The organism is Vibrio satsumensis, from assembly GCF_050337435.1.
GTDB classification, from domain to species: Bacteria; Pseudomonadota; Gammaproteobacteria; order Enterobacterales; family Vibrionaceae; genus Vibrio; species Vibrio satsumensis.
The window spans coordinates 57,672-173,014 of sequence record NZ_JAKJSX010000011.1 but is presented as its reverse complement, the minus strand read 5'-3'; the positions used below and the strand labels follow the sequence as shown (position 1 = coordinate 173,014).

The 115,343-nt window shown below is 45.1% G+C and carries 95 protein-coding genes, 1 tRNA gene and 1 other RNA gene (2 of these 97 cut by a window edge); 61 read left to right on the top strand and 36 right to left on the bottom strand.

Features of this window, described 5'->3' with window-relative positions; translation table 11 throughout:
• Positions 1-1,189, bottom strand: partial view of an LPS assembly protein LptD gene (gene lptD, locus L4C44_RS15680; protein ID WP_146490485.1) — the 5' portion only. The gene continues 1,145 nt to the left of window position 1, outside the view; the window shows 1,189 of its 2,334 coding nt (coding positions 1-1,189); it begins with the start codon at positions 1,187-1,189; its stop codon lies off the left edge, out of view.
• A 149-nt stretch (positions 1,190-1,338) separates the two neighbouring features.
• On the opposite strand from lptD, the gene djlA reads away from it, so the two are divergent.
• Entirely contained in the window at positions 1,339-2,193 is an 855-nt protein-coding gene (gene djlA, locus L4C44_RS15675; RefSeq protein ID WP_371713704.1) for a co-chaperone DjlA, read from the top strand.
• A 59-nt stretch (positions 2,194-2,252) separates the two neighbouring features.
• Entirely contained in the window at positions 2,253-2,798 is a 546-nt protein-coding gene (locus L4C44_RS15670) for a DUF924 family protein (RefSeq protein ID WP_428805340.1), read from the top strand.
• Positions 2,799-2,895: 97 nt separating this feature from the next.
• Here the strand turns inward: L4C44_RS15670 and L4C44_RS15665 are convergent, their stop codons facing one another.
• The 5 genes from L4C44_RS15665 to leuA all read right to left on the bottom strand — a co-directional run bounded on the left by L4C44_RS15665 (position 2,896) and on the right by leuA (position 8,751).
• Positions 2,896-3,678 carry a DUF547 domain-containing protein gene (locus L4C44_RS15665; RefSeq protein ID WP_428805339.1) on the bottom strand — a complete coding sequence of 261 codons (783 nt, stop codon included), beginning with the start codon at positions 3,676-3,678 and terminating at the stop codon, positions 2,896-2,898.
• Between the two features lie 190 nt (positions 3,679-3,868).
• Positions 3,869-4,471, bottom strand: coding sequence for a 3-isopropylmalate dehydratase small subunit (gene leuD / locus L4C44_RS15660; RefSeq protein ID WP_285955132.1), 603 nt, complete (start codon positions 4,469-4,471; stop codon positions 3,869-3,871).
• 14 nt (positions 4,472-4,485) lie between these two features.
• Positions 4,486-5,898: a 3-isopropylmalate dehydratase large subunit gene (gene leuC / locus L4C44_RS15655; RefSeq protein WP_428805338.1), complete on the bottom strand. Its 1,413-nt coding sequence runs from the start codon at positions 5,896-5,898 to the stop codon at positions 4,486-4,488.
• Between the two features lie 117 nt (positions 5,899-6,015).
• Entirely contained in the window at positions 6,016-7,107 is a 1,092-nt protein-coding gene (leuB, locus tag L4C44_RS15650) for a 3-isopropylmalate dehydrogenase (protein WP_146490490.1), read from the bottom strand.
• Positions 7,108-7,203: 96 nt separating this feature from the next.
• Positions 7,204-8,751: a 2-isopropylmalate synthase gene (gene leuA / locus L4C44_RS15645; protein ID WP_060983000.1), complete on the bottom strand. Its 1,548-nt coding sequence runs from the start codon at positions 8,749-8,751 to the stop codon at positions 7,204-7,206.
• Between the two features lie 568 nt (positions 8,752-9,319).
• Here leuA and L4C44_RS15640 point away from each other — a divergent pair.
• The 10 genes from L4C44_RS15640 to L4C44_RS15595 all read left to right on the top strand — a co-directional run bounded on the left by L4C44_RS15640 (position 9,320) and on the right by L4C44_RS15595 (position 24,294).
• Entirely contained in the window at positions 9,320-9,979 is a 660-nt protein-coding gene (locus tag L4C44_RS15640) for a TetR/AcrR family transcriptional regulator (protein ID WP_146490491.1), read from the top strand.
• Positions 9,979-11,316 (top strand): efflux RND transporter periplasmic adaptor subunit, encoded by a 1,338-nt coding sequence (locus tag L4C44_RS15635; RefSeq protein ID WP_428805337.1) that lies wholly within the window; start codon positions 9,979-9,981, stop codon positions 11,314-11,316. Before L4C44_RS15640 ends, L4C44_RS15635 begins: the two co-directional genes overlap by 1 nt.
• Entirely contained in the window at positions 11,313-14,420 is a 3,108-nt protein-coding gene (locus L4C44_RS15630; RefSeq protein WP_428805336.1) for an efflux RND transporter permease subunit, read from the top strand. Before L4C44_RS15635 ends, L4C44_RS15630 begins: the two co-directional genes overlap by 4 nt.
• Positions 14,421-14,636: 216 nt before the next feature.
• Positions 14,637-15,161: a phosphatase PAP2 family protein gene (locus L4C44_RS15625; protein WP_146490494.1), complete on the top strand. Its 525-nt coding sequence runs from the start codon at positions 14,637-14,639 to the stop codon at positions 15,159-15,161.
• 54 nt (positions 15,162-15,215) lie between these two features.
• Positions 15,216-16,286, top strand: coding sequence for an MJ1255/VC2487 family glycosyltransferase (locus L4C44_RS15620; protein ID WP_146490495.1), 1,071 nt, complete (start codon positions 15,216-15,218; stop codon positions 16,284-16,286).
• Positions 16,287-16,632: 346 nt separating this feature from the next.
• Positions 16,633-17,592, top strand: coding sequence for a transcriptional regulator LeuO (gene leuO, locus L4C44_RS15615; RefSeq protein ID WP_060983006.1), 960 nt, complete (start codon positions 16,633-16,635; stop codon positions 17,590-17,592).
• Between the two features lie 201 nt (positions 17,593-17,793).
• Positions 17,794-19,602, top strand: coding sequence for an AMP-dependent synthetase/ligase (locus tag L4C44_RS15610; RefSeq protein ID WP_146490496.1), 1,809 nt, complete (start codon positions 17,794-17,796; stop codon positions 19,600-19,602).
• A 459-nt stretch (positions 19,603-20,061) separates the two neighbouring features.
• Complete coding sequence (locus L4C44_RS15605; RefSeq protein WP_146490497.1) at positions 20,062-21,801, top strand: acetolactate synthase 3 large subunit; 1,740 nt, start codon at positions 20,062-20,064, stop codon at positions 21,799-21,801.
• 1 nt (position 21,802) lies between these two features.
• A complete protein-coding gene (ilvN, locus tag L4C44_RS15600) occupies positions 21,803-22,297 on the top strand; it encodes an acetolactate synthase small subunit (RefSeq protein ID WP_008219984.1) in 495 nt (164 codons plus the stop codon).
• Between the two features lie 113 nt (positions 22,298-22,410).
• Positions 22,411-24,294, top strand: a complete 1,884-nt coding sequence (locus tag L4C44_RS15595; protein ID WP_146490498.1) for a sensor domain-containing diguanylate cyclase — start codon at positions 22,411-22,413, stop codon at positions 24,292-24,294.
• 579 nt (positions 24,295-24,873) lie between these two features.
• On the opposite strand, the gene L4C44_RS15590 is transcribed toward L4C44_RS15595, so the two are convergent.
• Together L4C44_RS15590 and pykF are read right to left on the bottom strand one after the other, a co-directional pair.
• Positions 24,874-25,545 carry a GntR family transcriptional regulator gene (locus tag L4C44_RS15590; RefSeq protein ID WP_019826885.1) on the bottom strand — a complete coding sequence of 224 codons (672 nt, stop codon included), beginning with the start codon at positions 25,543-25,545 and terminating at the stop codon, positions 24,874-24,876.
• A gap of 176 nt (positions 25,546-25,721) precedes the next feature.
• Positions 25,722-27,134: a pyruvate kinase PykF gene (pykF, locus tag L4C44_RS15585; protein ID WP_017061403.1), complete on the bottom strand. Its 1,413-nt coding sequence runs from the start codon at positions 27,132-27,134 to the stop codon at positions 25,722-25,724.
• 429 nt (positions 27,135-27,563) lie between these two features.
• Here pykF and L4C44_RS15580 point away from each other — a divergent pair, with 429 nt between their 5' ends.
• Both L4C44_RS15580 and glmS read left to right on the top strand, forming a co-directional pair.
• Positions 27,564-28,334 (top strand): DeoR/GlpR family DNA-binding transcription regulator, encoded by a 771-nt coding sequence (locus tag L4C44_RS15580; protein WP_048614888.1) that lies wholly within the window; start codon positions 27,564-27,566, stop codon positions 28,332-28,334.
• A gap of 106 nt (positions 28,335-28,440) precedes the next feature.
• Positions 28,441-30,273, top strand: coding sequence for a glutamine--fructose-6-phosphate transaminase (isomerizing) (gene glmS / locus L4C44_RS15575; RefSeq protein WP_428805335.1), 1,833 nt, complete (start codon positions 28,441-28,443; stop codon positions 30,271-30,273).
• An 84-nt stretch (positions 30,274-30,357) separates the two neighbouring features.
• Here glmS and L4C44_RS15570 read toward each other — a convergent pair whose 3' ends face one another.
• From L4C44_RS15570 to rpsU, 6 genes are all read right to left on the bottom strand, one after another.
• A complete protein-coding gene (locus L4C44_RS15570) occupies positions 30,358-31,626 on the bottom strand; it encodes an O-acetylhomoserine aminocarboxypropyltransferase/cysteine synthase family protein (RefSeq protein WP_146490501.1) in 1,269 nt (422 codons plus the stop codon).
• A 204-nt stretch (positions 31,627-31,830) separates the two neighbouring features.
• Positions 31,831-31,906: transfer RNA gene (locus tag L4C44_RS15565), tRNA-Ile, on the bottom strand.
• 163 nt (positions 31,907-32,069) lie between these two features.
• Positions 32,070-33,914 (bottom strand): RNA polymerase sigma factor RpoD, encoded by a 1,845-nt coding sequence (rpoD, locus tag L4C44_RS15560; protein WP_017061407.1) that lies wholly within the window; start codon positions 33,912-33,914, stop codon positions 32,070-32,072.
• 99 nt (positions 33,915-34,013) lie between these two features.
• Positions 34,014-35,765, bottom strand: a complete 1,752-nt coding sequence (dnaG, locus tag L4C44_RS15555; RefSeq protein WP_017061408.1) for a DNA primase — start codon at positions 35,763-35,765, stop codon at positions 34,014-34,016.
• Positions 35,766-35,884: 119 nt separating this feature from the next.
• On the bottom strand, positions 35,885-36,328 hold the full coding sequence (locus L4C44_RS15550; RefSeq protein ID WP_017069475.1) for a GatB/YqeY domain-containing protein: 444 nt from the start codon (positions 36,326-36,328) through the stop codon (positions 35,885-35,887).
• A 25-nt stretch (positions 36,329-36,353) separates the two neighbouring features.
• Positions 36,354-36,569: a 30S ribosomal protein S21 gene (gene rpsU / locus L4C44_RS15545; RefSeq protein ID WP_004396009.1), complete on the bottom strand. Its 216-nt coding sequence runs from the start codon at positions 36,567-36,569 to the stop codon at positions 36,354-36,356.
• Between the two features lie 258 nt (positions 36,570-36,827).
• On the opposite strand from rpsU, the gene tsaD reads away from it, so the two are divergent.
• Both tsaD and L4C44_RS15535 read left to right on the top strand, forming a co-directional pair.
• Positions 36,828-37,844: a tRNA (adenosine(37)-N6)-threonylcarbamoyltransferase complex transferase subunit TsaD gene (gene tsaD / locus L4C44_RS15540; protein ID WP_019826876.1), complete on the top strand. Its 1,017-nt coding sequence runs from the start codon at positions 36,828-36,830 to the stop codon at positions 37,842-37,844.
• 106 nt (positions 37,845-37,950) lie between these two features.
• Positions 37,951-38,766 (top strand): alpha/beta fold hydrolase, encoded by an 816-nt coding sequence (locus tag L4C44_RS15535; RefSeq protein ID WP_285955137.1) that lies wholly within the window; start codon positions 37,951-37,953, stop codon positions 38,764-38,766.
• 57 nt (positions 38,767-38,823) lie between these two features.
• On the opposite strand, the gene plsY is transcribed toward L4C44_RS15535, so the two are convergent.
• Positions 38,824-39,420 (bottom strand): glycerol-3-phosphate 1-O-acyltransferase PlsY, encoded by a 597-nt coding sequence (gene plsY / locus L4C44_RS15530; protein ID WP_061019074.1) that lies wholly within the window; start codon positions 39,418-39,420, stop codon positions 38,824-38,826.
• A gap of 138 nt (positions 39,421-39,558) precedes the next feature.
• Here plsY and folB point away from each other — a divergent pair, with 138 nt between their 5' ends.
• The 3 genes from folB to L4C44_RS15515 are packed head-to-tail and all read left to right on the top strand — an operon-like array spanning position 39,559 to position 41,216.
• Complete coding sequence (folB, locus tag L4C44_RS15525) at positions 39,559-39,918, top strand: dihydroneopterin aldolase (RefSeq protein WP_146490504.1); 360 nt, start codon at positions 39,559-39,561, stop codon at positions 39,916-39,918.
• Positions 39,915-40,397: a 2-amino-4-hydroxy-6-hydroxymethyldihydropteridine diphosphokinase gene (gene folK / locus L4C44_RS15520; protein WP_146490505.1), complete on the top strand. Its 483-nt coding sequence runs from the start codon at positions 39,915-39,917 to the stop codon at positions 40,395-40,397. The genes folB and folK overlap by 4 nt, the downstream gene beginning before the upstream one ends.
• A 15-nt stretch (positions 40,398-40,412) precedes the next feature.
• Positions 40,413-41,216, top strand: a complete 804-nt coding sequence (locus tag L4C44_RS15515) for an undecaprenyl-diphosphate phosphatase (RefSeq protein ID WP_004735967.1) — start codon at positions 40,413-40,415, stop codon at positions 41,214-41,216.
• Positions 41,217-41,304: 88 nt separating this feature from the next.
• On the opposite strand, the gene L4C44_RS15510 is transcribed toward L4C44_RS15515, so the two are convergent.
• Positions 41,305-42,621, bottom strand: a complete 1,317-nt coding sequence (locus L4C44_RS15510; protein ID WP_146490506.1) for a multifunctional CCA addition/repair protein — start codon at positions 42,619-42,621, stop codon at positions 41,305-41,307.
• A 36-nt stretch (positions 42,622-42,657) separates the two neighbouring features.
• Here L4C44_RS15510 and L4C44_RS15505 point away from each other — a divergent pair, with 36 nt between their 5' ends.
• Positions 42,658-44,325, top strand: coding sequence for an ExeA family protein (locus tag L4C44_RS15505; protein WP_428805334.1), 1,668 nt, complete (start codon positions 42,658-42,660; stop codon positions 44,323-44,325).
• Entirely contained in the window at positions 44,325-45,278 is a 954-nt protein-coding gene (locus L4C44_RS15500) for a general secretion pathway protein GspB (RefSeq protein ID WP_327784239.1), read from the top strand. The genes L4C44_RS15505 and L4C44_RS15500 overlap by 1 nt, the downstream gene beginning before the upstream one ends.
• Positions 45,279-45,382: 104 nt before the next feature.
• On the opposite strand, the gene L4C44_RS15495 is transcribed toward L4C44_RS15500, so the two are convergent.
• From L4C44_RS15495 to L4C44_RS15485, 3 genes are all read right to left on the bottom strand, one after another.
• Positions 45,383-45,994 (bottom strand): TIGR04211 family SH3 domain-containing protein, encoded by a 612-nt coding sequence (locus L4C44_RS15495; RefSeq protein ID WP_019826861.1) that lies wholly within the window; start codon positions 45,992-45,994, stop codon positions 45,383-45,385.
• Positions 45,995-46,199: 205 nt separating this feature from the next.
• Positions 46,200-47,462: an inorganic phosphate transporter gene (locus tag L4C44_RS15490; RefSeq protein ID WP_017061418.1), complete on the bottom strand. Its 1,263-nt coding sequence runs from the start codon at positions 47,460-47,462 to the stop codon at positions 46,200-46,202.
• A gap of 128 nt (positions 47,463-47,590) precedes the next feature.
• Positions 47,591-48,271, bottom strand: coding sequence for a TIGR00153 family protein (locus L4C44_RS15485; RefSeq protein WP_010434644.1), 681 nt, complete (start codon positions 48,269-48,271; stop codon positions 47,591-47,593).
• 207 nt (positions 48,272-48,478) lie between these two features.
• Between L4C44_RS15485 and L4C44_RS15480 the strand changes: the two genes are divergently transcribed.
• Positions 48,479-49,996, top strand: coding sequence for a CYTH and CHAD domain-containing protein (locus L4C44_RS15480; protein WP_146490509.1), 1,518 nt, complete (start codon positions 48,479-48,481; stop codon positions 49,994-49,996).
• A 51-nt stretch (positions 49,997-50,047) separates the two neighbouring features.
• Here the strand turns inward: L4C44_RS15480 and L4C44_RS15475 are convergent, their stop codons facing one another.
• Positions 50,048-50,797: a potassium channel family protein gene (locus L4C44_RS15475; protein ID WP_146490510.1), complete on the bottom strand. Its 750-nt coding sequence runs from the start codon at positions 50,795-50,797 to the stop codon at positions 50,048-50,050.
• A 97-nt stretch (positions 50,798-50,894) separates the two neighbouring features.
• Here L4C44_RS15475 and L4C44_RS15470 point away from each other — a divergent pair, with 97 nt between their 5' ends.
• The 3 genes from L4C44_RS15470 to hldE all read left to right on the top strand — a co-directional run bounded on the left by L4C44_RS15470 (position 50,895) and on the right by hldE (position 56,776).
• The gene (locus tag L4C44_RS15470; RefSeq protein WP_146490511.1) at positions 50,895-52,151 is read left to right on the top strand and encodes a methyl-accepting chemotaxis protein; all 1,257 of its coding nucleotides are present in this window, start codon (positions 50,895-50,897) and stop codon (positions 52,149-52,151) included.
• A gap of 224 nt (positions 52,152-52,375) precedes the next feature.
• A complete protein-coding gene (gene glnE / locus L4C44_RS15465) occupies positions 52,376-55,225 on the top strand; it encodes a bifunctional [glutamate--ammonia ligase]-adenylyl-L-tyrosine phosphorylase/[glutamate--ammonia-ligase] adenylyltransferase (RefSeq protein ID WP_428805333.1) in 2,850 nt (949 codons plus the stop codon).
• 120 nt (positions 55,226-55,345) lie between these two features.
• Positions 55,346-56,776 (top strand): bifunctional D-glycero-beta-D-manno-heptose-7-phosphate kinase/D-glycero-beta-D-manno-heptose 1-phosphate adenylyltransferase HldE, encoded by a 1,431-nt coding sequence (gene hldE / locus L4C44_RS15460; protein ID WP_428805332.1) that lies wholly within the window; start codon positions 55,346-55,348, stop codon positions 56,774-56,776.
• Positions 56,777-56,892: 116 nt separating this feature from the next.
• On the opposite strand, the gene tolC is transcribed toward hldE, so the two are convergent.
• Positions 56,893-58,218 carry an outer membrane channel protein TolC gene (gene tolC / locus L4C44_RS15455; protein ID WP_060983021.1) on the bottom strand — a complete coding sequence of 442 codons (1,326 nt, stop codon included), beginning with the start codon at positions 58,216-58,218 and terminating at the stop codon, positions 56,893-56,895.
• 228 nt (positions 58,219-58,446) lie between these two features.
• On the opposite strand from tolC, the gene nudF reads away from it, so the two are divergent.
• The 6 genes from nudF to parC all read left to right on the top strand — a co-directional run bounded on the left by nudF (position 58,447) and on the right by parC (position 65,424).
• Positions 58,447-59,076, top strand: coding sequence for an ADP-ribose diphosphatase (nudF, locus tag L4C44_RS15450; protein ID WP_146490514.1), 630 nt, complete (start codon positions 58,447-58,449; stop codon positions 59,074-59,076).
• Between the two features lie 4 nt (positions 59,077-59,080).
• On the top strand, positions 59,081-59,521 hold the full coding sequence (locus tag L4C44_RS15445; protein WP_008222561.1) for a DUF1249 family protein: 441 nt from the start codon (positions 59,081-59,083) through the stop codon (positions 59,519-59,521).
• Between the two features lie 59 nt (positions 59,522-59,580).
• Complete coding sequence (gene cpdA, locus L4C44_RS15440) at positions 59,581-60,405, top strand: 3',5'-cyclic-AMP phosphodiesterase (RefSeq protein WP_146490515.1); 825 nt, start codon at positions 59,581-59,583, stop codon at positions 60,403-60,405.
• 31 nt (positions 60,406-60,436) lie between these two features.
• A complete protein-coding gene (yqiA, locus tag L4C44_RS15435; protein WP_146490516.1) occupies positions 60,437-61,042 on the top strand; it encodes an esterase YqiA in 606 nt (201 codons plus the stop codon).
• 239 nt (positions 61,043-61,281) lie between these two features.
• Positions 61,282-63,162 carry a DNA topoisomerase IV subunit B gene (parE, locus tag L4C44_RS15430; protein ID WP_017061428.1) on the top strand — a complete coding sequence of 627 codons (1,881 nt, stop codon included), beginning with the start codon at positions 61,282-61,284 and terminating at the stop codon, positions 63,160-63,162.
• 3 nt (positions 63,163-63,165) lie between these two features.
• Positions 63,166-65,424: a DNA topoisomerase IV subunit A gene (gene parC / locus L4C44_RS15425; protein ID WP_146490517.1), complete on the top strand. Its 2,259-nt coding sequence runs from the start codon at positions 63,166-63,168 to the stop codon at positions 65,422-65,424.
• A 102-nt stretch (positions 65,425-65,526) separates the two neighbouring features.
• On the opposite strand, the gene degS is transcribed toward parC, so the two are convergent.
• From degS to zapG, 3 genes are all read right to left on the bottom strand, one after another.
• On the bottom strand, positions 65,527-66,591 hold the full coding sequence (degS, locus tag L4C44_RS15420) for an outer membrane-stress sensor serine endopeptidase DegS (protein ID WP_060983027.1): 1,065 nt from the start codon (positions 66,589-66,591) through the stop codon (positions 65,527-65,529).
• A 159-nt stretch (positions 66,592-66,750) separates the two neighbouring features.
• A complete protein-coding gene (locus L4C44_RS15415; protein WP_146490576.1) occupies positions 66,751-68,106 on the bottom strand; it encodes a Do family serine endopeptidase in 1,356 nt (451 codons plus the stop codon).
• Between the two features lie 125 nt (positions 68,107-68,231).
• Positions 68,232-68,687: a Z-ring associated protein ZapG gene (gene zapG, locus L4C44_RS15410; RefSeq protein WP_146490518.1), complete on the bottom strand. Its 456-nt coding sequence runs from the start codon at positions 68,685-68,687 to the stop codon at positions 68,232-68,234.
• A gap of 218 nt (positions 68,688-68,905) precedes the next feature.
• Between zapG and zapE the strand changes: the two genes are divergently transcribed.
• From zapE to sspB, 8 genes are all read left to right on the top strand, one after another.
• Complete coding sequence (zapE, locus tag L4C44_RS15405) at positions 68,906-70,009, top strand: cell division protein ZapE (protein WP_428805331.1); 1,104 nt, start codon at positions 68,906-68,908, stop codon at positions 70,007-70,009.
• 247 nt (positions 70,010-70,256) lie between these two features.
• Positions 70,257-70,685, top strand: a complete 429-nt coding sequence (gene rplM, locus L4C44_RS15400; protein ID WP_010434689.1) for a 50S ribosomal protein L13 — start codon at positions 70,257-70,259, stop codon at positions 70,683-70,685.
• A 13-nt stretch (positions 70,686-70,698) separates the two neighbouring features.
• On the top strand, positions 70,699-71,091 hold the full coding sequence (gene rpsI / locus L4C44_RS15395; protein WP_004740758.1) for a 30S ribosomal protein S9: 393 nt from the start codon (positions 70,699-70,701) through the stop codon (positions 71,089-71,091).
• A gap of 330 nt (positions 71,092-71,421) precedes the next feature.
• Entirely contained in the window at positions 71,422-72,012 is a 591-nt protein-coding gene (petA, locus tag L4C44_RS15390) for a ubiquinol-cytochrome c reductase iron-sulfur subunit (protein ID WP_061019062.1), read from the top strand.
• Positions 72,012-73,277, top strand: coding sequence for a cytochrome b (locus L4C44_RS15385; RefSeq protein WP_017629361.1), 1,266 nt, complete (start codon positions 72,012-72,014; stop codon positions 73,275-73,277). Before petA ends, L4C44_RS15385 begins: the two co-directional genes overlap by 1 nt.
• Positions 73,274-74,011: a cytochrome c1 gene (locus L4C44_RS15380; RefSeq protein ID WP_048658023.1), complete on the top strand. Its 738-nt coding sequence runs from the start codon at positions 73,274-73,276 to the stop codon at positions 74,009-74,011. Before L4C44_RS15385 ends, L4C44_RS15380 begins: the two co-directional genes overlap by 4 nt.
• Positions 74,012-74,108: 97 nt before the next feature.
• Positions 74,109-74,744, top strand: coding sequence for a stringent starvation protein SspA (gene sspA, locus L4C44_RS15375; RefSeq protein ID WP_009848943.1), 636 nt, complete (start codon positions 74,109-74,111; stop codon positions 74,742-74,744).
• Between the two features lie 5 nt (positions 74,745-74,749).
• On the top strand, positions 74,750-75,244 hold the full coding sequence (gene sspB / locus L4C44_RS15370; protein WP_061019061.1) for a ClpXP protease specificity-enhancing factor: 495 nt from the start codon (positions 74,750-74,752) through the stop codon (positions 75,242-75,244).
• Between the two features lie 89 nt (positions 75,245-75,333).
• Here the strand turns inward: sspB and L4C44_RS15365 are convergent, their stop codons facing one another.
• Genes L4C44_RS15365 through L4C44_RS15350 form a run of 4 tightly spaced genes read right to left on the bottom strand, consistent with a single transcriptional unit; the run spans position 75,334 to position 78,751 of the window.
• Positions 75,334-75,939 carry a BON domain-containing protein gene (locus L4C44_RS15365; protein ID WP_146490520.1) on the bottom strand — a complete coding sequence of 202 codons (606 nt, stop codon included), beginning with the start codon at positions 75,937-75,939 and terminating at the stop codon, positions 75,334-75,336.
• A gap of 16 nt (positions 75,940-75,955) precedes the next feature.
• A complete protein-coding gene (locus L4C44_RS15360; protein WP_004729817.1) occupies positions 75,956-76,546 on the bottom strand; it encodes a phosphoheptose isomerase in 591 nt (196 codons plus the stop codon).
• Between the two features lie 2 nt (positions 76,547-76,548).
• Positions 76,549-76,947 (bottom strand): YraN family protein, encoded by a 399-nt coding sequence (locus L4C44_RS15355; protein ID WP_146490577.1) that lies wholly within the window; start codon positions 76,945-76,947, stop codon positions 76,549-76,551.
• On the bottom strand, positions 76,934-78,751 hold the full coding sequence (locus L4C44_RS15350) for a penicillin-binding protein activator (protein WP_428805330.1): 1,818 nt from the start codon (positions 78,749-78,751) through the stop codon (positions 76,934-76,936). Before L4C44_RS15350 ends, L4C44_RS15355 begins: the two co-directional genes overlap by 14 nt.
• 61 nt (positions 78,752-78,812) lie before the next feature.
• Between L4C44_RS15350 and rsmI the strand changes: the two genes are divergently transcribed.
• The 22 genes from rsmI to L4C44_RS15240 all read left to right on the top strand — a co-directional run bounded on the left by rsmI (position 78,813) and on the right by L4C44_RS15240 (position 107,776).
• Positions 78,813-79,679 (top strand): 16S rRNA (cytidine(1402)-2'-O)-methyltransferase, encoded by an 867-nt coding sequence (gene rsmI, locus L4C44_RS15345; protein WP_017062903.1) that lies wholly within the window; start codon positions 78,813-78,815, stop codon positions 79,677-79,679.
• 195 nt (positions 79,680-79,874) lie between these two features.
• Positions 79,875-80,314: RNase P RNA component class A (gene rnpB, locus L4C44_RS15340), an RNA gene on the top strand.
• 228 nt (positions 80,315-80,542) lie between these two features.
• A complete protein-coding gene (rsmH, locus tag L4C44_RS15335) occupies positions 80,543-81,493 on the top strand; it encodes a 16S rRNA (cytosine(1402)-N(4))-methyltransferase RsmH (RefSeq protein ID WP_017059280.1) in 951 nt (316 codons plus the stop codon).
• A 3-nt stretch (positions 81,494-81,496) separates the two neighbouring features.
• Positions 81,497-81,814 (top strand): cell division protein FtsL, encoded by a 318-nt coding sequence (ftsL, locus tag L4C44_RS15330; protein ID WP_061019056.1) that lies wholly within the window; start codon positions 81,497-81,499, stop codon positions 81,812-81,814.
• On the top strand, positions 81,811-83,568 hold the full coding sequence (locus L4C44_RS15325) for a penicillin-binding transpeptidase domain-containing protein (RefSeq protein WP_146490522.1): 1,758 nt from the start codon (positions 81,811-81,813) through the stop codon (positions 83,566-83,568). The genes ftsL and L4C44_RS15325 overlap by 4 nt, the downstream gene beginning before the upstream one ends.
• An 18-nt stretch (positions 83,569-83,586) precedes the next feature.
• A complete protein-coding gene (murE, locus tag L4C44_RS15320) occupies positions 83,587-85,071 on the top strand; it encodes a UDP-N-acetylmuramoyl-L-alanyl-D-glutamate--2,6-diaminopimelate ligase (protein WP_146490523.1) in 1,485 nt (494 codons plus the stop codon).
• Positions 85,071-86,444, top strand: a complete 1,374-nt coding sequence (locus tag L4C44_RS15315) for a UDP-N-acetylmuramoyl-tripeptide--D-alanyl-D-alanine ligase (protein ID WP_146490524.1) — start codon at positions 85,071-85,073, stop codon at positions 86,442-86,444. The genes murE and L4C44_RS15315 overlap by 1 nt, the downstream gene beginning before the upstream one ends.
• Positions 86,441-87,523: a phospho-N-acetylmuramoyl-pentapeptide-transferase gene (gene mraY / locus L4C44_RS15310; protein ID WP_048658030.1), complete on the top strand. Its 1,083-nt coding sequence runs from the start codon at positions 86,441-86,443 to the stop codon at positions 87,521-87,523. The genes L4C44_RS15315 and mraY overlap by 4 nt, the downstream gene beginning before the upstream one ends.
• 58 nt (positions 87,524-87,581) lie before the next feature.
• A complete protein-coding gene (gene murD, locus L4C44_RS15305) occupies positions 87,582-88,898 on the top strand; it encodes a UDP-N-acetylmuramoyl-L-alanine--D-glutamate ligase (RefSeq protein ID WP_285955147.1) in 1,317 nt (438 codons plus the stop codon).
• 22 nt (positions 88,899-88,920) lie between these two features.
• Positions 88,921-90,117 carry a cell division protein FtsW gene (gene ftsW, locus L4C44_RS15300; protein WP_146490526.1) on the top strand — a complete coding sequence of 399 codons (1,197 nt, stop codon included), beginning with the start codon at positions 88,921-88,923 and terminating at the stop codon, positions 90,115-90,117.
• A 12-nt stretch (positions 90,118-90,129) separates the two neighbouring features.
• A complete protein-coding gene (murG, locus tag L4C44_RS15295) occupies positions 90,130-91,191 on the top strand; it encodes an undecaprenyldiphospho-muramoylpentapeptide beta-N-acetylglucosaminyltransferase (RefSeq protein WP_428805358.1) in 1,062 nt (353 codons plus the stop codon).
• Between the two features lie 13 nt (positions 91,192-91,204).
• Entirely contained in the window at positions 91,205-92,665 is a 1,461-nt protein-coding gene (gene murC, locus L4C44_RS15290) for a UDP-N-acetylmuramate--L-alanine ligase (protein ID WP_146490528.1), read from the top strand.
• Positions 92,666-92,943: 278 nt separating this feature from the next.
• Positions 92,944-93,636 carry a cell division protein FtsQ/DivIB gene (locus L4C44_RS15285; protein WP_017059290.1) on the top strand — a complete coding sequence of 231 codons (693 nt, stop codon included), beginning with the start codon at positions 92,944-92,946 and terminating at the stop codon, positions 93,634-93,636.
• Positions 93,629-94,897, top strand: a complete 1,269-nt coding sequence (gene ftsA, locus L4C44_RS15280) for a cell division protein FtsA (RefSeq protein ID WP_010434747.1) — start codon at positions 93,629-93,631, stop codon at positions 94,895-94,897. The genes L4C44_RS15285 and ftsA overlap by 8 nt, the downstream gene beginning before the upstream one ends.
• A 31-nt stretch (positions 94,898-94,928) precedes the next feature.
• The gene (gene ftsZ, locus L4C44_RS15275; RefSeq protein WP_146490529.1) at positions 94,929-96,158 is read left to right on the top strand and encodes a cell division protein FtsZ; all 1,230 of its coding nucleotides are present in this window, start codon (positions 94,929-94,931) and stop codon (positions 96,156-96,158) included.
• A 96-nt stretch (positions 96,159-96,254) separates the two neighbouring features.
• Positions 96,255-97,172, top strand: a complete 918-nt coding sequence (lpxC, locus tag L4C44_RS15270) for a UDP-3-O-acyl-N-acetylglucosamine deacetylase (RefSeq protein ID WP_010434751.1) — start codon at positions 96,255-96,257, stop codon at positions 97,170-97,172.
• 388 nt (positions 97,173-97,560) lie between these two features.
• The gene (gene secA, locus L4C44_RS15265; RefSeq protein WP_061019049.1) at positions 97,561-100,287 is read left to right on the top strand and encodes a preprotein translocase subunit SecA; all 2,727 of its coding nucleotides are present in this window, start codon (positions 97,561-97,563) and stop codon (positions 100,285-100,287) included.
• A 309-nt stretch (positions 100,288-100,596) separates the two neighbouring features.
• Positions 100,597-100,995 (top strand): 8-oxo-dGTP diphosphatase MutT, encoded by a 399-nt coding sequence (gene mutT, locus L4C44_RS15260; RefSeq protein WP_076670693.1) that lies wholly within the window; start codon positions 100,597-100,599, stop codon positions 100,993-100,995.
• 92 nt (positions 100,996-101,087) lie between these two features.
• Positions 101,088-101,912, top strand: a complete 825-nt coding sequence (dapB, locus tag L4C44_RS15255; RefSeq protein ID WP_186728035.1) for a 4-hydroxy-tetrahydrodipicolinate reductase — start codon at positions 101,088-101,090, stop codon at positions 101,910-101,912.
• A gap of 503 nt (positions 101,913-102,415) precedes the next feature.
• Positions 102,416-103,555, top strand: coding sequence for a glutamine-hydrolyzing carbamoyl-phosphate synthase small subunit (gene carA / locus L4C44_RS15250; protein WP_048609692.1), 1,140 nt, complete (start codon positions 102,416-102,418; stop codon positions 103,553-103,555).
• 16 nt (positions 103,556-103,571) lie between these two features.
• Positions 103,572-106,802, top strand: a complete 3,231-nt coding sequence (gene carB / locus L4C44_RS15245) for a carbamoyl-phosphate synthase large subunit (RefSeq protein ID WP_146490531.1) — start codon at positions 103,572-103,574, stop codon at positions 106,800-106,802.
• Between the two features lie 194 nt (positions 106,803-106,996).
• The gene (locus L4C44_RS15240) at positions 106,997-107,776 is read left to right on the top strand and encodes a TSUP family transporter (RefSeq protein WP_428805329.1); all 780 of its coding nucleotides are present in this window, start codon (positions 106,997-106,999) and stop codon (positions 107,774-107,776) included.
• Here L4C44_RS15240 and L4C44_RS15235 read toward each other — a convergent pair.
• The 8 genes from L4C44_RS15235 to gltB form a co-directional block, all read right to left on the bottom strand.
• Positions 107,727-108,572, bottom strand: coding sequence for a LysR family transcriptional regulator (locus L4C44_RS15235; protein WP_060983044.1), 846 nt, complete (start codon positions 108,570-108,572; stop codon positions 107,727-107,729). The two genes, L4C44_RS15240 and L4C44_RS15235, sit on opposite strands and share 50 nt — an antisense overlap.
• Positions 108,573-108,780: 208 nt before the next feature.
• A complete protein-coding gene (locus L4C44_RS15230) occupies positions 108,781-109,398 on the bottom strand; it encodes a TRIC cation channel family protein (protein WP_146490532.1) in 618 nt (205 codons plus the stop codon).
• A 74-nt stretch (positions 109,399-109,472) separates the two neighbouring features.
• On the bottom strand, positions 109,473-110,333 hold the full coding sequence (gene btuF / locus L4C44_RS15225; RefSeq protein ID WP_428805328.1) for a vitamin B12 ABC transporter substrate-binding protein BtuF: 861 nt from the start codon (positions 110,331-110,333) through the stop codon (positions 109,473-109,475).
• Between the two features lies 1 nt (position 110,334).
• Positions 110,335-111,288 (bottom strand): cobalamin biosynthesis family protein, encoded by a 954-nt coding sequence (locus tag L4C44_RS15220; protein WP_428805327.1) that lies wholly within the window; start codon positions 111,286-111,288, stop codon positions 110,335-110,337.
• A 10-nt stretch (positions 111,289-111,298) separates the two neighbouring features.
• The gene (gene mtnN / locus L4C44_RS15215; protein ID WP_017630246.1) at positions 111,299-111,994 is read right to left on the bottom strand and encodes a 5'-methylthioadenosine/S-adenosylhomocysteine nucleosidase; all 696 of its coding nucleotides are present in this window, start codon (positions 111,992-111,994) and stop codon (positions 111,299-111,301) included.
• 126 nt (positions 111,995-112,120) lie between these two features.
• Entirely contained in the window at positions 112,121-112,549 is a 429-nt protein-coding gene (locus L4C44_RS15210) for a DUF1499 domain-containing protein (RefSeq protein ID WP_171366878.1), read from the bottom strand.
• 159 nt (positions 112,550-112,708) lie between these two features.
• Positions 112,709-114,121, bottom strand: a complete 1,413-nt coding sequence (locus L4C44_RS15205; protein WP_428805326.1) for an FAD-dependent oxidoreductase — start codon at positions 114,119-114,121, stop codon at positions 112,709-112,711.
• A 16-nt stretch (positions 114,122-114,137) separates the two neighbouring features.
• Positions 114,138-115,343 carry the end of a glutamate synthase large subunit gene (gene gltB, locus L4C44_RS15200; RefSeq protein WP_428805325.1) on the bottom strand. The gene runs 3,258 nt beyond the window's last position, so the window shows 1,206 of its 4,464 coding nt (coding positions 3,259-4,464); its start codon lies off the right edge, out of view; its stop codon occupies positions 114,138-114,140.

Below are 115,343 nucleotides of genomic sequence, written 5' to 3'. Positions count from 1 at the left end.
CGAAGTCTAAGTACTCCATCACCTCAGGAGCATAGTAATTGTACTCTAGCTGTGGCATTAGGCGGTAAGGTAGGTTATTACTTGTAGTCAGAACTTGGAAATCTCGAACAAGTACCGATGCATCCCAGTTTTGGGAACGGTATGTCGCTCGGCCTTCCTGAAGTAGTTGGCCATCTTCACGATTACCAATACCAGAACTTAGATCGGTAAAGTAATCAATGTCGCTGACTTTTGAGTAGTCGACTTCAAACAACCACGATTGCTGGAATATCCCTGAGTGCTGAAGTTGAGCTCCCCAACGGTCGCCTTTTTCGGAGTATTTTTTGTCATCCGGTAAATACTCAGACTCGATACTACCTGAGCCAAAGTCGCTCAAGTAACGGAATTTACTGTTAAGTTGTGTGCCACGCTCTTGCATGTACTTAAAAGTGGTTTCTAAGTCGTAGTTTGGTGCTAAGTTCCAATAAACAGGGATTTCAGCTTCAAAGCCATCACTTGAACCGTATGACACGGTTGGGTACAGGAAACCTGTTTTACGTGTGTCGCCAATAGGGACCGTTAGATAAGGCAGATAGAAAACTGGAACGCTCTGGATTTCAAAGCGTGGGTTATAAAAGGTCGCTTGCTCTTCGTCTTGGTCGACATCGATACTCGATGCTCTTAGACGCCAAGCGTTGTCACCAATCGGGCAAGAGGTAATCGAGCCATCTTCAATCTCATAAACCGCTTTACCTGTTTTTGCTATATAAACAGCATCTCCGCGACCTGGTTCGCAAAGAAATTCGTAATCGGTATTTTCTAACGTCATCTCATCGGTAGTCAGATTGTTGGTTGCTCTATCTGATACTGACTTGATTTGACCGTCACTAAAGTTTACGTTGCCTTCAGCTACAACGATATTTTCTTGTTGGTGTAGGGTTACGTTATCAGCAAGGATGGTCTTGTTCCCTTGCGTAACTCTTACGTCACCTGAATATATAGCCTTGTCACCATTGATAGCTTCTAAGCGATCTGACTCAACGTGTGCGGGTAGCTGTGTCTCGTTTTCTGCAGCGGGTTCGATCAAGCATTGATCTATAGAGGGCATTTCCTGCACACTACTATTGGTGATTGTTTCAGCTTGAGTTGTCGACACGTATAACGCCGTACTTATAGACGCGGCTAACAAGGTGCGGGAAAAAGATTGCATGAAGTTGAACTATCCTGTGTCACTAGATGAAGGGTTGATCTAGTATCAATCCAATTAATAAAGCATTTTCCTTATGATAAAGGAAATATTAGCATTCAGCATCATCAGACAGCATTACTCAGATAAAATTCATAGATAGAGAACACATAATGCAAATATTTGGCAAAATTTTGGGCGCGTTTTTTGGCTTTTTATTTGGAGGGCCACTCGGTTTAGTTTTTGGTCTGTTTTTAGGACATCAATTCGATAAAGCTCGCCGATTGAACCAATCTGGATTCAATAGCTCTGGTTTTGGTCGAGGGCCAAGTCAAGCAGAAAGACAGAGTGAGTTTTTTAAATCCGCTTTTGCGGTTATGGGACATGTTGCTAAAGCGAAGGGACAAGTAACACCAGAAGAGATTCAGCTTGCTTCTACCATGATGGAGCGCATGAACCTACATGGCGAGCAACGTAAAGCGGCGCAAGATGCTTTTCGTGACGGTAAAGAGAGTGACTTCCCGCTGAGCGACGTACTTGAGCGAGTGAAAATCTCATCGGGTGGTCGTTTTGATCTTCTACAGTTCTTTCTTGAGTTGCAAGTATCTGCTGCATTTGCTGATGGGAGCTTGCACCCAAGTGAGCGTCAGGTCTTGCATAAGATAGCTCAAGGTCTAGGGTTTTCTGCAGAGCAATTAGAACGCCGCTTGCAGATGCAAGAAGCTGCATTCCGTTTCCAACAGCAAGGCGGAAGCTTTGGTGGTCATCAAGGCCATGGGCAATCATCAGGTTGGCAACAGGCTTCACAGCAGAATCAGCTTGGCGATGCTTTTAAGGTACTAGGTGTGAGTGAGAGTGCCGACGGTAAAGAGGTCAAGAAAGCTTATCGTAAGCTGATGAATGAGCACCACCCAGATAAACTGATGGCGAAGGGCTTGCCTCCAGAGATGATGAATGTTGCGAAAGAGAAATCGCAAGAGATTCAAAATGCTTATGACCTGATAAAAAAAGTTAAAGGTTTTAAGTAATCGAACACTAAAGCGAGTCATGACATTAAATGACTCGCTTTTTTATTAAAGGGAATTATATGACGGTAACGTATCAGGATGTTCTAGAGTTTTGGTTCGATGAGTTGACGCCTAAAGATTGGTTTACTGGCGGCGCCGAGATTGACTCTTTGATAGAGTCTCGATTTTCTGAACTGCACAAAACTGCGACTCAAGGTGAGCTGTTTGAATGGCGACAAAACGCACAAGGGCGATTGGCAGAGATTATCGTGCTTGATCAGTTTTCTCGAAATATTGGTAGAAACAGTCCGGCAGCTTTTTCGGCTGATCCGATGGCGTTGGCTCTAGCGCAAGAGGCGGTAGCGGGTGGTTTTGGCCACCAACTTAACGAGCAACAAAAAAGTTTCCTGTATATGCCTTATATGCACAGTGAGTCTTTGTTGGTCCATGAACAAGCCGTGGAGCTCTTTTCTCAAACGGGATTAGAACATAATTTGGATTTTGAGTTTAAGCACAAGATTATCATTGAGCGATTTGGTCGCTATCCGCACCGAAATGAAGTGTTAGGACGAACTTCGACTCCTGAAGAGGTTGAATTCTTGCAGCAGCCAGGTTCAAGTTTCTAGTTTTAGAATTCAGTGAAATAGATGAAAAGAGGCTAGTGGTTGATAAAACCCTAGCCTCTTTTTTGTTTTGCTTTAGTTATGAAGTTTAGCGTTAGAGCTAGTTAGCTTGGTTGAGCGACCAGTCATAGTCATAACTGATATTTTGAGTATTGGCGACTGCTTCTGTTCGATATTGGTCTAAGTGTTGAATGAGTTGTTTCTCTGTACCAAAATCCACGGCAAACCAATCGTAAATCGATGATAGCTGGAGCTTATTATTTGTAACCAGTACGCCTTTGTCACTGTTTACAAACTCATGAGCAGCTTGCTCTCGCAAGGTTTCAGTATTGTCAGAGGTAAAAGCATCAGGCTGCAAGTTAGGGCAACTTAGGCTGGCACAGTTAACTGCATAATGCGTGCGTGGATCTTGCCAAATCGGTCTTAGGATTCGATGTTCAATATCGTTGAGTGTCAGTGACTTACCGTTTACGACTACTACATCATCTCCCCACGGCCCGAAACTAAATAGTCCGCCAAGTTTAGTGATGGATTTTATCGGGTAGGCATCAAGAATCAAATCGACAGTCACGGCGTTGTATAGGTTAACCCAATAGGCATACTGCTCTGCTTTTGAATAGTCGAGCGGATTAACTTGTTCGAGTTGCTTGATGTATTGCTTGAGCTTTTTTTTATCGGCAGTGTTCACTGCTTTATAGCGAACTAGGGTATTTTGCCCTTGTTTAACTAGGTAGTTATCGAGAAATTGCTGCCAATCTTGGTGAGATACTTGTTCTAGATTGGTTTCATTGCTTTGATTCCAGTACCGCCAAAGATCGGATTTAGGCGCAGACCAAACTAAGGTTGAGAAAAGTAGGCTGACAATAAAAAGTAGTTGTTTCATGGCATTCTCCTGATGACTGACTATTAAGACCTTATGGCTTACCATTTTCTTTCATGGCTCTTCAGTTAAATAACGAACTTGGTCAAATAAAGAAGAAGTTTAATAATGATATTCAGCTAAATAAAAAAGGTTGGCACTAGGCCAACCTTTTATGTTTACAGAAACTGTGTGATTCTATTTCAAGACTTCTTTATTTCAGGAAGCTAGGAATCTTAGCTTCAAACTCTGAGATCTTATCAGCATGTTGAAGTGTAAGGCCGATATTATCTAAACCATTCAGTAAGCAATGACGGCGGAACTCATCAATTTCAAACGAGTACTGTTTACCATTTGCGCTCACTTTCATTGCTTCTAGATCAACGGTGATTTCTGCGCCTTCATTTGCTTCAACGAATTGGAATAGCTCATCCACTTCTTGCTCAGTCAATCGAACCGGCACCATTTGGTTGTTGATCGAGTTACCGTAGAAAATGTCGGCAAAGCTCGGTGCGATCATCACTTGGATACCGTAATCGGCAAGCGCCCAAGGTGCATGTTCACGAGATGAGCCACAACCGAAGTTTTCACGAGCTAGAAGAATTGAAGCGCCTTGGTAGCGTGCTTCGTTCATTACAAACTCAGGGTTTGGTTGTTTGCCAGCGTCATCTAGGAAGCGCCAGTCATGGAATAAGTGTTTACCAAAACCGATGCGGTTCACTTTCTGTAAGAACTGCTTTGGAATGATCGCATCAGTATCGATGTTGGCCGTATCTAGAGGAACGACTAATCCGGTGTGTTGTTGAAAACCTGACATGTTAAATCCTCTAATTAAAGTTCACGAATATCGACAAAGTGACCAGCGATCGCTGCGGCTGCTGCCATAGCTGGGCTAACTAGGTGCGTACGACCATCACGGCCTTGGCGACCTTCAAAGTTACGGTTTGATGTAGAAGCACAGCGCTCTTGTGGACCTAGACGGTCGTTGTTCATTGCAAGACACATCGAACAACCCGGTAGGCGCCACTCAAAACCAGCTTCTTTGAAGATAACATCTAAGCCTTCCGCTTCTGCTTGTGCTTTTACTTGCTCAGAACCCGGAACAATAAGCGCTTGGACATGCTTCGCGACTTGGCGACCTTTTGCTACCGCGGCTGCTGCACGCATGTCTTCGATACGCGAGTTAGTACAAGAACCAACGAAGACCTTATCAACGTTGTAATCTGATAGAGATTTGCCTGCTTCAAGGCCCATGTAAGCCAACGCTTTTTCAGCCGATGCTTTTTCAACAGGGTCAGCAAAGCTTTCTGGTGCTGGGATTGGTGTGTCTACCGAGATAACCTGACCTGGGTTGGTTCCCCATGTGACTTGCGGTTTGATGTCTGCCGCTTCTAGCGTGACAACAGCATCGAACTCTGCGTCAGCATCGGTTTTCAATGTGTCCCAGTATTCAATTGCCGCTTCTAAGTCTTCCCCTGCTGGAGAGAACTTACGACCTTTGATGTACTCGTATGTCGTTGCATCTGGAGCAATTAAGCCAGCTTTCGCACCAAGCTCAATTGCCATGTTACATACCGTCATACGACCTTCCATCGTAAGGTCTGTAATTGCCTCACCACAGAATTCAACCACGTAGCCTGTACCGCCAGCAGCCGTTGTTTTACCGATGATCGCTAGCACGATGTCTTTTGCAGTGATGCCCGGAGCAACCTTGCCTTTTACTTCGATCTTCATGGTTTTAGCGCGAGCTTGTTTTAGCGTTTGAGTTGCTAGAACGTGCTCAACTTCTGAAGTACCGATACCGAATGCTAATGAACCAAATGCACCGTGTGTTGCCGTGTGTGAGTCACCACATACGATGGTCATGCCTGGTAGAGTAATACCTAGTTCAGGGCCCATTACGTGCACAATACCTTGGTATTTGTGGTTTAGGTCGTAAAGCGTGACACCAAACTCTTCACAGTTTTTCGATAGCGTTTCCATTTGGATACGAGCCATCTCTCCAGAAGCATTAATGTCTTTGGTTTGAGTTGATACGTTATGATCCATGGTCGCAAAAGTTTTGCCTACTTGGCGAACTTTACGGCCTTTTTCACGCAGACCATCAAAGGCTTGTGGCGACGTTACTTCATGGACTAAGTGGCGATCGATATAAAGAATTGGCGTTTCGCCTTTCGCTGCAACTGCAACGTGTGCGTCGTAAACTTTTTCGTATAAGGTTTTTGCTTGCTGGTTTGTCGACATAGCTGTTCTTCCTTGGGAGCATCAGTCCCAGTGTTTGTTTCGAGCCAAGTCATGCGGTTTAAGCTGACTTGGCTTGATATTATTCTTATGTACTTGCTTTTAATCGGAACATTTAGCCTATGAAGCTAAGATGTACTCTGCGATCTTGTCACCCATTTCAGAGGTAGTAAGCGCTTGGTTGTTACCTGCAAGGTCTGCTGTTAGCTCGCCTGCAGAAAGTGCTTTAGACACCGCTGCTTCGATGTCTTGTGCTGCTGCTTCTTCGCCTAGGCTGTAACGAAGCATTAGCGCAGCAGAAAGAATTTGCGCTACTGGGTTCGCGATGTTCTTGCCTGCGATATCTGGCGCGCTGCCACCTGCAGGTTCGTATAGGCCGAAGTTACTTTCGTTCAAGCTTGCAGAAGGAAGCATACCCATAGAGCCGGTGATCATTGCACACTCATCAGAGATGATGTCACCGAAGATGTTTGAACATAGCATTACGTCAAACTGAGATGGATCTTTGATTAGCTGCATGGTCGCGTTGTCGATGTACATGTGGTTTAGCGTGACATCTGGGTAATCTTTCGAGATTTCTTCAACCACTTCACGCCATAAGATAGAGCTCTGTAGAACGTTCGCTTTATCGATTGAGTAAACGTTTTTGTTACGTAGACGTGCAGATTCAAAAGCAATCTTTGCAATGCGTTCGATTTCGTAACGGTGGTAAATCTCAGTATCAAAGGCTTTTTCAGTTGCGCCTTCGCCTTCACGACCTTTAGGTTGGCCGAAGTAGATGCCGCCTGTTAGCTCACGAACAACAACGATGTCGAAACCATTACCTGAAATGTCAGCACGCAAAGGAGAGAAAGACTCTAGACCTTTATGGATTTGTGCAGGACGTAGGTTACAGAACAATTGGAAGTGTTTACGCAGGGGAAGTAGAGCACCACGCTCTGGTTGATCGTTTGGTGGAAGGTGTTCCCACTTAGGGCCGCCAACCGAGCCAAATAGTACTGCGTCAGATTCTTCACAGCCTGTTACTGTCGCTTCTGGAAGTGGACAGCCGTGGTTATCAATTGCGATACCACCAACATCATACTCTTCGCGAGAAAAGCTAATTGCGTGTTTCTTTTCGATCGCGTCTAACACTTTATGTGCTTGCTGCATTACTTCTGGGCCAATGCCATCACCAGGTAGTACGGCAATCTTGTATGATTTATCAGTCATGTTAATCCTTTAATTCTTGTTACTGAGCTGTTCGCTCGTTTTAAATTTTGTCCCTAAAGCCAATAACATCGGCTCTAGGGCTTTGTTATTGGGTGTTTAAACTGTCGCGATTCTTTGCTGTTTCATTTCAGCAATGGTGTCTGCGCGTTGAATGCTATTAATAACGTGCAGTAGCGCCTGACCAGAGGCCTCAACGATATCCGTTGAAACGCCCGTACCGTGGTATTTACGGCCTTTATAGTTAGCAATAATATCAGCTTGGCCTAGGCCATCTTCGCCTTCACCTTTCGCGGTAAGGTCGAATTTATCCAAGGCAATCTCGTAACCCGTTAAGCGGTAGATACATTGGTATAAAGCATCAACAGGGCCGTTACCAACAGCCGCTTCGCATTTCTCTTCATCGCCACATTGAAGCTTGATGCTGGTGGTAGACATAACACTACCAGATTGCACGCTTAGGTAGTTAAGTTTATAGAAGTCATCTTCGTCGCGTAGGTTCGCAAAGTGCATTAGTGCTTCAAGGTCGTAATCGAACACTTGGCCTTTACGGTCAGCTAGCTTCAAGAAGTCTTCGTACAATGAATCTAGGCTGTACTCGTTGTCTTTGTAACCCATAGCATCCATGTGGCTCTTAACGGCTGCACGACCGCTGCGGCTTGTTAGGTTCAATGCTTTGTTCTTCAAGCCAATAGACTCAGGCGTCATGATCTCGTAAGTGTTCTTGTTCTTAAGCATGCCATCTTGGTGGATACCTGAAGAGTGGCTGAATGCGTTAGCACCAACGATTGCTTTGTTGTCTTGAATTGGCATGTGGCAAAGCTGGCTAACCAACTTACTGGTACGGTGAATCTCTTTGTGATCCAAACCAGTATGAACACCTAATAGCTCTTGACGAGTTTTGATGATCATTGCGATTTCTTCTAAAGAACAGTTACCCGCACGCTCACCAATACCATTGATTGTGCCTTCAATTTGTCGAGCACCCGCTTGAACCGCAGCAATTGAGTTGGCAACCGACATACCTAAATCATCGTGGCAGTGAACAGAGATGATCGCTTGATCGATGTTTGGTACGCGATCAAATAGCGTTTGGATAATGCCACCGAATTCATTTGGTACTGTGTAGCCTACAGTATCTGGAATGTTGATGGTTTTTGCGCCAGCGTTGATAGCAGCTTCAACCATACGACATAGGTTGTCGATAGGTGTACGACCTGCATCTTCACAAGAGAACTCAACATCATCGGTATAGTTACGCGCATGCTTTACAGCTTTTACTGCCATCTCGACAACATCGTCGTAGCTGCGACGTAATTTGTCTTGAACGTGAACCGTCGATGTCGAAATAAAGGTATGAATACGGAACTGCTCAGCGACTTTTAACGCTTCTGCCGCTGCGTCGATGTCTTTCGCAACTGCGCGAGAAAGTGCACAGATTCGGCTATCTTTAATATTCTTCGCGATGGTTTGTACAGATTCGAAATCGCCTGGTGATGACACTGGGAAACCGGCTTCAATAACATCTACACCCAGTCGTTCAAGTGCATAAGCGATCTGTAATTTCTCTTTTACCGTAAGGCTTGCTGCCAACGCTTGCTCGCCATCACGTAAGGTCGTGTCAAAAATTATCACTTGATCGTTCATGGGTGCTTCCTTATATCGATAATGAATCGATTGCTATCCAAATTATTATTAAGAATGATGTTCTTTTAAAAGTGCCAGTTACAAAAAAACCCGCTCAGCGCGGGTTTTAATATTTGTGTAGTTCTTGACCCACAACTTACCCGCGCGATTGGTTCACGATAAGGAGAAGTTTCAGCAGTCGAGAAGAAGAAAAAATCATTACACAAATATCCGTAAATAAACTGTTAACACCATATTTACCGGAATTTATTCTGAGCGTCAAACAAGAAAATCCAATATCAGCGTGCATTGGCGACGTTTTGGTTTGGTTTGTGCTGCTTTGTGTTGTTTTGTTGGCTGAATCATCTGATTGGCGGTTTTGTATTGGGGGGTTAGTTTATCGTTTGGCTTATGTGTAGGTTAAAACTTTGTAGTAAATCTTTTTGATGGAACGATTCACCAAAAAAATCACAAGCGTGACCAAATTAATTAATCACTTGATTAAATAGTGAGTAATTAATCTTCTACTGTTACGCCTGTTTATCTCTATAATTAATCATATGATTAATTATAGAGATGGGTTTTTGCCATGACGGCACGAAAAGCAGGGCGACCTCAAAAGAACTTAGATGTTCGACAGTTATTGATCGAGCATGCTCGTGATCTGTTTGTCGTTCAGCCATACGATAAGGTCTCGACACGTTTAATTGCTGATCGTGCGGGTGTGAACATTGCGATGATCCGTTATTACTTTGGTAGTAAGGCCGGGCTGTTTGAGGCGATGCTGCGTGAAACGCTACGACCGATGCAATTGCAGATGCAAAGGTTGGTTGAAGAAAGCAGCCATGAGAACTTTCTTGATTTAATGCGGACTTACTACAAAGAGATGGTCAAGGTGCCCAAGTTTCCTCGCTTGATAGCTCAAGTGATGAATATGCCGCCTTCAGAGGTGCAGAGAGAGTTGCTAGAGAAGGTCTTTCTTGATGTAACCAAACCTGCTCAAGATGTCATTTTTGAAAAACTGGTGGCACAAGGCGTCTTAAGAAAAGATATGGATCCTAAACTCTGTCGCGTGTCGTATATAAGCTTGATGGTATTTCCATTCATTGCGCCGCCTCCTCTATTAGCAATCCATGGTATTGAGATTAATGAAGAATTTCTTAACCGCTTAATCGAACACAACATTAAATTGATGACAGAAGGCTTTATAAATACGCCTAGCCCTTCTTCTGTGCAGGACCAAAGATAATGAAAATAAATAAAAAACTACTCTTCTTTCCAGCACTTGCGGTTGGTGTGATTGGCCTTGTCGCCGCGATTAACTTGAAGCCGGATCTGCCAACCAAACCTGCAGGTGATAGAGCCCGCTTAGTTGATACAGTAAGCCTAGAGCAACAACTGATAGCGCCGTTAGCGGTTGGTTTTGGCAAAGTGGTGCCGAAAGTCGAATGGAAAGCGATTGCTGAGGTGACAGGACAAATAGTGTATCGACACCCGGAGCTTGAAAAAGGGCAGGTGATCCCTGCAGGAACGGTTGTACTCAAGGTTGATCCATTGGATTACGAATTGAAACTGATACAAGCAGAGGCGGATCTAAAATCAAGCCAAACCTCATTAGCGAAACTGAATCAAGAAGAAGACAACCTTAATCAGACTCTTAAGATCGAAAAGAATCGCTTAGTGATCAGCAACAAAGAGCTACAACGTAAACAGGATCTGCGTAAGAAAGGGCTAACTTCTCAGTCTGATGTCGACCTGCAACAACAAAGCGCATTGTCTCAACAGAAGCTAGTGTTGGATATCGCGAACCAAATTGCTTTAATGCCAGATGAAAAACGCGTCGCGGAAGCGGTGATTAAGGTCAACGTATCTAAAGTGAAAGAAGCACAACGCTCTCTCGATAAGACTACCATAACCTTGCCAAGAGCGATGCGAATAGCTCAGGTTGATATTGAACAAAATCAAGTGGTTAATCTTCAGCAAGAGATGTTTATTGCTCACGGGATTAATGTCATGGAAGTGGAGGCACAACTTTCTATTCACGATATGCAAACTTTAGCCTCCAGTTTTAACCAGTTCCCTCGCGATGCAGCAGGAATCCCTAATCCTTATGAAGCGCCAATCAAAGCAAGCATTCAACTTAATAGCGGCAACCTGAACCTTAGCTGGCCTGCGAAGGTGGCAAGAATCAGCGAAACAGTTGATGAAAACCAAGCGACGGCGGGGATTATTCTCGAGATCGCTCAAGATTACTCACAATTGCAACCAGACAGCGCAACGCCTTTGGTCAACGGCATGTTTGTCAAAGCTGAGATTGAGGGTGTAGCGAATCTGAGTTGGGTGGTTCCAGAGCGAGCACTGCATGGTGATAAGGTTTATCTGATGGATGACAATCAGCGTTTGCAAGTGGTCAATGTTGAAGTGCTTTATCGCAGAGACAATCAAGTGGTTGTGAGTGGCGAGCTACAAACTGGAGATAAACTGGTGCTCAATGATGTTCTGCCAGCAATTGAAGGCATGTTACTGAAAGAGTCGAACTCTGAAGAGGCTGAGCTTGAATCAAATACTCAGGAGAGTGCGTCATGATCAAGTTTTTCTCTCGGCACCCAACAGCAGCAAACTTGCTGATGCTTGGGCTGTTGATCTTAGGTATAAGTTCACTATCAACCATCAAACGTGAAACCTTTCCCGCTTATGACCCGCCTTACATTATGGCTGCGATTGTTTATCCCGGCGCTTCTCCACAAGAAGTGGAAGAGAGCTTATGTGTGCGAATGGAAGATGCAGTAGACGGGTTAGCTAACATTGAAGAGACTCAGTGTGAAGCGATCGAAGGCAGCGCTCGTTTAATTCTCAAGTTAAATGAGAAAGCGGACATCGGCCGAATGCTGGTGGACGTGCAAACTCAGATCAACTCGATCAATGACTTCCCAACCGAGATTGAATCACCTGTTGTTCAAGAGCTAGATTGGAATGAACCAGTTGTTGATATCGCCATCACAGCCGAAACGTCGTGGCCGGAACTTAAGGCCTACGCGGAAGAGCTTAAGCGCACTATGAAGCTCGATTACGGTGTATCTTTGGTCGAGGTCAGCGGCTTCTCAGATCATCAATATCGAGTAGAACTGGATACCCAAGCCATTCGTCAGCTGGGTTTGAGCGTCGGTGATATCGCCGATCAGATAGGCCGTCAAAATGTAAAGCTTCCGAGCGGTAACGTTGAAACACCAGACAAGAACTTTTTGATTCGTTTTGACGAGAGGCGAATTACGCCTGTTGAACTGGAAAGTATCGTGGTTGGATCTGCGCCGAATGGTTCGGTGATTCGCTTAAGGGACATAGCCAAAATAACCGACCGCTTTGAGCTTGATGAACAGAAGGTACTGTTTGATGGTAAGCCTTCTGCGCTATTGAAGATCAGCAAAAACAAAGAAGATGATGCGCTACGAATCAAAGAGAACGTGACCCGATTCGTTGAAGATCAAAGCGCGATTGCCCCTGATGGTGTGACATTGCAAATGACCAATGATCTCTCGTCTGTACTTTGGGATCGTCTAACCATGATGGTGAGCAATGGTTGGCAAGGTATTGTGCTGGTGTTTGCCACCATGTGGTTGTTCTTCAGTTTGCGATATTCATTCTGGGTTGCGGCAGGTTTACCCGTAGCCTTCCTTGGTGGCTTGTTCTTAATGGCCAACCTTGGCCTGTCGATCAACATCATGTCATTGGTCGGCTTATTAATGGCGATCGGTATTATGATGGATGACGCCATCGTGATTGCCGAATCGATAGCCTCCCATTTAGATCGGGGGCAGAGCGTAGATGATGCGGTGTACAACGGCGTTAAGAAAGTGCTTCCCGGAGTACTGTCTTCTTTCCTAACCACTGTGTGTATTTTCGGTAGCTTACTGTTTCTTGATGGTGAGATGGGCGCGGTGCTTAAGGCCGTTCCTCAAGTCTTGATTTTGGTGCTGTCGTTGAGCTTGATTGAAGCCTTCCTGATTCTACCTAATCACCTATCTCATTCATTACACAAAGAAAAGAATGACAAGCCAGCGCTGCGTTTTAAGGTTGTGTTACTTGAGAAGTTTGAGAACTTCCGTAATACCACTTTGATGAACATGGTTGAGAAAGTCGTGACCTTCCGCTACGCCTTTATGGGCGGAGTGATTACGCTGTTGTTGCTTTCTGTAGCCTTGATTGCTGGTGGCATTGTTAAGTTTCAACCTTTTCCTGAGCTGGATGGTGATATTGCCGAGGCACGTATCATTCTTCCGCCGGGCGCATCATTGTCTCAAACCGAAAAAGTGGTCGACAAAATTGTCGCGTCTGCTGAGCGTTTGAACAACCAATGGAGCGAAGAGGTTGAAGAAGGCAATACATTGGTCGAGCATATCACCAGCCAATTCAATGCCAACGCCGATGCCAATGAATCAGGCCCACACTTAGCCACAGTGCGCTTAGATTTACGCGGAGCAGAGAGTCGTAATACGATTATCGATGACTTCATTGATGCGTGGCGTGAAGATATTGGCGATTTAGCGGATCCTATTTCATTGGTGTTCAAGCAACCCACTATGGGCCCGGGCGGTCGTGCTATTGAGATTCGTGCTAAGCATGATGACCTGAGTGCATTGAAATCGGCCTCTTTGGATATTCAGGAATACCTCAATCAGTTTGATGGCGTACACGGTGTGCTTGATGACATGCGCATGGGTAAGGAAGAGATCTTAGTGAAGCTGCGCCCTGGAGCCGAAACCTACAATGTGAATGGGCAGATGATTGCATCTCAGTTACGAGCGGCTTTCTTTGGGCAAACGGCGGATGAGATTCAAATCGGTGTTGAGAATATCTCGATTGAGGTTCGTCTTGATAAAGAGCAAGCGGGCGACATACAGCAGCTGGCTAACTTCCCAATCATTACCGCAGATGGCAGTCAGATCCCGCTAGCAACATTGGCGACATTAGATTTCCAACGTAATTACGTGCGAATCCAGCGCATTGATGGGCTGAGAACCATCAGCATCTTTGGTGATATTGACAATAAGAAAGCGAGCTCATCCGCGATTTTGGCTCAGTTCCAAAAAGATGAAGCAGCCAAGCTTGTTCAGAAGTACCCAGGTTTACGCTTTGATTTCGAAGGGGAAGCTAAAGATGCAGCTAAGACTGGCGCCTCGATGGGCAAAGGATTCTTACTCGGCTTATTCGGCGTGTTTGCGATCCTTAGCTATCAGTTCAGAAGCTACTTAGAGCCTGTGGTCGTGATGTTAGCCATTCCACTCGCCTTTATTGGAGTGGTTGTTGGTCACTGGATACTTGGCCACTCTTTAAGTATGCCTAGCATGATGGGCTTTGTGTCGCTTGCCGGGATTGTGGTCAACGATTCTATCTTGTTGGTGCAGTATATTCGTCACCATGTCGATGAGGGAGATAGCGTGCATGACTCAGTGGTGAAAGCCAGTCGCGAGCGTTTCCGTGCGGTATTTTTGACCTCAATGACGACAGCCGCTGGTTTGTTACCGCTACTAACGGAAACTAGCTTGCAGGCTCAGGTTATCCAGCCATTGGTTATTTCGATTGTGTTCGGCATATTTGCCTCGACCTTACTGGTGCTGTTTATGATCCCAGCGGCCTACGCGATATTGGCGGATTTCGGTTTGGTGAAAAAGCACGAGCCACTCTCGTTATAGAGTCTTCGTTTATTCGTTTTTAAAGAAATAACAAACAATAAAGCGACCTTGAGTCGCTTTATTTGTATCTGTGTGATCACACTCAAGCTTGGGATGCACAATTTAGTTGAGTCATTTGCTTCAAAATTCATTTTAGTTCATTAAAAACGTCACTTAACTGTCATTTCAGGGGAATAACTTGAGCCTTAACTGAATAAGGATTGTTAAGGAGAACGTATGCGTACCATCGAACCTATTGTCCGCTGGGATGTGGCATTTTCTGTTTTCTGTTTAAAGAACCGTTACAGCGGGCAACATGCAACCTTGAGTAAAGCGGTGTCTCATACTGGAGATGGACACCTTTATGTTTTGATTGCTTTGGTTGCACTGCTGGCTGATAGCAACACAGGTCGAGATTTTCTTTTGGTGGGCTTAACCGCTTTTGCTATCGAACTGCCTATCTACTGGCTGGCCAAAAATACCCTCAAGCGCCGTAGACCAGCTGAATTCTCTTCACTGCTTCACTCTCATATTGTGCCATCCGATAAATACAGCCTGCCTTCAGGGCATTCCGCTGCGGCTTTTGTTATGGCGACCCTAATTGGACATTTCTATCCGAGCTTGTACCTCTTTAGCTTGGTGTGGGCAACTGCGATTGCAGGCTCTCGAATCCTGCTCGGTGTGCACTTTTTAACGGACGTACTGATTGGTGCAGCCTTGGGCATCGCTTGTACTAGCCTTGCTATCAGTTTCATCCTGTAATCATTTTGTTGGCAATCACTGCCGAGCTAAAGTGGTAAATTCAAAGGAACATGCATGAAAATTTTATATGGTGTACAAGGTACGGGGAATGGTCACATCGCGAGAGCGAGAGCAATGGCTGTGGCTTTTCGTCAGCAAAATATCGATGTCGATTTTCTATTCTCAGGTCGAGAAGCGAGTAAATACTTTTCGATGGAAGCGTTTGGCAACTATCAGACTCGCAGCGGCTTAACTTTTTACAGCGAGCAGGGGCAGGTTAAATACGGCAAAACATTCATCAAGAATAACATCTGGCGATTTCTCCGTGAGATTAACCAGATCGATCTTACGCCTTATGACTTAGTGATTAATGACTTTGAGCCTGTGACTGCATGGGCGGCTAAGCGGCAAGGTGTGCCATGCATTGGGATAAGCCACCAGAATGCGTTTCGTTATGATGTACCCAAAGAAGGGGGCAACTGGATTGAACATTCAGTGATTCAACATTTCGCTCCAACCGAGCACTCTATTGGTTTGCATTGGTATCACTTTGAACAGCCGATTTTACCACCTATTGTTCATACACCTATTGTTCACACGCTGGTTGGTAATGAACAAACCAAAACAGCACCAGATTTTACGTTGGTCTATTTGCCATTTGAGGAGATTGAGTCGATCTCAGAGCTGCTGATGAAGTTCATTTCCCATAATTTTGTTTGCTACCACCCGAATGTCATTGAGCATAGCCGAGTCGAAAATATTGAGTTTAAACCACTCAGTCATGCAGGCTTTCAATTCGACCTAAACCAGTGCTCAGGTGTGGTAGCCAATGGCGGCTTTGAATTGCCATCTGAAGCCCTAACCTTGGGGAAAAAATTGCTTCTCAAACCACTCGAAGGACAGTTCGAACAACAGAGCAATGTGGCGACGCTAGAGGCTCTTGGATTAGCTCAAACCATGACCTTTTTAGATGCGGCTATCTTGCGTACTTGGCTCAGTGAAAAACAGGCTGAAGTGGTCACTTACCCTGACGTGGCAAGTGCACTCGTTGAATGGCTATTAGCGGGGAATTGGTCTAATCAAGACGACTTAAGAAAGCAACTTTGGGGCAAGGTAGATTTTCCAAGTTATGCATCGCTCACCTAACTCATAAGTGTTATTTCTGAATGGGCGGGCCAACCAATTCATAGGTTCAATAAGTTGTAACAATTGTAACCAAACGATAGAACAGCTAAATAAGTCGAAATGAAACTCATAAGTGAAGCATTTTATGTTTTTTTATAACTCTATAAGTTTCTGATTTTTAGGTGTTATTTAATCATTAAGATAAAATAAAATTATTCTTTATCAATCTTGTTGGTAGCTCGAGATGTATTGGTTAATAGTAATGGTAATCCGAAATGTATCGGTCTGATAAATATAAGAATTAGTGGTTATCTATTCCCATACCATTACCAATTTAACGCTGTCGAACCGACAAGAGGCAACTTGAATGTTAGAGAAAAAAGACGCAATGAGTGCAATTGCAAGCTACAGAATGGAAAGCACACTTCGTGGAGTTGACTTAAATCTTTTGACTGTATTTGATGCAGTTATGCAAGAACAAAACATTACACGTGCAGCTCACAATCTGGGTATGTCTCAGCCTGCTGTAAGTAACGCTGTTGCTCGTCTAAAAGTGATGTTTAACGACGAACTATTCATGCGTCAAGGTCGTGGTATTCAACCGACTCAACGTGCTCGTCAGTTGTTTGGTCCAATCCGCCAAGCGCTACAGTTAGTACGCAACGAACTACCAAGTTCTGTGTTCTCTCCAGAGTCGTCTTCTCGCCTGTTCAAACTTGCGATTTGCAGCCCTTGTGACATGCGTTTTGCTCCTAAGATTATGTCGACAATCAATGACCAAGCACCTAGCGTTAAACTGCACATGGATGCTGAATTCGATCGTCAACTTTCAGAGCGCATGCGCTACCAAGAAATCGACTTCGTTATTGATTACGCTCGTTTTGATGAGCAAGGCTTCTCAAGCACTGAAATCTTCCAAGATGAATTAGTTGTGGTTGCTTCTGCTTCTCACCCACGCATCAACGGTGAAGTTTCTGCGGCAGAGCTGCTTAACGAAAAACACGCAAAACTGTCTCGCATCCATGGTCAACGTAGCTTCTCTGAGCAAGCTTACCGTGACCTAGATTGCACGCCTTTCTATGAAGGTACGAGCTTGAGCAACGTTCTTTACGTTGTTGGTCAATCTGAACTAGTAACGATTGCTCCTCGTTGGATGGTAGAGCATGCAGCAAATAAAGAGCAGCTTCAGATTCTAGATTTCCCATTCGATAATGCGGCTATTTCTGGCTTCCTAAGCTGGCACGAATCAAGTGAAAAGGACAAAGGACACATTTGGTTACGAGATCAGTTAATGATGATCTGTGGTGAAGTCGTGGCACTTAACTAGACACTAATCCCTATGTTTTATAAGCCCTAAGCTAGGAGTCTGGCTTGGGGCTTTTTTGTACCTGCTATTTTTGTTGATAGAAAACTTAGCGTGAGACGTACTATTACTTATAACTTTGAGCTTCATCAGTTGCCTTTTCCATGATCAGAGGTACACTTGTGCGCTCAAAAAAGCTTACAGGTGTAAGCCAAAGGTAAAGAGATGGCCAATTTAGATTTTCATATCGTAAAAAGACTTCGTGACCAAATTGCCCAAGGCGGCAACCGTACAGCTTTGAAGCACAAAGTAGACAATGTATGGCAAGGCATTAGCTGGGAACAGTTTGGACAACAAATCGATACGCTTTCATTAGCACTGTTGGCTCAAGGACTGAGAGTTCAGGATAAGATCGGTATCTATTCGAATAATATGCCTCAATGGACAGTGGCAGATTTTGCATCTTTACAAGCGCGTCTTGTGACTGTGCCGATTTATCCGACGAACACAGCAGCACAGTCTTCTTACATCATCCAAAACGCAGATGTGAAGATCTTATTCGTTGGCGAACAGGTTCAATTCGATGCGGCTGTTAGCCTGTTTGAAGAGTGCGAACAGTTAGAAGTGGTTGTTGCTATGTCTGATGACATTGACCTTCAAGGCCACAACTTTGCAGTATCGTGGACTGACTTCATGGCGCGTGGCGTTGAAGCACAACAAGCTGAACTTGACATGCGTCTTGCTGATGCAAGCATGGACGACTTACTGACTCTTATCTATACCTCTGGTACCACAGGTCAGCCAAAAGGCGTAATGCTTGATTACACCAATATTGGCTACCAGTTAGAAGGCCACGATGAGCGCCTTAGCCTAAGCAAAGACGATGTCTCACTGTGTTTCCTACCTCTGTCACACGTATTTGAGCGTGCTTGGACGTTCTACGTTCTCTATAAAGGCGCAACCAACTGCTACCTGCAAGACACGATGCAAGTGCGTGATGCGTTAAGCGATGTGAAACCAACAGTAATGTGTGCGGTTCCACGTTTCTATGAGAAGATCTTCTCTGCGATTCACGAGAAGGTATCTAAAGCGCCATTTATTCGTAAAGTGCTATTTACTTGGGCGGTGAACATGGGAGCAAAGCTTTCAGTTTGTCACCAGGAAGGTCGTACTCCATCGTTAATTCTGAAAAAGAGCCATGCACTAGCCGATAAGCTTGTGCTATCTAAACTGCGCGCTCTACTAGGTGGCAACATCAACTTTATGCCATGTGGTGGCGCAAAGCTTGATGAGACGATTGGTCGTTTCTTCCATGCTATCGGTATCAACGTAAAACTTGGTTACGGCATGACAGAAACCACAGCAACAGTATCTTGTTGGGATGACCGCTGTTTTAACCCTGATTCGATTGGTATGTCGATGCCGGGCGCAGAAGTAAAAATTGGTGCGAAGGACGAGATTCTTGTTCGTGGTCCAATGGTGATGCGTGGCTATTACAAGATGCCAGAAGAGACAGCTAAGACATTCGATGAGCACGGTTTCTTGAAAACTGGTGATGCGGGTCATTTTGATGAAAATGGTAACCTGTTCATTACCGATCGTATCAAAGAGCTGATGAAAACCTCTGGTGGTAAGTACATTGCACCGCAAGTGGTGGAAGGCGCGATTGGTAAAGATCACTTTATCGAACAGATTGCTGTTATCGCTGATACGCGCAAATTCGTTTCTGCGCTGATTGTTCCTTGTTATGACTCACTAGAAGAGTATGCCAAAGAGCTTAATATCAAGTATCACGATCGCGTTGAGCTTGTTAAGCATCACCAAATCGTCGAGATGCTAGAAAAGCGTGTGAATGACCTACAGCAAGAACTGGCTAAGTTTGAGCAAGTGAAGAAATTCAAACTGCTACCAAAAGCATTTTCTATGGATGATGGTGAGCTGACACCAACTCAAAAATTGCGTCGTAAAGTTATCAACGATAAGTATCAAGACGAAATCGAAGAAATGTACAATGAAAAGCCAAAAGATAAGTAGTTTTCTGCTTAGATAAATTTTCAGTTGTTTAAAAATCCCCCTACGGATGTGATTGCATTTTTAGGGGGATTTTTTGTATCTAATGACACGCACAATGTGCGAAAACGCACGCCAGAAAGCTCGCTGTTAATCGAAAAATAGCGATCTTTCGAAATATTAAGTGCTTTTTTTTGTCTGGTAACCAGTTTTTAAATCTATCATTTAGGTCTTGGGTGGGTTTTATTTAATGCTTTGAGCTAATAGTTGGTTTTTTGGCACAGTGGCCGAATAACAGGTGTTAGACCAGATGATAATAAAGCGTTAAAGTTGTTTCGTATTACTGTTTGTTGTTATCACGACAGACAGCCATAGCCGAAAAAGTGGAAGTATTTCGAATTAGGCTACGAATAAGCCCTAGACTATGAAAAACCAGCCCAACATGTTCACCAAATATGATTGGAAACTGGTGAGGAGAGCAATATGACAACAAAACCTGAAACAGCAATGTTATCCGGCGCTGAGATGGTGGTGCAGTCTCTGATTGAAGAGGGTGTAGAACAAATCTTTGGTTACCCGGGTGGTTCTGTACTTGATATCTACGATGCGCTGCATGCTAAAACTGCTGAAATTAAACACGTATTAGTACGACACGAACAAGCCGCTACCCACATGGCAGATGGCTATACTCGTTCTACTGGTAAACCGGGTGTAGTACTTGTGTGTTCTGGTCCAGGTGCGACCAATACCGTTACTGGTATTGCAACAGCCTACATGGACTCAATCCCAATGATTGTTATTTCTGGTAACGTACCAAATAACCTTATTGGTAACGATGCCTTCCAAGAGTGTGACATCGTGGGTGTATCACGCCCGATCGTTAAACACAGCTTCTTAGTTAAGAAAGCGGAAGATATCCCTGAAGTCGTTAAAAAAGCATTCTATATTTCAACGACAGGACGTCCCGGTCCTGTGGTTATTGATCTGCCCAAAGACATCTTAAACCCACAAATCAAGCTTCCTTATGAATACCCAGAAACGATCAAAATGCGTTCGTACAACCCAACGGTTACGGGTCATAAAGGTCAGATTAAAAAGGCGCTAAAAGCCCTTCTTGAAGCGAAGAAGCCAGTACTTTACGTCGGTGGTGGTGCGGTTATTTCTGAGGCAGATAAACAGCTAATCAAATTAGCTGAAGCACTGAATTTACCCGTAGTAAGTACCCTAATGGGGCTTGGCGCTTTCCCTGGCACTCATAAGAACTCTTTGGGTATGCTAGGTATGCATGGTTTGTATGAGGCTAATATGGCGATGCATAATGCTGATCTTATCTTTGGTGTCGGTGTACGCTTTGATGACCGTACGACCAATAACCTGGATAAGTATTGCCCGAACGCAAAGATCATGCATATTGATATCGACCCATCGTCGATCTCTAAAAACGTGAAAGTGGATCTGCCTATCGTAGGTTCTGCGGAAAAAGTACTAGAAAGCATGGTTAACCTGCTGATTGAGCAGGGCGGCACTAACGATGCGCAAGCTCTAGAGTGCTGGTGGAGTGAAATCAAGCAGTGGCAAGATCGTGATTGCCTAGCTTATGAAAAATCTTCAGAGTGCATCAAACCACAACAAGTTATTGAAACACTTCATAAAGTAACTAATGGTGATGCTTACGTTGCTTCGGATGTAGGTCAGCACCAAATGTTTGCAGCATTGTACTACCCATTCAACAAGCCACGCCGTTGGATTAACTCTGGTGGCTTAGGCACGATGGGCTTTGGTCTGCCTGCTGGAATGGGGGTTAAGTTTGCTAAGCCAGACGAAGAAGTGGTTGTGGTAACGGGTGATGGCAGTATTCAGATGAACATCCAAGAGCTGTCGACTGCGCTGCAATATAATATCCCAGTTAAGATTATTAACCTTAACAACCGTTTCTTAGGCATGGTAAAACAGTGGCAAGACATTGTTTATCAAGGCCGTCACTCTAACTCATATATGGACTCTGTTCCTGATTTTGCTGCTATCGCCGAGGCTTACGGCCACGTTGGTATGCGTATTTCATCTCCGGATGAACTGGAATCAGGTTTGGAAAAAGCACTGGCGATGAAAGACCGTTTGGTATTTGTCGATATCAGTGTGGATGACACCGAGCACGTATACCCAATGCAGATCAAGGGCGAGGGTATGGATAACATGTGGCTAAGCAAAACGGAGAGAACATAATATGAGACACATCATTTCACTATTAATGGAAAACCAACCTGGTGCACTTTCTCGTGTGGTTGGCTTGTTTTCTCAGCGTGGCTACAACATCGAGTCTTTGAACGTATCTCCAACCGATGATCCGACGCTGTCTCGTCTGAACGTAACCACTAACTCAAGCGAAATGCAGCTTGAGCAGATCCAGAAACAGCTACATAAACTAATCGATGTACTTAAGGTACAAGAAGTGTCTGAGCTTGAGCATATCGAGCGTGAGCTGTTGATGGTAAAAGTACGCGCGAGCGGCTTTGCTCGTGCAGAAGTGAAGCGTACGGCTGATATCTTCCGTGGCCAAATCGTTGATGTAACGGCTTCTCAATATACGGTTCAAATGGCCGGCACTAGTGAGAAGCTTGATGCCTTCATTCAGGCATTGTCTGAAGTGACGGAAGTGCTTGAAGTAGCTCGAAGTGGTGTTGTTGGCATCGCACGAGGCGAACGTGCGTTGAAAGCCTAGGCGATAAGTCTTTAAAAAATAACTTAAAAGCCGCTTTTTTAAGCGGCTTTTATTTTGTTAATTTTTTAGAGTGCTATAATCCTGCGCTGCACTTCCATTCATCTGAGTTAGCAATGCGAAATAAAAAATCAATAATTACATTGCTGATTATCTCTATCATATTGTCTTCTGCAGTATGCCTGTATTATTTACAGCGCTACAAAGAAGTACAACAGCAGAGCTTTGACTACTCGGCTAAGCAAGCCGTCCATCAGTTAGTGTATGCCAAGCGAGATTATGATCTTCTTAAGACTCAGTTAGTCTCGGTAATGGAGCTACTAAGTCATAGCCAGAGTTTGGTTAACTTTGCTTCTTCTCCTTCAGACCAAACCAAAGGTCTACTTGAAGAGGTCTGGCAATCTGTTCTTGTGAATCAGAAGTGGTATACACAAATCCATCTGTTAGATATCACAGGTAAAGAACTGGTGCGGGTTAATTATTCCTCTGATACCGGTAGGGTGACGCTACCTCAACACCTGCAAGATAGGTCAGATTCTAACTACTTCCAATACGCTCAAAAACTAGAAGCCGAACAGATTGGCGGTTGGGGTATTGAGCTTGAAACGGAGCATGGTGAAGTCACCTTCCCGTATTCGCCGGTAATCCGTGTTTTTACCCCCGTAGAAACCCCAGACGAAAGAGTAGGCTACCTTGTCATCAATCTCGATGTATGGGGCTTATCGTCGCGTCTGAGCTTTTCACCTGATAACGATCTTCGAGCAGAAGTTCTCAATGACGCGGGCTACTTCATTGCGAGTAACAACAGCGGTAAGTTGTTCGGAGACTCTATTCCTGAAAGAAAAGGCTACAACCTGAAAAATATCGCGCCGAAGACATGGGATGCGATCTCCAATGATCAGGTAGGGTACGTTTTTGAAGATGGTAATTTGTTTGCCTTTAACACGGTTATGCTCGCGAACAGTCAAAAGGTTCATTTACTGATTCAACTTAATCACAAGCAATTGATGGATCGGGCTGAGCGTGATCTGAATGATCTGGCCTATGAAGAGATCATTGTTTTGATTACGGTGCTGATTTTCGCTTTCCCGTTTGCTTACATTGTGACGCACTATCGACGCCGAAGTCTAGAGAGTAAATTGGCACGCGCCGCATTGAATGGCATGTCGGCAGTGATGATCTCTGACAAGCAACACCGCACAATGATGATCAACAACGAATTTGAGAACATGACTGGGTACAGTAAAAAACAAGTTATTGGCCAGAATGCATTGCAGTTGTTGCTTGAGAATACCGACCAAGTGCTCTCAAGTTCGACCATCTGGAGCCATTTAGAACAAGAAGAAGTATGGGAAGGGGAAGTTCAGTGTAAGAACAAGTTACGTATTCCTTTTACTGCGATCATGCGAGTTCATGTGGTCAAAAACAGTTCGGGCAAAGTCAGCTACTACATCACTTCGTTGGTTGATATTTCCGTAAGGAAGGAGCTTGAGGTGCGTTTGAGGATCTTAAGTGAACGCGACTCTTTGAGTAATCTCTGGAACCGACGAAAGTTCGAAGAGCAGTTGGCTTACTATTCTCGCTTGGTTGAGCGTTATCCTAATGAAGCGACTACGTGCTTAGCCTTAGTCGATATCGATAACTTTAAGCGAATCAATGACGAACTTGGCCACGATGAAGGCGACCGTGTGATTGCAAGTGTTGCTAAGCTTCTGCAAGATAGCCTTCGTGGGACTGACTTTGTTGCACGTGTCGGAGGAGAAGAGTTTGCACTCTTGATGCCACACACCTCACTGCCGGAAGCAAAACGCGTATTGGAACGATTACGAATCGAGATTGAGCTAGCAGCTGGAACTAAGGTAACGGTGAGTGTTGGCTTTACGGATTTAACCAGTAACAGCACTCGTTCATATAAGTGTGCTGATGTTGCACTTTACGAATCTAAATCGTCTGGCCGTAATACGGTCTCTATGTGTCCTAGCTACGATGATGTCGCTTAGGTTCGCTTCTACCTAGTCCTCTTTTCTATTTGCTTAACTTCTTCAAGCGGCTCCCCGACTCATTTTGCCTTTCCCCCTTTTTATTAGGAATCTCACTTTTGAACGACCTATGTCACAAAATCTATACAGTTAGACTAAAGTCTAATGCTGGTGAAAATTTGAGCTAAAATGAACAATAAGTAAACTACTTTGCTTCAGATTACATCGTGTGAAACGATATAATAAATAGAGTGTTTACCAGATGTAAAAGGATGACACCGTTAACTTAATTCAGCTGGTTAGCTAGCCTTATCAATAACTTGAAAGGCAGCAGTAGAATTAGGTTAGCTGGAGCAAGAGTTTGGGGATCATACAGTCTGGTTAAAAGAGGCGTGGTATGTTTGTCGATTTTTTAGTGAGGTTAACCATAGGCACATTAGCCATTCTTGGCTTTCAGCTTAGTGCATTGTATTTTTTACCTATGGTTGTGCTGCTCAATACTCATCACAAAGAGTTTTTTGGGTGGTAGTTCAGTCGTGGTACTGGAAAAAAACGGAGCCGTTGGGCTCCGTTTTTATTTGGTGAGAATCTATCTTGGCATTATGCCGCTTCGATAACTTCTTCAATTCGTTTCATTGAACCTAGTAAGTGCTGATCAAGCAGTTCTGTCGCTTGTTCTACATTCTTAGAGAGTACTAGCTTCATGATCATTTCGTGCTCATCAATATTGAACAGATCATCAGATGCGCTTTCTGCAGACATAGCGAGGAAGCGGTAACGTTTCACTTGGTTAATTAGGTCATCAAAGAACTTAAACATGTTCTCTGAATCAGCGCCTTCAAGTAACGCAACATGGAACTGCTGGTGGCGCTCTTCCCACTCAACACAATCAAACTCTTCAGATACGTACTGCACTCGCGACAGTTTATGGTAAGACGTTAATACATCTAGCTCCCAGCTCTCATCACCCGCTGAAATCGCTTTTTTAAGCAGAACAGAAGAGACAACACGAAGGCTTTCGTAGAGATCATTCAGTTCTTTCTTTGATACAGGAGATACCCAGCAGCCTTTTTGTGGCTCAAGCTTTACGTATTTGCTCCAAGATAATTGTACCAAGGCTTCGCGAATGGGAGATGCACCGACGTTGTATCGTGCTTTTAGATCAGCAACAACGAGCTTTTGGCCTGGGGTTAACTCACCATTAAGAATATCTTGGCGAATCATCTTTGATACTTTGTCAGTGAGCGTAGGACTAGACATTACAAACCTCATCTATATATGATTTCTAGTCTGCTAATCCGTCTCTTAGAAAGAGCCAATTGGGAGTTAACAGTACGTAGTTCTATTGTGATTGATAATACAGCGTACTGAAAAGTTAGGCAAGATTTTGTTTCATAAAAAAAGAGGGCCGAAGCCCTCTTTTATATTTTATGCGAATCGGTTCATTCTTATAGAACGTGAACAGATGCCGTGTTTGTAGTACCAGAAGCTACTAGAGCACCAGAAACCATAACTACGATGTCGCCTTTGTTACCTAGGCCAGATTGTAGAGCGATTTCTTTACCGTTGATGTAGAACGCGTCTGTGTTCTCGATAGAGTCAACAAGAACTGGCTTAACACCTTTAGTAAGAACTAGCTGTGCAGCTGTCTTTTCGTTAGTTGTTAGAGCAAGGATGTTTGCAGTTGGGAAGTACTTACGTACTGAACGTGCAGACTTACCGCCTTCAGTTGCAACAACGATTAGAGGAGCAGCTAGCTTCTCTGCAGTGTCTACAGCGCCTTTACATACTGCTTCAGTGATGCGTAGACGTGGGCTGTCTAGACGAGAACCTAGCTCAGCTTTAAGAGCTGAATCAGTACGGTTCGCGATTTGAGCCATGATAGTAACAGCTTCAACTGGGTACTTACCTTTAGCAGTTTCACCAGAAAGCATTACAGCATCAGTACCATCCATGATTGCGTTCGCAACGTCACCCGCTTCTGCACGAGTTGGACGTGGGTTGCTGATCATAGAGTCAAGCATTTGAGTTGCAGTGATAACCATCTTACGTGCACGGTTACACTTCTCGATCATCATCTTCTGAGCGAAGATTACTTCTTCAGCTGGGATTTCAACACCTAGGTCACCACGAGCAACCATGATGCCGTCAGAAGCTTCAAGGATTGAATCGAAGTTATCTACACCTTCTTGGTTTTCAATCTTAGAAATGATGTGGATGTTCTCGCCGCCGTTAGCGTTTAGAAGCTCACGGATTTCTTTAACGTCTTCTTCTTTACGGATGAAAGAAGCAGCAACGAAATCAACGCCTTGTTCACAACCAAACTTAAGGTCAGCTTTGTCTTTCTCAGAAAGAGCTGGAAGTTGAACAGAAACGCCAGGAAGGTTAACACCTTTGTTTTCGCCTAGAGCACCGTTGTTAAGAACTTTACACTTAACTTCAGTTTCTGTTGTTGCGATAACTTCCATTTCGATTAGGCCGTCATCAACAAGGATAGTGTTACCCGCTGTTAGGTCTTTAGCGAAACCTAGGTAAGTTACTGCTACTACGTCTTTGTTACCAACAACTGTTGCGTCAGTTGTGAAAGTGAACTCTTGACCAGCTACTAGATCTACGTCGTTACCATCTTCAAGCTTGATAGTACGGATTTCTGGACCTTTAGTATCTAGAAGGATAGCAAGTTGCTCACCTTTGTTTTCCATTACTTTACGGAAGTTCGCGATACGAGTGCCGTGCTCTGCGAAATCACCGTGAGAGAAGTTAAGACGCATAACGTTCATGCCAGCATCTACTAGTTCAGTTAGCTTCTCTACAGATTCAGTTTTAGGGCCAATCGTACATACGATTTTGGTCTTTTTCATGGAAGGTACTCTCCGGTAAGTATTGTTACAATTTGAAATTTATTTAAGTTCTGAAGATTGGTCCGCTACATCAACATTTTGTGCCTGTTGTGTAAAAGCGCGGGACTTCCAATATGTCCTTCAGAGTTGTAAGTCTTTCATCAATTTTAGTCATTTTATGACCAAAAGATTTTGATTCAATATCGGTTTTATGTGACTTACCCCACTATATAGGCGGTAAGTTGCAAAAAAATAACAGTCAGTTTTGTAATTTTTTTTCTTTTCGGGTGCGGATTCTACCACCTAATGAGTTCAATATCACTGCTTAACAATTGTCTTAGGACAAGGTTTTATCGCTATTTATTAATTTTTTGGATCAAAATAAATGGACTAAATGGTTTCGTTGTAACTATAATATCTTTCATATCGAAACTTAATGGTCTTTTTTAAATGTCGAAACGAAACACGCAGCTCAGAAGACATGCAATTTCTAACTTAGTGAATGAAAAAGGGGAGGTTAGTGTTGATGAATTATCCGCTAAGTTCGAAACCTCAGAGGTCACTATTAGAAAGGACTTGGCGTCTTTAGAGAAAAACGGTCAGCTTTTACGCCGTTATGGTGGTGCGATTTCGTTACCGAAAGAGGTTGTCAATGAAGAACTGGGTCAACAAGTTTCGACTCGAAAGGTTTCATTGGCAAAAGCCGCTGCAGATTTAATTCGCGACCATAACCGCATCGTGATCGATAGTGGCAGTACTACAGGTGCCCTAATTCAGCAGCTTAATGCCAAGCGTGGCTTGGTTGTTATGACCAACTCATTGCACGTCGCTAATGCGCTTAATGAACTTGAAAGCGAGCCTACATTATTAATGACTGGCGGCACTTGGGATACGCATTCGGACTCTTTCCAAGGCAAAGTCGCAGAGTCGGTGCTTCGCGCTTACGATTTTGACCAACTATTCATCGGGGCCGATGGTATCGACCTTGATAGAGGTACAACCACGTTTAATGAGTTGGTTGGCCTAAGCAAAGTAATGGCTGAAGTGTCACGAGAAGTGATCGTGATGGTTGAGTCGGAAAAGGTGGGACGAAAGATCCCGAACTTAGAGCTGGCATGGGAACACATTGACATCTTAATTACAGATACAGACTTAGGCGAAGAATCCAAAGCAAGTATCGAATCACATGATGTTCGCGTGATCCTGACCGATCCAGCGTAAAAACAAATTTAAGTATTATGCATTTACCTTCCTATAATTGATCTTAATAAAGATCTGGCCTTTGCTTGCTGCCAATAGGAATAAACGAAATTGATGGAGTAAAACTATGTGTGGAATTGTTGGTGCAGTAGCACAGCGTGATGTAGCCGAAATTTTAGTAGAAGGCCTTCGCCGCCTAGAATACCGAGGCTACGATTCAGCGGGTGTCGCTGTAGTTGATACCGAAGCTAACTTAACTCGTGTCCGCCGCCTTGGTAAAGTACAAGAGCTCGCTGACGCGGTAGACGAGCAACATGTGATTGGTGGTACAGGTATCGCTCACACTCGTTGGGCAACACACGGTGAGCCATCTGAAGCGAACGCCCACCCACACATGTCTGGCGATATTGCCGTTGTGCACAATGGCATTATCGAAAACCACGAAGCACTGCGCGCTATGCTGCAAGAGCGTGGCTACGTGTTTACTTCACAAACAGATACAGAAGTTATCGCTCACTTAGTTGAGTGGGAACTTCGCACTTCAGCTTCTTTGGTTGAAGCGCTACAGAAAACCGCAAAACAATTAGACGGCGCGTACGGCACGGTTGTTGTTGATCGTAAAGATCCTAGCCGTATCGTTGTGGCTCGTTCTGGTAGCCCTATCGTTATTGGTTTTGGTGTGGGTGAGAACTTCCTGGCATCAGACCAACTTGCACTGCTAAGTGTAACTCGTCGCTTCATGTACCTAGAAGAAGGTGATGTTGCTGAGGTTACTCGTCGTGATGTAACGGTATTTAATGTAGCGGGTGAGCGTGTAGAGCGTGAAATCGTAGAATCAAACGCAGAACATGATGCTGGTGATAAAGGTCAATACCGTCACTTCATGCAGAAAGAGATCTTCGAACAGCCAACAGCGTTGATCAACACAATGGAAGGCCGTATCTCTGACACTTCGGTTATCACTAACGCAATCGGTGTTAAAGCGGAAGAGATCCTCAGCAAGGTTGAACACGTGCAGATCATCGCATGTGGTACGTCTTATAACTCAGGCATGGCTGCGCGTTACTGGTTTGAATCTCTAGCTGGCGTAAGCTGTGACGTAGAGATCGCCTCTGAGTTCCGTTACCGTGACTTCGTTGTTCGCCCGAATAGCCTATTGGTGACTTTGTCTCAGTCTGGTGAAACTGCGGATACGCTTGCTGCACTTCGTCTTGCAAAAGAGAAGGGTTACATGTCAGCAATGACCATCTGTAACGTAGCCGGTTCTTCGCTGGTTCGCGAATCTGATTTTGCCTTCATGACTCGCGCAGGAACGGAGATCGGTGTTGCTTCTACTAAAGCTTTCACAACTCAACTAGCAGCAATGCTGATGATGGTAACGTCAATTGGTCGCCTACAAGGTCGTATCAATGAAGAGAAAGAAGCGGAAATCGTTCAATCACTTCACCAACTGCCTGCTGATATCGAGAAAGCATTAGCGTTTGATAAAGAAATTGAAGCACTGGCTCCTGATTTTGCTGATAAGCACCACACACTGTTCTTGGGTCGTGGTGAGTTCTACCCAATCGCGATGGAAGCGTCTCTGAAACTGAAAGAGATCTCTTACATCCACGCAGAAGCATACGCGGCTGGTGAGCTTAAGCACGGTCCTTTGGCTCTTATTGATGCAGATATGCCTGTAGTCGTTATTGCACCAAGCAACGACTTGCTAGAGAAGCTGAAATCGAACGTTGAAGAAGTCCGTGCTCGTGGCGGCCTGCTGTATGTATTTGCAGATGAAGCTGCTGGTTTCGAAAGCGATGAGAACATGAAGATTATCAAGATGCCTCACGTAAGTGAAGTAACGGCATCTATCTACTACACAGTACCAATGCAGCTGCTGTCTTACCATGTTGCTTTGATCAAAGGTACCGACGTTGACCAACCTCGTAATCTAGCGAAAGCTGTTACCGTTGAGTAATCGTGCACTTGCTAAGATATAGATAACAAGAAGCCCATCCAGTGATGGGCTTCTTTATGTCTGTTACTTAAAGCTTTAGCGTCACTAAGCGCTCAGTGCTTGCTCTAGGTCAGCCAAGATATCGTCAATGTGCTCAATACCTACTGAGAGGCGAATCATCTCTGGTGATACTCCGGCTTGTTTCTGTTCAGCTTCGCTTAATTGACGGTGTGTTGTAGAAGCAGGGTGACAAGCCAGAGACTTGGCATCACCAATGTTCACCAAGCGCTTGAAGATTTGTAGCGCGTCGTAGAAGCGGACACCTGCTTCATAACCGTCCTTCAAACCAAAAGATAGAATAGCCGATGGTTTACCCTGCATGTATTTTTCAGCAAGCGGGTAGAACTCAGACGTTGGTAAACCAGCGTAGCTCACCCAACTTACTTTCTCATGTTGCTGAAGGTACTCCGCTACTTTCAATGCGTTTTCTGTGTGTCGCTCCATGCGTAACGACAACGTCTCCAAACCTTGCATCAACATGAAAGCATTCATGGGTGACAGTGCTGCACCTGTATTGCGTAGTGGAACCGTTCTAGCGCGACCAATAAATGCAGCCTCACCAAAGGCTTCGGTATAAACCACGCCATGATAAGAAGGCTCTGGCTGATTAAACACAGGGAAGCGGTCCTTGTGCTGTGCCCATGGGAATTTACCTGAGTCGACAATCACGCCACCTAACGTTGTACCGTGACCACCCACGTATTTGGTTAGTGAGTGCACCACGATGTCGGCACCAAAATCGATAGGTTTACACAGCACAGGCGTTGCCACCGTATTATCAACAATTACAGGCACACCTTGTGCGTGAGCAAGTTCTGCAACACGCTCTAAGTCGATAATATTACCTGCTGGATTACCAATACTTTCACAGTAAACCGCCTTAGTTTTTTCATCGATCAGTGCCGCTAAGCTTTCAGGTTTGTCGTCTTTAGCAAAACGAACTTCAATTCCTTGGTTTGGCAGCATGTGAGCAAATAGAGTGTAAGTACCACCGTAAAGCTGAGGCGTTGAAACAATGTTGTCACCTATTTGTGCCAACGTCTGAATCGCGTAGTTGATCGCAGCACTGCCCGCACTCACGACTAAGCCTGCAATCCCACCTTCTAAGGCCGCCATGCGTTTTTCTAACACGTCATTGGTTGGATTCATTATCCGTGTGTAGATATTACCTGGCACCGCAAGGTTGAAGAGATCGGCGCCGTGTTGTGCGTCATCGAATTCGTACGCGACGGTTTGATAAATAGGTGTGGCAACCGATTTGGTTGTTGGATCAGTGTCGTAACCGAAGTGAATCGAGAGTGTTTCGTCTTTCATGAGTCTTCCCTGAACTATTGAATGATTTGTGTGCACTCATATTGCCGATTTTTTTATAAAAGAAAAGTATGTTTAGTCACAGAGAGGCAATTGGAATTGTATGCGGGACGATTCGATATTGGTTAGGAAGTGCAGAGCGTGAGTTGTACAGATTTAGAAAAGCAAAAAGCCAGAGCAGCATGAACTGTTCTGGCTTTTCTAATTTGGTGGCCCCTCCCAGATTTGAACTGGGGACCGAACGATTATGAGTCGTGCGCTCTAACCACTGAGCTAAGGGGCCGTAGGGCATAGATTATAGGGGAAGCATTCAGTGGTGTCTAGACACTATAAGGGGCAATTCCGCTTACATCTTAGCCACTTAAATCACACAGATAAAAAAAAGGTGAGCCAACGCTCACCTTTTCTTATTTATGCTTAAAAGCTAACCACACTAAAGCGTGTGATTACTCGTCTAGGAAGCTACGCAGAGTTTCTGAGCGGCTTGGATGACGAAGTTTACGCAGTGCTTTTGCTTCGATCTGACGGATACGTTCACGAGTTACGTCGAACTGCTTGCCCACTTCTTCAAGAGTGTGGTCAGTGTTCATGTCGATACCGAAACGCATACGCAGTACTTTAGCTTCACGAGGTGTTAGGCCAGCAAGAACGTCTTTAGTTGCACCGCGTAGGCTTGTTGCCGTCGCAGAGTCTAAAGGTAGTTCTAGCGTTGTATCCTCGATGAAATCACCTAGGTGCGAATCTTCGTCGTCACCGATTGGTGTCTCCATTGAGATTGGCTCTTTAGCGATTTTCAATACTTTACGGATCTTGTCTTCAGGCATTTGCATGCGTTCAGCCAGTTCTTCCGGAAGTGGTTCACGACCCATCTCTTGTAGCATTTGACGAGAGATACGGTTTAGTTTGTTGATCGTTTCGATCATGTGAACCGGAATACGGATAGTACGAGCTTGGTCGGCAATCGAACGAGTGATTGCTTGACGGATCCACCAAGTAGCGTAAGTAGAGAACTTATAACCACGACGGTATTCAAACTTATCTACCGCTTTCATCAGACCGATGTTACCTTCTTGGATTAGATCCAGGAATTGTAGACCACGGTTTGTGTACTTCTTAGCAATCGAGATTACTAGACGTAAGTTCGCTTCAACCATCTCTTTCTTCGCACGACGAGCTTTCGCTTCACCGATAGACATACGACGGCTGATATCTTTGATGCTTTGAACAGTAAGAGACGTTTCACGTTCGATCATATCCAGTTTTTGGATAGAGCGACGGATGTCGTGCTCGTTACGTTTGATCTTTTCTGCGTATGGCTTGTCTGAAGCAAGAACTTCATCCAACCATGCTTCGCTAGATTCGTTACCAGTAAATAGAGCAATGAAAGATTTCTTCGGCATTTTGCCGTACTCAACCGTTTGACGCATGATTAGGCGTTCTTGAGTACGTACGCGATCCATAGAGTTACGCAGTTCGTTTACTAGGTAATCAAACTGTTTTGGTGTTAGACGGAACTCTTTGAATACGTCTTGCATCATTGTCGTTGCAAGCGTTGCTTTCGGGCTTTCATGGCCGTACTCGTTGATCGCTAGCTGACGGTTCTGGTAGCTAGTACGAAGCGCTGTGAACTTCTCAAGAGCAAGCTCAGGATCGATACCTGTATCTTCTTCTTCCTCTTCCTCGTCGTCTTCAGCGTCTTCTTTGTCTTCGTCTTCCAGATCAGTTTCAGCAAGTTCTGAACCGATGTGAGTCGCCGTTGGCGCTGCTGTGCCATCGTCGTCTGGGTCAACAAAGCCATTGATTAGGTCTGTTAAGCGAATCTCTTCTGCTTGTACGCGGTCAAACTGTTCCAAGATGTATGGAATAGTGCCTGGGTACTCAGCAACCGATAGTTGAACTGTATTGATACCATCTTCAATACGTTTCGCAATGTCGATTTCGCCTTCACGAGTCAGTAGTTCAACCGTACCCATTTCACGCATGTACATACGAACTGGGTCAGTAGTACGGCCAATCTCGCTTTCTACGCTTGAAAGCGCAGCAGCTGCAGCTTCGGCTGCATCTTCATCTATATTGGCATCGTCATCATTAAGTGCTAGATCATCAGCATCAGGTGCAGTTTCAACTACCTTGATACCCATGTCGTTGATCATTTGAATGATGTCTTCTACCTGTTCAGAATCCACGATTTCTGCAGGTAGGTGGTCGTTTACTTCGGCGTAGGTCAGATAGCCTTGTTCCTTGCCTTTAATAACAAGTAATTTTAGCTGTGACTGCGGATTTTGATCCATAGATGATATCCAACTTCAGGTCTGGTGAAGGACGTTGCATTCTCAAATGCAAACCAATTATGTTAACAAATTTATTAAATGCTGACTAATCAAACAGGGTTACGCTTTTAGATCTAGCATTAAAGCTAGTAGCTCCCTTTTTTCTTCGGCTGATAAACCGACGCTTCTTGCTTTGGCCTGCAGGTTTTCAATTTGTTTTTCAACGCACTGGGCAAGTATGTTGTCCAATGAGTCTAAAAATATGTCTTCTTGATTGTCTTCGTCGAGGGGGATTTCCCAGCTCGCGAGACGAGACAGAAGAGCCTCATGTTTATTGTGTCGCCAATGCTCTAATAATTGGCCTGTGTTGATATGGGGATGCTCGTGGCATTTATCAAGTACTTCGACGAATAAACTTAGTCCGGGCAACTGTAAGCCTTTGACACTTGATAAATCCGGTACCATATCAGCATAGCTCGGATTTTGGATAAGCAAAGCGATAACTTCACGCATTGGAGTGCGCTTCAGCTCTTTATGTGGTTGAGGTGTCGGGTTCTGTGTATGAACACGCGCACGTCTCAATTGGTTATCAAATCCAGTTCGCTCATCGAGCAGTTTTTCGAGCAATTCTTGGAAGTAACTGTCAGGGATTTTATTAATCAAGGCGCTGGCGTGTGCACGCAGTGCTGATTTCCCTTCGGTTGTTCCCAAGTTTAACTTGTGTATTTCAATCAGGTTATCGAACAAATAGGTCGACAGTGGCGTCGCATTGTGGACCAGCTGTTCAAAAGCGGCTTTGCCATGCTCTCTAATATAGCTGTCTGGATCTTCACCGTCGGGCAAGAATAGAAACTTAAGCGTGTTACCGGTTTTCAGGTATTCAAGCGCGTTTTCTAGTGCGCGCCATGCGGCCTCTTTACCTGCTCGGTCACCATCGTAACAACAAACCACAGTGCTGGTTTGACGGAACAACATTTGAACGTGGTCGCCAGTTGTCGAGGTGCCCAGTGATGCCACTGAGTAATCGACACCATATTGCGCAAGTGCCACGACATCCATATAACCTTCAACCACAAGTATTTGCGGCGGTTCACGGTAGGCCTGCAGCACTTCATAAAGGCCGTAAAGCTCTTTACCTTTATGGAAGATAGGCGTTTCTGGTGAGTTCAGATATTTTGGTGTGCCGTCTTCTAATACGCGACCACCAAACCCGATAACTCGGCCACGCCGATCGCGAATCGGGAACATTACGCGTCCACGGAATCGGTCGTATCGGTTACCTTTATCGTTCTCGATTAACATGCCGCCAGTCACGAGCATGTCTTGTGCTTCCTTCTGTTGGCCAAAGTTCTTACGAACTAAGTCCCACTCATCGGCCACATAACCAATGCCAAACTTCTGGACGATTTCGCCCGAAAGACCACGATTCTTTAGGTAATCAATCGCAGGTTTGTTGGCTGATATTTTCAATTGAGAGCGGTAAAAATTACTGATGCCGCCCATCAAATCGTAGAGGTTACGTTTTTGTTCGCTGTTGGCTCTTGGTGCTGTTGATATCTCGCCGCTGCGCTGCTCTCTAGGAACATCGAGGCCTAAGAAAGAGGCAAGCTCTTCAATAGCTTCAACAAAATCGAGACGTTCGAACTCCATAATGAAGTCGATAGCATTACCGTGTACGCCACAACCAAAGCAGTGATAAAACTGTTTTTCTTGGCTTACGCTAAAAGAAGGGGTCTTTTCGTTGTGGAATGGACAACAAGCACCATAGTTTTTGCCTTTTTTCTTAAGTTTCACGCGTGCGTCTACAATGTCGACAATGTCGAGACGCGCTAGGAGATCATCGATGAAACTACGCGGGATGTGTCCTGCCATAAAACCTTAGAAAAATGCACTAACTGAGAGTGTGGATAATAATAGTTTGAATAGGTTACAGATACAAACAAGCCGTGCGTTCCGAAGGATTGCACGGCTTGTTGCAATTTGATTTGGGATTAAGCGAGTTTAGAACGAACTAAACCACTAACTTTACCCATATCTGCACGCCCTTGAATTTGTGGTTTCAAGATAGCCATTACTTTACCCATGTCTTGCATGCCCGCTGGTTGAGCTTCGGCGATTGCGCTATCAAGTAGTGCAATAACTTCTTCATCAGTTAGCGGTTGAGGCATAAAGCCTTCAAGTACCGTAATTTCTGCTTTTTCCACGTCAGCAAGATCTTGACGATTTGCCGATTCATATTGAGCAACAGAATCGCGACGTTGCTTAACCATTTTAACTAATACAGCAAGAATGTCGTCGTCGTTCAGAGTGATCCGTTCGTCAACTTCACGTTGCTTAATTGCTGAAAGAGCTAAGCGGATAGTGCCAAGGCGCGGTTTGTCCTTGGCTTTCATCGCTAATTTTTGCTCTTCTTTGAGTTGTTCAATAAGAGCCATAACTCAGTCCTTATGGATTAAGTTATTAGTACAGGCGAACGCGACGTGCGTTTTCGCGAGCTAGCTTCTTAGCGTGACGCTTTTGAGCTGCTGCTTTAGCGCGTTTGCGAACTGTAGTTGGCTTTTCGTAGTGCTCGCGACGGCGAACTTCAGAAAGGATACCTGCTTTTTCACAAGAGCGCTTGAAACGACGTAGTGCAACGTCGAACGGTTCGTTTTCACGTACTTTAACTATTGGCATATGCCTTTCACCTCAGGGGTTATTCATTATCGCTGGCTACTCAGTACCAAATCAGAGAAGTTACCCATCGAGCTAACTCTCTATTCGTGTTTGGCCATTAACCAGCTTGATCAAAAATGGTGCGGAATTTTAATCCGATCACAGTGGCTTTGTAAAGCACTTTGTCGATTATAGTCTGTACAATATTTGTTTGAAGAGCTTAGGCAGGGTAATATTGCGCTAATTTCCCATTTTAGACGAAAGCGTGCCGAGAAAATTATGCGCATTATTGGTATTGAAACCTCTTGTGATGAAACAGGAATCGCGATTTATGATGATGAGCAAGGGCTGCTTTCTCATCAATTATATAGCCAAGTAAAGTTGCACGCCGATTACGGTGGTGTGGTGCCTGAGCTAGCGTCGCGTGACCACGTGAAAAAAACAATTCCTCTTATTAAAGCGGCATTAGCTGAAGCGAACCTAACGTCGAAAGACATTGATGGTGTGGCTTACACAGCTGGCCCTGGTTTAGTGGGTGCACTGCTGGTTGGTGCAACGATTGGTCGCAGTATTGCTTATGCGTGGGGCGTGCCTGCTGTGCCTGTTCACCATATGGAAGGTCACCTTCTTGCGCCAATGCTAGAAGATAACCCACCACCATTCCCATTTGTGGCTCTGCTGGTTTCTGGCGGGCATACCATGATGGTAGAAGTGAAAGGTATTGGTGAATACCGAATCCTTGGTGAATCGATTGATGATGCGGCGGGTGAAGCGTTTGATAAAACCGCGAAACTGATGGGCTTAGATTACCCTGGTGGTCCACTGCTATCTCGTTTGGCGGAAAAAGGCACTCCGGGTCGTTTTAAGTTCCCGCGCCCAATGACCGATCGTCCGGGGTTAGATATGAGCTTTTCTGGTCTGAAGACGTTCGCAGCGAATACCATTCGTGATAACGATAATGATGACCAAACTCGCGCTGATATCGCTTATGCCTTCCAAGAAGCCGTTTGTGCAACCTTAGTAATCAAGTGTAAGCGCGCCTTGGTTGAAACGGGTATGAAACGTATAGTGATTGCTGGCGGTGTAAGTGCCAACAAACAACTGCGTGTTGAGCTTGAAGCTCTTGCTAAGAAAATCGGTGGTGAGGTGTACTACCCACGCACAGAATTCTGTACAGATAACGGTGCGATGATCGCTTATGCGGGCATGCAGCGCTTGAAGAATGGCGAAACGGCTGATTTGTCTGTTCATGCCACACCGCGTTGGCCTATTGACCAGCTAGAGCCAATTGCGTAATTGACTATAGTGTTTCGATAAACGGTCGCCTTGTGCGGCCGTTTTTATATCCTAGCTTACCGACTGTATGTCGATAAATAATTGCCGATAGAGATTAGGGAAGAAGATGAACAAGTTCACAGTAGACAATCAATCGATGGCGTACCTAGATGAAGGTCAAGGCCCTGTTGTTGTATTCGGTCACAGCTATCTTTGGGATAGTGCAATGTGGCAGCCACAGGTTGAGGCTCTAAAAGCTCAGTATCGCTGCATTGTTCCAGAGCTTTGGTCTCATGGTGAATCACAAGCTGCTCCGAACTCGATGCGTAACCTGAAAGATTACGCTCAACATGTTTTGGCACTGCTTGATCACCTAAACATCGATAAGTTCTCAGTGGTTGGTTTATCGGTTGGTGGTATGTGGGGCACGGAACTTGCCGAATTAGCGCCTGCACGAATCAAGTCTTTGGTACTTATGGATACCTTTGTTGGTTTAGAGCCAGAAGTTGCCCATGCGAAATACTTCAGCATGCTAGACACCATTTCTCAAACTAAGATGGTTCCTCAACCGATTGTTGAAGCGGTTGTCCCACTGTTCTTTGCCAATGATGCTCAAACCAATACGCCAACTTTAGTGGAAGGTTTTACTCAGCAGTTATCTGCTCTTGAGGGCGAGAACGCTGAAGAAGTGGCACGAATTGGTCGAATGGTGTTTGGACGTCGAGATATGATTGAGTCGGTAGAGAACTTTGCTCTGCCTGTTTTGATTGCTGTAGGACAGGAAGATAAACCACGTCCGGTACTTGAGTCATACTTAATGCACGATTGCATTACGGGCAGTGAATTAGTGGTGATTCCTGGCGCTGGTCATATTAGTTCGTTAGAGCAACCAGAGTTTGTGAACACAATGCTGAAGACGTTTTTAGATAAGCACCTGCTGTAACCTTCTTACCCTTAAAATGATCGGCTTAAACCTGTATATTCAAACGGATATATAAGGTTAAGCCGATTTTTTTTGTCCGAGTTTTGGCTCACTGCCATCGAGTAGGCGACGGATATTCTGATGGTGACGTAGCACAATCAAACAACACAACATGGCTACAGGCAGTGTGTATTGAGGTTTGACTAACCAAGCGTAGAAAGGTGCGAGCAACACAGTAACCAGTGCCGCTAAAGAAGAGTAACGAAACAAAAAAGCCACAATCAACCAAGTCGCCATGATCATACCGGTTAGATCGAATCCTATTGGGGCGATAGCGCCGAGTGCAGTTGCGACGCCTTTACCACCTTTAAAGTGGAAGAATATTGGGTACATATGGCCAAGACAAGCAGCAATCGCCACTACACCTAAAATGATCGAGTCGATATTGAGGTAGTAGCCAAGCCAGACAGGGATGGTGCCTTTCAGCATGTCACACAGGAGGACAGCAGCAGCTGCGCCTTTGCCGCCAACGCGCAGTACATTGGTGGCTCCAGGGTTATTGGAGCCTACCGTTCTTGGATCAGGAAGTCTTAAGACTCGGCATATCAAGACCGCACTAGAGATTGAACCTAGCAAATAGGCTGCAATGATCATGATTAGTGCCAATGGGGTCATGTCTTTCCTTAAACGGTTATAAGCCTAGCGATGGGAAAATAATGCTCAATCCAAGAGTAATTGATATCATATCTCGAATTACGCAAATAATACGTTTTTTTCCCCAATATGGGTATCCGACCTCTAAAAGGACAAGTCATGGCATTGGATAAAGTTTTCATTGAACAGCTAGAAGTAATTACAACGATCGGTGTTTACGATTGGGAACAAGAGATTAAACAAAAACTTGTGCTTGATATTGAAATGGCTCATGACAACCGCCCAGCAGGTAAGAGTGATGATGTGGTTGATGCTTTGGATTACTCGACAGTGAGTACTGCCGTGCTTGACCATATTGCGAATGGCCGATTCCTATTGGTGGAGCGTGTGGCAGAAGAAGTCGCTGAATTGATCATGACTCAATTCTCTGTACCTTGGATTAAAATCCGTTTAGCTAAACCGGGCGCAGTGCCGCAAGCAAAAGCCGTTGGCGTAGTCATCGAACGAGGTCAAGCATGACAATAGCCTATGTTGGCGTTGGCACGAACATAGACCGCGATAAGCATGCAAGGGTGGCATGGACAGAGCTTCAATCGTTAGGGACTAACCTTAAATGTTCTAAAATCTATCACTGTGAGCCCGTGGGTTTTAATAGCCATCCGTTTTATAACTTTGTGATAGAGCTCGACACGTCACTCTCATTGACTGAATTTTCACAGCAGCTGCGTACAATTGAGTTTAAATGGGGTCGCTCTCAAGATGCGCACAAACTTCAAGACCGAAAACTCGATCTTGATATTGTGCTGTTTGGAGAGGTGGTTTCTGAGCGCGAACCAGAATTACCACGCAGTGATATCTACAAATATCCTTTTGTAACACAACCGCTTTATGATCTTTGTCCTGCGAGAGTGATCCCGCAAGACGGAAGAACCGTCAGTGAAATATGGCAGAAGATGCAGCAATTAGACTCGCTCTCTGTCGTAGATATAAAACTATAATTTTTAAGGTAAGTAATGAGTTATTTTGAAGCGTTTATGTTGGCGTTGGTGCAAGGCTTTACTGAGTTTTTACCTATTTCCAGTTCTGCACACTTGATTCTTCCATCAGCGGTTTTAGGCTGGGAAGATCAGGGTTTGGCTTTTGATGTTGCTGTCCATGTCGGTACTTTGGCCGCAGTAGTGATCTATTTCCGTAAAGAAGTCGTCTCTTTGTTGAGCGCATTCTTTGGTTCAGTGTTTAAAGGCGATCGCAGCAAGGAAGCGAAGTTAGCGTGGATGATCATTCTCGCGACGATTCCTGCGTGTATCTTTGGTCTGTTGATGAAAGATATTGTTGAGCTTTATCTGCGTAGCGCGTGGGTGATCGCAACGACAACGATTATCTTTGGTCTGTTGTTATGGTGGGTGGATAAGAACTCAAGCCTGCGTGATGACGAATACCAAGCGGGTTGGAAAAAGGCGTTATTTATTGGTCTTGCTCAAGCAATGGCGATCATTCCGGGCACGTCTCGTTCTGGCGCAACCATTACCGCGGCGCTGTATCTTGGTTTTACACGTGAAGCAGCAGCTCGATTCTCTTTCTTGATGTCTATCCCAATCATCACTCTAGCTGGTGGTTATTTGGGTCTGAAGTTAGTGACCAGTGGTGACCCAATTCATGTGGGCACTTTGCTAACGGGAATCGTGGTTTCTTTCATTAGTGCTTATATCTGTATCCACTTCTTCTTGAAGCTTATCTCTCGTATGGGTATGACACCGTTTGTTATCTACCGCCTGATTCTAGGTTTTGGTCTATTTGCTTTCTTGATGATGCAGTAGCGCTCGACTTACGAAGACAAATGTTTCGTCCTACAGATTGAAACGGAAAAACCCGCTTAGTTGCGGGTTTTTTAATGCGTGCTTACGACTAACTATCAGTGAGTTCTGATAAAGATCCTTCAATAGCCACCGCTCTGCGCTTCTCTTGCTCTTCTCGAATATCTTTACCTTTAAAGCCATCAGCAATGATCGCTTTTACTTCAACTTGAAGCGCCGCTTGATAGGCCGCTTCAAAACGAGCCTTTTGAGGGTAAGGCTGATCTTCTAACCCTCTACGGCCTGCGTGGTCAGCTTGGCAGCAAAGCAAGATGTCGTTGAGTCGTTCTGGTTTACGCCAAACATCGAACTTGTTGAGAACCTTAAGGAAGGTTGTAGGTTTGAGCTCACTAGCACGATGGATATTAGAATGCTGCTCGCACACTAACAGAGCAAGATCTCTGAATTCGTTGGGTACTCTCACTCGTTCACATAGCTTCTTAATGATTTTCAAACCTGTGTGGCAATGCATTTTGTGGCTTGGCCATTCACTTTCAGGTGTAACGCCTTTACCTAAGTCATGCACTTGAGCAGCAAAGCGTACCGGTAACGATGGGCTTAATAGTGCAGCTTGTTGAGCAACCATCAGAGTGTGAATGCCTGTGTCGATTTCAGGATGCCATTTTTCAGGTTGAGGGACGCCAAATAGAGCGTCAATCTCAGGTAATACGATTGCCAATGCACCACACTCTTTCAATACAGAAAGGAACACTTCTGGGTGTGGTGTACTGAGTGATTTGTGCCACTCTTGCCAAACTCGTTCGGCTGTAAGGTGTGCCAGTTCTCCTGATTCAACGATTGTTGCCATCATCACCATGGTTTCTGGGGCAACTGTAAAGTTGAGATGGTGAAGCTTGGCAGCGAAGCGAGCCACACGTAGCACGCGAAGAGGATCTTCAACAAAAGCGTCCGATACGTGTCTTAAGATACGATCGGAGAGATCTTTCTGGCCATGGTAAGGATCATAAAGTTGGCCTTCATCATCTTGAGCAATAGCGTTGATAGTCAGATCGCGACGCATGAGGTCTTCTTCCAAACTCACATCTGGTGCAAAGTAACACTCGAAACCTGTATAACCCGAACCTGACTTTCTCTCCGTACGAGCCAGTGCGTGCTCTTCTTTGGTTTTTGGGTGTAAGAATACAGGGAAATCTTTTCCGACAGCAGTAAAGCCAAGGCTTTCCATTTCTTGAGGGGTACTTCCTACCACGACCCAATCTCTATCATAACTATCAATATTGAGCAGCTTATCGCGTACCGCTCCACCGACTAGATAGCGCTGTAGCCCATTGTCTTTTGGTAGGCTATCGTATATTTGCAACTTATCACCTCGAAATGTTTTATCACTGCTGGACTTTACTGCGAGCAATGGTACTTTCCATTAATCGTAATTATAGGGCAGCACATGTATAAGGAATATTTTGGCTTCGTTGAGATGCCATTTTCGATTGTACCAAATTCTCGCTATTTGTTTTTGAGTCAGCGCCACCAAGAGGCAATGCAGAACCTACAAGCCGGTTTAGGCGAGGGTGGGGGCTTTGCGATGCTTACTGGTGAGGTGGGTACAGGGAAAACAACGGTCGCTAAGGCGATGTTGTCTTCACTCGATAATCAGACTCAAGCCGGCCTTATACTTAACCCTACATTTTCCAATACAGATTTACTTGAAGCTATCTGCGATGAGTTTGAGGTCGAGTACCCAGAACAAGCATCGCTGAAGCAGCTGAGTCAGGCGATTCACTACTTCTTATTGGATAGCCATGCAGAGGGCATTCAAACCTTATTGGTGATAGACGAAGCTCAACACCTTGCTGCCGATGTGTTGGAGCAGCTTCGCCTTCTGACCAATTTGGAAACAGACAGTCGTAAGCTATTAAAAGTATTGTTGGTTGGTCAACCTGAATTACAACAGCATTTGCAGACCACGCAACTGCGTCAATTGGCGCAGCGTATTACAGGGCGTTACCATTTATTGCCTCTCAATATTGAAGAGACCGGTAAGTACATCGCGTTTCGTCTGGAGACGGCAGGTGGCGAGCAGATGTTGTTCTCGAATCGCTCCGTCAAGCTGATTGCTCAATATACTCATGGCATTCCAAGGCTGATTAACTTGGTGTGTGATAAGGCGCTGCAGTTAGCTTTTCATGAGGGAGAGCAAACACCGAGCAATGAAACGGTTAACCGAGCGTGTCAGCAGGTTATGTCCTTTCAGGCCGAGGTTTATCATGTCGATAAACCTCGCGCAGCGAGCGTGCTACCAAAGCTCGTTCAGTACGCTGGTGCAGCTACCTTGAGTGTCGCACTTGCGATGGCAACCTTTAACTTTGCCCCAACGTACATAGATTCATGGTTAACAACCAAACCTTCAAATGAAGTCCAAGCTGTAGGCTCAGCAAAGATGCAACGGTCGTTAGTCGCGGATACGCCTGAGGTGGTTGAGTTTGAGACAGACAAGTTCGCACTGCCAGCACATATTCAACAACACTTGATGCAAGGGACTAACCGCTCGCTGGCTATCAAGGATTTATACACCCTTTGGGGATATCAGTCTTCATTGCGAGACGGTTTATGTCTAAGCGAGCCGCAAAGTGTTTTCGTATGTGAACAGCAACAATCTAGCTTGGATGACCTATTTGAGTTAGGCGTTCCTGTGGTGCTGAACTTAGACATAGAACAAGAATCTGTGTTTGCTGTGCTTTATGGTGTATCACAAGATTCTGTCGAACTACTGGTTAACGAAAAACTCTTAGTCATACCTAAGCAATCTCTAGAGCAGATCTGGCAGGGTGATTATGTCGCGATTTGGAAACAGCCGCTGCGAGAGACGCTGAAAGAGGGTTACCAAGGTGAAGCTGTGGCTTTGCTCGATTTGTTGCTTTCTGAGGTGTTGGGAGAGGTTGTGTCTGGTAGTGATGTATTTGATTACGAATTAAAAATGAAGGTTGAAGCGTTTCAAACTTGGCAAGGTATGTCGGTTGACGGCATCGCAGGTCAACGAACATTAGCAAGGTTACAAAGATTAGCTCAGCTTGATTCTCCGAAGTTGATGTCATTAAGTGGAGGGGCAAGCTAATGTCACGTATTATGCACGAGCTGAATCAGTCTTCGGTTACACAATCATCTCTCAATAAACCTAGCTTTAAAGGCTACCAAAATCACCATGTGCCGAACTCGGTAAAGGGCATCAGCAACAAACGTGGTTCGTCGTTAGCCATGGGGTTACTTCTTTTGCTTGTGCCTTCTTTGTTGGTAGGCGGTACCTTGGTTTATCAATCATACAATCAACAGCAAAACTCGATTAGCCAAGTTGCCAATGTAGATCTACCAGAGTTAAAGCTTCCGTCAGACCTTGACTCTCAAATATCTGAGGCTGACATAGCAAGCATGGAAGCCGCGTCAGCGGGTGCGGAAGACGAAGTACTGTTCGCCGTTCGTCCGGCACCGGCAAGCCAACCTTTGAAAACACTTCCGCGCCAAGAAATGTATGCAAAGATTGACTCTGAAAGTACGAATGTCGCTGGTGGAGCTATTGTGCCTGTTGCTAGCTCGGAGAGCAGTGCGCGAACATCAGAAGAGTCAGAACTATCACTGGCTCAGCCTGAGGTTCAGCCAGGTGCAAGCAATGAGGGTAGGGCTCTGCAATCGGACAGTGATTTATTGCAAGGGCTAGACCTCAGTGAGTTACCACCTGATTTAGCATTGAAGCTTGAATCTATCATGGGTGATCAACAAAGCGCACCTGAGCCGATGGATTCAAGACCTGCAGGACAAGTAGGGTCACAGGTCATTGAGTTGGAAACGCATACCAATAGCTTGTCTGGGGTGTTACCTAAGTTAGACTTACAAACTCACATGTATTCGAGTAGCGAAACCAAGCGTTGGGTCAAAGTGAATGGCCAAGAGGTGGCGCAAGGGGATTGGATTGGGCGAGACATTCAGTTACTCGAGATTAAGCCACAATCGGTGATCATAGAGTTCAACCAGCAGAAGATAGAAATCCCAGCTCTGTACGAGTGGAAAGGCTAGCGAGTTTCAAGGGCACTAGATGACAGGCAAATAAAAAGGAGCACCTCGGTGCTCCTTTTTGATATTCGATACTGAATTTACTGTACCTGAGACAAGCGTTAAGTCTACGCCCAACCGTTTGGTGACTTTCTGCGACGAGGCATAATGTGTGGCAGAACAAGGCCTAGAAGTAGACCAATACCCGCAACACCACCACCGTACATGAAGTACTTTAATAGTAGGTCGTCTTTTTGAGTGTCTAGCTTAGCGCGTAGTTCACGGTTCTCTGTTTGAGAGCTCGTTAGCTGTTGGCTAATCTCGCTGTAGTTTTGCTCAAGTTCAGCAATCTGCTTGTTACGAGAATCTAGAGAGCTCGCTAGGCCAGCTTTTTCGCTGTCAGCACTCTGGCGAGCGTTCGCTAGCTTGCCTTTAACTTCAGTCAGCTCTTTCTCTAGCTTGGGCATACGTAGTGCCATGCTTTCTTTTGTGCTTACAAACTTACTTTCAACCCAACCTTTACGGCCGCGGTTGTCTTGAATCTGGGTGTAACCCGTGCTCTTGTTAGTTTGTAGGTATGTAATCTTTTCACCAGCATCAACACTGCCGATGATACGGAAGGTGTTGTTTGGGCCAGAATGCATATAAGTAAATAGTTTGTCAGCAATATAACGGTCTTGTGCAAAGGCAGCTGGAGCCGCAAGCATTGCGAACAAAACTAAGCTAATCAGTTTTTTCACAGTAAATCCCTTAACGATTCAAATTGGGTAGGCGTATGAGTCAGCCTCAATCAGCAAATAATATTTAGTTTCTTTATGCGGTGCAACAAAGAAGGGAGGCAAAGCCTCCCTTTCTGTGCGTTTGAGTCAATAATGACATGGCATTTACATATCGTTACTGAAGCTCACACTATTCTGACGCTAGTATTCACTAACGCAGTCGCGATTACATAGTAAACGCAGCTTGAATTCCGTAGAAGAACACAACAGCAAGTAGAGCACCTGCTGGCAGTGTCACAATCCAAGAAGCCACGATATTACGTACAACGCCTAAGTTCAGAGCTGCGATACCACGAGCAAAACCAACACCTAATACCGCACCAACGAGTGTTTGTGTAGTAGAGATTGGAAGGCCAGTACCTGAAGCTAGTACAACCGTACATGCAGTTGCAAGTTGTGCAGCAAAGCCACGGCTTGGTGTTAATTCTGTAATACCAGTACCAACGGTTGCCATTACTTTATGACCCATTGTTGCAAGACCAACAACGATACCGAAACCACCTAGAGGAAGAATCCACCATGCGATAGTACTCTTACCTGTGATTTCACCCATGTGTTCAACGGTTGATACAACAGCAGACAGTGGACCAATCGCGTTCGCAACGTCGTTTGAACCGTGTGCAAATGCCATCGCACACGCTGTGATAACCATTAGTACCGAGAAGATGCCTTCAACACCGGCAAAGCCGTGGTCTTCTTCACGATTAGCAAATTTCTTCTGGATGTATAGGTAACCGCCGATCATAACAAGTGCAGAAACGCCAGCAGCCCAAACCCATGCTTCAGTGTTGCTTAGGTGAAGACCAACGTGCTTAAGACCTTTCTTGATGGTTACAAGTGCAATTACCATTGTTGTAATGAACATGTACACCGGTACAAAGCGCTTCGCGTTGAATAGCGGGTTCTCTGTATCAAAAATCAGTCGTTGAGCACTTACAAATATCACGTAAGCGAAGAAGCCGGAAATAACGGGTGTGATAATCCAACTGCCCACAATACCTTGAACACTGTTCCAGTCTACCGCTTCAGTACCTACAGAAATACAAGCAAAACCGATGATTGCACCGATGATTGAGTGAGTCGTAGAAACAGGCCAGCCCATGTAAGAAGCGAGAAGTAGCCATGTACCAGCAGCAAGAAGTGCTGACATCATGCCGTACACAAGTACATCAGGTTGATGAGCGAATAGAGACGTTTCGATAACACCTTTACGGATCGTGTCTGTTACTTCGCCGCCCGCAAGGTAAGCACCTGCGAATTCAAAGATCATTGCGATAATGATCGCTTGTTTAACGGTTAGAGCTTTAGAGCCTACTGAAGTGCCCATTGCGTTCGCAACGTCATTTGCACCAATACCAATAGCCATCAAGAAACCGAAAGCTGCTGCAACAATAATCAGGACAGTGCCGTAGTTAGCAAGGATATCCATCGTAATACCTAGTTGTTTGATAACAAGCGGAACAAATTTAGACGCAAAAAACCGCTCAGCGAGAGAAATACTCAGCGCATAAGTGGTTTGTTCAAAAAATGCTCTTCGTTATATGGTTAACGTATGATTTAAGATCGAGAAAGCATTACTTCAAGACGAGCGCCAACACGCTGTGCTTGATCTGCAATACCACCAACCCATTCAAGAATTTTGTATAAGAACATGATATCAACTGGATTCAGGTCGCCTTCAATCGCCATTAGTTGTTGGCGTAGTTCGATCTGCATCGCATCCGTGTCATCTTCAATTACATCTAATTGATGAATCATTTCGGCAACGAGTGTTACTTCACGGCCTTTAAAGCCAGTCTCAAGTAATTCGTCTAATTCATTGATTACGTTTTGTGCTTGGTTCGCTGCATCTAGACAACGTTTAACGTAAGCGATGAAGTTTTCTTGCATAGGAGCAGGAATGACAAGTTGACGACCATATACACGGCCAGCAATGTCTTTCGCTAGGTTTGCGAGTTTGTCTTGTTGCGTTAATAGCTCCAACATATCGGTGCGATCAACTGGCATAAACAAACCACGAGGAAGTTTAAGGCGAATTTCACGTTTTAGTACGTCAGCTTCTTTCTCAAGGTGAGAAATTTGAGCTCGAATTTCTGATGCTTTTTCCCAGTCACCTTTTGAAGAAACTTCAAAGAAATTAACTAGGTGAGAACAACATTCGTTCACGCATACTACGTGACGCTGCAAAGGTTTAATTGGGGACTTTGCAAATAACCCCATAATTGTATTTACTGGCATGGTCATCCAACCTAATAAATAATAACCTTAAAACAACATACACCATATTCATGGTGAAATGTTAAGCGATGGCTACAAAGTCGCGCATGTTAACCTAATCAATCTCTCATTAAAACTGTTTTAGATCATCATAAGGGCGATATTTCTGACTTGCCGACTTTTCAAATTGGCAATATCCTGTCCCTATCTTCACAGAAAGGTATAACTATGGAAACCGAGATAGAACTGAAGTTTTTTGTTTCTCCTGAATTTTCAGAGACTTTACGCAATAAAATTGCTGAAACTAAAGTACTTCAGCACAGTTGTCGTGAGCTAGGTAACATCTACTTTGACACCGCTGACAACTGGCTACGTAAGCACGATACTGGCTTACGCATTCGACGCTTTGATGACGTATTTGTACAAACCGTAAAGACGGCTGGTCGTGTGGTTGCTGGCCTACATCAAAGGCCTGAATACAATGCAGAACACGACAGCAACGAACCTAAGTTAGCCCTGCACCCAGAGGACATCTGGCCAGCAGGTAAAGACATCGAAACGTTGCAAGCTGAGCTGACTCCTCTATTCTCTACCAACTTCACGCGTGAGCAGTGGTTGATTGGTATGCCTGATGGTAGCCAAGTCGAGGTCGCATTCGACCAGGGCTTCGTTGAATCAGGCGACCTGCAAGAACCGATTTGCGAAGTCGAATTGGAGCTTAAATCCGGTCAAACGGATGCGCTATTTACATTGTCTCGTCAATTCTGCGAGCAAGGTGGCATGCGTTTGGGTAACCTAAGTAAAGCAGCTAAGGGTTACCGCCTTGCTCAAGGTTATCAAGGAGATGAAGTTACTCCTTTGACTTTAGTTGATACTGATAAAAGTGATACCGTTGAATCGTGTTTCATTCAATCTTTAGAGCACGCTCTCGCTCATTGGCACTATCATGAGCAGATCTTCACCGAGCGCCAATCTATTGAAGCACTGCATGAGATCAGCCACTCGCTCAGCTTTATTCGTCAAACCTTCACTATCTATGGTGGTATTGTCCCAAGACGTGCAAGTGCTATTTTACGCCAAGAGCTCAAGTGGCTTGAGCAAGAGCTCGATTGGCTGAAAAGCTATGATCACTTCGAAGACTTGTTGGAAGATAAAGGCCATGTGCTACGTAAACTCGATGCGCGCAAGTTCTTGGTTGCTGAGCTTAAAGAGATGCAAGAGCAACTTCCCGATCGTGAAGAGCTGCTTACCTTGTTGAGCTCTGCTCGTTACACTGGTTTATTGTTAGATCTGAGCCGCTGGATCTTATCTCGTGGCTGGCAACCTTTCTTAGATGAGAAAGCGCGTGAACAAATGGGGCGTGGTATCGAATGGTTTTCGGTGCAGCAACTCGATCGTACATGGGCTGACTTGATGGAAGCTTTCCCTCCAGAGCGAGTGATGACCAGCCAAGCGTATATCGATCAGCAATACCGTTTGATGCGTAATCTATACTCTGGCGTCGGTTTTGCGAGTTTGTATGACGACGATGAGCGCAACAGCTTCCGTTTGCCATGGGCCGATATGGTGCAAGGCATTGATGACTTGCTGGCACTGAAAACATTAGAGCCGTTAACTGAGAAGTTGGAAGGTGACGAGAAGGTTCAGCTAGAGCGTTGGTTGGCTCGTCAAGAAGTGTCCATTTTGCATGCGATGGAACAGACACGCCAAATCAGTGTTGAGGTTGAGCCATATTGGCAAGACTAAATTCAACACCTGTATCAATATAAGTATGAATTTGAAAATAGGGCTTCGGCCCTATTTTTTTATTTGTTGTTCGAGCTTCTCTAGTCGTTCGAGGATTTTCTGTTGTTGCTCAATGATCTTCTCAAGATGCTTCTCTTTGCTTTCAGCGCGTTGATTCTCAAGGTGAGTTGGGGAGGTAATCAAAGAAGTGATCAAGCCTGAAATCATACCAAACACACCCACACCGCAAATGATTACCAGAGAAGCGACTAATTTTCCTGAACTCGTGACTGGATAATGATCGCCATATCCTACGGTACTGATGGTAACGAAAGCCCACCACAAAGCATCTTGTCCAGTGGTAATGTTGGCGTTGGGGTCTTTGTGCTCTAACAGCAGTATTGTTCCGGCTCCTATGGTTAGGAGAATGACCAGCAGCAATATAATCGAGGCGAGGGTGGTTTCTTTGCGGTTGCGAAATAGCTCTCTGAGAACGCGTTTACCCGAACGAAGAACAAGAATGACACGCAGGATCTGAAAAATGCGAGCGAAACGAAGAGGCTCGATCATTGGGATGCTTGCCAAGAAATCGATCCAGTGTACTTTTATATATTCTTTTTTGTTTTGTGATCTGAATAGATCAATAGTGAGCTGAAAAAGAAAAACACTACAGATTATAAAATCGAGGCCGATAAGGACTTGTTTCGATTCTTTATCGATCGGTACGAACAATAAGCCTGAGATCACAAATAACGCTAAGAAAGAGAGAATCAGTGACAATAAGCTCATCGGCTTAGTGGCGTCTTTGGTATTATTCAACATTCATACGAGGCTCAAAATAAATCGCGAACTTTGACTGACATAGCCACCTCGCGGATATAGAAGCCATCAATATATAAGAATTAATGGAGAACTGACAATGACTAAACTGTCATTCAAGCCGTGGGAAAGGATAATCTCTGACGTTCGTCTCGTTCCGAAAATGATTATGCTGATGATATTCAGCACTATCTTGATCATTTCGAAGCAGCTTTGGGACGCAAGTACGTTTTACGATTCATTGCTTGCTGTAACCAACAATGCGCAAGTCGCACAACAGCATTACGAGACTTACCTAGTTCAAGTGGCTTGGCAAACAGCCTTGATGATCATTGTGTTTGTGATTCTTCTATTAGCTGCGGCTCGCGTTATGCTGCGTCAGACTCAATACCTTAATGACGCAATTAAAACTATGGCCGATAAGAACCTATCAGTGCCGATTCAAATGGATTGTAAAGATGAATACGGCGATGTGGCACGTGAACTTGAAAAAACTCGTGTCCAACTGAACGACATGATCAAAACTCAGGTGGCCTCTTCTGATGAACTGTTTGCTCTGACGGAAGTGATGACCATCAGCATGTCTGAAACCAAAGAGTCAGCTCAAGAAGAGTTCAATGAGATCGATCAGCTTGCGACAGCAATGAGCGAGATGACCTCTACGGTGCAAACTGTAGCCGAGCATGCACAAAGCGCTTCTTCATTGACGGAACAGGCATCAGGCCAAGCATTGACCGGTCAGAAGTTCGTTCAAGGCTCAGTTTCTAAGATGAGTGAGTTATCTTCAGATATCGCAGCATCTGCAGCAGCGGTAAACCAAGTTGAAGAGCGCGTTGACTCAATTGGTAGTGTGGTTGGTACTATCCAAGGCATTTCAGAACAGACAAACCTTTTAGCATTGAACGCTGCGATCGAAGCGGCGCGTGCAGGTGAAGCGGGTCGAGGCTTTGCGGTTGTTGCCGATGAGGTTCGTAACCTTGCGCAGCGTACTCAACAAGCGACGGTAGAGATTCAGGACATGATCAGTCACCTACAAAGCAGTGCTAATTCTGCGGTAGAGCTGATGGAGAAGAGTGTTGTTGAAGCGGCTGAAGGCGTTGATTTGGTGACTAATGCTGGCACAGAGCTTGATGGTATCGTAAGCCAAGTTAACCAAATCAATGACATGAACTTCCAAATCGCGACAGCTGCAGGTCAACAGAGCAGCGTTGCAGAAGAGATGAGTGTCAACCTGACCAATGTTCGTGAACTTGTCGAAGCTTCAGTTGTGGTTGTTGGTGAGCTGTTAGAGACCTCTCAGCTTATGGAGAGCAACGCGCAAGAACTCGACGGTAAGATTAAGCAATTTAAGGTTTAGTCCTTAGCACCTAATCTTCATCCGTAAAGGCTTATTCCCAGAGACTTTTTCTAGGTTGTAAGCTCAACCAGATAAGTTAATCGATAAAACGCCCACATTGCTAATGTGGGCGTTTTTTATTGGCGTAACTTTGGTATAACTTATCTTTAGTTATGAAAACTCGTTATTGAAGAACTGAATCGATAAACCGATTGTTCAGCGCGCAGCTTATACAAGGAAGAAACATGCCATTGCCTTCTCAAATCGTCACTCACTCACAGTCTGCTTTTGAGCAATTATTAGAGCATCAAAGTGAAGCCATCAATACTTGGCCTGAGCCACTGACTGAGGATCTTAAACGTGTACTCGGTTTAAGCTGTTTTATTAGTGATTGCTTGCAGCGTGATACGGTTTTATGTGGTGATTTACCTAATATGTTGGCATGCGAAGAACGTGCTGAAGGGTACCGAGAACGACTGGCTGAATTACTTTCTGGCTGCACCGATGAAATGAGCGGTCAGCGCGTGCTGCGTCAATTTCGCAATCGAGAAATGACCTATATTGCTTGGCGTGATTTTATGGGCTCATGGGAGCTAGAGCAGAGCCTAAACCACCTATCGATGTTGGCTGAGGCGATGATCTTCGAGACCTATCAATGGCAGTACGATATTTGTTGTAAAGAGTGGGGTACACCTTGTAATGAACAAGGTGAAGCACAACCGATGCTGATCATTGGTATGGGCAAGCTAGGGGGTGGTGAGCTCAATTTCTCTTCTGATATTGACCTGATTTTTACCTATCCTGAGAATGGCGAAACCCAGGGTGCAAGACGCAGTATCGCCAACGCACAATTTTTCACACGCTTGGGGCAACGTATTATCAAGGCACTTGACCAGCAAACCTTTGATGGATTCTGTTATCGAGTCGACATGCGTTTACGTCCATTTGGTGAGAGTGGTCCACTTGTGATGAGCTATGCGGCACTTGAAGATTATTACCAAGAACAAGGTCGTGATTGGGAACGCTACGCGATGGTCAAAGCGCGAGTGATGGGCAGCGAAATGTATCCTGAGTATCAAGAGCTTCGCCAAATGTTACGCCCGTTTGTTTTCCGTCGTTATATTGATTTCAGTGCGATTCAATCTTTGCGTCGTATGAAGTCGATGATCAGCAGTGAAGTTCGCCGTCGTGGCCTCTCAAATAACATCAAACTTGGCTCTGGTGGTATTCGTGAAGTGGAGTTTATTGCGCAAGTTTTCCAATTGATTCGTGGTGGGCGTGAACCTAGCCTTCGTGGTAGAGGTCTATTGGAAACGTTAAGTGCGATTGAGTCTCTTCATCTGCTAGAGTCCCAAGAGGTAAGGCATTTACGCGAGGCTTACCTGTTTCTGCGTCGTCTTGAGAACCTATTACAAGCGATGGCTGATAAGCAAACTCAAACCTTACCTGATGGTGAATTCGAACAGTTGCAACTCGCTGTCGCAATGCAATTCACTGATTGGGAGAGTTTGATTACTGCAACTCGCGCCCATATGACCAATGTACATAGTGTGTTCGAAGAGCTGATTGGGGTTGATGAAGAAGATGCTAACCCAATCGCGAGTCACTTCAGCGAGTTGTGGGATATGGCCCATAAGCCGGATGTTATCGAGCATGTATTGGAGCATGATGTTGCTATCGCCAACCCACCAGAAGCGGCGAAAACTATCATTCAATTTAAAGCGGATATCGCTAAGAAAACTCTTGGCCCGCGTGGACGTGAAGTTCTTAATCGACTGATGCCGAAAGTCTTTCAGGCCTTGTATACCGCTAAAGACGCTGAGTTTGGCTTATCACGTGTATTGCATCTACTGCATAAAATCGTCACACGTACCACTTATCTAGAGTTGCTCGATGAGCACCCTGCTGCATTGACTCAACTTGTTCGCTTGTGTACCGCGAGCCCGATGATCTCAGAACAGCTTGGACGTTACCCAATTCTGTTAGATGAACTTATCGATCCTCAGCAGCTCTATAATCCAGTGCCGCTCGAGTCTTACAAGACAGAATTACGCGATTATCTTGCTCGTATTCCTGAAGACGATATGGAGCAACAGATGGAAGGTCTGCGTCAGTTTAAGCAGACTTGTATTTTGAGGATCGCAGCTGCGGATATTGCGGGTGCTCTACCTGTCATGAAGGTTAGTGATCATTTGACCTACTTAGCGGAAGCCATTGTTGAAGCCGGAGTTAACCAGGCTTGGTTACAGGTGTCAGCAAAGTTTGGTGAGCCGACACATCTTAAAGATCGTGAAGGTCGTGGTTTTGCTGTTGTCGGTTATGGCAAAGTGGGCGGTTGGGAGCTTGGTTATAATTCCGATCTCGATATTGTGTTTATGCATGACTGCCCGGTACATATCTATACTGATGGTAAGAAAGAGATCGATGGACGCCAATTCTACTTAAGATTAGCGCAGCGTATTATTCATATTTTCTCGACTAGAACCGCTTCCGGCATTCTGTATGAAGTTGACACTCGTTTACGCCCTTCTGGTGCATCTGGCCTGTTGGTGAGTCCAACCGATGCCTTTGATGAGTATCAACACAAGGATGCATGGACATGGGAGCATCAAGCACTGACTCGAGCTCGTATGATCTACGGTGATGAGCAATTGGCTTCCGCATTCAACAAAACACGTCATGAGGTGTTGTGTTTGCCACGTGATGAAGCAACGTTGAAAAAAGCTGTGGTGGATATGCGAGAAAAAATGCGTGATCACCTTGGCGGTAAAAAAGCCGATCGATTCATGCTAAAGCAGGATGCTGGTGGCATTACCGATATTGAATTCTTGGCGCAATATTTAGTCCTTCGATACAGTAATGAGAAGCCAAAGCTTACTCGTTGGTGTGACAATGTCAGAATCTTTGAAAGCCTGTTGTCACAAGGGATTATGGACGAGCAACAAGGGGTGGCATTAACCCATGCTTATACAACGTTAAGAGATGAAATCCACCACCGTAATCTACTCAATCTTGATGCGGATGTGGCGATTGAAAAGTTTGAAATGGAAAGAGAACATGTTGTTCAAGCATGGAAGCAGTGGATGGAAGCGTAGCTTGTCTTTCGCTTAGCTGTCACAGTGCCTATCGAGGTAGGCTTTACTCATTTTTCTAAGGTTTAGCCACTGTAATCAGTGTGCTAGACTCTAGCCAGATTCGATTTTTGGAGCTCAACAATGAAACCAATTCTACCTGACTACAGCCAATCAGGTGTTCTTATTGTCGGTGACGTCATGCTTGATCGTTACTGGTATGGTCCAACTGGCCGTATTTCACCAGAAGCGCCAGTGCCTGTGGTAAAAGTAGAAAATAACGAGGAGCGCCCTGGTGGTGCTGCTAACGTAGCAATGAATATTGCCTCGCTTGGCGGTCATGCTCATGTTGTTGGTTTAACAGGTAAAGATGAGCCAGCCGAGGTGTTGAAAAACACTTTGGGTGCGCTGAAGGTTAAGTGTGATTTTGTTGAGTTAGAAGACTATCCAACCATCACAAAACTACGAGTTATGAGCCGTGGTCAGCAGTTGATTCGTCTTGATTTTGAAGACAAATTTGAAAACACCAATCCAGAGCTTATTCTGTCTCGCATGGAGCAAGCACTGCCAAATGTCCGCTCGGTTATCTTGTCAGATTATGCGAAGGGTGCATTAGAGCATGTACAGAGCTTCATTCAAAAAGCACGCGCATCAAATGTTCCAGTATTCATCGATCCAAAAGGCGCGGATTTAGAGCGCTACCGTGGTGCGACATTACTTACACCAAATATGGCAGAGTTTGAGCTAGTTACAGGTAAAGTTAAGTCAGAAGAAGATCTTATCGAGAAGGGTATTGCCTTGATCGAGAAGTATGACTTTGAAGCTTTATTGGTGACTCGCAGTGAGAACGGTATGACGTTACTACGTAAAGGTCAGGCACCATTCCATTTACCGACTCAAGCGAAAGAAGTGTACGACGTGACGGGTGCTGGAGATACGGTTATCTCAGTTCTGGCGGCTTCTGTTGCTGCGGGGAAACCACTTGATGAATCGTGTGCATTAGCGAATGCGGCTGCTGGCGTGGTAGTTGGTAAGCTTGGTACATCTACACTGTCTACGATTGAGTTAGCGGAAGCGATTCACGGCAGCCAAGACACAGATTATGGTGTGATCTCGGAAGCGGCACTGGTTGAAGCAGTGAAACGTGCTCGGGCGAAAGGTGAGAAGGTCGTTATGACCAATGGCTGCTTTGATATTCTGCATGCCGGCCATGTTTCTTACATGAACCACGCAGCTGAGCTAGGTGACCGCTTGATCGTTGCCGTTAATACTGACGAGTCTGTTAAGCGCTTGAAAGGCCCTGGTCGCCCTGTGAACCCAACCGATCGCCGTATGGCGGTATTGGCTGGCTTAGGTGCAGTTGATTGGGTTGTGCCGTTTTCTGAAGACACACCTCAACGGTTGATCTCTGAGGTTTTACCAAGCATTCTTGTGAAAGGTGGTGACTACAAACCTGAAGATATTGCTGGTGGTGCGGAAGTAATTGCAGCTGGCGGTGAAGTGAAAGTACTTAACTTTGAAGATGGCTGCTCTACGACTGAAATTATTAAAGCGATTAAGGGTGGTCGAGGCTAGTTTCTAGTCTTTTGGTGCTAAGCTTTTAGCTAGGCAGTAAATCTCGCTTTGAATAGATAATAAAAATGCCGCTCAATGAGCGGCATTTTTGTAGCTGTAGCTAGTGTAATTTAGAATTACTTACTTGCGACTTTTAGACCTGCGTTTACATCAACAATATCTTGTTCGCTTAGAGTACCAACCGCTTGACGAAGCTGAAGTACACTTAGGATGTAGTTGTAACGAGCATCTGAAAGGTTCTTGTTCGCGTCGTATAGACGACGAGTCGAATCTAATACGTCAACGATAGTACGAGTGCCTACATCAAAGCCGGCTTCAGTTGCTTCTAAAGCAGACTGAGCAGAAACTACAGACTGTTCGTAAGCGCGTAGAGCACCGATTGAAGCTGTGATGTTGTTGTTGAATGCACGTACGTCTTTTACAACGCTTCGGTAGGTTGCTTCTAAGTCTTCACTTGCCGCAACGTAGTTGTATTCAGCCTGTCGAGTCAAAGAAGTAGTGTTGCCACCTGTGTATAGAGGTACAACTAAGTTCAAGCCTAGGTTTAGGTTGTCTTGGTCATAATCTTGAGAGCTGTTTGATTGATCTGCAAGAGAGTAGCTACCATCTAATGTCAGGCTTGGTAAGTGACCAGAGCTTGCTAGTGAGATGTTATCTTTTGCTACGTCTTGAGAGATACGCGCTGCAAGTAGGCTAAGGTTCTTCTGCTCAGCCTGTTCAACAAGTGCAACAGCCGACTCGGAAGATTTGCTTGCAGAGAAACGGTCAGTATCTAGGATGCTTAGGTTAGAGTGTTCTTGACCTGTGATCTCACGTAGACCTTCATAGTTATTAATCAGAGTGTTTTCTGCTAAGACTTCGTCTGCCAAAACGCCATCGTACTGAGCTTGTGCATCATGTACATCGGTGATTGCTGAAAGACCTACTTCAAAACGTTGTTTTGTTTGTTCTAGTTGACGAGCAACTGCTGCTTTTTCGGCACGAACAAATTCTAGGTTATCTTGAGATCGAAGTACTTCGAAGTATGCGGTTGCTACACGCAGGATCAAAGCTTGTTGCTCTGCCGCGTATGCTGAATCAGCCTGACGAGCACTTTTTTCTGCTGTATCGAGCGTGATCCATGAAGAACGTTGATAAAGCTCTTGAGTGAAGCCGATAGCTGCTCCCCAAGTGTTGTTATCGATACTTGAGCTACCTTGACCTGAAGTATCTCTGTCACCACGGTTAATGTCGTAGTTCGCTGTTAGGTTAATTTGTGGTAGCAAATCACTACGGCTTGACGTTACTGCTTCAAAAGCGGCATCGCGCTGCGCTGCTGAACGAAGAAGTTGTGGATCGTTCTGTTTTGCTTGGTCGTAAACTTCAGCTAGCGTATCAGCAAAAGCTGATGAACTCAGGCTGCCAATTGCTGCACTGATAAATAGTGGAAGCAGTTTTTTCATTTTCCTATTCCTGCCTTTAATAGAATTTTTCTTTAAAAGAGTTTAACCCAGTTTGGTGGTAATTTACTCGAAACTTTGCACTTTTTTACAATTAACTGTCCACTTGTGCAATATTTATTTTTTAAAACTTAACTTTAATTATAAGTTTTGTATAAAAAGTTGAACCTTATCCTTGGTAGTTAACTCGGACAATGAGTAAACTATAAAGATCACTTAGTGAGGTGCCAAATGCAACAGTCTGACAATCAACGACATGAGTTTACTCCGCAAGATGTGGAAATAGTCTCAAAAGAGACGCTGTTTCGTGGTTTTTTTAAAATGGTTAAGTACACATTTAAACATAGATTGTTTGAGGGGGGCTGGAGCCAACCAATAGAACGTGAAATGTTTGAGCGTGGTCATGCTGCCGCTTTGCTACCTTATGATCCTGTTCGTGATGAAGTTGTGATCGTCGAACAGATCCGTGTCGGTGCTCTAGAGCATGAAAACCCATGGCAATATGAGATTGTTGCCGGGATTATCGATACTGACGAGTCACCACAAGATGTTGCCCGTCGTGAAGCGATGGAAGAAGCTGGAGTCGAAGTCGGATCTGTATTACCTATTACTTCGTATTACCCTTCATCTGGCGGTTGCTCGGAAAAGCTCGACGTCTTTGTTGGCTGTGTTGATGCAACGACAGCTAAAGGGGTGCATGGATTGGATTACGAAGGTGAAGACATTAGGGTACAAGTGATGACTCGCGAGGCCGCTTATCAGTTGGTAACAGATGGTGTGTTTGAAAATGGCGCCACAATCATTGCGCTACAGTGGCTACAATTGAACTACCAAGAATTACAGTCAGAGTGGATAGATTAACGTCATGCCAAATATAGCGGTCAAAAAACCGTATCATGTTGATCTTGCTGAGTTGATGCGAGTTTACGAGACTAACTATGCCAAGCTTAACGCTTTGTTACCGGTTGGGCATGAGGTTGGTGACGTTCGCTGTTACCAAGCCGTTAATATGGTGTATCAATTGACAGTGAATGAGGTCACAAAATACACCACTTTAATAGACATATGTCAGAGTGACGCGATGCCAGTGTTTCCTTTGCCAAAAATGTCTGTCAGGCTATATCACGATGCTCGAGTTGCAGAAGTGTGCGCTAGCGGGGATTTTTCACGAGTCAAAGCTAAATATGACTATCCCAACACTAAGCTTCTGCAAAAGGACGAGAAATTTCAATTGAATAAATTTCTTGGGGAATGGTTAACGTTTTGTTTAAAAACGGGTATCAGCCGAACTCCAATTGCCTTTTAATTGAGCTTATTGAACAACACTTTTAAAGTCTAAACAGTAACGTATCTGGATTTGTTATTTTGGAATTATCACACACTTCAAAATTTGATGAGAGCACTATTAAGCTTGTGCAGCTAACGGACACGCATTTATTTGCGCCGAGCAATGGCAGCTTATTAAGCATCAACACTCAAGATAGCTTTCGTGCTGTAGTCGGTGGCATTGTTAGCCAGGGCTTTGACTATCAAGCGATTTTAGCAACCGGTGATATCTCTCAAGATCACAGTGCAGAGTCGTACCAGAAATTTGAGTCAGGGATTCAGCCTTTGGAAAAGCCATGTTATTGGCTGCCAGGAAACCATGACTTTAAGCCTAATATGGGCAGTGTTTTACCATCAACCCAAATACAGTGCGTTGAGCATGTCTTGCTAGGCGATAGCTGGCAGATGGTGATGCTGGATTCGCAAGTGGTGGGTGTGCCTCATGGTCGCCTCAGCGATCAACAGCTTGATCTGTTAGAACAAAAGCTGACGGAATTCCCTGAACGTAATACATTGGTTCTATTGCACCACCACCCGTTATTGGTTGGCAGTGCATGGTTGGATCAACATAACCTAAAAGACGCAGACCAATTTTGGGATGTGGTTCAACAGCACACCAATGTTAAAGCGGTACTGTGTGGCCACGTTCATCAAGATATGAACCGAGATCATCATGGTGTACAAGTCATGGCAACACCGTCGACTTGTGTGCAATTCAAACCTAACTCAGATGACTTCGCGGTAGACACTTTGTCTCCGGGCTGGAGAGAGATTGAACTGCATCAAGACGGAACGGTCAGCACGAAAGTTCGTCGTTTGCCTGATGGGCAGTTCTTGCCTGATTTTGAAGCGGCTGGTTATTAATGCTGTTGATTATTGATGTAGGAGTCTATTAATGTCTGGTTCTGAACTGCAAACCACTAAGCCATCACTGCTCCTCTATATTCACGGTTTCAACAGTTCATCACGTTCTCATAAAGCGAACGTGATGGCAGATTATTGTGCTAAGTATCGCTCTGATATTAAAGTCGTTACCCCTCAACTGCCGAGCTTTCCTCAGCAAGCAGCTCTGCATTTACAGCAGTTGGTGGAGCAATATAAAGAGCAATATCAGATAGCGTTGGTGGGTAGCTCATTGGGTGGCTATCTTTCAACATGGCTGAATAGTCACTATGGTTTTAAAGCTGTGGTTGTAAACCCAGCAGTAAAGCCATTTGAGCTTCTTGCTGACTATTTAGGTGAACAAGTAAACCCATACACTGATGAGCGATATGTACTGGAAACAAAGCATATCGATGAACTGAAGGCGTTAGAGGTTCCGGTTATCACTAAGCCGAGTGATTTCTGGTTACTTCAGCAAACGGAAGATGAAGTTCTGGATTACCGACAAGCGGTAGAGAAGTACCAAGGTGCAACACAGACAGTAGAAGAGGGGGGGGATCATAGCTTTGTTGATTTTGAACGCTACCCACAACAAATCATCACCTTTCTAAATATCTAATCTGTTCCACCAACTAAGTGATTTTCTCTTGTTTGCCTGTTATTTCATCTATCAATGGTGAAATATCATAGTTTGATGTCTTAGTTTTTGAACTAGCTTGACATCATTACTCAGCTTCCAGACTATATTCCCCAATACTTCGCTCGTTCGCTCTACTATGACGGTTCATAGTAATGATTCTGCTTTAGTGAAACTGGAGCCAGCGAACTGACGCAAACTTTTTGAGTAAACTCCGTATTATGACTGAACAATATAATGCAAAAGACCTCGAGGTACTTGAAGGTCTCGATCCTGTGCGACACCGCCCGGGAATGTATACCGAGACAGAAAGACCTAACCACCTTGCCCAAGAAGTCATTGATAACTCGGTCGATGAAGCACTAGCGGGACACGCTAAGAAGATCAAAGTTGTGCTTCATGCAGACCAATCGTTAGAAGTTACCGATGACGGCCGTGGTATGCCTGTCGATATTCACCCTGAAAAAGGGATCTCAGGTGTTGAGCTGATTTTAACTAAGCTCCACTCTGGCGGTAAATTCTCGAACAACAACTACAAGTTCTCAGGTGGTCTGCACGGTGTAGGTATCTCGGTTGTAAACGCACTGTCAAAACGTGTTGAAGTGACCGTACGCCGAGAAGGTCAGGTTCATGAGATCGCACTTGAAGGTGGTCATGCTGTAACAGAACTGACTGTAACGGGCACTTGTGGCCATCGTAACAGTGGTACATCTGTACATTTTTGGCCTGATCCTAAGTATTTCGATAGCCCTAAATTTTCGACACTGCGTCTGATTAACAACCTACGTGCAAAAGCAGTGCTTTGCCCAGGTTTAGAAATTACCTTTATCGACAAAGTCGGTGGCGAAGAGCATAAATGGTTCTATGAAGATGGTCTAAAAGACTACCTTGCCGAAGGCGTGAAAGGTTACACCTTACTGCCTGAAGAACCGTATGTTGGCGAATTCGTAGCTGAAACAGAAATGGCGAACTGGGCGATCATCTGGCAGCCAGAAGGCGGTGATATGATTACCGAGAGTTACGTGAACTTAGTACCGACTAAACAAGGTGGTACACACGTAAACGGTCTTCGCCAAGGTCTGCTTGATGCAATGCGTGAGTTCTGTGAATTCCGTAACTTGTTACCACGCGGCGTTAAGCTAACGGGTGATGACATCTTTGACCGTTGTTCTTACGTATTATCGGTGAAGATGCAAGATCCGCAGTTTGCTGGTCAAACAAAAGAGCGCTTGTCTTCGCGTCAAACCGCTGCGTTTGTTTCTGGTGTGGTTAAAGATGCATTTAGCTTGTGGTTGAACGAAAAACCACAACTGGCAGAGCAGTTAGCAGAAGCTTGTATTGCGAATGCCCACCGCCGTATGCGCGCAAGCAAAAAGGTTGTGCGTAAGAAAATCGCTTCAGGTCCAGCTTTGCCAGGTAAGCTAACGGACTGTTCAGTTCAAGACTTAAGCCGTACCGAAATCTTCTTCGTGGAAGGGGACTCGGCGGGTGGTTCCGCTAAACAAGCACGTGACCGTGAGTTCCAAGCGGTGATGCCACTTCGCGGTAAGATTTTAAATACATGGGAAGTGTCAGCAGACCAAGTATTGGCTTCGCAAGAAGTGCACGACATCTCGGTGGCTCTGGGTATCGACCCGGACAACGATGATTTATCAGGCCTGCGTTACGGTAAAATCTGTATTCTTGCCGATGCGGACTCGGATGGTCTTCATATCGCGACACTGCTATGTGCTTTGTTTACTCGCCATTTCCATGCATTAGTTGAAGCGGGTCATATCTATGTGGCAATGCCTCCTCTGTATCGTATCGATTGCGGTAAAGAAGTGTTCTACGCACTTGATGACGCAGAGAAAGACGGTGTGCTTGAGCGACTATCGCAGAAGAAAGCCAAGATCAACGTGCAACGATTCAAAGGTCTGGGTGAAATGAACCCACTTCAGTTGCGTGAAACCACCATGGATCCAAACACTCGTCGCCTTGTGCAGTTAACGATTGATGACAGCGAAGCGACCAACGAGATGATGGACATGCTGCTTGGTAAGAAACGTGCAGATGATCGCCGTACATGGCTACAGACTAACGGTGATATGGCCGAGGTATAATGGATGTCTAACGAAATTACATATGATGGCGTTGAACAGCTGCCAATGCGCAAGTTCACCGAAGATGCCTACTTAAATTACTCAATGTACGTGATCATGGATCGTGCATTGCCGTATATCGGTGATGGCTTGAAGCCAGTACAGCGTCGTATTATCTACGCGATGTCTGAGCTAGGCTTATCGGCTGCATCGAAATACAAAAAATCAGCACGTACCGTTGGTGACGTATTAGGTAAGTATCACCCACACGGTGACTCTGCTTGTTACGAAGCGATGGTATTGATGGCGCAGCCTTTCTCTTACCGTTACCCATTGGTCGATGGTCAAGGTAACTGGGGTGCTCCGGATGACCCGAAATCGTTCGCTGCGATGCGTTATACCGAAGCGAAATTATCTAAGTTTGCTGAGGTTCTTCTAGGTGAACTAGGTCAAGGCACTGTTGACTGGCAACCAAACTTTGATGGCACGATGAAAGAGCCTCAAATGTTGCCTGCTCGTCTGCCTCATATCCTACTTAACGGTATCACTGGTATCGCGGTAGGTATGGCGACCGATATTCCACCACACAACGTGCGTGAAGTCGCTAATGCAGCCATTCACCTAATTGATACGCCTAAGTCTGAGCTTTCAGATGTGATGAGTTTCATTCAAGGTCCAGATTATCCGACAGAAGCTGAGATTATCTCTCCGAAATCGGACATCGAAAAGATCTACCGTACTGGACGTGGCAGCATCAAGATGCGCGCGGTTTGGCACAAGGAAGGCTCTGATATTGTTATCACGGCTTTACCTCATCAAGTGTCAGGTGCGAAGTTACTTGAGCAAATCGCGAACCAGATGCGCGCTAAGAAGCTGCCAATGGTTGACGACTTGCGTGATGAATCTGATCATGAGAACCCAACGCGTATCGTTGTCGTTCCTCGTTCAAATCGTATCGACTGTGATCAATTGATGAGTCACCTGTTCGCGTCGACGGATCTAGAGAAAAACTTCCGCGTTAACTTGAACATGATTGGTTTAGATAACCGTCCTCAAGTTAAAGGCTTAGTTCAGATCCTGAAAGAGTGGATTGAGTTCCGTCGCACAACAGTTCGTCGTCGTTTGCAGTATCGTTTAGATAAAGTATTGGCACGTTTGCACATCTTAGAAGGCTTGCTTGCTGCTTATCTTAATATCGATGAAGTGATTGAGATCATTCGTACAGAAGACGAACCATGTCCTGTATTGATGAGCCGTTTCAATATTTCTGAAATTCAAGCCAATGCGATTCTTGATATTAAACTTCGCAACTTAGCTAAGTTAGAAGAGTTTAAAATCCGAGCGGAACAAGAAGAGCTTGAAGCTGAACGTGAAAAGCTTGAAAAGCTACTCGGTTCAGAGCGTCGCTTGAATACGCTGATCAAGAAAGAAATCCAAGCAGATGCGGATAAATACGGTGATGATCGTCGTTCACCTCTGATTGAGCGTGCTGAAGCGAAAGCGCTAACAGAGCGCGACTTAGTACCAAGCGAACCAATTACGGTTGTGTTGTCTGAGAAAGGTTGGATTCGTCATGCTAAAGGGCATGAGGTTGATGCTGAAGGCTTGAACTACAAATCAGGTGATAAATTCTTAGCGAGTGCTAAGGGTAAGAGTAACCAGCAAGCGGTGTTCCTCGGCAGTGATGGCCGAAGCTACTCCCTTGAATCTCATTCATTACCGTCGGCACGTAGCCAAGGTGAGCCAATTACAGGCCGCTTGAACGTCAGCCCTGGTACTTCTATTCGCCAAGTGGTGATGGGAGAGAATGAGCAATTATGGTTAGTCGGTTCTGATGCTGGTTATGGCTTTGTTTGTAAGGGTAGCGATCTGCTGTCTAAGAACAAGAGCGGTAAAGCGTTGGTTAACTTGCCACAAGCTTCTGAGGTGATGATGCCAAGCCCTATTGCTGACTTGGACAGTAACCAGATTCTGGCGATTACTAACCAAGGCCGTATGTTGTTGTTCCCTATTAAAGACCTACCTCAGTTGAGCAAGGGTAAAGGCAACAAGATCATCAATATCCCTTCTGCGAAAGCAAAAGAGCGTGAAGAGTTTGTCTCGCACTTGATGGCTATCCCAGAGAATGCGACGCTGACTATCTATGCAGGTAAACGGAAACTTGGCTTGAAACCAGCAGATCTTGAAAACTTCCGTGGTGAACGTGGTCGCCGTGGTGGCCTACTACCAAGAGGTTTACAGCGAGTGACTCGCATCGATATCGAAGAGCCAAGTGAATCGTAGAGATACCTGATACAATCTTTAGATAAAAGAAAACCCAGCCTGTGAGCTGGGTTTTTTGTATTTGTGTATTGGCAGCTTGAATCACTGCTTACAGAGTTTACTCTACAGGCGAGTATCTTCAGCAATCGTTACTTTGAGGGTTTTGTTTTCACCTTGGCGTAAGATGCCTACATCAATCACGGTACCTGGACGCAAATCAGTAACAGTATCCATCACACTCTGACGACCATTTACCTGGTTATTGTTGATGCTGACAATAATGTCTTGAGCTTCAAAACCGGCATCCGCTGCAGGGCCATTTGGATCGATACCTAACACAACAATCCCACCTATATTCTTAGTACCCAACATGCGTGAGGTGACAGAGTTGATGTCTTGCCCATCGATACCGATATAACCACGAATTACACGGCCATCGGCGATGATCTTCTCCATGATTTTATTCGCAAGTGGATAGGGGATAGCAAATGAGATCCCATAGGTTTCCATGTCGGTAGCTTGTTGGAAAGAAGCGGTATTGATACCGACTAGCTCACCTTGCGAGTTAACCAACGCGCCACCTGAATTACCTTCATTGATTGCCGCGTCGGTCTGAATAAAGGCTTGATGACCATCGGCACTGATCGAAGAGCGGCCGGTTGCAGAGATGATACCAAAGGTTGTTGTTTGACCTAGGTTATATGGGTTACCGATAGCCAGTACTACATCACCGACATTGGCTTTGTAATTAGGGTTGAGTGGGATCACCGGTAGGTTGTCACCGCTGACTCTAAGTATCGCGATATCGGTGCGCTTGTCTGAACCGACAAGTTGCGCAGCTGCTACTCGGCCATCTTGAAGCGCCACAACTATTTGGTCTGCTTGAGCCACAACATGGAAGTTGGTAATGATGTAGCCTTTCTCGCTAACAATCACCCCAGAGCCCAAACCTTGAGTGAGCAGTTTGTTACGATCACTTTCAGCGTATTTGCGGCTATAAATGTTAACCACAGCGGGTGCCGCGCGGCGAACTGCTTGGTTAAATGAAATCTGAAGAGAGCCAATATTATCAACTTTAGGGCTAGTGACGTCAGCAACAATCGCTGGTCTTAAGCTCGGGAATGCGAGAAGAATAAGCGCCGCTGAAACGAGTCCAAGGGAAATAGAACGAAATAGAAAGGACAGCATGTTTCCCTCTTCGACAAGTAAGGTATTGAGCCTCCGCACACGGGTGACCTGTTTGAGTTACTTGTGAAGCATAGCATTTTGATTGATCTAAAGAAAAGGGAGACTGAGTAAGTTTAAAGCAAACTTACCGAGCCTCTCTGTTATTACGCTGACGTATGACTATCGAATAACGAGGTAGATAGTCCTGTCGCCGCGTTGGATATTTAGCGCCAATACGCCCGGTTGTTTCTCAAGTATCTTTCTAAATTCAGCAAGGTTCTTAACGGTTTGGCGATTGACGCCAATAATGATGTCGTCTTTGAGAAGTTGATAAGCCTCTGCTGGTGAGCCTTGAGCCACACTTGACACTTTCACGCCTGTTGCTGAGTCGTTGTCTGTTGTGTTGGTGAGTTCAGCACCAGCAAGCCCTTCATGGAGTTTTTCAGCTTGTGTCTTACTATTGGTCGATTCACCAAGGGTTACATCAAAGGTTTTACTCTTTCCATCGCGAACCACACCGAGCTCAATCTGCTTACCCGCACCTAGAGTTGCCACTTTAGCTCTTAGCTCGCTAAAGGTATCAATGCGCTTACCGTTGATAGAGACAATAATATCGCCCGCTTTCAGACCTGCTTTGTCTGCGGCACTATCAGGTACAATTTGGCTAACAAAAGCCCCTTTGCTTGATTCATAACCGAGGGCTTCAGCTAATTCAGAGGTGACTTCTCCACCTTGAACACCTAGCATGCCGCGTTTTACTTCACCGAAATCGAGGATTTGTTCTGTCAGGTTTGTCATCATATTGGATGGAATTGCAAAGCCGATACCGACATTGCCTCCGTTAGGGCCAAGAATGGCAGTGTTGATACCAATCAGTTCACCGTTGAGGTTCACTAGCGCACCACCAGAGTTACCGCTGTTGATTGCTGCATCGGTCTGAATGAAGTTTTCAAAGTTCTCTAGATTCAGGCCACTACGGCCGAGCGCAGAAACAATACCGGATGTCACTGTTTGACCGAGTCCGAATGGGTTACCGATCGCGACACTAAAATCACCAACTCTTAGTTTGTCTGAGTCCGCGACTTTTATTTGGGTAAGGTTCTTAGCCTTCTCTAATTTTAGCAGTGCGATATCAGACATCTGGTCGCCGCCGATAAGCTCAGCATCGTACTCTCGACCATCATGCAGTTTTACTTTTATATCGTCCGCGCCATTGATGACATGGTAATTGGTCACAATGTGGCCCTTTTTAGCATCAATGATGACACCAGAGCCTAGCCCGCGAAATGGACGCTCTCGTGTTTGTTCTGGACCAAAAAAGAATTGAAATTGTTCAGGGATTTGCTGACGTTGTACCTGTTTGCCTTCTACGGCAATACTAACCACAGCGGGGGTCACTTGTTCAAGCATAGGAGCGAGGCTTGGCAATTGCTCATTACCCACACTTAATGGCAGTGCGGCCGTTGCTTGAATGGGGGTGATGATTGAACTTAAGCTTAAAGTCAGTACTGATAAAGCAAGCAAAGGTTTTTTCATCATAAACTCCTCTCTAGTTAAGGTCTCAACCCTCTTATACGTATAATAAGTATGAGAAGTTTCAAATGACCTGAGTGAAAGTTATGACTCAAAAACCTTTGTAAAGTTCAAGAAGTGTTAAATGTTTACGATGCTTTTGCTGTCACTACATCAGGAGCATCAATGATTTCTTTCTTCTGTTCTTTAAATAAACCGGTTGCACCATTAGCGTAATCTTTCGGTTGCTCCTCAAGTGTCGCTTCTTTAATTGACGGCTTATCTTGTGATTTGTCCGAATGAGCGGCGGCTGTTTTCACAAACGGGTTGTCTTGCTCTGGCAGGTTAGGAATCAGCTCTGAGCTTGTTTTTTCCATGTGTTGGTACAGTTTTGTGTAGTCCTTACCTAAGGTGTCCAACATTTCTGCTGATTTCGCAAAGTGATCAGCCAGCTCTTGTCGCTGCTGTTCAAGGGCAAACTTTGCGCTATCTAATTCTTTCTGTACGTTCTTTTGTTTTTTGTATTCAGGTGTCATGAGACGAGAAATAGCGACCCCTAAAATAACTCCGACTAGTAAACCGGCAACGGCATACATCCAAGGCATAACAGCTCCTTATTATTGTTTTTTAACATGTTTGTTACTGCTTAGTTACACGTGATACGGCTCCATGGTACTATGAGATAGCCGCAGTATAAAGAGAAATGCGTGTGCGCTAGTTAGCAGTTTGATGCTGCATTATTCACCACGTTACGTTATTTCTCGTACTGTTTGGGCTCATCTTAGTTGCTGTCTGATATTGCTTTCATTGTGGAAATGTCGTCATGAATCCCATTAAAAAATACGAACAAGATATAAAAGAACATGGATTTCAAAGAGATCCTGCACAAGAGCAAGCCGTTAAATCTTTAGATGAACTTTTTCATCAATTCCAAAATTACATGAATACGCCTATTCCTCAACTGACTCGACTCCAGAAATTACTGGGCAAAAAGCCAGAGCTACCACAACCACCAAAAGGTCTCTATTTCTGGGGGGGCGTAGGGCGAGGAAAAACGTATCTAATGGATACGTTCTACGATGCCTTACCGACCACTAAAAAAATGCGCGTTCATTTTCACCGCTTTATGTATCGAGTTCATGATGAGCTAAAGGCGTTAGGTAATGTGAGTGATCCACTGCCTTTAGTCGCAGACAAGTTGAAGGAAGAAGCGGACATTATCTGTTTCGACGAATTCTTTGTTTCAGACATCACCGATGCGATGATCTTAGGAACCTTGTTCCAAGAGTTATTCGCTCGAAACGTTATTTTGGTCGCGACCTCTAATATTCCCCCTGCGGATCTATATCGTAACGGGTTACAGAGAGCGCGTTTCTTACCGGCCATTAAGCTCATTCAAGACAACTGCCACATTCTTAATGTTGATAGCGGTATTGATTATCGCCTACGTACCCTAGAGCAGGCTGAAATTTATCATTACCCATTGGATAGCCAAGCGAATATCAACCTAGAAAAATATTACGCACAATTAGTCGGTGAAGATAAAGAGAAGCTGAAGCAGATTGAGGTTAACCACCGTCAATTAGATGTAGTCGAAGCGAGTGATGGTGTGCTGCATGGTACTTTCGCTCAGCTTTGTCAGTCGGCTCGTAGCCAGAATGACTACATTGAGCTCTCACGTGTTTACCATACCGTTCTGTTGGCTGATGTATTGCAAATGGGCGCGACTTCAGATGACGCAGCGAGACGTTTTATCGCGTTGGTGGATGAGTTCTACGAACGTAATGTGAAATTGATTATTTCAGCGGAAGTTGAGCTAGAAAAATTGTATACCCATGGGCAGCTAGAGTTTGAATTTAAACGTTGTCAGTCGCGTTTAATCGAAATGCAGAGCCATGAATATTTGGCAAAAGAACACTTAAGTTAGCTCTGATTATCTCGAATAAGAAATAGAATTAAAAAAATCGTGATTTTGTTCAAAAAGAGGTGATTTTTTCTTCGCTCTTCTCTATAATCCTGCGACCTACCGTTACTGCGGGCCTCTAGCGATGAGTAAAATCACGTTATGCCAAGAGTTTTCCAACACTCGAAGGGGTGATGAATGGTAACTCTTAGACAGTGGGAATACGCGAGTATTCCTTAAGTGTAAATTTTTTAAATAGGTAATTATTAGCATGAAAACTTTCGTTGCTAAACCAGAAACTGTAAAACGCGACTGGTATGTTGTAGACGCTGAAGGCAAAACTCTTGGCCGTCTAGCAAGTGAAATCGCTTCTCGCCTACGCGGCAAGCACAAAGCAGAATACACTCCTCACGTAGACACTGGTGATTACATCATCGTTGTTAACGCTGAGAAAGTTGCTGTAACTGGTAACAAAGCTAAGGGTAAGGTTTACTACCGTCACTCTGAGTTCCCAGGTGGTCTTAAAACTATCACTTTTGAAAAGCTAATTGCTAAGAAACCAGAAATGGTTCTAGAACTAGCAGTTAAAGGTATGCTTCCACGTGGTCCTCTAGGCCGCGCGATGTACCGTAAGCTTAAAGTGTACGCTGGTACTGAGCACAACCATGTTGCTCAACAGCCACAAGTACTAGACATCTAAGGGGATTATGAAAATGGCAGAGAATCAATACTACGGCACTGGTCGTCGCAAAAGCTCAGCAGCTCGTGTTTTCATCAAACCAGGCTCTGGTGAGATCGTAATCAACAAGCGTAGCCTTGATGTTTACTTCGGTCGTCCAACTTCTCGTATGGTTGTTAAGCAACCTCTTGAGCTAGTTGAACTAACTGAGAAACTTGACCTTTACATCACTGTTTCTGGTGGTGGTATTTCTGGTCAAGCTGGCGCAATCCGCCACGGTATCACTCGCGCTCTTATGGAGTACGATGAAACTCTACGTCCTGCTCTACGTGCAGCTGGCTACGTTACTCGTGACGCTCGTTGCGTTGAACGTAAGAAAGTTGGTCTACGTAAAGCACGTCGTAAACCTCAATTCTCTAAGCGTTAATTTTTCTTTACGAAAAAGTACACGCTCCCAGTTTTATTACTGGAATTGTGGTTCAAAGCTCGGCTATATGCCGGGCTTTTTGTTTTTATACCCACTCTAAACGCTTCCTCTCCCTCGTTTTATTCCCAAATTCTTATATTTTGAAAGCTTTTGTAACCCAATGTGCGCTTTGCCTCATGATTGTTACAAAAAGGTAGCTTTATCTTGTCAAAAAGTAGGGTTTTATTTATCATTTGCCGTCAATAAATAGAACTAAATACATATTTTGTTAGCCATGCTCTTTAATCGGAATTATTTCAATCCATAAGGAGCAAATGGGAGAATGTTTGGATGAGCAACGCGCCTTTAAATAACGGTCGCAGGCGTTTCTTAACCGCAACAACAGCCGTTGTTGGTGGTTTAGGAGCAGCTGCTGTAGCCGTGCCTTTTATTAAATCATGGAATCCGAGTGCCAAGGCGAAAGCTGCGGGCGCGCCGGTGGAAGTGGAAGTCAGTAAGTTAGAACCGGGACAAATGGTTCGTGTCGAGTGGCAAGGTAAACCTGTATGGGTTGTACGCCGTGCTGAGTCGGTACTAGAAAACCTAAAAGCTATCGGTGGTCAACTTCGTGACCCTCAATCTGAAGCTGAACAACAACCAGAATACGCGCAGAACGAGTTCCGTTCAATTAAGCCGGAATTCTTCGTTGCTGTTGGTTTCTGTACGCACTTAGGTTGTTCTCCAACTTACCTGCCAGATTCTTTTGCAGAACAAGTTCAGGGCGTTAAGTCTGGTTTCTTCTGTCCTTGTCATGGTTCGAAGTTTGATATGGCAGGTCGAGTATTCCAAGGCGTACCTGCACCGTTAAACCTTGTTGTGCCAAAGCATATGTATTTAAGTGACACCAAGATCCTTATCGGTATTGACGAGGGAGATGCATAATGCAAGGACTACTAGACTGGGTAGAGAAACGTATACCCGCGATGAATGCTTATAAAAAGCACTTGTCTGAATACCCAATGCCTAAGAACTTTAACTTTTGGTACCTTTTCGGTTCTTTAGCTATGTTGGTACTGGTTAACCAAATCCTTACGGGTATTTGGTTAACAATGAACTACGTACCGTCTGGTGACGGTGCATTTGCTTCTGTTGAATACATTATGCGTGATGTGGAATACGGCTGGCTACTGCGTTACATGCACTCAACAGGTGCTTCGGCATTCTTCGTTGTTATCTATCTGCATATGTTCCGTGGTCTAATTTACGGTTCTTACCAAAAACCTCGTGAGCTACTTTGGATCTTCGGTATGTTGATCTTCTTAGTGCTTATGGCTGAGGCTTTCATGGGTTACCTACTACCATGGGGTCAAATGTCTTACTGGGGTGCTCAGGTAATCATTTCTCTGTTTGGTGCGATCCCTGTTATTGGTGATGACCTAACGCTTTGGATCCGTGGTGACTACATCATCTCTGGTGCAACGCTGAACCGTTTCTTCGCACTACACGTTATCGCGCTACCAATCGTACTTCTGCTGCTTATCGTACTTCACGTACTAGCACTGCACGAAGTGGGTTCGAACAACCCAGACGGTATCGAGACGAAACTTCCTAAAGGCACAATGGGCGACGACTACAAAACTCAGTTCCCATTCCACAAGGATTACACTAAGAAATACGACATCATTGACTCTATTCCTTTCCACCCATACGGGACAGTGAAAGATATGGTAGGCGTTGCTGGTTTCCTATTCTTGTTCTGTTACGTGCTGTTCTTTAACCCAGAAATGGGTGGATACTTCCTTGAGCCGCCTAACTTTGAAGCTGCGAACCCGCTGAAAACACCAGAGCACATTGCTCCAGTTTGGTATTTCACGCCGTTCTACGCTGTACTTCGTGCTGTTCCTGATAAGCTGCTAGGTGTAGTCGCAATGGGTGCATCTATTGTTGTGCTATTCCTACTACCATGGTTCGACCGCTGTAAAGTGCGCTCTTACCGTTACCGTAGCAAACTGCATTTGATTAACATCATCCAATTCACAATAAGCTTTATTGCGCTTGGTGTACTTGGTGCGCTTCCAGCAACGCCAACATACACGTTACTGGCTCAAATCTTTAGCTTAGGTTATTTCATGTTCTTCGTTCTACTGTGGTTCTACAGTAAAAATGAAGCGACGAAACCATTACCAGAAAGGGTGACATTCAAATGAAAAAGTGGATTGTAATTTTATTTGCTATGTTGCCGTCATTGGCGATGGCAGCTGGTGCAAACGTACCATTAGACAAAGCGAACAATGACTTAACAGACAAAGCTTCATTGCAAAATGGCGCTAAGATGTTCATGAACTACTGTTTCGCTTGTCACTCAACGCAGTACCAGCGCTATGAACGTGTTGCGAATGATTTAGAGATCCCTGTTGATCTAATGAAGGAAAACCTGATTTTCGACCCAGAGGCGAAAATTGGTAGCTTGATGGTTAACGCTATGCCTTCTGAGCAAGCGGCAAGTTGGTTTGGTGCTCCGCCACCTGACCTAACTTTGGTGGCTCGTGTTCGTGGCGCAGATTGGCTATACACGTACCTTCGTACATTCTATGAAGATCCGTCTCGTCCGTTTGGCGTGAACAACATTGTTTTCCCAAGTGTAGGTATGCCGCACGTTCTTGAAGAACTGCAAGGTATCCCAACACCAATCTACGATACGCATATGGTAGATGGCGAGGAAGTGACGGTTGTTGTTGGTACTGAAACTGACGGTTCTGGCGAATTAAGTGCCGGTGAATACGACGAAGCGGTTCGTGACCTTGTTAACTTTTTGGTTTACTCGGGCGACCCAGTTCAACTTGAGCGTCATGCTATGGGTTGGTGGGTAATGGCCTTCTTAGTAATCTTCACTATCATCGTGATTTTGCTGAAGAAAGAGTATTGGCGTGATGTGCACTAATTGTGCTATAATACCGTGCTAATTCCCAAATTATGTTAATGTTCAATGGAGGCTTTAGGCCTCCATTGTTTTTATTTAAAGTGTACTGGAGGGCTCCATGGCTGTAGCTGCCAATAAACGTTCTGTAATGACTCTTTTCTCAAGTGCTTCTGATATGTATAGCCATCAGGTGCGCATTGTTCTTGCTGAAAAAGGCGTAAGTGTTGAAGTTGAGTTGGTTGATGAAAAAAATCTACCAGCAGAACTTGTTGAACTGAACCCGTACAAATCAGTACCTACTCTTGTTGATCGTGAGCTTGCTCTATATGACTCAAAGATCATCATGGAATACCTAGATGAGCGTTTTCCTCATCCACCATTGATGCCTGTATACCCGGTTGCTCGTGGTAATAGCCGTCTAATGATGTACCGCATTGAGCGTAACTGGTATTCAGTTGCAGAGAAGATCGTTAAAGGCAACGCTGAAGAATCTGAAGCAGCCCGCGTTAAATTGCGTAACGACCTACTGACTCTTGCTCCTATCTTCGCTGAGTATGAATACTTCATGAGCGAAGAGTTTAGCCTAATTGATTGTTACCTAGCTCCGCTATTATGGCGTTTACCTGAGCTTGGTATTGAACTAATTGGTCCTGGTTCTAAAGAGCTTAAGATTTACATGAACCGCGTATTTGAACGTGATTCATTCCTAGCTTCTCTAACTGAAGCTGAGCGTGAGATGCGACTCGTTCGCTAAGCGTTATGGATATTTCAAATATGACTCCACGCCGACCATATATGCTTCGTGCATTTTATGAATGGCTGGTTGATAACGAACTAACTCCACACCTTGTTGTTGAAGCAACACTACCAGGTGTGCGAGTTCCAGAAGAGTTTGTCCAAGATGGTCAGATCATTCTGAACATCGCGCCTCGTGCGGTTGGACAACTTGAATTGGGTAACGAAGCTGTGACGTTTAGTGCTCGCTTTAGTGGTCGCCCACACTCTGTGATTGTTCCACTTTATGCTGTACAAGCGATTTACGCTCGTGAGAATGGTGCTGGTACTATGTTTGAACCTGAAGAGGCTTACATGGAATCGTTTGAAGAAGGGATTGAAGAAACTCCTTTTGAAGAACCAGAAAAAGGTCCATCTTTGAGCGTAGCAACGGCAGACGTAGATGCTGAAGAGCCTGACTCAGATCCTGAGCCACCTCGTCCAGTGAAAGGTCGCCCAAGCCTTCGTGTTATCAAATAACGTTAGTTAAAACGACTCAAATAAAAAAGCAGCGATTCGTCGCTGCTTTTTCTTGTCTGCTAAATGGCATTTAATTGACTGGCTTAAGGCTAGTTAACGGCCGTCTCTTCTTCGCCATATTCAAACGCTCGAATGACCTGTTTTACACCTGAGATGTTACGCGCAACTTCTGTCGCGATATCAGCATGCTCTCGAGTGACGAGTCCAAGCAGGAATACTTCTGAATCCTCAGTAATCACTTTTACTTTGATGCCGTTAAGCTCAGCATTCGCAAGCAGAGCTGATTTCACTTTAGTGGTAATCCAGCTGTCTTTGCTAATCGCGCTAACTGACAAAGGCTCTTTGACTCGAATCTGGTTATGTATACTTTCGACGCCTGTTACTTCCTTGGCTTGGCTTTCAAAAGCACGACGTTCAGCGTCTGTCGTTGCTTGGCCCATTAACACTACAGAGCCGCGGTAAGAGCTTGCGGTGACACGCACGCTACCACGGTATGGTTGTTTATTGGTGATAGCTGCAACTTCAAATTCGATATTGTTATCGTTCCAAATCTCTTTGGTCGTTCGCGTATCTGTGACTAGGTTTGCTGTGGTTGCTGCACCAGCAATGAAAATGCCAGCACAACCAGATAGGGATAGTGTAAGTAGCGAAACACTAATCAGCTTAAACAGCATCATAGAGGTTAATGATTTCATTGTGATGCTCCGTATATCACTCTTCGTGAGCAGGGAAGAGTACTTGATCGATTAGGTCACATAGGCAGTGTAGTGTCACCATGTGTACTTCATGAATGCGCGCTGTACGGTGTGAAGGGATACGAATTTCTACATCGTGTTCACCAAGCAAGCCTGCCATTTCACCCCCATCTTTGCCTGTAAAGGCGATGATTGTCATGTCGCGAGTTACTGCGGCTTCCATTGCTTTGATGATGTTTTTGCTATTACCGCTAGTAGAGATAGCCAACAGAATATCGCCAGTTTGACCAAACGCACGTACCTGCTTAGAGAAGATCTCTTCATAGTGGTAATCGTTAGCTACTGCCGTTAGCGTAGTGTTGTCTGCAGTGAGTGCCATCGCTGGAAGGCTAGGGCGCTCTGTCTCAAATCTGTTGAGTAGACACGATACAAATTGCTGAGCATTCGACGCCGAACCACCATTACCACAACAAAGAATTTTGTTTCCGTTAAGCAAGGTCGCAACCATTGCTTGAGCGGCATGCGTGATTGCGTCAGGCAGAGCTTCTGCAGCCGCAATTTGGATTTGAATACTTTCTGTAAAACTTTCTTTAATGCTGTCTAGCATGTTTATCCTTGGGTAATCGCGTTTTGAATCCAGTCGATATTGTCATTCGGCCCTTCAATGGCAACGATATCAAACCTGAAATCTGTAGAGTGCACCGACAAGCCTTGCTGCATAAGCCAAACATTGGCTGTTTTGAGCAGCTTCTGTGACTTCTTGGCAGTCACCATTTCAGCGGCATGTCCGTAGCGGGTTTGCTTGCGGTATTTTACCTCAGCAAACACAACCGTATTGTTATGGCGCATTATAAGATCAATCTCGCCACATTTTGCTATGAAGTTTTCTTCTATTAACGATAAACCGTGGTTAATCAGATAAGATTTTGCCACGGCCTCGTATTTATCACCCACTTGTTTGTGGGTGATAGTTGGTTTGGATCGGAACTTTCGGCTAAAAAGCCCCATGCTCTGCCCAGCTGATTTCACGTTGGACCACACAGTTGTTATCGATGGTTAACACCCCCGTTTCACCTGGAATACTATATCCCTGCACGGCTTTCATCTGTGGTAGTGCATCCATTAGGTAGTATGCATCCATTCCCAATGCTTGCAGACGTTTTTGGCCATTTGAATGTGCTGGCCATAGGTCGTTTAGCTCTTTATTAAGCTCGTTTTTGTTTTCAACCAATAGTGGGATATCGCTGTAGAATACACCGGTTAGGTCTTCATACTGCTTATCACCGCTGTTGCTGCGTGAGTTTGAGAAAAGAGCGGGTTGGCTAGCATCAGGGTTAATTGCCACTTCAATGAAGGGTTTGATTAGCGTTAGCTCTGAGTTCTTAGCCACAATGTAGACAGAATCGATATCACGACGGCTGCGTGGCTCTGTTTCTAGGTCTAGGTTAAGTAACCCGTCCATTTGAGCGATACGCTGTTGGCTCTCTTGCAAGCCGAATACCTGATTCACATTACGTTGCAGTTGGCGTTTGTCAGAGAACAAGCTGATAGCAACATCGTTGCTGCTGTATTTTTTCCACTCTTCTTTAAATGCTTGCTCAACACGCTCACCTAAACGCCCTCTTGGCGCAAGGATAAGCGGGTACTTGTAGCCTTGAGCAAATAGGTGCTTCGCTGCCTGAGCGACTTCTTGCTCTGGCGATAGAGCGAGATAACAAATGTTGGTATCTGGTTCTAGTTGCGTTGGAATGTTCAAAGCTAAAGCTGGAATCGAGTTCTCGTGGTTTTTCTGCGCTTGCTGAAGCTTAGTGATGTTGCTCTTAATCAGCGGGCCAACGATGAAATCAACGTTGTTCTCTTCGAGTGTCGCTTTAATCTCAGCGGCATTTTGCACGTTGGTATCCATTACCGTCAGCGTTGCATCTTCTTCACGCTCTTTGTCATTCATCATCGCAAAGATGAAACCGTCACGCACAAGTTGTGCCTGCTTGCCGTACTTACCGGTTAGAGGGAGTAATAGTGCAGTGCTAGTTGGCTTGCTGATCTCTAGCGCCAAGATGTCAGTGATCGCCTGAGGTGTATATGTCGCTGCTGGGTGCTGAGGATTCTCTGCTAGCCAATCAGACAGGGTTTCCTGTAGGTTTGGAAGATTTGAATTCAGCGTCTTCATGTAAATCGCCAGTTGTAACCAACCTGCAAGAACGTCTTCTGTAGGCGACGTCTTAAGCTCTAGAATCTCATATTGAGAGTAGCTATTTAGGTTTTGCCAAATACGGTCAGCAGCTTGTTGTTGGAGCTCGTCGTCAGCGTCTAGATACTCTGAATAAAGAACTAACTCACGGCTTGCTTCAAAATACTCGTTTTGCATTTCAGAAATGTTCGCGCGTAGCTCGTGATAATCTTTCCACTGCTCGTTCGGAATTTTCCACCAAGGCTGAAAGTTCAGTTGGCTATAAGCTTGCTCCGGTTGCGAGTTATTCACCAACAGTTGAGCACGAGCTAATTGCCATTCCGCTTGTTGCGTTTCGCTCAGCTTTTGTTTGGCTAAGCGTTTGATCAGCAGAGTTGCTTGATCGGTTTTTCCAGCTTGCACAGAAGCCTTAAGCGCCATGATTAACCAGTCGTTTTGTAGACTTCCTTTACTACTATCCGCCTGCATCATGTAACTTTCAGTTGATTGCGCTGGATCTAGTGTAATATCAACGCTCGTTGGTGCTTGAGGACCTGAAGAACAAGCCGCCAATGTAATTGCTAATGCAATTGGAGTTAGTAAGCGTGGTACACTGAGTCTCTTATGGTTCATCGTTGCCATGAGTTCTTTAAATTCCGTATAAATTTGTATCTATATTAATCGTTGAAGTGATGGTAAACAAATGACAGATAACAAAACCTTGCTCACAGAGAGCCCAACTCTCTACATTGTGCCAACCCCAATCGGAAATTTGGGAGATATCACTCAAAGAGCAATTGAAATTTTATCAAGTGTCGATGTTATTGCAGCCGAAGACACACGCCACACGGGTAAGCTGCTTGCTCACTTCAATATATCAACCAGAACGTTCGCTTTACATGATCATAATGAACAAACTAAAGCGCAAGTTCTAGTCGAAAGGTTATTAGAAGGTCAGTCTATCGCATTAGTCTCTGATGCGGGTACACCTTTAATCAGTGACCCAGGTTACCATCTTGTATCACAATGTCGTCAAGCGGGTGTGAGAGTTGTGCCACTTCCTGGTGCTTGTGCTGTGATTACGGCGTTGAGTGCGTCTGGTTTACCGTCTGATCGTTTCAGCTTTGAAGGCTTTTTACCGCCAAAGAGCAAAGGTCGTAAAGATAAGTTCTTAGAGATCGCGAAAGCAGAACGCACGTGTATCTTCTACGAATCACCACATCGCATCTCAGATTCTCTACAAGACATGCTTGAGATCTTAGGCCCAGACCGCGAAGTTGTGTTGGCGCGTGAGCTGACTAAGACATTCGAAACCATTCAAGGATTGCCACTGGGTGAGCTTATTGAGTGGATTGAAGAGGATTCGAACCGTAAGCGCGGTGAGATGGTGTTACTGATTCATGGTCACCGTGAAGAAGCGAGCACTGAGTTGCCAGACGAAGCGACTCGCACGCTGGGTATTCTAACAAAAGAGTTACCCCTTAAAAAAGCGGCGGCAATGACTGCAGAAATCTACAACCTGAAAAAGAACGCGTTATACAAGTGGGGCCTTGAGCACCTAGATGGTTAACGCTGAATAGGTAAATAGCGGCTCAGTGTATAAGTTGCCAGAGCGCTATTTCAAAGCTTGTGAGGAATGAGGGTAGTCCCTTCATTCCTCTTTTTTTGTCTGGATTGTGTGAAATTCATGCGTTTACTTAGCGGTTTGCAGCATATTTGTGATCTCGCTAGACACTGCACTCTAATCTCTATACAATCCGCCCTCGGAGTTGAACGGGTAATCGCTGCTTTGCTGATGTCCTTCGGGAGACTGACGTTGAGGTCCTTCGGGAAACTGACGTTGAAGTCCTTCGGGAGACTGGCAGAGGGGAGGAACGTCCGGGCTCCATAGAGCAGGGTGCCAGATAACGTCTGGGGGGCGCGAGCCCACGACAAGTGCAGCAGAGAGAAGACCGCCGATGGCCTCATTTCTTCGGAAGAGGCACAGGTAAGGCTGAAAGGGTGCGGTAAGAGCGCACCGTGCGACTGGCAACAGTTCGTAGCAAGGTAAACTCCACCCGGAGCAAGATCAAATAGGCCCTCACATTGCGTTGCTCGCGTATGGGGGCGGGTAGATTGCTTGAGCCTGTGAGCGATTGCAGGCCTAGACGAATGGTTACCGCCGCGCAAGCGGAACAGAACCCGGCGTATGTGTCAACTCCACCTATATAAAGAACCCATCATTACTTAACGGTAGTGATGGGTTTTTTGCTTTATATTGACGTAAATTATTTAGATTTCCTTAGAATCCTTCACCCTGATATGAGCTTGGGTCAAAAATTCCCAAAGCCTATACACAATATGGTGGAGATACAGCGTGAAATCAGTACACTAAAACGTTAATAGAACAAATTATTGCCGAACTAATGGCTCAATCCACTCACTGAGAAGACTATGACAGAAGCATTCAAACATATTTCAGTATTGCTTAACGAATCTATTGACGGACTTGCGATCAAACCTGACGGTACCTACATCGATGGTACTTTTGGTCGTGGTGGTCACAGCCGTACAATCCTGTCTAAACTGGGCGAGAATGGACGACTCTTTAGTATCGACCGCGATCCACAAGCGATTGCAGAAGCACAAAAGATTGATGACCCTCGTTTTACGATTATTCATGGCCCATTCTCAGGTATGGCTGAATATGCAGAGCGTTACGACTTAGTCGGTCAAGTGGATGGCGTATTACTGGATTTAGGTGTTTCTTCACCACAGCTGGATGACGCAGAGCGTGGCTTTAGCTTCATGAAAGACGGCCCGCTTGATATGCGTATGGATCCAACAACTGGCATTCCTGTATCTCAGTGGTTAGTTGAAGCTGACCTTGATGACATCACATGGGTTATCCGTGAGTTTGGTGAAGACAAACACGCTCGCCGTATCGCGAAAGGCATCATTGCTTATCAAGAGAATGAAGAGAACGAACCGCTAACGCGCACTGGCCAGTTGGCTAAGCTTATCTCAGATGTAGCACCAAAAAGCTTTAAAGAGAAAAAGCACCCAGCGACACGTGCTTTCCAAGCATTCCGTATCTACATCAACAGCGAGCTTGAAGAGATCGACACGGCACTGAAAGGTGCTGCAAGTATTCTTGCTCCAGAAGGTCGTTTATCTGTTATCAGCTTCCATTCACTTGAAGACCGCATGGTGAAGCGCTTTATCCGTAAAGAGAGCCAAGGCCCGCAAGTACCACATGGCTTGCCACTAACAGAAGAGCAGATCAAAGCGCTAGGCAGTGCTGATCTTAAGCCTGTTGGTAAAGCGATTAAACCATCAAAAGGCGAAGTGGATGAGAATACTCGTTCACGTAGCTCAGTATTACGAATCGCAGAAAAGCTATAGTCAATGAAGACCTCCAAACCTAACTTAGCCAAGATAATATTTTTTGATTTGATCTCCGTGGGTAAGATCCCATTGATGCTTCTTATCTGTATCTTTGCAAGTGCGATGGGGGTCGTTCTTACGACACATATGTCACGTCAGGCGATCACTCAAAAAGACATGGCATTGGTGGAGCGAGAACAGCTTGATGATGAGTGGCGAAATTTAATGCTTGAAGAGACGGCTCTGGCTGAACACAGTCGCGTTCAAGCATCGGCAAAAAGAGAGCTAGACATGAAACGTCCAGACTCTGACAAAGAAGTTGTGATCACACTGAAATGACCGGTAAAAAGGAAAAAGCACCCGCAAAAACCGTTAAGAAATCAACGAAAGAGCGTGTGAAGAGCGAAAAGGATTCGGATCCAATTCTTATTAAATGGCGTTTTAACGTCGTTATTGCTTTCGTGTTTCTTGCCTTTGCCGCACTGGTTGGCCGTGTGGCTTACATTCAAATTATTGAACCAGATAACTTAATTCGTCAGGGCGACCTTCGTTCAGTACGTGTTAAGGCCATTCCTTCTGCTCGCGGTATTATTTCAGACCGCAATGGCGAGCCGCTTGCTGTGAGTGTTCCTGTTGAGGCGGTATGGGCTGATCCAAAAACGATTTTTGACAAAAACGGCATGGCCAACATTGATCGTTGGTATGCGCTAGCTGATGTGCTTGGGTTAGAACGACAATCAATGATCGACAAGATCTCTAGCAACAAATCCCGTCGATTTATTTACCTGCAAAGACAAGTTAGCCCTGCGATGGCTAAATATATTCGCGATCTGAAGCTAGTGGGTATTGGTCTGAAAGCTGAATCTCGACGTTACTACCCTGCAGGCGAAGTCAGCGCGCACCTTATCGGCGTTACCGGGATTGATGGGCACGGCCTAGAAGGTGTTGAGCGCAGCTACGACAAATGGCTTACGGGCGAGGCGGGTAAGCGAACGATTCGTAAAGACCGCTATGGACGCGTTGTTGAAAACATTGCTTTAGAAGAGCGTGAAGAAGGTAAGCCACTCGAGCTCACAATCGATCAACGATTACAAGCGATAGCTTATCGAGCGATCAAGCAAGCTGTAGCCGATCATAAGGCGACTTCGGGCTCTGCAGTGTTACTCGATGTCAAGACGGGCGCAGTGTTAGCCATGGTCAATGCACCGTCTTACAACCCGAACAACCGCTCTGACTTACAAAGCTTTAAGATGCGAAACCGCGTGCTCACTGATGCCATGGAGCCTGGTTCGACAGTAAAACCTTTCGTGGTGTTAGCGGCACTGGAGAATGGGACGGCAGACGCGGAAACCATCATTGATACAGGTAATGGTATCATGCAGATTGGTGGCAGTCGCGTACGTGATACGTCGAAAGTCGGCAAAGCTGATTTAGCGTTGATCCTCAAAAAATCGAGTAATATCGGTGTAGCGAAGTTAGCGCTTGATATGCCACTTGAAGCCTTGCTTGGGATGTACAGCTCTGTCGGTTTAGGTGAGATGTCAGGATTGAACCTGGTGGGGGAAACGGCGGGTATTTTCCCGAACCGTCGTCGCTGGTCTAAGTTTGAAATCGCTACCTTGGCATTTGGTTATGGATTAGCAGTTACGCCACTTCAATTGGCTCATGCTTACGCAACGTTAGCTAACAAAGGTATGTATGAACCAATTCACATCATCAAAAGTAACGACCAAGATTTCTCTAAGCAGATCATCAAGCGTGAGAACGCTGAGCTGGTTCTGCAAATGCTAGAAGGGGTAACTCAAAAGGGTGGTACGGCAACGAGAGCTGCTGTGCCGGGTTACCGAGTAGCAGCAAAAACAGGTACATCTCGTAAAGCAGAAGCTGGTGGGTACAGCGATGAATATATCGCTATTACATCTGGCTTTGCCCCAGTCAGTGACCCTAGAGTGGCGCTGGTTGTTGTGGTTAACGAGCCTCAAGGTGACCTTTACTATGGCGGTTCAGTCGCAGCCCCCGTTTTTTCTGAAATCATGAAGGGTGCACTGCAAATACTTAATGTCCCTGCTGATGAAAACAAATTTCAAGAATAGAGCCAATCAGGATTCAATATGAGTAATAGCCTCACGCTGTCATCTTTACTTTCTCCTTGGGGAGACTTCGGTTCTTCTGAGCTAGATGCGATTGCTGTTGAGCAGTTGGAGTTGGATAGCCGTGCGATCAAGGACGGTGATATTTTTGTTGCTGTAGTCGGACATGCTGTCGATGGCCGTCGTTTCATTGACAGAGCGGTCACACAGGGAGCTCATGCTGTTATTGCACAGGCCGATGCTGAAAAGCCCCATGGTCTGATTGAGTGGTTGGGTACTGTTCCGGTCATTTACATTAAAGACCTTAACTTGGTGTTATCTGAGTTGGCCGGCCGTGTTTACTCGTCTCAAGCGACTAAGTTGATTGGTGTTACCGGCACCAATGGCAAAACCACCATCACCCAATTGATTGCTCAGTGGCTTGATTTAGTCGGCCAACGTTCGGCAGTAATGGGCACCACGGGTAACGGTTTTCTAGGTAACCTTAAAACGGCGGCGAATACCACAGGCAGTGCCATCGAAATACAACGCACACTGAGTGAGTTGGCTGAAGAAAACGCCGTTTATACAGCAATGGAAATATCTTCTCATGGTTTGGTGCAAGGTCGAGTTAAAGCCTTGGACTTCGAAGTAGGTGTATTCACGAATTTGAGCCGTGATCATCTTGATTACCATGGCACGATGGAAGAGTACGCTTTGGCTAAGAAGAGCCTGTTTACTGAGCACAAATGCAATCACGCTGTCATAAACGTTGATGACGAAGTAGGTAAAGCTTGGATGACAGATTTATCGAGTGCGATTGCTGTTTCATTACTTCCATTAACGGGCTACCAGCAGTCGGTATGGGCATCTGACGTTGCCTATGCAGAAACTGGGATTAAGCTCTCTTTTGATGGTAGTTGGGGACAAGGCGATCTTTCGGTTCCACTGATTGGTCAGTTCAACGCATCAAACGTATTGGTTGCCTTTACGACCTTGCTGTCATTAGGTATCGATAAGCAAACCTTGGTCGACACTGCGCCTCAGCTACAACCTGTGATTGGTCGCATGGAACTGTTCCAAGTGCCGAGCAAAGCAAAAGTGGTTGTCGATTACGCGCATACGCCAGACGCTTTAGAAAAAGCATTAGCAGCATTGCGTGTTCATTGTTCTGGAAAACTGTGGGCTATCTTTGGCTGCGGCGGTGACCGTGACACTGGTAAACGCCCTATGATGGCAGCGACCGCAGAGCAGTTCGCCGATAAAATCATTATTTCAGATGACAACCCTCGTAGCGAAGCTCCTGCCTTGATTGTCCAAGACATGCTGTCAGGCTTAAGCAAACCTGAATCTGCATTTGTGGAACACGATCGCTACCAAGCGGTTAAGTTCGCGCTTGAACAGGCAGACAGCAATGACATTATTCTTTTGGCTGGTAAAGGCCATGAGGATTACCAAGTATTGAAAGACAAAACGGTACATTACTCAGACCGAGAGTCTGCGCTTCAACTTTTAGGTATTTCATAATGATTGATGTATCACTCGAACAGATTTGTTCTGCGGTCAGCGGTGAGTTGATTGAGTCTAGTAACTCAAACAATGCCGTAATTAATGCCGTTTCTACCGACACTCGCACCGTTGAAGAAGGCGCATTGTTTGTCGCTCTTGTTGGAGAACGCTTTGATGCGCATGACTTTTGTCATCAAGCGGTTGAGGCAAATGCGAGTGCGTTGTTAGTCGAACGAAAACTTGACCTAAATATTACTCAAGTTGTTGTTGAAGACACTAAACTTGCTTTAGGTCAGCTAAGTGCTTGGATCCACAAACAATGTGACGTGCCAACCATGGCGATAACAGGAAGCTGTGGCAAAACGACCGTCAAAGAGATGGTGGCGAGCATTCTGCAACAACGTGGCAAGGTGCTGTATACGGCGGGTAACTTCAATAATGATATTGGAGTACCACTAACCTTACTGCGCAGTGAACCAAATGACGACTATGCCGTGATAGAACTGGGTGCGAACCATATTGGTGAAATCGCCTATACTACGCAACTTGTGAAACCACAGGTGGCCTTAGTTAATAACGTCGCAGCCGCGCATCTAGAGGGCTTTGGCTCAATTGATGGTGTTAAAAAAGCGAAAGGTGAAATTTTTCAAGGGCTTGCTGCCGGTGATGCTGCTATTGTTAATTTAGATAGCAACGGTGGTGACTTTTGGAATGAAGTACTTGCCGATAAAACGGTACTGACATTTTCAGAAAGCGACAGCAATGCAGATTACTTTGCTAAGAACATTGGTATTAATGAGCAGGGTGAAGCCTGCTTTGAGATGCAAACTCCGCAAGGCGCTATGCCGGTTGAGCTCGGTATTATCGGTCAACATAACGTAGCGAATGCATTAGCAGCAGCGGCGTTGAGCATCCAATTTGGCGCCACGCTAGATGAAGTGAAAAATGGTTTAGCAAATCTTATCTCTGTCAAAGGACGAGTTGAGGTTCAACAATTAAGTCAGAATATCAAGCTGATAGATGACAGTTACAACGCCAGCGTACCTGCGATGAAAGCGGCAGCTAAACTGCTGTCGAGCTTCAAAGGTCAACGTTGGTTGATTTTAGGCAATATGGCTGAATTAGGCGACGAAAGCCTTGCACTTCACCGTCAAGTCGGTGAATATGCTGCCCCATTCGCTTTTGAGCATGTACTCACTTACGGTGATGATACCAAGGTGATTAGTGAGGTCTGTAATGGTACCCACTTTGCAACGCATCAAGCGATGTTCGCGCACATAGAGCAGCACTTAAGCTTGCCAGAAAACGCGTCGCATACCTTGTTGGTAAAAGGCGCTAATAGTGCAGGAATGAGTAAAATAGCCGCTGCTTTAAAGGAGAACTTTTCATGATAATTTGGCTTGCAGAGCTACTACAGCCACACTTTTCTTTTTTCCGTTTGTTCGAATACCTATCGTTTCGTGCAATCGCGAGTATTTTGACGGCTTTATGCCTGTCGCTGTGGATGGGACCTCGTTTAATCGAGCGTCTGCAAATGCTACAAATTGGCCAAGTTGTTCGTAACGACGGCCCTGAATCTCACTTTAGCAAACGTGGCACACCTACCATGGGTGGCGTGATGATCCTAGCTGCCATCATTATTACGGTATTAATGTGGGCTGATCTTTCTAACCCTTACGTTTGGGCTGTATTGGTTGTCCTTGGCGGTTACGGTGCGGTTGGCTTTGTTGATGACTACCGTAAAGTGGTTCGTAAAAACACAGATGGCTTGATTGCGCGTTGGAAATACTTCTGGCAATCGGCTATTGCACTGGTTGTGGCGTTTGCGCTGTATGCTCACGGGCACGATACTGCGGCAACCCAATTGGTTGTTCCTTTCTTTAAAGATGTGATGCCACAATTAGGTTTATTGTACATCGTACTGACTTATTTTGTTATTGTGGGTACCAGTAACGCGGTGAACCTAACAGACGGCCTAGATGGCTTGGCGATTATGCCAACGGTTATGGTTGCTGCTGGTTTTGCTGTGATTGCTTGGGCGACAGGTAACGTTAACTTCGCAGCATATCTACACATTCCATACATCCCATACACTTCTGAGCTTGTGGTTGTATGTACTGCCATAGTTGGTGCTGGACTTGGTTTCCTATGGTTCAACACCTACCCAGCACAAGTATTCATGGGCGATGTTGGCTCTCTAGCACTAGGTGGTGCTCTGGGTGTGATTGCTGTGTTGGTTCGCCAAGAGTTGGTACTGGTTATCATGGGCGGTGTGTTTGTAATGGAGACCCTGTCAGTAATCCTGCAGGTAGGCTCTTACAAATTGCGTGGCCAGCGTATTTTCCGCATGGCACCGATTCATCACCACTATGAACTTAAAGGTTGGCCTGAGCCGCGCGTAATCGTGCGCTTCTGGATCATCTCAATGGTATTAGTACTGGTTGGCCTAGCGACACTGAAAGTTCGTTAATCCTATGTGAGCCTCTGTCATAGAGGCTCTTTAAAACTATTAAGAGCATCTTGTTTAAATGGAACGTTGGCAAAATATTCAAAATGTAGTGGTTGTGGGGCTCGGTATTACCGGGCTCTCTGTCGTTAAACATCTCGTAAAATATCAGCCTCACACTCATGTGAAGGTGATTGATACTCGAGAGCTACCACCAGGAAAGGAATCTTTACCTGAGTCGGTAGAACTACATTCTGGTAGTTGGAATAGCCAATGGTTAGCGGAAGCTGATTTGGTGGTTGCTAACCCAGGTATCGCCTTAGCGACCCCTGAAATACAAGATGTTATTCAAGCGGGAACTCCGGTTGTTGGCGATATTGAACTGTTTGGCTGGGCGGTAGACAAACCCGTAGTGGCAATAACAGGTTCTAATGGCAAGAGCACCGTGACCGACCTTACTGGTGTACTTGCAAAGGCTGCGGGTTTGAATGTCGGTGTGGGTGGCAATATTGGTATCCCTGCCTTAGAACTTTTAGAGCTTAATGCTGATTTATATGTTCTTGAGCTTTCAAGTTTTCAGTTAGAGACAACATCAAGCCTAAACTTAGCAGCAGCAGCATTTCTGAACCTGTCTGAAGATCATATGGATCGTTATCAAGGCATGGCCGACTACCGCGATGCCAAGCTAAGAATCTTTAACAATGCTCAATATGCGATTGTAAACCGCGACGATAAAGAGACGTATCCAGACCACAGCATGTCATTAGTAACATTCGGGCTCGACGACCAAGAGTTTGGTGTCGCGACAGTTGATGGTACCGAATGGCTAATGGACAACGGTAGACCTGTACTTTCTACCCAAGATTTAACATTGGTTGGACGTCACAATGTGGCAAATGCGTTAGTCTCGCTAGCACTGCTTAAACAAGTCGGTATCGATTACAGAAAAAGCCTTGAAGCCCTGAAAGCCTATAATGGTTTAACGCATCGTTGCCAAGTAGTGGCTGACAAACACGAAATTAAATGGGTTAACGACTCAAAAGCGACCAACGTAGCCAGTACATTAGCGGCTCTGTCGGGCTTAGAGTGCCAAGGTACTTTGTATCTTCTGGTTGGCGGGGTTGGTAAAGGTGCCGACTTCAGTGAGCTTAAGCCTGTGTTGTCGCAACTAGTACGCGTTCAACTGTGTTGTTTTGGTGAAGATGCCGATCAATTCATGCCTCTACACCCATCTGCACAAAAGTTCGATACCATGCAGCAGATAATCGAATCCATCTCACCACAGCTTGTGGCTGGGGATATGGTGATGCTGTCTCCTGCGTGCGCAAGCTTCGATCAATTTAATAACTTCATGGCAAGAGGTGATGCGTTCACTGAACTTGCTCATGAGTATGCCTAACGTGTTGAAGGACTAACATTCAGTGCAAAGAGTGAAAGAGATCAATCAATCTATTTGGCAATGGCTTAACCGTGCCACACCAGAGGCGCTCTATGATCGTCAATTGGTATGGATTGCTCTTGGACTGATGCTGACGGGTTTGGTAATGGTAACGTCGGCTTCGTTCCCAATCAGTGCTCGTTTAACCGATCAGCCGTTTCACTTTATGTTCCGTCATGCCATCTTCCTTGTGTTGGCATTAGGTGTCTCCAGCGTCATATTGCAAATCCCTATGCAGCGCTGGTTTCAATACAGTATGTATCTACTGGGCTTATCCTTTTTCTTGCTGATTGTGGTATTAGCCGTCGGTAAATCGGTTAACGGCGCATCGCGTTGGATCCCATTAGGGTTATTTAACTTACAACCTGCTGAGGTAGCCAAGTTATCGCTGTTTATCTTTATGGCGGGCTACTTGGTTCGTAAACAGGACGAAGTGAGAAAAACCTTCTTCGGTGGTTTTGCCAAACCCATCATGGTGTTTGGCGCCTTTGCCGTGTTGCTATTGGGCCAGCCCGATTTAGGTACCGTAGTCGTAATGCTAGTTACTTTGTTTGGCATGCTATTCATTGCTGGTGCCAAGCTTTCACAGTTTATCGCCTTGATGGTGGCGGGTATTGCCGCAGTCGTCGGCTTGATTGTTATAGAGCCTTACCGTGTTCGACGTGTTACCTCATTCTGGGAACCTTGGAACGACCCTTTCGGTAGTGGTTACCAGTTAACTCAGTCATTGATGGCGTTCGGCCGTGGTGATTGGATGGGGCAAGGGCTTGGTAACTCAATTCAAAAGCTCGAATACCTACCCGAAGCGCACACCGATTTTGTATTTGCTGTGTTGGCAGAAGAATTGGGTTTTGTTGGCGTAACCTTGGTGTTGATGCTGATCTTTAGCTTGGTTTTTAAAGCCATTCTTATTGGTAAAAAGGCCTTTGAAAATGACCAAGTGTTCAGTGGCTACCTGGCATTTGGCATCGGCATTTGGTTTGCTTTTCAGACGCTTGTTAATGTGGGTGCTGCTTCAGGTATCGTCCCGACCAAAGGTCTAACCTTACCGTTGATCAGTTATGGTGGTTCAAGTCTTATCGTGATGTCGGTGGCGGTTTCTATGTTGCTGCGTATCGATCACGAGTGCCGGATACAACAAAAAGAACAAGCCGATAATCAAAACGAATTAGTAGAATAAGAATCTAACGTGATGACAAAAAACAAAAAACTTTTAGTGATGGCTGGTGGTACTGGCGGTCACGTTTTCCCTGGCTTAGCCGTGGCTAAAAAGCTTCAGCAACAAGGCTGGGAAATTCGCTGGTTAGGAACTGCAGACAGAATGGAAGCGGATTTGGTGCCAAAGCATGGTATTGAGATCGACTTCATCAAGGTGAAAGGCCTTCGTGGTCAAGGCATTAGCAAGCTAATTAAAGCGCCGTTCCAGATTATTAATGCCATACTTCAAGCAAGACAACACATTAAAGCATGGCAGCCTGATGTGGTGCTCGGCATGGGTGGTTACGTGAGTGGTCCCGGTGGTATCGCGGCTTGGTTGTCTGGTATTCCAGTAGTTCTGCATGAACAAAATGCAGTGGCAGGTTTAACCAACCAATGGCTGTCTAAGATTGCTAAAAAGGTTTTCCAAGCTTTTCCGGGTGCGTTTCCTACTGCAGATGTCGTGGGTAACCCAGTACGCGAAGATGTTGTTGCCTTAACTGAACCCGATCAACGCATGGCTGAGCGTGATGGTGACATCCGCATTTTGGTTATGGGTGGTAGCCAAGGCGCTAAAATCCTAAATGATACACTGCCTTTGACATTGGCTCAGTTAGGCGCTGGTTTTACTGTGATGCACCAAGCCGGTAAAAACAATCAACAGCAAGTGATTGAACAATACAAATCACATTCTGTAGATAATGTACAAGTGACTGAATTTATTGATGATGTGGCGCAAGCTTATGAGTGGGCAGATCTATTAGTGTGTCGGTCAGGGGCATTAACCGTATCAGAAGTATCTGCAGCAGGTGTTGGTTCTATCTTCGTTCCGTTTATGCATAAAGATAGGCAACAAGCGTTGAATGCCGACCACTTAGTTGAATGTGGAGCAGCGTTAATGATTGAACAGCCTCAATTGACGGCTGATAAGTTAGCGAACACTATCGCTCAGCTTGATAGAAATGAATTAAAAATGATGGCAACAAAAGCTCGTCAAGCAGCCAAGCTTGATGCTGATGTGACCGTCGCTGAAGCAATTAAAGCTTTAGCAAAATAATGAGATTGAATTGATGACGATTGAACATACCCAAGACTTAGCGCAAATCCGTGCAATGGTGCCAGAGATGCGCCGTGTTAAATCTATCCACTTCATTGGTATTGGTGGTGCTGGAATGAGCGGGATTGCTGAAGTCTTGCTAAATGAAGGTTACCAGATCACGGGTTCTGATATTGCTCAAAACCCAGTGACTGATCGTTTAGTTAGCAAGGGCGCGACCGTTTATATCGGTCACCAAGCAAGTAACGTTGCCGACGCAAGTGTGGTGGTGGTTTCAACCGCTATCAACGAAAAAAATCCAGAAATTATTGCTGCTCGTGAAGCGCGTACACCTATCGTTCGTCGTGCAGAAATGCTGGCTGAGCTGATGCGTTTTCGTCACGGCATTGCTGTGGCAGGTACGCACGGTAAGACAACCACGACTGCGCTAGTGACACAGATTTACTCGGAAGCAGGCCTAGATCCAACCTTCGTAAACGGTGGTTTGGTGAAAAGTGCAGGCACTAACGCACGTTTAGGTTCAAGCCGTATTCTTATCGCTGAAGCCGATGAGAGTGATGCGTCATTCTTACATCTGCAACCAATGGTTAGTATCGTAACTAACATCGAAGCGGATCATATGGATACCTACGGTGGCGATTTTGAAACGCTAAAGCAGACGTTTATTGACTTCTTACACAACCTGCCATTCTACGGTCAGGCTGTGATGTGTGTTGATGATCCTGTAGTGCGTGAGCTTATCCCTCAGGTAAGTCGCCAAGTGATTACTTACGGTTTCTCAGAAGATGCGGATATTCGTATTGAGAACTACGTACAAGAAGGTCAACAAGGTAAGTTCACGGTGGTACGTGAAGGTAAAGCTAACCTTGATATCACATTAAATATTCCGGGTCGTCACAATGCACTGAATGCGTCAGCGGCGATCGCTGTTGCAACAGAAGATGACATCAGCGATGAAGCGATTCTAAAAGCGATGGCGGGAACCGAAGGCACTGGTCGCCGTTTCGATCACCTAGGTGAGTACGAAACAGGTAAAGGCGTTGCTATGTTGGTTGATGATTACGGTCATCACCCAACCGAAGTTGATGTGACGATTCAAGCTGCACGAAGTGGCTGGACTGATAAACGTCTTGTGATGATCTTCCAACCACACCGTTATAGCCGTACTCGCGATCTGTATGATGATTTCGCGAACGTTCTTGAACAGGTTGATGTCCTAATTCTGTTAGATGTTTATTCTGCAGGTGAGAAACCTATTGCAGGGGCAGACGGACGTTCATTAAGTCGAACTATTCGCGGGCGTGGTAAGATAGATCCAATCTTTGTTGCCGATATCAACGCGCTGCCGTCGGCTTTAGCCAATGTAATTCAAGGCGGTGACCTTGTTTTAACGCAGGGGGCAGGCGATGTTGGTCGAGTGGCGAAGCAGTTGGAATCGTTACAGTTAGACATTAATAAAATGCAGAACGCGTAACAGAATACTGTCTACAGACTGTGGTCAATCGCTCACTTCTTGCGATTGACCTAAAATTGACCAAAAATCTTATTATCAACGTTTGATAGTTTGATTTTGCTCAGTATAATTCATAGGTTAAAGTAAGTGCTTTTACCTCTATTACGAAGATAGGGAATAGAATTGCGAACCAACGACAGGGAATGCGGGCTTTGGTAGAAAGTACTTTTAGCGAAAACCGCCACCTATTCAGTTTACCGTCGCTCAAGAAACACGCCTTAGGTGGGTCTTTTTTTGTCATGGTATTGCTTTTCATTGGGTTTCTTTTCTATACCACACTGACTTGGATGTGGGACGATCAGCGATTGCCTCTCTCCAAAATAGTACTTCAAGGCGACTTAACTTACGTAACCGCTGGTGATGTTCAACATGCGTTTAGCGAGCTAGAGCATATCGGAACATTCATGTCGCAAGACATTGGTGTGTTGCAAGACAGTTTAGAAGCGTTACCTTGGGTTTCAGTGGTCTCCATTCGTAAGCAGTGGCCAGACACAATAAAAGTATTTTTGACTGAGTACCATGCAGCAGCAATCTGGAACGGCAACATGCTGCTGAATGACGATGGTCAGGTGTTTAATGGTGATATCGGCCTGTTGAAGGGTGATAGAGTTAAGCTTTACGGCCCAGACGGCACCAGCCAAGAAGTGATAGAAAAGTGGCGACAGATAACCCCTTTGATTAACAGTCTAGGGTTAACCGTTACCTCACTCGTTCTCAATGAGCGTCGCGCTTGGCAAATAATCCTAGATAACGGTATCCGTTTAGAACTAGGTAAAGATTCTTTAGATGAGCGTGTTGAACGCTTTATTTCGCTTTACAACGAACTTGGTAGTAAAGCGAATCAAGTGAGCTACATCGACCTCAGGTATGATACGGGAGCCGCTGTAGGCTGGTTTCCAGAGCAAGAGTTAGAAGAGAGCACAGATGACTAAGACCGCAGATGACAACATAATCGTTGGTCTTGATATAGGCACTGCGACCATATCAGCTCTGGTTGGTGAAATATTGCCTGATGGTCAAATCAATATCATTGGCTCTGGGCAAAGCCCATCCAGAGGTATGGATAAAGGTGGTGTAAACGACCTAGAGTCGGTAGTGAAGTCGGTTCAGCGAGCTATTGATCAAGCAGAGTTGATGGCGGAATGCCAAATCAGCAATGTATTTATCTCGCTATCGGGTAAACATATCGCAAGCCGAATTGAAAAAGGCATGGGCACTATCTCTGATGAAGAAGTGTCTCAAGACGATATGGATCGAGCGATCCATACCGCGAAATCAATTAAAATAGGTGATGAGCAGAGAATTCTGCACGTGATCCCACAAGAATTTACCATTGATTATCAAGAAGGGATTAAGAACCCACTTGGCTTATCTGGTGTTCGAATGGAAGTCAGTGTTCACCTAATTTCTTGCCATAGCGACATGGCGAGAAACATTATTAAAGCTGTTGAACGATGTGGTCTCACAGTAGAACAAATCGTGTTTTCAGGACTTGCCTCAAGCAATGCGGTAATTACTGAAGACGAGAGAGAGCTCGGAGTGTGTGTGGTCGATATCGGTGCGGGTACGATGGATATTTCCATTTGGACTGGCGGCGCACTTCGACACACAGAAGTCTTTTCCTACGCAGGAAATGCAGTAACCAGTGATATTGCCTTCGCTTTCGGCACGCCAGTGAGCGATGCTGAAGAGATAAAAGTAAACCATGGTTGCGCTCTGAGTGAACTCGTAAGCAAGGATGACTCTGTTAACGTCCCAAGTGTTGGTGGTCGCCCATCGAGAAGTTTGCAACGACAAACTTTGTCGGAAGTGATCGAACCACGTTACACTGAACTTATGGGTCTCGTTAACCAAACTATTGATACGGTTCAATTACAGCTACGCGATGAGGGTATTAAACACCACCTTGCAGCTGGCGTCGTTCTCACTGGTGGAGCGGCACAAATTGACGGGTTGGTAGAGTGTGCGGAACGTGTTTTCCGCAATCAAGTTCGAGTTGGTAAGCCGTTAGAAGTTAGTGGCTTAACTGACTATGTTAAAGAGCCGTATCATTCTACGGCGGTTGGTTTACTTCATTACGCAAGAGATTGTCAGATCAGTGATGAAGGTGATTATAGCGAACCTAAGCGTTCAGCACCTTCTATGTCTGGTTTATTTGGTAAATTGCGTAATTGGATACAAAAAGAGTTTTAACCTGAGTTGCAGGAAAAAACGGAGATAACACATGTTTGAACCGATGATGGAAATGTCTGACGATGCGGTAATTAAAGTCGTTGGAGTTGGTGGCGGTGGCGGTAACGCTGTTGAGCACATGGTGCGTGAGTCAATCGAAGGTGTAGAGTTCATCAGTGTTAACACTGACGCACAAGCACTTCGTAAAACAAGCGTGAGCAGCGTGATCCAAATTGGTGGTGATATCACTAAAGGCTTGGGCGCTGGTGCAAACCCACAAGTAGGCCGTGATGCAGCTCTCGAAGATCGAGAAAGAATTAAAGAAGTTCTAACTGGCGCCGATATGGTATTTATCGCAGCTGGTATGGGCGGTGGTACTGGTACAGGTGCTGCTCCAGTTATTGCTGAAGTTGCGAAAGAGTTGGGTGTGCTAACGGTTGCTGTGGTAACTAAGCCATTTAGCTTTGAAGGCAAAAAGCGTTTAGCGTTTGCTGAGCAAGGTATTGAAGAGCTTTCTAAACATGTGGATTCTTTAATTACGATTCCAAATGAGAAGCTACTTAAAGTACTTGGCCGCGGCGTAACTCTGCTAGAAGCTTTCGCAAGTGCAAATGATGTACTTAAAAATGCTGTACAAGGTATCGCAGAGCTAATTACTCGCCCTGGTATGATTAACGTCGATTTCGCGGATGTTCGCACCGTGATGTCTGAGATGGGTCATGCAATGATGGGTAGCGGTATCGCAAAAGGTGAAGACCGTGCTGAAGAAGCTGCTGAAACGGCAATTTCTAGCCCACTACTAGAAGACATCGACCTAGCTGGCGCGCGTGGCGTTCTTGTGAACATCACAGCAGGCCTAGATATGCGTCTAGATGAGTTCGAAACAGTAGGTAATACAGTTAAGGCATTCGCATCTGATAACGCAACAGTTGTGATTGGTACTTCTCTAGACCCTGATATGACGGATGAAATCCGTGTAACTGTTGTTGCAACAGGTATCGGTACAGAGAAAAAACCAGACATTACATTAGTTGCTGGTGGTAAAGCTAAGGTTGCAACAACTCCTCAACCACAGGTAGCGGCTCAAACTGCACCAAAAGTGGAAGAGAAAGTGGCACAGCCATTGCAGGAAAAAACTGAGGTTAAACCTCAAGTTAAGCCGCAGCCAACAACGTCTCCTGTTTCTTCAGGTACAGGCGCTAGCCAAAGTGCAGCACCTAAAGCTGAGAAAGAGAGTGGATACTTAGATATTCCAGCATTCTTACGACGTCAGGCTGATTAACAAATACCCAAAATTTGACTATCGTCGAATTAATGGTAAAATTCGCGGTCGGTAAATACTGACCGTGATTTGTAGCACTGATAACGAGGCAAGCAGATGATCAGACAACGTACTCTGAAAGAAATTGTGAAAACAACTGGTGTGGGTCTCCACTCTGGTCGTAAAGTCACACTTACTCTTCGCCCGGCAGCTGCAAATACAGGCATTGTTTATCGTCGTACAGATGTAAATCCACCTGTAGATTTTCCAGCTGATCCAGCGTCAGTTCGTGACACTATGCTATGTACAGCTCTTGTTAATGACGAAGGCGTACGTATCTCTACAGTGGAACACCTTAACGCAGCTCTAGCGGGTATGGGCATCGATAACATTATTGTTGAAGTAGATGCTCCTGAGATCCCAATTATGGATGGTAGCGCAAGCCCATTCGTATACTTGCTACAGCAAGCAGGTGTAGAAACACTGAATGCAGCGAAGCGTTTTATTCGTATCAAAAAGCCTATCCGTTTTGAAGATGGCGATAAGTGGGCAGAATTTGTTCCATTTAACGGCTTCCGCATGGACTTTGAGATCGACTTTAACCACCCAGCAATTGAATCTGATGAGCAACGTTTGTTGTTTGATTTCTCTTCACAAGGCTTTGTGAAAGAGATCTCTCGCGCTCGTACTTTCGGTTTCATGCGTGATATTGAGTATCTACAATCTCAAAACCTAGTACTTGGCGGTAGCTTCGATAATGCTATCGTTCTAGACGAATACCGAATTCTTAATGAAGAAGGTTTACGTTTTGACAATGAGTTCGTAACTCACAAAGTACTCGATGCGATTGGTGACTTGTATATGTGTGGACACGCTATTATTGGTGAGTTCCGTGCATACAAATCAGGTCACGGCCTAAACAATCAACTACTACGTGCAGTACTTGCTGACGCAGAAGCTTGGGAATGGGCAACATTCGAAGAGGAAGTAGGCTCTCCTGTTGCATTTGCTGAGCCAGGAATGGTTCTAGCGTAATTGTTGTTTACAACAATATAAGATTTCGAAAACCAGGTCATTGACCTGGTTTTTTTGTATCTACTTTCCAGATACAGTGTTGTCAACATCCGAAAGTTGACTACCAATGGGCTACAGTCTGGCTAATCCGTCAGCAATTAGAAAGAAAAGTTCCAAGCACATCAAACAAATGGGGTTATTAATGGTCGTTGGTGTGAAAATTACTTACACTAAAGGGCATTAATTTTAACTCAAGCCTTGAAAACTCTACTCTCAAGTACAATATCAAAGATACTAGATTTATCTCAGTATCCTTGGTTAGTAACTGAAGACTAGTTCATAGCTAGTAGAGACTGACGGCATTTAAAATAGATCGCGGACGATCTGAGAACGAAGAGATTCCAAGCACATGATTACTAAGCTGCTGACAAAGGTAATTGGCAGTCGCAATGACAGAACACTGCGCCGCCTTAGAAAAATTGTAAAAGAAATTAATAACTACGAACCAACGTTTGAAGCACTTTCAGACGAAGAGCTAAAAGCAAAAACGGTTGAGTTTCGTGAGCGCTTAGATAAAGGTGAATCGCTAGACCAACTTCTACCGGAAGCATTTGCTACGGTACGTGAAGCGTCTAAGCGTGTTTACGGCATGCGTCACTTTGACGTGCAAATGATTGGTGGCATGGTTCTAAATGCTGGCCAAATTGCAGAAATGCGTACTGGTGAAGGTAAGACTCTTACAGCAACCTTACCAGCTTATCTTAACGCCCTACCTAGCAAAGGTGTTCACGTAGTAACGGTGAACGACTACCTAGCGAAACGTGATGCGGAAACAAACCGCCCATTATTTGAATTCCTTGGTATGACCGTTGGCGTGAACGTGCCAAACATGGCTCCACCAGAGAAGAAAGAAGCGTACCAAGCGGATATCCTATACGGAACAAACAACGAGTTTGGTTTCGACTACCTACGTGACAACATGGCTTTCCGTGCTGAAGATCGTGTTCAACGTGAACGCTTCTTCGCTGTTGTCGATGAAGTTGACTCAATTTTAATTGATGAAGCTCGTACACCACTTATTATCTCTGGCCCTGCTGAAGATAGCTCAGACCTTTACACGCGTATTAACACGTTAATTCCGAACCTTGAGCGCCAAGATAAAGAAGATTCTGAAGAGTACCGTGGTGAAGGTCACTACACCATGGACGAGAAGTCGAAGCAGGTTCACCTGACTGAAAACGGTCAAGAATTTGTAGAAGAGCTAATGGTGAAAAACGGCCTGATGGAAGAGGGCGATACGCTTTACTCTCCAACAAACATCAGCCTATTGCACCATGTTAATGCAGCGCTTCGTGCACACGTATTGTTTGAGAAAGACGTCGACTACATCGTTACTGAAGAAGGCGAAGTGGTTATCGTTGATGAACATACTGGTCGTACTATGCCAGGTCGTCGTTGGTCTGAAGGTTTACACCAAGCTGTTGAAGCTAAAGAAGGTGTGAAGATTCAGAATGAAAACCAGACTCTAGCATCGATTACATTCCAGAACTTCTTCCGTCTATACGAAAAACTGTCAGGTATGACAGGTACTGCCGATACTGAAGCTTTCGAATTCCAGTCTATCTACGGCCTAGAAACTGTGGTTATCCCAACCAACAAGCCAATGGTTCGTAACGATATGCCAGATGTGGTTTATCGTACTGAAGAAGACAAGTTCAATGCGATCATTGAAGACATCAAAGACCGTGTAGCAGCTGGTCAACCATCATTGGTTGGTACGGTTTCTATCGAGAAGTCTGAACTACTGTCTAACGCACTGAAAAAAGCAAAAATTAAGCACAGCGTTCTAAATGCTAAATTCCACGAAATGGAAGCAGAGATCGTTGCACAAGCTGGTATGCCGAGTGCGGTAACTATCGCAACTAACATGGCTGGTCGTGGTACCGATATCGTGTTAGGTGGTAGCTGGCAGGCACAAGTTGAGAAGCTAGAGAATCCAACCAAAGAGCAGATCGATAAGATCAAAGCTGATTGGAGAATCATCCACGATAAAGTACTTGAGTCAGGTGGTCTGCACATTATTGGTACTGAGCGTCATGAATCTCGCCGTATCGATAACCAGCTACGTGGTCGTTCTGGTCGTCAAGGTGATGCGGGTTCTTCTCGTTTCTACCTATCAATGGAAGATTCTCTGTTACGTATCTTTACATCGGATCGTATGGCTGGTCTTATCCAAAGTGGTATGGACGAAGGCGAAGCGATCGAATCTAAGATGCTTTCTCGCTCAATTGAAAAAGCACAACGTAAAGTTGAAGGTCGTAACTTCGATATTCGTAAGCAGCTTCTTGAGTACGATGATGTAGCCAATGACCAACGTAAAGTGGTTTATGAGCTTCGTGACGAACTGATGAGTTCTGACGACATCAGCGAAATGATCGAACACAACCGTGAAGACGTGTTTACTTCGGTTATCGATGAGTACATTGCTCCTCAATCTCTTGAAGATATGTGGGATATCGCTGGTCTGCAAGATCGTCTGAAGAATGACTTTGATCTAGACTTTGATATTCAAGGTTGGTTAGACGAAGACGACAAGCTTTACGAAGAAGCATTGCGTGAACGAATCCTAGGTATGGCGGTTGATTCGTACAAACAGAAAGAAGAAGTGGTTGGTGCTCAAGTACTGCGTAACTTCGAGAAGTCTGTGATGCTACAAACGCTAGATGGTCTTTGGAAAGAGCACTTGGCTGCGATGGATCACCTTCGTCAAGGTATCCACCTTCGTGGTTATGCTCAGAAGAACCCGAAACAAGAGTACAAGCGTGAGTCGTTTGAACTGTTTGAAGGCCTACTAGATGTACTAAAAACAGACGTTGTTACCATTCTTTCTAAAGTTCGCGTTCAGCAACAAGAAGAAGTTGAAAAGATGGAAGCGCAACGTCAAGCCCAAGCTGAAGAAGCGGCGCGTCGTGCAAAAGCACAACATGCAACAGCTGAAAACCAGCTAGGCGATAATGAAGCTGAAGCTGCATCTCCACAAACGGTAGTACGTGATGAGCGTAAAGTGGGTCGTAACGAACCATGCCCATGCGGAAGTGGCAAAAAATATAAACAGTGTCACGGTAAAATTGACTAAGCTTGGTGAATCGTTGCTGTAACGGATGATTGCAGTGTCGGAGGTACTCACTTACTAACGTAAGCTCCGTGCCTCCTCCTCCTCGCACTCAACACGTCACAGCTTAGCTTCACACAAACTTACTGATAAAAAGAGTCGCTTAGGCGGCTCTTTTTGTATATGAAAATAATAAGGTTTCGATGGCGTCATCCTCGAGAGTGAGGGACGAGCGAGTCGTGGACCTTTGGAACTAACAAAAGAACAGATTCCCTATCTAATTCGTTCCTCATTGTAGGGAATGACGGTAAGGGCACAAAAGGAACACCATCAATGAAAAGAATCCACATTGTAGCTGGAATTATCTTTAACCAAGATAAGTCACAGGTATTTATTACTAAGCGCCCAGACGACAAGCATAAAGGCGGTTTCTGGGAATTTCCTGGTGGAAAAGTAGAAGTAGGCGAAACCATTGAACAGGCGATGACTCGTGAACTTGATGAAGAAATCGGTATCAATGTGACTGAACAGTCTCTGTTTGAACATCTTGAGTTTGATTACAGTGACAAGTCGCTTAAGTTTGATTTCATCCTTGTGACTGATTTCGAGCAACAGCCTTATGGTAAAGAAGGGCAACAAGGTGAATGGGTCGATCTTGAATCATTGAGCCAATACGCATTCCCTGAAGCGAATGTGCCAATTTTAGAGCGAGTAATAAAAGAGTTTTCGTAATTGCTAGCCTGAGTTTGAGATTGTTGTTAGTTTAAAGAGATTAATCGATTGAACGTTGCTGCAAGAGATAAGTGGTAACGGTAACCAAAACAATGGAGATATTCGCAGTGGTAAGAATTGCAATTGCAGGAGCAGCGGGCCGTATGGGTCGCAACTTGGTGAAAGCCGCTCATCATAATTCAGAAGCAAGTGTTGGTGCTGGTTCAGAGCGTCCAGAGTCATCTTTGGTCGGCGTTGATGTTGGCGAGTTATGCGGTGAAGGTCGTTTTGATGTTGCTCTAGTGGATGACTTGTCTAAAGCGATCGAAGAGTTTGATGTGATTGTCGATTTTACTGCACCTGTTAGCACATTAGCGAATATTGAACTTTGTAAACGTCATGGTAAAAAGCTGATCATCGGTACGACGGGTTTCTCTGAAGAAGAGAAGCAGGTGATTGATGCAGCTTCAAGAGAGATGCCTATCGTAATGGCACCTAACTACAGTGTCGGTGTGAACCTGGTATTTAAGCTGCTAGAGAAGGCCGCTAAAGTGATGGGCGATTATTGTGATGTCGAGATCGTTGAGGCTCACCACCGTCATAAAGTTGATGCACCTTCTGGTACTGCGATTGGCATGGGCGAAGCGATTGCTGGTGCGATGGGCAATGAGCTAAACGATGTAGCCGTGTGGTCACGTGAAGGCATTACTGGCGAGCGTACAAAAGATGAGATTGGTTTTGCGACAATTCGAGCTGGCGACATTATTGGCGAGCATACCGCTATGTTTGCTGATATCGGTGAGCGAGTCGAAATTACTCATAAAGCCACAGATCGAATGACCTTTGCTAATGGTGCAATCAAGGCAGCAGTTTGGTTAAATGACAAACCTGCTGGCTTTTATACCATGACTGACGTCCTTGGTTTGAACGATCTGTAAATAGATATTTATGCGCTGGCAACTGCCGGCGCTTTCTTTATTTAGTCCCTTTTTTACAGTGATCCTTCTTCTACTATCCTCCTTTTACTTTCTTATTATCGTCATTTTCCCTTAGTTTAAGTGTTATTTATATTGCCTTTGGTGTGTTTTCTGTTTTAGATCTTTAAATTATCATGTTTTCTCTTTGTATTTATCGTTTGCGTTTTGTTGCTGATATTTTTATTACTCTATGCTTAGCTAAAATGAGGGGTGAAAATTAGAAAATCATAATATTCGGTTTAAATGAGCATGAAAGTTGAACTTTTGAAGCTTTGATGGTGTAAATTGGATTAGTCCTTACAAATGTTTAATTTCTTTTACGTTAAATGTTGACACGTATCACGCACATCACTAAAATACCGCCAATTTGTCTAATTTCCATAAACACGCAGTTTCTGGTGTTGCAGGAAGGTAGATTTGCAAATTAAATCAATTTTAATGCATTTTTATTTCTGGAGGTTGTCTTGAAGAAGTCAGCACTACTCGTCCTAGAAGATGGGACAGTATTTCACGGTGAAGCCATTGGCGCTGTAGGTTCTGCAGTTGGTGAAGTCGTTTTTAATACCTCGATGACGGGGTACCAAGAAATCCTCACTGATCCTTCCTATTCTCAACAAATCGTTACTCTTACTTACCCTCACATTGGCAATACCGGAACCAATTCCGAAGACGAAGAATCTTCTTCAATCCACGCTCAAGGCCTTGTGATTCGCGATCTCCCTCTAATCGCTTCTAACTTCCGTAATGAACAATCCCTTTCTGATTACCTTAAGTCGCAAAACGTTGTTGGTATCGCTGATATCGATACTCGTAAGCTGACACGTATTCTTCGTGAAAAAGGTGCTCAGAACGGTTGTATCGTAGCTGGCAACAATTTAGACGAAGCTTTGGCTCTAGCTAAAGCAAAAGAATTCCCTGGCCTGAAAGGTATGGACCTTGCGAAAGAAGTTACAACAAAAGAAGCGTACCAATGGAAACAAGGTTCGTGGACGCTTACGGGTGGACTTCCTGAAGCGAAAGCAGACTCTGAATTGCCATACCACGTTGTTGCTTATGACTTCGGTGCAAAACGAAACATCCTACGAATGCTTGTTGACCGCGGTTGCCGCCTAACGGTTGTTCCAGCTGAAACTTCTGCTGAAGAAGTACTAGCTCTGAACCCAGACGGTGTTTTCCTTTCAAATGGCCCTGGTGACCCAGAACCATGTACTTACGCAATTGAAGCGACAAAAGTGTTCCTAGAAAAAGGCTTGCCAATCTTCGGTATCTGTCTAGGTCACCAGATTCTTGCTCTTGCGTCAGGCGCTAAGACAGTGAAGATGAAGTTTGGTCACCACGGTGCAAACCACCCGGTTAAAGATTTAGATCGTGATGTTGTGATGATTACTTCGCAAAACCACGGCTTTGCTGCTGACGAAGAAACCCTTCCAGAGACACTGCGTGCAACTCACAAATCACTATTTGATGGTTCTCTACAGGGTATTCACCGTACAGACAAACCAGCATTCAGCTTCCAAGGTCACCCTGAAGCAAGCCCAGGTCCAGAAGATGCGGCACCGCTATTCGACCACTTCATTGAATTAATTAAACAGCACACAGCGTAATCCGGAGTAGTAGATAATGCCAAAACGTACTGACATTAAAAGTGTTCTAATTCTAGGTGCTGGCCCGATTGTTATCGGTCAAGCATGTGAGTTTGATTACTCTGGTGCTCAAGCTTGTAAAGCACTTCGCGAAGAAGGTTACCGAGTTATTCTTGTAAACTCGAACCCAGCGACAATCATGACTGACCCTGACATGGCTGATGCAACTTACATTGAGCCTATCCAATGGGAAGTTGTGCGTAATATCATCGCTAAAGAGAAGCCTGATGCAGTTCTACCTACAATGGGTGGCCAAACTGCATTGAACTGTGCTCTAGACCTAGAAAAGCACGGTGTTCTTGAAGAGTTCGGTGTTGAAATGATTGGTGCAACGGCTGACGCTATCGATAAAGCAGAAGACCGTTCACGCTTCGATAAAGCAATGAAAGCTATTGGCCTTGAGTGTCCAACTGCTGATACAGCGAAAACGATGGAAGAAGCTTATAAAGTTTTAGACATGGTTGGCTTCCCTTGTATCATTCGTCCATCGTTTACGATGGGTGGTACTGGTGGCGGTATCGCTTACAACAAAGAAGAATTTGAAGAAATCTGTCGTCGTGGTTTGGACTTATCTCCAACAAACGAACTTCTTATCGATGAATCACTTATCGGTTGGAAAGAGTACGAGATGGAAGTGGTTCGTGACAAAAACGATAACTGCATCATCGTATGTGCGATTGAAAACTTCGACCCAATGGGTATTCACACGGGTGACTCAATTACCGTGGCTCCAGCACAAACGCTGACAGACAAAGAATACCAACTAATGCGTAACGCATCTCTAGCAGTACTGCGTGAGATTGGTGTTGAAACAGGTGGTTCAAACGTACAGTTTGGTATCAACCCGAAAGATGGCCGTATGGTTATCATCGAGATGAACCCACGTGTATCTCGCTCTTCAGCACTAGCTTCTAAAGCAACAGGTTTCCCAATCGCTAAGATTGCAGCGAAACTGGCTGTTGGTTTCACGCTAGACGAGCTAATGAATGACATCACTGGTGGCGCAACGCCAGCATCATTCGAACCAACAATCGACTACGTAGTAACTAAGATTCCTCGTTTCAACTTCGAGAAATTTGCAGGTGCTAACGACCGTCTAACGACACAAATGAAGTCTGTTGGTGAAGTTATGGCTATCGGCCGTAACCAACAAGAATCTCTACAAAAGGCACTCCGCGGCCTAGAAGTTGGCGCGACTGGTTTTGACGAAATGGTAGACCTAGACGCACCAGATGCTCTAACGACTATCCGTCACGAACTTAAAGAAGCTGGCGCAGAGCGTATTTGGTACATCGCTGACGCATTCCGTGCTGGTATGTCGGTAGACGGTGTATTCAACCTGACGCAAATCGACCGTTGGTTCCTAGTTCAAATCGAAGATATCGTTAAGCTAGAGCAAGAACTTAAAGCGAAAGGCTTTGCTGGTCTAAATAAAGACGAGCTAAACAAGCTTAAGCGTAAAGGTTTTGCTGATGCGCGCCTATCTAAGATTCTAGGTGTAGCGGAAAGCGAAATCCGTCGTCTACGTGACCAATACGACATCCATCCGGTATACAAGCGTGTAGATACGTGTGCAGCTGAGTTCTCTTCAGATACGGCTTACATGTACTCATCTTACGATGACGAGTGTGAAGCAAACCCAACAGACAAAGAAAAAATCATGATTCTAGGCGGTGGTCCAAACCGTATTGGCCAAGGTATTGAATTTGACTACTGTTGTGTACATGCATCACTAGCGCTACGTGAAGATGGCTACGAAACTATCATGGTTAACTGTAACCCTGAGACAGTTTCTACAGACTACGATACGTCTGACCGCCTGTACTTCGAACCGGTAACTCTAGAAGACGTGCTAGCAATAGCTCGTGTTGAGAAGCCAAAAGGCGTTATCGTTCAGTACGGTGGTCAAACGCCACTTAAACTGGCACGTGCTCTTGAAGCGGCTGGCGTACCAATCATCGGTACTAGCCCTGACGCAATCGACCGTGCAGAAGACCGTGAGCGTTTCCAAGTTGCTGTAGACCGCCTAGGCCTACTTCAGCCAGAAAACGCAACAGTAACAACAATGGAGCAAGCGGTAGAGAAATCTCGTGAAATCGGCTTCCCACTTGTTGTTCGTCCTTCTTACGTACTTGGTGGTCGTGCGATGGAAATCGTATACGACGAGCAAGATTTACGTCGCTACTTCAACGAAGCAGTTAGCGTATCAAACGAATCTCCAGTACTACTTGATAGCTTCCTAGATGACGCTGTTGAAGTAGACGTTGATGCGATTTGTGACGGTGAGCGCGTTGTAATCGGCGGTATCATGGAGCACATCGAGCAAGCGGGTGTTCACTCAGGTGACTCAGCATGTTCTCTTCCTGCATACACGCTAAGCCAAGAAATCCAAGACGTAATGCGCGAGCAAGTTGAAAAGCTAGCGTTTGAGTTGGGTGTTCGTGGTCTGATGAACACGCAGTTTGCTGTTAAGAACAATGAAGTGTACCTAATTGAGGTTAACCCTCGTGCAGCACGTACGGTTCCATTCGTATCTAAAGCAACGGGTGCGCCAATCGCTAAGATTGCCGCTCGTGTAATGGCAGGTCAATCTCTAGAGTCTCAAGGCTTTACGAAAGAAATCATCCCACCTTACTACTCAGTGAAAGAAGTTGTACTTCCATTCAACAAGTTCCCTGGTGTTGACCCACTGTTAGGCCCAGAAATGCGTTCTACTGGTGAAGTTATGGGTGTTGGCGCGACATTCGCAGAAGCATACTCTAAAGCTGAATTGGGTTGTGGTCACATCTACCCTGAAGGCGGTCGTGCATTGCTCTCTGTTCGCGAAGGCGACAAAGAGCGTGTTGTTGACCTAGCATCTAAGCTATCTAAGCTTGGTTACCAGCTAGACGCAACACACGGTACAGCGGTTATCCTTGGTGAAGCGGGTATCAACCCACGTCTAGTAAACAAGGTACACGAAGGTCGTCCTCACATTCTTGACCGTATCAAGAACAACGAGTACACCTACATCGTGAACACTGCTGCTGGCCGTCAAGCGATTGAAGATTCTAAAGTTCTTCGTCGTGGCGCATTGGCTGAGAAAGTTAACTACACGACAACGCTAAACGCTGCATTCGCGACTTGTATGGCGCACACAGCGGACGCGAAGACGTCAGTAACTTCAGTTCAAGAGCTCCACGCACAGGTTAAAGCTTCTCAAGCTTAATAGCCTAAAGTGTATCGCTGTTAAGCGGACATAAATGCTCAAAGCCCACTCTCCGGAGTGGGCTTTTTTATGTCTGTTATCCAATATGAGTTTAATGGTGAAAATCTGGAATAGGTTAGAATCTTGTGTTTCGTTGTTGATCGGTTGCTCACGGTGGTAACTTGTCGCTATACGAGAACTTAAGGCGTGGGTATATGGAAATCACTCTAGAAATATTGGTTATCTTGTTTGTTGTTGCAACGGCAGCAGGCTTTATTGATGCAATGGCTGGCGGCGGTGGGTTACTGACTCTACCGGCATTGCTCGCGGCCGGAGTACCACCAACGCAGGCACTGGCAACCAATAAACTCCAAAGTTCATTTGGTAGCTTTTCTGCGAGTTGGTATTTCGTGCGCAATGGCATTGTCAGCATTAAAGAGATGCGACTCGCGATCTTTTGCACCTTTATAGGTTCAGCAATTGGTGCCGAGTTAGTCCAGCACATTGATGCGAGCCTTTTGACCAGTGTGATTCCACTGCTACTTATCGCTATCTCTCTCTATTTCTTATTAGCGCCACAAACCAGAGCCTCTGAAGGAAAACAAAAGATCTCCGAGGCAATGTTTGCGTTATGTGTTGGCGGCGGTGTTGGTTTCTATGATGGTTTCTTTGGTCCGGGCACAGGTTCTATCTTCACAGTTTGTTTTGTTGCTATTGGCCATTTTTCGTTAGTCGATGCTACTGCGCGCACCAAGGTACTTAACTTCACTTCGAATATCGCAGCCTTGATCTTCTTTATTTTAGCAGGCTTGCCAATTTGGGAGCTGGGATTAGTGATGGCGGTCGGCGGCTTTATGGGCGCCCAGCTTGGCGCTAAAGTAGTGGTGACAAAAGGGCAGAAATGGATTCGCCCCCTTGTGATCGTAATGTCGATGCTAATGGCGTCTAAACTGCTTTGGGAACAGCATCAACAATGGATTCTATCAGTGCTTTAACTCGTGGAGACTGATAGCTATTTGGTCTGACACAGATATGAATCGGTCGAATAAGGCCTTCTAGTTCTTGAAAGCTAAATAGGTATTGAGACTCAATATTGAGCGTCTTTACGATAGAGAGCGGGATTAAGGCTGGTCCAGTTCCACCAAGTGCAAGTTGCGCGGCTGCGGTATAAGCATCCATCTCCATCAAGGGTTTAATGCCAAACTTCTCTAATACAGAGAGCTGATAAGAGTTGGCAGGATTGGTCATATCGTTGGTAATCACCAATGGAGGAAGCTCCGTTAGCGGTGACTTACTCACTATGTAAAACGGCTCATCAAACAGGTGGAATGCCATCAAACCATGATGCGGTGGCAGTAAGCCAGCACACAACCCCAAAGTCGCCTTGCCAGATTGTACTCGCTCTATGATTCTCGGCGTGTGGTTGGTGGTAATGGTGATGTACTTATCTTGTTGGATAAATTGCCCCATCATTTCACCTAAATAACCCGCTATCAGCGATTTAGAGCTATCTAAAGTAATGAGAGTGGTATCTTCCAACTCTTGCTGTTCATAAATAAGACCACGAAGTTCATTGAATGTAGGGCCAATACTCTCGATTAATGCAATTGCATCCGGCGTGAGTTTTATCTGTCGGCCACTCGGTTCAATGAGCTTTTTACCTAGCTTCTTTTCTAAATTCGCAATCCGTTTGCTGACCGCTGATTGGCTGATATAAAGCAAACTGCCTGTGCGGCTCATGGTCTTTGCTTTACTCAATACCAGTAGAGTTTCGATTCCTTCGAGTAGCATTGGGTTATATTCATGAAAGTTGGGAATGATTGTGTCAACTTACCTGAAACGCAATCCATTCTCTAGACTTGAAACTAAAGCTTTGAACCAAGTTAGGTATTTTTAGTTATGCTCGCACGTGTAACGCGAGAGCATAATAATTGTGTTGGGGGGAGCTCAAATTAAGAAAGGCTCCTTTGAGGAGCCTTTCTTAATTTTTGGTAATGGTCTATTTGATGGCGAAGGTCGGCAGTGATAAGTGCCAACGAATAGCCCCAAGCCTGATCAGCAGCGTTGAGAATACACCGGCTAAAAATGCCGTCTCTGAATCGTGCCCCATGCGAATAGCCATAGTGTGGAATGCACCGCCGATGATACAAGCGGTCGCGTAGACTTCGCTTCGTAGGATCATCGGTACTTCACGGGCAAGTACGTCACGAATAATACCGCCACCACAGCCGGTGATGACACCCATGATGATGGCCACTAGTGCTGAATCTTGATAGATAAGCGCTTTTTCTACACCAATGCCAACAAACACCGCTAGGCCGATTGCATCACATACTGGCAGTATCCACCAAGCGAGACGTTTTGGGCGTCTTACAATGATCATGGTCAGCAAGCAGGTAATGATGATTACCCAAAGGTAGGTGGTGTCAGTGATCCAAAACACTGGAGTTGCACCCAATGCCATGTCACGAATAGTACCGCCGCCAATTGCGGTTACACTGCCTAGAACGGCTACGCCAAAGGGGTCCATCTTAAGACGGCCAGCGACAAAAACGCCTGAAATAGCAAAGATGGCAGTGCCAAATAAATCGATAATATAAAGCAGCATGGAGTCCATGATACTGGTGCTCTTATAGTTAAAATTGTAGGGACAGGTCGGTGGCGAATTGTACGAAAAAACGCAGCAAAAAGTTAGTGATTTTGCCTAGCTCTATCGAAGAAGTCGCACACTTGTTGGATCGCTTGCAAAGTTCTCGTTGTCGGGCGATTAATCCAATCTGAATTGAGTGACCAAATCTGATCTTGAGCGACAGCTGGGATCTCTTCTTCCCAAGTTTGCCACATGGTTCCGTTCTCGATTGCGTGCTGAGACGTGAAGATCACTTCAGGTTTCTTAAGTACAACTTGTTCGATGCCAACTTGCGGGTAAGGGGAGGCGCTGTCTTCAAAAATATTGTGACCACCACAAAAATCAAACACCTCACTTGGCCAGTGTCCTTGTGCCACGGTAATGATCGGTTTTTCACTAAGCTGATAAAAGTAGTTTACCGGTTCGGCGTCTTTATATTTTAGTCTTAACGTGTTGAGCTGTTCTTTGTATTGTTTGGCATTATTTTCACCGATACTCGGGTCGCTGGCGTATTGGCTGAGTTGTTCAATATTGGTAGCGATGCTGTCTAGACTTTTGGTTTTTGAGTAGTAAATATTGAAACCGAACTGCTCTAATTTCGCGAGTTCTCTAGGCGGGTTGCCAGCTGGCCACGCAAGAATCAGATCTGGCTGTAGTGCGATGATTTTCTCAACCTTGATGCCTTGATAGTTTGCTACCTTCTCAAGCTTATCAGCCTCTGGTGGATAATCACTTCGCTCGCTCACTGCGATAAGGTTGTCACCTAGACCTGCGCTGTATGCAAGCTCGGTTGCGTGAGGAGCGAGGCTGATAACACGTTCGGCTGTTGCTACTTCTGTCGCAAATGAAGTGGGTGCCCATAAACTGAAGCTGAGAGTGAATGCGAGGGCAGAGTATCGTGTAACAAGTTGAGAGGGTTTCACTTTAAATCCCTTGGTGAATAATGAGTAAGGCTAGGCTTTGTAAGAATATCCAGATAGCGATGCGACCAAAAAGTAGCTTTTGAACCTGAGATAAATGCAGTGCTGATGGGGCGATTCTGCCGCCTAATTTTGCTCGAATGGCTTTGGTGTTGTCATAAATGGCAGGGCCACCCAATGATAACTCCAGCTTGTTCCCTACGGCTGTAATTAACCATGCCGGGCCGGGTAGAGGCCAAGAGCGACTTTGAACAAGCATCATCTTAAATGTATGAGACGCTTTATCACCACAGACGATCATCAAGGCAAATAAGCGCATGGGTATAAATTCTAGGATAGCGACGATCTTGATTGCCGTTGAGCCAAAAGGAGAGAACTGCTTACGGCTTGGTGACCAAGCTCGAGCTAACTCGACGATCAGGCGATACATCAATGCAGCGATACCACCACCGATGGCGTACCAGAACAAGACACAAACCACGTTACGAGCGTAACCCATGATGATGGTTTCTGTGGCGGCTTTGCCTAGGCCAAGTGATGAAAGTGATTCGGTCTGACGATTGACAATCGGAGCCAGTAATTGACGAGCGGTAGTTTTATCCTCTCGGCCAAGTGCTTTGATCAGTTGATTCGCTAGCTTTTCATTATTACGCCAATCAATCGCGAGTAATAACAGTGCTAACTCAAACAGTTGAGATTGCCAAACCAAAGGTTGCAAGGCCAACAGGATGATCAGAGTTGGTAGTACCATTAATCCCCAGGCTAATGTGCCTGAGATTAAGCTTTGGGAATAGTTTTGGTTGTTATTAACCTTGCTTGCTAAAAGCTCAGCAAACTTATGCCATAAGGTCGTGGGGTGTGCGGCATGAGGGATAGGTAAGATTAAATGAAAAAGCAGTGCTCCCCACATTACAAGGAGCACGCCATTTGCAAATACCTGATCAAACAGTGTTTGCATGTCTAGTCGCTTACTTTAGTAGGGCAACCATTTTGATAACCATTTCAGAAGAGCTTTGCGCTGCTAGTGGCAGGAATTCTTCGAAACTCATTGGTGATTCTTTGTCTGCAACGTCAGATATTGCACGAACAACCACGAATGGTACTTGGAATTGGTGACAAGCTTGAGCGATAGCAGATGCTTCCATCTCTACAGCAACTACAGATGGGAAGTGCTTACGGATAAACTCTTGGCGCTCTGCTGTGCAAACAAATGCGTCGCCAGTACAGATAAGGCCACGAACAGCGTGCTTATCTTCCATTTGAGATAGCGCTTGTTCAGCAACTTGCATCAGTTTGTCGTCAGCTTTGAACGCTGCAGGTTGACCTGCCATTTGACCAATTTCGTAACCGAAAGCCGTAACGTCTGCATCGTGGTGACGAACTTCAGTCGAGATAACCACATCGCCAAGGTTCAGTGTTGAGTCAAAACCGCCAGCAGAGCCCGTGTTTAGAACGACATCTGGTTGGTATTCGCTTAGCAGGATTGAAGTACCAACTGCTGCTGCTACTTTACCAATGCCTGATTGAAGCAAAACAACGTCAACACCATTTAGCTGACCAGAGAAAAAGGTACAACCGCCTTTATTAACTTCAGTAATGTCTGAAATAGCTGCTTTTAGGATCGCAACTTCTTGCTCCATTGCGCCAATGATGCCGATTTTCATGTGTAGTCTCTTAATTAAAAATATTTAAACAGTAGAGCGAAATTGTAGCATGGATAAGAAGCGTCGAGCGACTGCCCAGAAGCACTTCTCATCCGAATAGTGTGGATTTACTCCAGTATTCTTTGTCTATTTGATTAGACCTTCGCTTTGCAAGCTAGCACGAAGTTGTTCTGCTCGTTTACGGTTCACACCAAAATCAGAGTAGCCCGTACGAGACTCGGAGCGAACGATGAGCTTGTCTCCATCGACTTTTAACTCAAGGTCATCGACAAAGCGCATGATGCGTGATGTGCACTCAACACGCAGGTAATCATCGGTTTTGTTGGCCGTTTTCGCGCCCGGCAAAGTCAGAGCTACTTGCTCAATGGCATCAAGGTTTGCTGAATCGGATAGTTCGTACGCAGCCAAAGCATGTTGTTCACGGTCATCTTGTGTTGATACGCAATTTGGTTTGTCACCACAAGGTGATGAGGTTCTGTCTTTCATGTCCGTGATTCCTTGGCTGCAAGCGGTTAATGTTAAAAGTGATAGCGAGAGGAGAGCGGCTTTTTTCATAGTGTTTCCTATGGCTTGTTTTTAATTCTAATTGTAGTTATCGGAATTGGCTTGTTTGCTGTTTTTTGTTGTGCTTGTGATAAACGTATCGAACTTAAAAAAGGATCCATAATTGGATCCTTTTTTATAGTAACGAACTGAGTAATAAAGGAAACCTACTCACACTTCTAGGTAATCTAATATCCCTTCAGCGGCTTTGCGGCCTTCATCGATAGCGGTCACCACCAAGTCAGATCCTCGAACCGCATCACCACCAGCAAAGATCTTGCTGTTGGTGGTTTGATATTGAAATTCTTGTTGTCCGGGAGCCTTGATACGCCCCCATTGGTCGAGTTCTACACCAAAAGGTTCTAGCCATTCCATTGCATGAGGTTGGAAACCAAATGCCATGATTACGGCATCAGCCTCAAGAACATGCTCACTGCCTTCAACTGGTTCTGGACGACGACGTCCTGCATCATCCGGTTCACCCAAGGCTGTTTTCACCACTTTGACGCCGGTAACGTGACCTGATGAATCGGTTTCCAGTGCTAGTGGCTGAAGGTTAAACATGAACTTCACGCCTTCTTCTTTCGCATTTTTCACTTCGCGACGAGAGCCCGGCATGTTCGCTTCATCTCGGCGATAAGCACACACAACATTCGCGGCATGCTGACGTATCGAAGTTCGGACACAGTCCATCGCCGTATCACCACCACCAAGCACGACCACTTTTTTGCCCTTCATGTCGATGAATGGCGTTGGGTTATCCAGTTCCATTACCTTATAGGTATTGGAAACAAGGAATGGTAGAGCATCATAAACGCCCGGTGCGTCTTCGTTGTCTAAGCCAGCACGCATGTTTTTATAGGTACCGACACCTAAGAAGACAGCATCGTAATCATCGACAAGCTGCTGAAGTTGTATATCTTTGCCTACTTCGGTATTCATTTGGAACTCAACGCCCATCTCGCTGAAGATACGGCGACGATTTTCCATGATGCCTTTCTCAAGCTTGAACGATGGAATACCAAACGTCAGTAGGCCACCGATCTCTGGGTATCGATCAAACACAACAGCTTTCACGCCATTGCGAACTAAGATATCAGCCGCCGCCAGACCTGCAGGTCCCGCGCCGATGATAGCGACCTTTTTATCAGTCCACTCAACGTGAGACATGTCTGGCTTCCAGCCCATCTCAAACGCTTTGTCGTTAATGTATTTTTCAATATTGCCTATCGTTACTGCGCCGAAATCATCATTGAGGGTACAAGACCCTTCACACAATCGGTCTTGAGGACAAACTCGACCACATACTTCTGGCAGGCTGTTGGTCTGGTGAGACAGTTCAGCGGCTTCGATAATACGTCCTTCATTGGCAAGCTTGAGCCACTGAGGGATGTAGTTGTGAACTGGACATTTCCACTCACAATAAGGGTTACCACAATCTAAACAGCGGTCTGCTTGTGCTTTGGCTTGTTGTTTGGTGAAAGGTTCGTAGATCTCTACAAACTCAATCTTACGTATCTTGATTGGTTTCTTCGCTGGGTCTACGCGATTCACATCAATAAATTGGTATACATTCTGGCTCATTATTGGCTCCTTCCAATTATTGCGCTTGAACACGAAGTTCAGCTGAGCTGCGGCTTTGGTGGCCGAGCAAGGTGTTGAGATCCGCCGTCTTTGGTTTCACTAGGTAGAACTTCGGAATCCATTCATCAAAGTTCGCCAGAATAGCTTCAGCGTGCACTGAGCCAGTTTCTTCTAAGTGCTCTGCAATTAAGCCCCGCAGATGTTCTTGGTGGATATATAAGTCAGATAGAGAAAGCGCCTCAACCGACTCGTTGTTCACTCGGCCTTGGAAGTCTTCGTTCTTATCCATGACATAAGCGAAGCCTCCCGTCATACCTGCACCGAAGTTCACTCCGGTTGCGCCAAGAATGGCAACAATACCGCCTGTCATGTATTCACAAGCGTTGTCACCTGCACCTTCAATCACCGCAACGGTACCTGAGTTACGTACGCCAAATCGCTCGCCTGCAGTACCCGCAGCGAACAGCTTGCCTCCGGTTGCGCCATACAAACAAGTGTTGCCTATGATGGTCGCTTCGTTACAAGTAAATGCGGTGCCTTGGTGAGGTTTGATAACCACTTTGCCGCCAGCCATGCCTTTGCCAACATAGTCATTGGCATCACCTGTTAGGTAAAGCTCTACGCCACCTGCGTTCCAAACTGCAAAAGATTGGCCTGCGGTGCCATCGAGGTATAACTTGATTGGTGAACCTGCCATCCCTTGGTTGCCGTATCGCTTAGCAATTTCGCCAGAGATACGAGCGCCAATCGAACGGTCTGTGTTGATCACGTTGTAGTAAAGGCTGGTGGATTGACGTTTCTCAATCGCATCGAGTGCATCATCAAGAATCTGTAGATTGAGTTGAGCCTTATCAAACGGTGCGTTTGGTTCTGTCCAAAACAGTGGGTGACCTTCTGGAGAAACTGGAGCTTCGAGTATTGAAGATAGATCGAGTTTGCTCTGTTTCGCAGTGAGGCCCTGAACGGCTTCAAGCAAATCAGTACGACCAATCAGATCAGTAAGTTTCTCTACGCCAAGTTCTGCAAGGTACTGGCGAACTTCATCGGCTAGGCCAGTAAAGTAGTTCACCACCATGTCTGGCAGGCCTTTGAAGTATTCACGGCGTAGCGTTTCATCTTGAGTCGCAACACCCGTTGCACAGTTGTTTAGGTGACAAATTCGTAAGAACTTACAACCCATCGCGACCATTGGTGCGGTACCAAAACCAAAGCTTTCAGCACC

Bases quoted from the DNA above. Each gene is read 5' to 3' on its own strand.
- djlA (WP_371713704.1), top strand. From the start codon at position 1,339: ATGCAAATATTTGGCAAAATTTTGGGCGCGTTTTTTGGCTTTTTATTT.
- L4C44_RS15670 (WP_428805340.1), top strand. From the start codon at position 2,253: ATGACGGTAACGTATCAGGATGTTCTAGAGTTTTGGTTCGATGAGTTG.
- L4C44_RS15665 (WP_428805339.1), bottom strand. From the start codon at position 3,678: ATGAAACAACTACTTTTTATTGTCAGCCTACTTTTCTCAACCTTAGTT.
- leuD (WP_285955132.1), bottom strand. From the start codon at position 4,471: ATGTCAGGTTTTCAACAACACACCGGATTAGTCGTTCCTCTAGATACG.
- leuC (WP_428805338.1), bottom strand. From the start codon at position 5,898: ATGTCGACAAACCAGCAAGCAAAAACCTTATACGAAAAAGTTTACGAC.
- leuB (WP_146490490.1), bottom strand. From the start codon at position 7,107: ATGACTGATAAATCATACAAGATTGCCGTACTACCTGGTGATGGCATT.
- leuA (WP_060983000.1), bottom strand. From the start codon at position 8,751: ATGAACGATCAAGTGATAATTTTTGACACGACCTTACGTGATGGCGAG.
- L4C44_RS15640 (WP_146490491.1), top strand. From the start codon at position 9,320: ATGACGGCACGAAAAGCAGGGCGACCTCAAAAGAACTTAGATGTTCGA.
- L4C44_RS15635 (WP_428805337.1), top strand. From the start codon at position 9,979: ATGAAAATAAATAAAAAACTACTCTTCTTTCCAGCACTTGCGGTTGGT.
- L4C44_RS15630 (WP_428805336.1), top strand. From the start codon at position 11,313: ATGATCAAGTTTTTCTCTCGGCACCCAACAGCAGCAAACTTGCTGATG.
- L4C44_RS15625 (WP_146490494.1), top strand. From the start codon at position 14,637: ATGCGTACCATCGAACCTATTGTCCGCTGGGATGTGGCATTTTCTGTT.
- L4C44_RS15620 (WP_146490495.1), top strand. From the start codon at position 15,216: ATGAAAATTTTATATGGTGTACAAGGTACGGGGAATGGTCACATCGCG.
- leuO (WP_060983006.1), top strand. From the start codon at position 16,633: ATGTTAGAGAAAAAAGACGCAATGAGTGCAATTGCAAGCTACAGAATG.
- L4C44_RS15610 (WP_146490496.1), top strand. From the start codon at position 17,794: ATGGCCAATTTAGATTTTCATATCGTAAAAAGACTTCGTGACCAAATT.
- L4C44_RS15605 (WP_146490497.1), top strand. From the start codon at position 20,062: ATGACAACAAAACCTGAAACAGCAATGTTATCCGGCGCTGAGATGGTG.
- ilvN (WP_008219984.1), top strand. From the start codon at position 21,803: ATGAGACACATCATTTCACTATTAATGGAAAACCAACCTGGTGCACTT.
- L4C44_RS15595 (WP_146490498.1), top strand. From the start codon at position 22,411: ATGCGAAATAAAAAATCAATAATTACATTGCTGATTATCTCTATCATA.
- L4C44_RS15590 (WP_019826885.1), bottom strand. From the start codon at position 25,545: ATGAGGTTTGTAATGTCTAGTCCTACGCTCACTGACAAAGTATCAAAG.
- pykF (WP_017061403.1), bottom strand. From the start codon at position 27,134: ATGAAAAAGACCAAAATCGTATGTACGATTGGCCCTAAAACTGAATCT.
- L4C44_RS15580 (WP_048614888.1), top strand. From the start codon at position 27,564: ATGTCGAAACGAAACACGCAGCTCAGAAGACATGCAATTTCTAACTTA.
- glmS (WP_428805335.1), top strand. From the start codon at position 28,441: ATGTGTGGAATTGTTGGTGCAGTAGCACAGCGTGATGTAGCCGAAATT.
- L4C44_RS15570 (WP_146490501.1), bottom strand. From the start codon at position 31,626: ATGAAAGACGAAACACTCTCGATTCACTTCGGTTACGACACTGATCCA.
- rpoD (WP_017061407.1), bottom strand. From the start codon at position 33,914: ATGGATCAAAATCCGCAGTCACAGCTAAAATTACTTGTTATTAAAGGC.
- dnaG (WP_017061408.1), bottom strand. From the start codon at position 35,765: ATGGCAGGACACATCCCGCGTAGTTTCATCGATGATCTCCTAGCGCGT.
- L4C44_RS15550 (WP_017069475.1), bottom strand. From the start codon at position 36,328: ATGGCTCTTATTGAACAACTCAAAGAAGAGCAAAAATTAGCGATGAAA.
- rpsU (WP_004396009.1), bottom strand. From the start codon at position 36,569: ATGCCAATAGTTAAAGTACGTGAAAACGAACCGTTCGACGTTGCACTA.
- tsaD (WP_019826876.1), top strand. From the start codon at position 36,828: ATGCGCATTATTGGTATTGAAACCTCTTGTGATGAAACAGGAATCGCG.
- L4C44_RS15535 (WP_285955137.1), top strand. From the start codon at position 37,951: ATGAACAAGTTCACAGTAGACAATCAATCGATGGCGTACCTAGATGAA.
- plsY (WP_061019074.1), bottom strand. From the start codon at position 39,420: ATGACCCCATTGGCACTAATCATGATCATTGCAGCCTATTTGCTAGGT.
- folB (WP_146490504.1), top strand. From the start codon at position 39,559: ATGGCATTGGATAAAGTTTTCATTGAACAGCTAGAAGTAATTACAACG.
- folK (WP_146490505.1), top strand. From the start codon at position 39,915: ATGACAATAGCCTATGTTGGCGTTGGCACGAACATAGACCGCGATAAG.
- L4C44_RS15515 (WP_004735967.1), top strand. From the start codon at position 40,413: ATGAGTTATTTTGAAGCGTTTATGTTGGCGTTGGTGCAAGGCTTTACT.
- L4C44_RS15505 (WP_428805334.1), top strand. From the start codon at position 42,658: ATGTATAAGGAATATTTTGGCTTCGTTGAGATGCCATTTTCGATTGTA.
- L4C44_RS15500 (WP_327784239.1), top strand. From the start codon at position 44,325: ATGTCACGTATTATGCACGAGCTGAATCAGTCTTCGGTTACACAATCA.
- L4C44_RS15490 (WP_017061418.1), bottom strand. From the start codon at position 47,462: ATGGATATCCTTGCTAACTACGGCACTGTCCTGATTATTGTTGCAGCA.
- L4C44_RS15485 (WP_010434644.1), bottom strand. From the start codon at position 48,271: ATGCCAGTAAATACAATTATGGGGTTATTTGCAAAGTCCCCAATTAAA.
- L4C44_RS15480 (WP_146490509.1), top strand. From the start codon at position 48,479: ATGGAAACCGAGATAGAACTGAAGTTTTTTGTTTCTCCTGAATTTTCA.
- L4C44_RS15475 (WP_146490510.1), bottom strand. From the start codon at position 50,797: ATGTTGAATAATACCAAAGACGCCACTAAGCCGATGAGCTTATTGTCA.
- L4C44_RS15470 (WP_146490511.1), top strand. From the start codon at position 50,895: ATGACTAAACTGTCATTCAAGCCGTGGGAAAGGATAATCTCTGACGTT.
- glnE (WP_428805333.1), top strand. From the start codon at position 52,376: ATGCCATTGCCTTCTCAAATCGTCACTCACTCACAGTCTGCTTTTGAG.
- hldE (WP_428805332.1), top strand. From the start codon at position 55,346: ATGAAACCAATTCTACCTGACTACAGCCAATCAGGTGTTCTTATTGTC.
- tolC (WP_060983021.1), bottom strand. From the start codon at position 58,218: ATGAAAAAACTGCTTCCACTATTTATCAGTGCAGCAATTGGCAGCCTG.
- nudF (WP_146490514.1), top strand. From the start codon at position 58,447: ATGCAACAGTCTGACAATCAACGACATGAGTTTACTCCGCAAGATGTG.
- L4C44_RS15445 (WP_008222561.1), top strand. From the start codon at position 59,081: ATGCCAAATATAGCGGTCAAAAAACCGTATCATGTTGATCTTGCTGAG.
- yqiA (WP_146490516.1), top strand. From the start codon at position 60,437: ATGTCTGGTTCTGAACTGCAAACCACTAAGCCATCACTGCTCCTCTAT.
- parE (WP_017061428.1), top strand. From the start codon at position 61,282: ATGACTGAACAATATAATGCAAAAGACCTCGAGGTACTTGAAGGTCTC.
- parC (WP_146490517.1), top strand. From the start codon at position 63,166: ATGTCTAACGAAATTACATATGATGGCGTTGAACAGCTGCCAATGCGC.
- degS (WP_060983027.1), bottom strand. From the start codon at position 66,591: ATGCTGTCCTTTCTATTTCGTTCTATTTCCCTTGGACTCGTTTCAGCG.
- L4C44_RS15415 (WP_146490576.1), bottom strand. From the start codon at position 68,106: ATGAAAAAACCTTTGCTTGCTTTATCAGTACTGACTTTAAGCTTAAGT.
- zapG (WP_146490518.1), bottom strand. From the start codon at position 68,687: ATGCCTTGGATGTATGCCGTTGCCGGTTTACTAGTCGGAGTTATTTTA.
- zapE (WP_428805331.1), top strand. From the start codon at position 68,906: ATGAATCCCATTAAAAAATACGAACAAGATATAAAAGAACATGGATTT.
- rplM (WP_010434689.1), top strand. From the start codon at position 70,257: ATGAAAACTTTCGTTGCTAAACCAGAAACTGTAAAACGCGACTGGTAT.
- rpsI (WP_004740758.1), top strand. From the start codon at position 70,699: ATGGCAGAGAATCAATACTACGGCACTGGTCGTCGCAAAAGCTCAGCA.
- petA (WP_061019062.1), top strand. From the start codon at position 71,422: ATGAGCAACGCGCCTTTAAATAACGGTCGCAGGCGTTTCTTAACCGCA.
- L4C44_RS15385 (WP_017629361.1), top strand. From the start codon at position 72,012: ATGCAAGGACTACTAGACTGGGTAGAGAAACGTATACCCGCGATGAAT.
- L4C44_RS15380 (WP_048658023.1), top strand. From the start codon at position 73,274: ATGAAAAAGTGGATTGTAATTTTATTTGCTATGTTGCCGTCATTGGCG.
- sspA (WP_009848943.1), top strand. From the start codon at position 74,109: ATGGCTGTAGCTGCCAATAAACGTTCTGTAATGACTCTTTTCTCAAGT.
- sspB (WP_061019061.1), top strand. From the start codon at position 74,750: ATGGATATTTCAAATATGACTCCACGCCGACCATATATGCTTCGTGCA.
- L4C44_RS15365 (WP_146490520.1), bottom strand. From the start codon at position 75,939: ATGAAATCATTAACCTCTATGATGCTGTTTAAGCTGATTAGTGTTTCG.
- L4C44_RS15360 (WP_004729817.1), bottom strand. From the start codon at position 76,546: ATGCTAGACAGCATTAAAGAAAGTTTTACAGAAAGTATTCAAATCCAA.
- L4C44_RS15355 (WP_146490577.1), bottom strand. From the start codon at position 76,947: ATGGGGCTTTTTAGCCGAAAGTTCCGATCCAAACCAACTATCACCCAC.
- L4C44_RS15350 (WP_428805330.1), bottom strand. From the start codon at position 78,751: ATGGCAACGATGAACCATAAGAGACTCAGTGTACCACGCTTACTAACT.
- rsmI (WP_017062903.1), top strand. From the start codon at position 78,813: ATGACAGATAACAAAACCTTGCTCACAGAGAGCCCAACTCTCTACATT.
- rsmH (WP_017059280.1), top strand. From the start codon at position 80,543: ATGACAGAAGCATTCAAACATATTTCAGTATTGCTTAACGAATCTATT.
- ftsL (WP_061019056.1), top strand. From the start codon at position 81,497: ATGAAGACCTCCAAACCTAACTTAGCCAAGATAATATTTTTTGATTTG.
- L4C44_RS15325 (WP_146490522.1), top strand. From the start codon at position 81,811: ATGACCGGTAAAAAGGAAAAAGCACCCGCAAAAACCGTTAAGAAATCA.
- murE (WP_146490523.1), top strand. From the start codon at position 83,587: ATGAGTAATAGCCTCACGCTGTCATCTTTACTTTCTCCTTGGGGAGAC.
- L4C44_RS15315 (WP_146490524.1), top strand. From the start codon at position 85,071: ATGATTGATGTATCACTCGAACAGATTTGTTCTGCGGTCAGCGGTGAG.
- mraY (WP_048658030.1), top strand. From the start codon at position 86,441: ATGATAATTTGGCTTGCAGAGCTACTACAGCCACACTTTTCTTTTTTC.
- murD (WP_285955147.1), top strand. From the start codon at position 87,582: ATGGAACGTTGGCAAAATATTCAAAATGTAGTGGTTGTGGGGCTCGGT.
- murG (WP_428805358.1), top strand. From the start codon at position 90,130: ATGACAAAAAACAAAAAACTTTTAGTGATGGCTGGTGGTACTGGCGGT.
- murC (WP_146490528.1), top strand. From the start codon at position 91,205: ATGACGATTGAACATACCCAAGACTTAGCGCAAATCCGTGCAATGGTG.
- L4C44_RS15285 (WP_017059290.1), top strand. From the start codon at position 92,944: ATGGTATTGCTTTTCATTGGGTTTCTTTTCTATACCACACTGACTTGG.
- ftsA (WP_010434747.1), top strand. From the start codon at position 93,629: ATGACTAAGACCGCAGATGACAACATAATCGTTGGTCTTGATATAGGC.
- ftsZ (WP_146490529.1), top strand. From the start codon at position 94,929: ATGTTTGAACCGATGATGGAAATGTCTGACGATGCGGTAATTAAAGTC.
- lpxC (WP_010434751.1), top strand. From the start codon at position 96,255: ATGATCAGACAACGTACTCTGAAAGAAATTGTGAAAACAACTGGTGTG.
- secA (WP_061019049.1), top strand. From the start codon at position 97,561: ATGATTACTAAGCTGCTGACAAAGGTAATTGGCAGTCGCAATGACAGA.
- mutT (WP_076670693.1), top strand. From the start codon at position 100,597: ATGAAAAGAATCCACATTGTAGCTGGAATTATCTTTAACCAAGATAAG.
- dapB (WP_186728035.1), top strand. From the start codon at position 101,088: ATGGAGATATTCGCAGTGGTAAGAATTGCAATTGCAGGAGCAGCGGGC.
- carB (WP_146490531.1), top strand. From the start codon at position 103,572: ATGCCAAAACGTACTGACATTAAAAGTGTTCTAATTCTAGGTGCTGGC.
- L4C44_RS15240 (WP_428805329.1), top strand. From the start codon at position 106,997: ATGGAAATCACTCTAGAAATATTGGTTATCTTGTTTGTTGTTGCAACG.
- L4C44_RS15235 (WP_060983044.1), bottom strand. From the start codon at position 108,572: ATGCTACTCGAAGGAATCGAAACTCTACTGGTATTGAGTAAAGCAAAG.
- L4C44_RS15230 (WP_146490532.1), bottom strand. From the start codon at position 109,398: ATGGACTCCATGCTGCTTTATATTATCGATTTATTTGGCACTGCCATC.
- L4C44_RS15220 (WP_428805327.1), bottom strand. From the start codon at position 111,288: ATGCAAACACTGTTTGATCAGGTATTTGCAAATGGCGTGCTCCTTGTA.
- mtnN (WP_017630246.1), bottom strand. From the start codon at position 111,994: ATGAAAATCGGCATCATTGGCGCAATGGAGCAAGAAGTTGCGATCCTA.
- L4C44_RS15210 (WP_171366878.1), bottom strand. From the start codon at position 112,549: ATGAAAAAAGCCGCTCTCCTCTCGCTATCACTTTTAACATTAACCGCT.
- L4C44_RS15205 (WP_428805326.1), bottom strand. From the start codon at position 114,121: ATGAGCCAGAATGTATACCAATTTATTGATGTGAATCGCGTAGACCCA.